108 protein-coding genes, 1 pseudogene and 1 riboswitch (1 of these 110 running past the window's edge) are annotated in these 115343 nt (G+C 67.4%); of the genes and pseudogenes, 45 read left to right on the top strand and 64 right to left on the bottom strand.

What is annotated here, in order from left to right; translation table 11 throughout:
- A protein-coding gene (locus AC5592_RS08730) for a helix-turn-helix domain-containing protein (protein WP_063063902.1) crosses the window boundary here: on the bottom strand, positions 1-529 show its 5' portion. The gene continues 353 nt to the left of window position 1, outside the view; 529 of the gene's 882 nt are visible here — the first part of the coding sequence; the start codon lies at positions 527-529; the stop codon falls past the left edge of the window.
- A gap of 217 nt (positions 530-746) precedes the next feature.
- Here AC5592_RS08730 and AC5592_RS08725 point away from each other — a divergent pair, with 217 nt between their 5' ends.
- From AC5592_RS08725 to AC5592_RS08710, 4 genes are all read left to right on the top strand, one after another.
- The gene (locus tag AC5592_RS08725) at positions 747-1121 is read left to right on the top strand and encodes a hypothetical protein (RefSeq protein ID WP_063063901.1); all 375 of its coding nucleotides are present in this window, start codon (positions 747-749) and stop codon (positions 1119-1121) included.
- 25 nt (positions 1122-1146) lie between these two features.
- On the top strand, positions 1147-1752 hold the full coding sequence (locus AC5592_RS08720) for a DUF3558 domain-containing protein (protein ID WP_198163792.1): 606 nt from the start codon (positions 1147-1149) through the stop codon (positions 1750-1752).
- Positions 1753-1856: 104 nt separating this feature from the next.
- Entirely contained in the window at positions 1857-3104 is a 1248-nt protein-coding gene (locus AC5592_RS08715) for a hypothetical protein (RefSeq protein WP_063063900.1), read from the top strand.
- Entirely contained in the window at positions 3101-3829 is a 729-nt protein-coding gene (locus tag AC5592_RS08710; RefSeq protein ID WP_063063899.1) for an ESX secretion-associated protein EspG, read from the top strand. The genes AC5592_RS08715 and AC5592_RS08710 overlap by 4 nt, the downstream gene beginning before the upstream one ends.
- 85 nt (positions 3830-3914) lie before the next feature.
- Here AC5592_RS08710 and AC5592_RS08705 read toward each other — a convergent pair whose 3' ends face one another.
- From AC5592_RS08705 to AC5592_RS08685, 5 genes are all read right to left on the bottom strand, one after another.
- A complete protein-coding gene (locus AC5592_RS08705; protein ID WP_063063898.1) occupies positions 3915-4115 on the bottom strand; it encodes a hypothetical protein in 201 nt (66 codons plus the stop codon).
- Positions 4116-4245: 130 nt separating this feature from the next.
- Positions 4246-4869: an antibiotic biosynthesis monooxygenase gene (locus tag AC5592_RS08700; RefSeq protein ID WP_036498357.1), complete on the bottom strand. Its 624-nt coding sequence runs from the start codon at positions 4867-4869 to the stop codon at positions 4246-4248.
- Positions 4870-4974: 105 nt separating this feature from the next.
- Positions 4975-6069 carry a TPR repeat domain-containing protein gene (locus tag AC5592_RS08695; RefSeq protein WP_063063897.1) on the bottom strand — a complete coding sequence of 365 codons (1095 nt, stop codon included), beginning with the start codon at positions 6067-6069 and terminating at the stop codon, positions 4975-4977.
- Entirely contained in the window at positions 6066-8552 is a 2487-nt protein-coding gene (locus AC5592_RS08690) for a TPR repeat domain-containing protein (RefSeq protein ID WP_063063896.1), read from the bottom strand. Before AC5592_RS08690 ends, AC5592_RS08695 begins: the two co-directional genes overlap by 4 nt.
- 26 nt (positions 8553-8578) lie before the next feature.
- Positions 8579-8884, bottom strand: a complete 306-nt coding sequence (locus AC5592_RS08685; protein ID WP_036498354.1) for a hypothetical protein — start codon at positions 8882-8884, stop codon at positions 8579-8581.
- A gap of 105 nt (positions 8885-8989) precedes the next feature.
- On the opposite strand from AC5592_RS08685, the gene AC5592_RS08680 reads away from it, so the two are divergent.
- A complete protein-coding gene (locus AC5592_RS08680; RefSeq protein ID WP_036498353.1) occupies positions 8990-9631 on the top strand; it encodes a hypothetical protein in 642 nt (213 codons plus the stop codon).
- Positions 9632-9680: 49 nt separating this feature from the next.
- On the opposite strand, the gene yhjD is transcribed toward AC5592_RS08680, so the two are convergent.
- From yhjD to AC5592_RS08665, 3 genes are all read right to left on the bottom strand, one after another.
- Complete coding sequence (gene yhjD, locus AC5592_RS08675; RefSeq protein WP_036498352.1) at positions 9681-10694, bottom strand: inner membrane protein YhjD; 1014 nt, start codon at positions 10692-10694, stop codon at positions 9681-9683.
- 51 nt (positions 10695-10745) lie between these two features.
- Positions 10746-11768, bottom strand: a complete 1023-nt coding sequence (gene trpS, locus AC5592_RS08670; protein WP_036498351.1) for a tryptophan--tRNA ligase — start codon at positions 11766-11768, stop codon at positions 10746-10748.
- Between the two features lie 69 nt (positions 11769-11837).
- A complete protein-coding gene (locus tag AC5592_RS08665) occupies positions 11838-12770 on the bottom strand; it encodes an oxygenase MpaB family protein (RefSeq protein ID WP_036498350.1) in 933 nt (310 codons plus the stop codon).
- 99 nt (positions 12771-12869) lie between these two features.
- Here AC5592_RS08665 and AC5592_RS08660 point away from each other — a divergent pair, with 99 nt between their 5' ends.
- The gene (locus AC5592_RS08660) at positions 12870-13577 is read left to right on the top strand and encodes a TetR/AcrR family transcriptional regulator (RefSeq protein WP_063063894.1); all 708 of its coding nucleotides are present in this window, start codon (positions 12870-12872) and stop codon (positions 13575-13577) included.
- A 7-nt stretch (positions 13578-13584) separates the two neighbouring features.
- Here AC5592_RS08660 and AC5592_RS08655 read toward each other — a convergent pair whose 3' ends face one another.
- The 4 genes from AC5592_RS08655 to AC5592_RS08640 all read right to left on the bottom strand — a co-directional run bounded on the left by AC5592_RS08655 (position 13585) and on the right by AC5592_RS08640 (position 15820).
- Positions 13585-14106, bottom strand: coding sequence for a barstar family protein (locus AC5592_RS08655; RefSeq protein ID WP_063063893.1), 522 nt, complete (start codon positions 14104-14106; stop codon positions 13585-13587).
- Positions 14106-14612, bottom strand: coding sequence for a guanyl-specific ribonuclease (locus tag AC5592_RS08650; protein ID WP_063920279.1), 507 nt, complete (start codon positions 14610-14612; stop codon positions 14106-14108). Before AC5592_RS08650 ends, AC5592_RS08655 begins: the two co-directional genes overlap by 1 nt.
- Positions 14613-14942: 330 nt before the next feature.
- Positions 14943-15404 (bottom strand): hypothetical protein, encoded by a 462-nt coding sequence (locus AC5592_RS08645; RefSeq protein WP_157121679.1) that lies wholly within the window; start codon positions 15402-15404, stop codon positions 14943-14945.
- Complete coding sequence (locus AC5592_RS08640; protein WP_063063890.1) at positions 15401-15820, bottom strand: hypothetical protein; 420 nt, start codon at positions 15818-15820, stop codon at positions 15401-15403. Before AC5592_RS08640 ends, AC5592_RS08645 begins: the two co-directional genes overlap by 4 nt.
- 628 nt (positions 15821-16448) lie before the next feature.
- Between AC5592_RS08640 and AC5592_RS08635 the strand changes: the two genes are divergently transcribed.
- The 3 genes from AC5592_RS08635 to AC5592_RS08625 are packed head-to-tail and all read left to right on the top strand — an operon-like array spanning position 16449 to position 18131.
- The gene (locus tag AC5592_RS08635) at positions 16449-16805 is read left to right on the top strand and encodes a hypothetical protein (protein WP_232329266.1); all 357 of its coding nucleotides are present in this window, start codon (positions 16449-16451) and stop codon (positions 16803-16805) included.
- Positions 16786-17295: a DUF6879 family protein gene (locus AC5592_RS08630; protein WP_063063889.1), complete on the top strand. Its 510-nt coding sequence runs from the start codon at positions 16786-16788 to the stop codon at positions 17293-17295. The genes AC5592_RS08635 and AC5592_RS08630 overlap by 20 nt, the downstream gene beginning before the upstream one ends.
- Positions 17292-18131: a helix-turn-helix domain-containing protein gene (locus tag AC5592_RS08625; RefSeq protein ID WP_063063888.1), complete on the top strand. Its 840-nt coding sequence runs from the start codon at positions 17292-17294 to the stop codon at positions 18129-18131. The genes AC5592_RS08630 and AC5592_RS08625 overlap by 4 nt, the downstream gene beginning before the upstream one ends.
- 124 nt (positions 18132-18255) lie before the next feature.
- Here AC5592_RS08625 and AC5592_RS08620 read toward each other — a convergent pair whose 3' ends face one another.
- A complete protein-coding gene (locus AC5592_RS08620; protein WP_083870601.1) occupies positions 18256-19044 on the bottom strand; it encodes an exodeoxyribonuclease III in 789 nt (262 codons plus the stop codon).
- A 14-nt stretch (positions 19045-19058) separates the two neighbouring features.
- Here AC5592_RS08620 and ephH point away from each other — a divergent pair, with 14 nt between their 5' ends.
- A complete protein-coding gene (ephH, locus tag AC5592_RS08615; protein WP_232329265.1) occupies positions 19059-19991 on the top strand; it encodes an epoxide hydrolase EphH in 933 nt (310 codons plus the stop codon).
- 52 nt (positions 19992-20043) lie between these two features.
- On the opposite strand, the pseudogene AC5592_RS08610 reads toward ephH, so the two are convergent.
- From AC5592_RS08610 to AC5592_RS08570, 9 genes and pseudogenes are all read right to left on the bottom strand, one after another.
- Positions 20044-21832, bottom strand: a pseudogene (locus tag AC5592_RS08610) (AMP-dependent synthetase/ligase).
- A gap of 106 nt (positions 21833-21938) precedes the next feature.
- Positions 21939-22790 (bottom strand): alpha/beta fold hydrolase, encoded by an 852-nt coding sequence (locus AC5592_RS08605; protein ID WP_063063886.1) that lies wholly within the window; start codon positions 22788-22790, stop codon positions 21939-21941.
- Positions 22787-24043 (bottom strand): acyl-CoA dehydrogenase family protein, encoded by a 1257-nt coding sequence (locus AC5592_RS08600; protein ID WP_063063885.1) that lies wholly within the window; start codon positions 24041-24043, stop codon positions 22787-22789. Before AC5592_RS08600 ends, AC5592_RS08605 begins: the two co-directional genes overlap by 4 nt.
- Before the next feature lie 17 nt (positions 24044-24060).
- Positions 24061-24930 carry an SDR family oxidoreductase gene (locus AC5592_RS08595; protein ID WP_063063884.1) on the bottom strand — a complete coding sequence of 290 codons (870 nt, stop codon included), beginning with the start codon at positions 24928-24930 and terminating at the stop codon, positions 24061-24063.
- A gap of 14 nt (positions 24931-24944) precedes the next feature.
- A complete protein-coding gene (locus AC5592_RS08590) occupies positions 24945-25826 on the bottom strand; it encodes a MaoC/PaaZ C-terminal domain-containing protein (RefSeq protein ID WP_063063883.1) in 882 nt (293 codons plus the stop codon).
- Between the two features lie 4 nt (positions 25827-25830).
- Complete coding sequence (locus tag AC5592_RS08585; protein WP_063063882.1) at positions 25831-26265, bottom strand: type II toxin-antitoxin system Rv0910 family toxin; 435 nt, start codon at positions 26263-26265, stop codon at positions 25831-25833.
- A 41-nt stretch (positions 26266-26306) separates the two neighbouring features.
- Complete coding sequence (locus AC5592_RS08580; protein WP_063063881.1) at positions 26307-27524, bottom strand: lipid-transfer protein; 1218 nt, start codon at positions 27522-27524, stop codon at positions 26307-26309.
- 234 nt (positions 27525-27758) lie between these two features.
- Positions 27759-28403: a TetR/AcrR family transcriptional regulator gene (locus AC5592_RS08575; protein ID WP_030513545.1), complete on the bottom strand. Its 645-nt coding sequence runs from the start codon at positions 28401-28403 to the stop codon at positions 27759-27761.
- Positions 28404-28441: 38 nt separating this feature from the next.
- Positions 28442-28981: a potassium channel family protein gene (locus AC5592_RS08570; protein WP_063063880.1), complete on the bottom strand. Its 540-nt coding sequence runs from the start codon at positions 28979-28981 to the stop codon at positions 28442-28444.
- A 257-nt stretch (positions 28982-29238) separates the two neighbouring features.
- Between AC5592_RS08570 and AC5592_RS08565 the strand changes: the two genes are divergently transcribed.
- Genes AC5592_RS08565 through AC5592_RS08550 form a run of 4 tightly spaced genes read left to right on the top strand, consistent with a single transcriptional unit; the run spans position 29239 to position 34832 of the window.
- Positions 29239-29622 (top strand): hypothetical protein, encoded by a 384-nt coding sequence (locus tag AC5592_RS08565; RefSeq protein ID WP_198163791.1) that lies wholly within the window; start codon positions 29239-29241, stop codon positions 29620-29622.
- Positions 29623-29656: 34 nt separating this feature from the next.
- Positions 29657-31591 carry a type VII secretion target gene (locus tag AC5592_RS08560; protein ID WP_198163790.1) on the top strand — a complete coding sequence of 645 codons (1935 nt, stop codon included), beginning with the start codon at positions 29657-29659 and terminating at the stop codon, positions 31589-31591.
- Positions 31588-33729 carry a hypothetical protein gene (locus AC5592_RS08555; protein ID WP_063063878.1) on the top strand — a complete coding sequence of 714 codons (2142 nt, stop codon included), beginning with the start codon at positions 31588-31590 and terminating at the stop codon, positions 33727-33729. Before AC5592_RS08560 ends, AC5592_RS08555 begins: the two co-directional genes overlap by 4 nt.
- Positions 33726-34832 (top strand): hypothetical protein, encoded by a 1107-nt coding sequence (locus AC5592_RS08550; RefSeq protein WP_063063877.1) that lies wholly within the window; start codon positions 33726-33728, stop codon positions 34830-34832. Before AC5592_RS08555 ends, AC5592_RS08550 begins: the two co-directional genes overlap by 4 nt.
- Here AC5592_RS08550 and AC5592_RS08545 read toward each other — a convergent pair.
- The 3 genes from AC5592_RS08545 to AC5592_RS08535 form a co-directional block, all read right to left on the bottom strand.
- Positions 34770-36032 (bottom strand): FAD-binding protein, encoded by a 1263-nt coding sequence (locus AC5592_RS08545; RefSeq protein ID WP_063063876.1) that lies wholly within the window; start codon positions 36030-36032, stop codon positions 34770-34772. The genes AC5592_RS08550 and AC5592_RS08545 overlap by 63 nt on opposite strands.
- 163 nt (positions 36033-36195) lie before the next feature.
- A complete protein-coding gene (locus AC5592_RS08540; protein WP_371507154.1) occupies positions 36196-37500 on the bottom strand; it encodes an MFS transporter in 1305 nt (434 codons plus the stop codon).
- Between the two features lie 170 nt (positions 37501-37670).
- The gene (locus tag AC5592_RS08535; protein WP_030513542.1) at positions 37671-38888 is read right to left on the bottom strand and encodes an NADP-dependent isocitrate dehydrogenase; all 1218 of its coding nucleotides are present in this window, start codon (positions 38886-38888) and stop codon (positions 37671-37673) included.
- Positions 38889-39200: 312 nt separating this feature from the next.
- Positions 39201-39312, top strand: a riboswitch (SAM riboswitch).
- A gap of 13 nt (positions 39313-39325) precedes the next feature.
- Between AC5592_RS08535 and AC5592_RS08530 the strand changes: the two genes are divergently transcribed.
- Positions 39326-39565, top strand: a complete 240-nt coding sequence (locus AC5592_RS08530) for a hypothetical protein (protein WP_063063875.1) — start codon at positions 39326-39328, stop codon at positions 39563-39565.
- 44 nt (positions 39566-39609) lie between these two features.
- Complete coding sequence (gene metX, locus AC5592_RS08525; RefSeq protein WP_371507167.1) at positions 39610-40728, top strand: homoserine O-acetyltransferase MetX; 1119 nt, start codon at positions 39610-39612, stop codon at positions 40726-40728.
- A 29-nt stretch (positions 40729-40757) separates the two neighbouring features.
- Here the strand turns inward: metX and AC5592_RS08520 are convergent, their stop codons facing one another.
- Positions 40758-41003, bottom strand: coding sequence for a DUF3017 domain-containing protein (locus AC5592_RS08520; RefSeq protein ID WP_036498363.1), 246 nt, complete (start codon positions 41001-41003; stop codon positions 40758-40760).
- Positions 41004-41132: 129 nt separating this feature from the next.
- Here AC5592_RS08520 and AC5592_RS08515 point away from each other — a divergent pair, with 129 nt between their 5' ends.
- Complete coding sequence (locus tag AC5592_RS08515) at positions 41133-41597, top strand: tRNA (cytidine(34)-2'-O)-methyltransferase (RefSeq protein ID WP_036498362.1); 465 nt, start codon at positions 41133-41135, stop codon at positions 41595-41597.
- 15 nt (positions 41598-41612) lie between these two features.
- Here the strand turns inward: AC5592_RS08515 and AC5592_RS08510 are convergent, their stop codons facing one another.
- Positions 41613-41843, bottom strand: coding sequence for a DUF167 domain-containing protein (locus tag AC5592_RS08510; protein WP_036498332.1), 231 nt, complete (start codon positions 41841-41843; stop codon positions 41613-41615).
- A gap of 66 nt (positions 41844-41909) precedes the next feature.
- A complete protein-coding gene (locus tag AC5592_RS08505) occupies positions 41910-45251 on the bottom strand; it encodes an error-prone DNA polymerase (RefSeq protein WP_063063874.1) in 3342 nt (1113 codons plus the stop codon).
- Positions 45252-45633: 382 nt separating this feature from the next.
- On the opposite strand from AC5592_RS08505, the gene AC5592_RS08500 reads away from it, so the two are divergent.
- Positions 45634-46983 carry an MFS transporter gene (locus tag AC5592_RS08500; protein ID WP_063063873.1) on the top strand — a complete coding sequence of 450 codons (1350 nt, stop codon included), beginning with the start codon at positions 45634-45636 and terminating at the stop codon, positions 46981-46983.
- A 6-nt stretch (positions 46984-46989) separates the two neighbouring features.
- Here AC5592_RS08500 and AC5592_RS08495 read toward each other — a convergent pair whose 3' ends face one another.
- A complete protein-coding gene (locus AC5592_RS08495; protein ID WP_157121677.1) occupies positions 46990-47166 on the bottom strand; it encodes a hypothetical protein in 177 nt (58 codons plus the stop codon).
- A 204-nt stretch (positions 47167-47370) separates the two neighbouring features.
- Here AC5592_RS08495 and AC5592_RS08490 point away from each other — a divergent pair, with 204 nt between their 5' ends.
- Complete coding sequence (locus AC5592_RS08490; protein ID WP_036498316.1) at positions 47371-48351, top strand: SDR family NAD(P)-dependent oxidoreductase; 981 nt, start codon at positions 47371-47373, stop codon at positions 48349-48351.
- Positions 48352-48379: 28 nt separating this feature from the next.
- On the opposite strand, the gene AC5592_RS08485 is transcribed toward AC5592_RS08490, so the two are convergent.
- The 4 genes from AC5592_RS08485 to imuA' all read right to left on the bottom strand — a co-directional run bounded on the left by AC5592_RS08485 (position 48380) and on the right by imuA' (position 52562).
- Positions 48380-49297 carry a ferredoxin family protein gene (locus AC5592_RS08485; protein ID WP_063063966.1) on the bottom strand — a complete coding sequence of 306 codons (918 nt, stop codon included), beginning with the start codon at positions 49295-49297 and terminating at the stop codon, positions 48380-48382.
- Positions 49298-49347: 50 nt separating this feature from the next.
- Positions 49348-50115 carry an alpha/beta fold hydrolase gene (locus AC5592_RS08480; protein WP_036498328.1) on the bottom strand — a complete coding sequence of 256 codons (768 nt, stop codon included), beginning with the start codon at positions 50113-50115 and terminating at the stop codon, positions 49348-49350.
- An 88-nt stretch (positions 50116-50203) separates the two neighbouring features.
- Positions 50204-51808 carry a DNA polymerase Y family protein gene (locus AC5592_RS08475; protein ID WP_036498327.1) on the bottom strand — a complete coding sequence of 535 codons (1605 nt, stop codon included), beginning with the start codon at positions 51806-51808 and terminating at the stop codon, positions 50204-50206.
- Between the two features lie 22 nt (positions 51809-51830).
- Entirely contained in the window at positions 51831-52562 is a 732-nt protein-coding gene (gene imuA', locus AC5592_RS08470) for a DnaE2-dependent mutagenesis accessory factor ImuA' (RefSeq protein ID WP_036498326.1), read from the bottom strand.
- 405 nt (positions 52563-52967) lie between these two features.
- Here imuA' and AC5592_RS08465 point away from each other — a divergent pair, with 405 nt between their 5' ends.
- Positions 52968-54113 (top strand): serine/threonine-protein kinase, encoded by a 1146-nt coding sequence (locus AC5592_RS08465; RefSeq protein ID WP_036498315.1) that lies wholly within the window; start codon positions 52968-52970, stop codon positions 54111-54113.
- Positions 54114-54120: 7 nt separating this feature from the next.
- On the opposite strand, the gene AC5592_RS08460 is transcribed toward AC5592_RS08465, so the two are convergent.
- Together AC5592_RS08460 and AC5592_RS08455 are read right to left on the bottom strand one after the other, a co-directional pair.
- Entirely contained in the window at positions 54121-54783 is a 663-nt protein-coding gene (locus AC5592_RS08460; protein WP_036498325.1) for a response regulator, read from the bottom strand.
- 154 nt (positions 54784-54937) lie between these two features.
- Positions 54938-56437 carry an ATP-binding protein gene (locus AC5592_RS08455; RefSeq protein WP_198163789.1) on the bottom strand — a complete coding sequence of 500 codons (1500 nt, stop codon included), beginning with the start codon at positions 56435-56437 and terminating at the stop codon, positions 54938-54940.
- Between AC5592_RS08455 and AC5592_RS08450 the strand changes: the two genes are divergently transcribed.
- The 5 genes from AC5592_RS08450 (at position 56424) to AC5592_RS08430 (ending at position 59792) form a co-directional block, all read left to right on the top strand.
- Positions 56424-56804 carry an MspA family porin gene (locus tag AC5592_RS08450; protein ID WP_084506474.1) on the top strand — a complete coding sequence of 127 codons (381 nt, stop codon included), beginning with the start codon at positions 56424-56426 and terminating at the stop codon, positions 56802-56804. The two genes, AC5592_RS08455 and AC5592_RS08450, sit on opposite strands and share 14 nt — an antisense overlap.
- Positions 56777-56890 (top strand): hypothetical protein, encoded by a 114-nt coding sequence (locus tag AC5592_RS08445; protein WP_371507151.1) that lies wholly within the window; start codon positions 56777-56779, stop codon positions 56888-56890. Before AC5592_RS08450 ends, AC5592_RS08445 begins: the two co-directional genes overlap by 28 nt.
- Before the next feature lie 203 nt (positions 56891-57093).
- Positions 57094-57729: an MspA family porin gene (locus AC5592_RS08440; RefSeq protein ID WP_198163787.1), complete on the top strand. Its 636-nt coding sequence runs from the start codon at positions 57094-57096 to the stop codon at positions 57727-57729.
- A 64-nt stretch (positions 57730-57793) separates the two neighbouring features.
- The gene (locus tag AC5592_RS08435; RefSeq protein WP_063063871.1) at positions 57794-59578 is read left to right on the top strand and encodes a PspC domain-containing protein; all 1785 of its coding nucleotides are present in this window, start codon (positions 57794-57796) and stop codon (positions 59576-59578) included.
- Entirely contained in the window at positions 59571-59792 is a 222-nt protein-coding gene (locus AC5592_RS08430) for a hypothetical protein (protein WP_036498309.1), read from the top strand. Before AC5592_RS08435 ends, AC5592_RS08430 begins: the two co-directional genes overlap by 8 nt.
- An 87-nt stretch (positions 59793-59879) precedes the next feature.
- Here AC5592_RS08430 and guaA read toward each other — a convergent pair whose 3' ends face one another.
- Positions 59880-61460, bottom strand: a complete 1581-nt coding sequence (gene guaA, locus AC5592_RS08425) for a glutamine-hydrolyzing GMP synthase (protein ID WP_371507150.1) — start codon at positions 61458-61460, stop codon at positions 59880-59882.
- A gap of 215 nt (positions 61461-61675) precedes the next feature.
- Between guaA and AC5592_RS08420 the strand changes: the two genes are divergently transcribed.
- Positions 61676-62473, top strand: a complete 798-nt coding sequence (locus AC5592_RS08420; protein ID WP_036498322.1) for an alpha/beta fold hydrolase — start codon at positions 61676-61678, stop codon at positions 62471-62473.
- Between the two features lie 21 nt (positions 62474-62494).
- On the opposite strand, the gene AC5592_RS08415 is transcribed toward AC5592_RS08420, so the two are convergent.
- Together AC5592_RS08415 and guaB are read right to left on the bottom strand one after the other, a co-directional pair.
- A complete protein-coding gene (locus AC5592_RS08415) occupies positions 62495-63664 on the bottom strand; it encodes a GuaB3 family IMP dehydrogenase-related protein (RefSeq protein WP_036498307.1) in 1170 nt (389 codons plus the stop codon).
- Between the two features lie 260 nt (positions 63665-63924).
- Complete coding sequence (gene guaB, locus AC5592_RS08410) at positions 63925-65469, bottom strand: IMP dehydrogenase (protein ID WP_232329264.1); 1545 nt, start codon at positions 65467-65469, stop codon at positions 63925-63927.
- 289 nt (positions 65470-65758) lie between these two features.
- On the opposite strand from guaB, the gene AC5592_RS08405 reads away from it, so the two are divergent.
- Complete coding sequence (locus AC5592_RS08405; protein WP_025347353.1) at positions 65759-66172, top strand: DUF5319 domain-containing protein; 414 nt, start codon at positions 65759-65761, stop codon at positions 66170-66172.
- Between the two features lie 202 nt (positions 66173-66374).
- Here AC5592_RS08405 and AC5592_RS08400 read toward each other — a convergent pair whose 3' ends face one another.
- The 3 genes from AC5592_RS08400 to AC5592_RS08390 all read right to left on the bottom strand — a co-directional run bounded on the left by AC5592_RS08400 (position 66375) and on the right by AC5592_RS08390 (position 69166).
- Complete coding sequence (locus AC5592_RS08400; RefSeq protein WP_084506470.1) at positions 66375-67580, bottom strand: anti-sigma-D factor RsdA; 1206 nt, start codon at positions 67578-67580, stop codon at positions 66375-66377.
- Positions 67573-68151, bottom strand: coding sequence for a sigma-70 family RNA polymerase sigma factor (locus AC5592_RS08395; protein WP_030513512.1), 579 nt, complete (start codon positions 68149-68151; stop codon positions 67573-67575). The genes AC5592_RS08400 and AC5592_RS08395 overlap by 8 nt, the downstream gene beginning before the upstream one ends.
- 127 nt (positions 68152-68278) lie before the next feature.
- Entirely contained in the window at positions 68279-69166 is an 888-nt protein-coding gene (locus tag AC5592_RS08390) for a hypothetical protein (protein ID WP_174372256.1), read from the bottom strand.
- Between the two features lie 648 nt (positions 69167-69814).
- Here AC5592_RS08390 and AC5592_RS08385 point away from each other — a divergent pair.
- From AC5592_RS08385 to AC5592_RS08375, 3 genes are all read left to right on the top strand, one after another.
- Positions 69815-70108, top strand: coding sequence for a WhiB family transcriptional regulator (locus AC5592_RS08385; RefSeq protein ID WP_030513510.1), 294 nt, complete (start codon positions 69815-69817; stop codon positions 70106-70108).
- Positions 70109-70529: 421 nt separating this feature from the next.
- Positions 70530-71105: a sigma-70 family RNA polymerase sigma factor gene (locus tag AC5592_RS08380; RefSeq protein ID WP_036498306.1), complete on the top strand. Its 576-nt coding sequence runs from the start codon at positions 70530-70532 to the stop codon at positions 71103-71105.
- Position 71106: 1 nt separating this feature from the next.
- Positions 71107-71415: an RskA family anti-sigma factor gene (locus AC5592_RS08375; protein WP_232329263.1), complete on the top strand. Its 309-nt coding sequence runs from the start codon at positions 71107-71109 to the stop codon at positions 71413-71415.
- Positions 71416-71704: 289 nt separating this feature from the next.
- On the opposite strand, the gene groL is transcribed toward AC5592_RS08375, so the two are convergent.
- Both groL and groES read right to left on the bottom strand, forming a co-directional pair.
- A complete protein-coding gene (groL, locus tag AC5592_RS08370; RefSeq protein WP_063063869.1) occupies positions 71705-73312 on the bottom strand; it encodes a chaperonin GroEL in 1608 nt (535 codons plus the stop codon).
- A 168-nt stretch (positions 73313-73480) separates the two neighbouring features.
- Entirely contained in the window at positions 73481-73783 is a 303-nt protein-coding gene (gene groES / locus AC5592_RS08365; RefSeq protein ID WP_030513506.1) for a co-chaperone GroES, read from the bottom strand.
- A gap of 689 nt (positions 73784-74472) precedes the next feature.
- On the opposite strand from groES, the gene AC5592_RS08360 reads away from it, so the two are divergent.
- The gene (locus AC5592_RS08360) at positions 74473-76062 is read left to right on the top strand and encodes a DUF7159 family protein (RefSeq protein WP_063920274.1); all 1590 of its coding nucleotides are present in this window, start codon (positions 74473-74475) and stop codon (positions 76060-76062) included.
- A gap of 27 nt (positions 76063-76089) precedes the next feature.
- Here the strand turns inward: AC5592_RS08360 and tsaD are convergent, their stop codons facing one another.
- The 6 genes from tsaD to alr all read right to left on the bottom strand — a co-directional run bounded on the left by tsaD (position 76090) and on the right by alr (position 81350).
- Entirely contained in the window at positions 76090-77124 is a 1035-nt protein-coding gene (gene tsaD, locus AC5592_RS08355) for a tRNA (adenosine(37)-N6)-threonylcarbamoyltransferase complex transferase subunit TsaD (protein ID WP_036498304.1), read from the bottom strand.
- Entirely contained in the window at positions 77121-77654 is a 534-nt protein-coding gene (rimI, locus tag AC5592_RS08350) for a ribosomal protein S18-alanine N-acetyltransferase (RefSeq protein ID WP_063063868.1), read from the bottom strand. The genes tsaD and rimI overlap by 4 nt, the downstream gene beginning before the upstream one ends.
- Positions 77651-78340 carry a tRNA (adenosine(37)-N6)-threonylcarbamoyltransferase complex dimerization subunit type 1 TsaB gene (gene tsaB / locus AC5592_RS08345; protein WP_036498297.1) on the bottom strand — a complete coding sequence of 230 codons (690 nt, stop codon included), beginning with the start codon at positions 78338-78340 and terminating at the stop codon, positions 77651-77653. Before tsaB ends, rimI begins: the two co-directional genes overlap by 4 nt.
- A 259-nt stretch (positions 78341-78599) precedes the next feature.
- On the bottom strand, positions 78600-79085 hold the full coding sequence (gene tsaE, locus AC5592_RS08340) for a tRNA (adenosine(37)-N6)-threonylcarbamoyltransferase complex ATPase subunit type 1 TsaE (RefSeq protein WP_051024324.1): 486 nt from the start codon (positions 79083-79085) through the stop codon (positions 78600-78602).
- Positions 79078-80208, bottom strand: coding sequence for an alpha/beta fold hydrolase (locus AC5592_RS08335; protein WP_051024323.1), 1131 nt, complete (start codon positions 80206-80208; stop codon positions 79078-79080). Before AC5592_RS08335 ends, tsaE begins: the two co-directional genes overlap by 8 nt.
- The gene (alr, locus tag AC5592_RS08330) at positions 80208-81350 is read right to left on the bottom strand and encodes an alanine racemase (protein ID WP_232329262.1); all 1143 of its coding nucleotides are present in this window, start codon (positions 81348-81350) and stop codon (positions 80208-80210) included. Before alr ends, AC5592_RS08335 begins: the two co-directional genes overlap by 1 nt.
- A 162-nt stretch (positions 81351-81512) precedes the next feature.
- Between alr and AC5592_RS08325 the strand changes: the two genes are divergently transcribed.
- Positions 81513-82331, top strand: coding sequence for an SDR family oxidoreductase (locus tag AC5592_RS08325; protein ID WP_036498295.1), 819 nt, complete (start codon positions 81513-81515; stop codon positions 82329-82331).
- Positions 82332-82430: 99 nt separating this feature from the next.
- Here AC5592_RS08325 and AC5592_RS08320 read toward each other — a convergent pair whose 3' ends face one another.
- Entirely contained in the window at positions 82431-83903 is a 1473-nt protein-coding gene (locus tag AC5592_RS08320; RefSeq protein ID WP_371507149.1) for an NAD(P)H-hydrate dehydratase, read from the bottom strand.
- 174 nt (positions 83904-84077) lie between these two features.
- On the opposite strand from AC5592_RS08320, the gene AC5592_RS08315 reads away from it, so the two are divergent.
- On the top strand, positions 84078-84509 hold the full coding sequence (locus AC5592_RS08315) for a plastocyanin/azurin family copper-binding protein (protein WP_036498294.1): 432 nt from the start codon (positions 84078-84080) through the stop codon (positions 84507-84509).
- Here the strand turns inward: AC5592_RS08315 and AC5592_RS08310 are convergent.
- Positions 84496-84975 carry a MarR family winged helix-turn-helix transcriptional regulator gene (locus tag AC5592_RS08310; RefSeq protein WP_063063867.1) on the bottom strand — a complete coding sequence of 160 codons (480 nt, stop codon included), beginning with the start codon at positions 84973-84975 and terminating at the stop codon, positions 84496-84498. The genes AC5592_RS08315 and AC5592_RS08310 overlap by 14 nt on opposite strands.
- 135 nt (positions 84976-85110) lie before the next feature.
- Here AC5592_RS08310 and AC5592_RS08305 point away from each other — a divergent pair, with 135 nt between their 5' ends.
- Positions 85111-86301, top strand: coding sequence for an MFS transporter (locus AC5592_RS08305; protein ID WP_036498292.1), 1191 nt, complete (start codon positions 85111-85113; stop codon positions 86299-86301).
- Positions 86302-86316: 15 nt separating this feature from the next.
- Here the strand turns inward: AC5592_RS08305 and glmS are convergent, their stop codons facing one another.
- Positions 86317-88185: a glutamine--fructose-6-phosphate transaminase (isomerizing) gene (gene glmS, locus AC5592_RS08300; RefSeq protein ID WP_036498291.1), complete on the bottom strand. Its 1869-nt coding sequence runs from the start codon at positions 88183-88185 to the stop codon at positions 86317-86319.
- Between the two features lie 130 nt (positions 88186-88315).
- On the opposite strand from glmS, the gene AC5592_RS08295 reads away from it, so the two are divergent.
- A complete protein-coding gene (locus tag AC5592_RS08295; RefSeq protein WP_036498290.1) occupies positions 88316-89182 on the top strand; it encodes a dienelactone hydrolase family protein in 867 nt (288 codons plus the stop codon).
- A gap of 337 nt (positions 89183-89519) precedes the next feature.
- Here AC5592_RS08295 and AC5592_RS08290 read toward each other — a convergent pair whose 3' ends face one another.
- Positions 89520-89828 (bottom strand): DUF6802 family protein, encoded by a 309-nt coding sequence (locus tag AC5592_RS08290; RefSeq protein WP_030513482.1) that lies wholly within the window; start codon positions 89826-89828, stop codon positions 89520-89522.
- A 157-nt stretch (positions 89829-89985) separates the two neighbouring features.
- A complete protein-coding gene (locus tag AC5592_RS08285; RefSeq protein ID WP_063063866.1) occupies positions 89986-90177 on the bottom strand; it encodes a PspC domain-containing protein in 192 nt (63 codons plus the stop codon).
- A gap of 147 nt (positions 90178-90324) precedes the next feature.
- Between AC5592_RS08285 and AC5592_RS08280 the strand changes: the two genes are divergently transcribed.
- Positions 90325-91986 carry an ABC-F family ATP-binding cassette domain-containing protein gene (locus tag AC5592_RS08280; protein WP_063063865.1) on the top strand — a complete coding sequence of 554 codons (1662 nt, stop codon included), beginning with the start codon at positions 90325-90327 and terminating at the stop codon, positions 91984-91986.
- Between the two features lie 59 nt (positions 91987-92045).
- Positions 92046-92480, top strand: a complete 435-nt coding sequence (locus AC5592_RS08275; RefSeq protein ID WP_063063964.1) for a hypothetical protein — start codon at positions 92046-92048, stop codon at positions 92478-92480.
- 13 nt (positions 92481-92493) lie between these two features.
- Here AC5592_RS08275 and AC5592_RS08270 read toward each other — a convergent pair whose 3' ends face one another.
- The 8 genes from AC5592_RS08270 to AC5592_RS08235 all read right to left on the bottom strand — a co-directional run bounded on the left by AC5592_RS08270 (position 92494) and on the right by AC5592_RS08235 (position 102821).
- On the bottom strand, positions 92494-93498 hold the full coding sequence (locus AC5592_RS08270; RefSeq protein WP_051024321.1) for a DUF8176 domain-containing protein: 1005 nt from the start codon (positions 93496-93498) through the stop codon (positions 92494-92496).
- Entirely contained in the window at positions 93485-94858 is a 1374-nt protein-coding gene (locus AC5592_RS08265; protein ID WP_036498288.1) for a hypothetical protein, read from the bottom strand. Before AC5592_RS08265 ends, AC5592_RS08270 begins: the two co-directional genes overlap by 14 nt.
- Complete coding sequence (locus AC5592_RS08260) at positions 94855-95262, bottom strand: hypothetical protein (protein WP_232329261.1); 408 nt, start codon at positions 95260-95262, stop codon at positions 94855-94857. Before AC5592_RS08260 ends, AC5592_RS08265 begins: the two co-directional genes overlap by 4 nt.
- A gap of 302 nt (positions 95263-95564) precedes the next feature.
- Positions 95565-96932 (bottom strand): phosphoglucosamine mutase, encoded by a 1368-nt coding sequence (gene glmM, locus AC5592_RS08255; RefSeq protein ID WP_063063864.1) that lies wholly within the window; start codon positions 96930-96932, stop codon positions 95565-95567.
- Positions 96933-97137: 205 nt separating this feature from the next.
- A complete protein-coding gene (rpsI, locus tag AC5592_RS08250; protein ID WP_036498286.1) occupies positions 97138-97650 on the bottom strand; it encodes a 30S ribosomal protein S9 in 513 nt (170 codons plus the stop codon).
- Positions 97647-98090, bottom strand: a complete 444-nt coding sequence (gene rplM / locus AC5592_RS08245) for a 50S ribosomal protein L13 (protein ID WP_036498285.1) — start codon at positions 98088-98090, stop codon at positions 97647-97649. The genes rpsI and rplM overlap by 4 nt, the downstream gene beginning before the upstream one ends.
- Positions 98091-98266: 176 nt before the next feature.
- Positions 98267-100096 carry a hypothetical protein gene (locus AC5592_RS08240; protein WP_232329260.1) on the bottom strand — a complete coding sequence of 610 codons (1830 nt, stop codon included), beginning with the start codon at positions 100094-100096 and terminating at the stop codon, positions 98267-98269.
- A 91-nt stretch (positions 100097-100187) separates the two neighbouring features.
- A complete protein-coding gene (locus tag AC5592_RS08235; RefSeq protein WP_036498283.1) occupies positions 100188-102821 on the bottom strand; it encodes an FHA domain-containing protein in 2634 nt (877 codons plus the stop codon).
- Positions 102822-102932: 111 nt separating this feature from the next.
- On the opposite strand from AC5592_RS08235, the gene AC5592_RS08230 reads away from it, so the two are divergent.
- A complete protein-coding gene (locus tag AC5592_RS08230) occupies positions 102933-104378 on the top strand; it encodes a neutral zinc metallopeptidase (protein WP_036498282.1) in 1446 nt (481 codons plus the stop codon).
- A gap of 17 nt (positions 104379-104395) precedes the next feature.
- Here AC5592_RS08230 and AC5592_RS08225 read toward each other — a convergent pair whose 3' ends face one another.
- Entirely contained in the window at positions 104396-105694 is a 1299-nt protein-coding gene (locus tag AC5592_RS08225; RefSeq protein ID WP_036498281.1) for an FHA domain-containing protein, read from the bottom strand.
- Between the two features lie 154 nt (positions 105695-105848).
- Here AC5592_RS08225 and AC5592_RS08220 point away from each other — a divergent pair, with 154 nt between their 5' ends.
- From AC5592_RS08220 to AC5592_RS08190, 7 genes are all read left to right on the top strand, one after another.
- A complete protein-coding gene (locus AC5592_RS08220) occupies positions 105849-107048 on the top strand; it encodes a DUF7373 family lipoprotein (RefSeq protein WP_036498280.1) in 1200 nt (399 codons plus the stop codon).
- A 75-nt stretch (positions 107049-107123) separates the two neighbouring features.
- Positions 107124-108542 carry a type VII secretion-associated protein gene (locus AC5592_RS08215; RefSeq protein ID WP_063063862.1) on the top strand — a complete coding sequence of 473 codons (1419 nt, stop codon included), beginning with the start codon at positions 107124-107126 and terminating at the stop codon, positions 108540-108542.
- Between the two features lie 140 nt (positions 108543-108682).
- On the top strand, positions 108683-109891 hold the full coding sequence (locus AC5592_RS08210; protein ID WP_063063861.1) for a DUF7373 family lipoprotein: 1209 nt from the start codon (positions 108683-108685) through the stop codon (positions 109889-109891).
- Positions 109888-111132, top strand: coding sequence for a DUF7373 family lipoprotein (locus tag AC5592_RS08205; RefSeq protein WP_036498262.1), 1245 nt, complete (start codon positions 109888-109890; stop codon positions 111130-111132). The genes AC5592_RS08210 and AC5592_RS08205 overlap by 4 nt, the downstream gene beginning before the upstream one ends.
- 76 nt (positions 111133-111208) lie before the next feature.
- A complete protein-coding gene (locus AC5592_RS08200) occupies positions 111209-112825 on the top strand; it encodes a serine/threonine-protein kinase (protein ID WP_063063860.1) in 1617 nt (538 codons plus the stop codon).
- A 74-nt stretch (positions 112826-112899) separates the two neighbouring features.
- Entirely contained in the window at positions 112900-114102 is a 1203-nt protein-coding gene (locus AC5592_RS08195) for a DUF7373 family lipoprotein (RefSeq protein WP_157121675.1), read from the top strand.
- Between the two features lie 32 nt (positions 114103-114134).
- Positions 114135-115343, top strand: a 1209-nt coding sequence (locus tag AC5592_RS08190; RefSeq protein ID WP_157121673.1) for a DUF7373 family lipoprotein, incomplete at its 3' end; no start/stop codon positions are given.

Raw genomic sequence — 115343 nt, 5'->3', positions numbered from 1 at the left:
CCGACTCGCGCAAGATGACATCCAAGCACGCCGGCCGATACTTCCGGGTTATCCGTGCCTGTCGGCGGATTCTCAGCTGTAGCCGCCGCGCATGCTCTTCCTCGCTGTCTTCCGGATGGGCAGCGCGCATGAGCGCGCTGCCATACGCCGGCGTCTGCAGCAGTCCGGGTATGAGTTCAGGCTCGTAGCTGACGAGACGCTGCGCTGCGGCCTCCAACCCGACGTAGAAGTCGAAGTTCTGCGGGATGACATCACCGTACTCGCACCACCAACTGTGTTCATTACCCTGCACCGCAAGGGCTTTCATAGCAACGGATGCCTCTTCGCCGAATCCGTAGACCTTGCACAGCGCATCGATGTCCACCTCCCTCAGATGGGCCACCATCCCCCGCTCGATCCGCTGCAACGTACTCGCACTGCGCTGAATCAGCGCGGCCGCCTGATGCAGCGTCAACCCGCACTCCTCACGCCCGTTGCGCAGATACCGCCCGAGCTGCCGCCTGGGCAACGTGGAACCACACTCCGACATGCCTGCCTCCCTTCAGGTTCGCTTCGACCGTGGCAGCACATCACCACGCAATCCCCCACTGCCCCATCACTGCGGAATCTCATTCAAATTCCGCATAATCGCAGCAAGTGTTGCATCTTGAACAACGCCAACAAGGCAAATTCCGCGGACAGGGGAACCACGAGGGCTCACCGAGCGTCCAGTAAGGTAGGCGGGACGCACGACGGGAGGGACGCGCATGGACGTGGGGCAGTCAACGGCCAACGCCTTGTATCAGCAGGCGGTCGACGGAACATTCAGGATGGAGCCAGGGGCCGCCCAGAAATGCGCCGAGGTCTTCCAACGATTCGCGTCGACCACCCTCGACACTCAGATCGCGCGCTCACAGGACCTGCACGCACTGTCGGGTTTCGGTGGGTTCAATTCGGCCAAGGAACTTCAGTCGGGCTTCGAAGGCAAAGGACAGGCGCTGACAGAAGCCCTCCAGGGCATGCGGGCCGCCGCGTTCAAGATGGCTGCCGCATACCTTAGAGCAGGCCAGCTCTTGACGGAGGCCGACGAAATGAACGGTAAAGCAATCGCAGCCGAGGATGGTCTCCCCAATGGGAAATAAGCGGTACGCACTGGGTCTAGCCGCCATGGCCACAACGATCCTGGCCACTATGGGTTGCTCCAACGGCGGCAATGCCGACGTGTCTGAATCTCAGACGAGCACCCCCGGGTCGAGCGGCTCAACTGCGACGGTGCATGCACCGAATCCCACACTGATGCAATCCGACCTGCAGCCCCCGGATCAGCACAACCAGTACACAGCTGGAAGCGGCCGACCGGAGGTCGCATTCGACCCGTGTACATGGATACCCGACTCGGCAATTCAGAAAGCCGGACTATCGCCCAGCAGTCGAAAGCGTGGCGATGATCAAGTAGCTGAAATCACCTTCCTGACATGCCGGTTCACCTCACCGACCAGCATCGTCTCCGTGATGTCCGGTAACGCGACATGGGACGAGGATGTCGCGAAAAACAGCTCCTGGAGCGAACCCGTTCAAGTCAACGGACGCCAGGGCATGTGGGTTCGAGACCCAAAATTGAAGGACAGGTGCGAAATACATTTGCAGACGAAAGTCGGTTTCGCCATCGTTGGAGCGACGGTGACGTCAGCGGGCCTCGGCAAAGTGCAAGCATGTGACGCCCTGCTGGATATCGCCTCCGCCATCGAACCTTCGATCGGGACGGATAACTGACAGTGGGCGGTAACGACACACCTCCGGCACCCAACGCGGTTGACGCTCTCGCCAACCAGTACACACAGCCGAGCCCCGGGACTCCCCAGTCCGCGCAGAGCAGGATGAATGCCGCACGCAGTCAGAGTGGCGCCGATTCGATGCAGCGCAACCTCGGTCATGGCAGTATCGATCCGACATATATCACCGATCTCGAACACTGGGAAGGTGTTCCACACCAGGTCATATACGACGGTGCCCAGGCCATGACACCAGGCATTATGCATTCGCAGGCCAAAACGTGGACGGATATCGGCGCCTCACTCGGAGGCGGATTGTTCGGACTGAACCTCGCTATTCAGCGCGCACTTTCGGATGGATTCCACGGACAAGTCGCCGCTGCGGCGTCGGATGCGGCAAATAAATTCATCCAACAAGGGACAGCGGTACAAGAAGTCATCGAGGCGGTCGGCGCACGGATTCATGCCACCGCCTACGGTGCGGAAGCGGTTAAGTTGACCGTTCCCAAGCCCGGCTCCAAGGCAACTCCGACGGCCACACCGGCCACGGACCTGGCCGGCCTGGCTTTGCCCGGTGTCCAAGCAGCGGGCGCTGCGGTCAGCGACGGAAACAACGATGAAGAGCTGTACCGCCAAGCAGTCATGGCGATGAACCTCAACTACAACCCCACCTACCGTCCGGCCGGCGAGAACGTCCCCACGTTCGTCCCCGTGGACAGCCCCGGTGATGGTGGCACGAACAATCCGAACAGTGGTGGCCCCTATAGCAGCAACGGCCCCTCAACTCCCGGTAAGACCACGTCCCCCGGTGATCAGCAGAAGCCGGGCGATCAGGACAAGCAGCCCAGTTCCGATCAATCTCAACAGACCGATCCCGCAAGCACTTCTCAGGGCCAGGGAAATCAACCCGGCAACCAGAACTCGAACCCGGGAAGCTCACTCCCCGGCGGCAATACGACTCCGGCTGGAGTCGATTCCACCAGTGCCGCCGGGTTCGGCGGCCCGGGATCAGGAGTCGGTTCCTCCGGCGGGCTCGGTGGCACCAGCGGAGGAGCCCCGGGAGGTCCGGGGCGAAGCGTGCCGGGGATGCCGGGCGGCGGAACCCCGTCTGCCGCAGCGTCATTCGGTGCGCGATCGGGACAGGCCGGTGCCAGTGGCATGCCGGGTATGGGTGGTCTCGGAGGCGCTCGCAAGAACGAGGATTCCGAGAAGGAGCACAAGACTCCCGACTATCTCGTCATGGATCGGGAAGAGGAACTGTTCGGCCGGCAGGACCCCGCCTTGGGCGGCGCTATCGGCGCCGACATTCCAGCGGCACAGTTCCGTCCGGAGGATCGGGAGCGGCGGCGGTGAAATGGGAGTTCACACCCGACGAGTTCATGCATGTCTGGAAGGAGATCGATCGGGATCGGTATCCGTTCCCCTTGCAGTTGCGCTCGTCGGCGCAGTGGCAGAGCGAATACGACCGGATGCATTCTGCAATGCGGGTACGGATGCGGCGCGGGTTCGATCCGGACCTGTCGGCCGCGCTGCGTATCGTATCGAATCCTCCGATGTCGTTGCTGCTCATGGGCACTCGTAAACGACCCGTGCGGTTCTACGCCGGAATCGACACCACAGCCGGCGTCACCCTGGTTCAGAGACCCGGCCCCGTCGATGATCACGGCGGCAATGTGGTGATCGAGTACGGTTCGTCCGCTATCGCCACGAAGGTGTTCGCCGCTGTCCTCGGCAATCTTCCGGCCGGCCGACGCCCGGCCATGGTCGAGAGCCTCGATCGCATTCGCACCGATATCGAATCCTGGACGGGCACAAAGGAAACCACGTCCGACAGGATGAAGAAGCTGCTGAACTCTCAGCGCGCGGGCTCCGGCCATATCGAAGTCCGTTGCGGCCTACATGATTCCCGCCCGTATCCCCCGCAGTATCTCAGCTGGTTCGATGTCGAGGGCGACGGGCGCTACACCTATCGTCAGCAGTACAACGACTTCCGCATCGATCCCGCGTCGACCGATGACATCTGCCGGGAAGTCACTCGCATGATGGATGTGCAACAGGAGTTCGCCCGAATCGATTGAGCGCGGCTCGAAGCCGAATACGGCGTCTAGGTTCCACTCCGATAAGACGAGTGCGCGGCGGTGTACCACACCGCCGCGACTCACCTCACACCAGTTCCCTACTCGCCGGTGCACGCAGATCGCGCCATCGGACGGCGGTCATGAAGTAGTTGCCGAGACGATCGGGACCGGCACCGTCTCCGAACAGCGCGAGCGGCAGGTAGAGATGAAACAACCAGGTGGCCAGCAGCCTGCCGAAAGTGGGATATCGTCCGGTGTCGGGCTGGATGGCGACCAGGCCGACCACCGCCTTGCCGACCGTGGTCGATCTCGCAACGTTGTATCAACTACCGCATTGAGTGGACGGACGGTGGCTTGCCGCGAAGCTGGAGCAGCCGGCGGCGCCGAAGCAGCTACGGCACCGCTCGGCGCTACCGTCACACCAGTTCCGGCACCCGCAGGTGGGCCAATGCCAGTTCGAACTCGCGTACGTCGATCGCCTCGACACCGACCTGGCGGGCCGCGTCGACACTCAATGCCGCGGACTGCTCACGATTGCGCTGCATGGCCTCGGCGCTGTCGAAGACGCCGCAGGAAACCGCGCGACCGGATGCGCGGTTGATCAGCAGGCTCGCGCTGCAGAAGCCGTCGAGCTGTTCCATGCCCGGCAGGATGTAGTTGCGGTAGGCGTCGGTCGACATGTCTAGGCGGCTCGGATCGGTCTTGATCCAGGTGGCGCGGACGCAGGCGCCTGGCATCGTGCGATGGTCCCGGTGCAACACGGCGATCTCCCATTCCGCGACCTGCGCGGCGGTACCGCCGAAGACCGTCACTGCCCGGTCGCGCGCCGCCATGAAGGCACCCTCGCTGTCGTGCATGGCGGCCTCGGATTCCCATCCGGTAGTGGAGATACAACGACCGAAGGTGCGATCGACGAGGAGAGACAATCCGGTACAGCCGGGGGTTTCCTTCAGCACCGGCATGACGTCATCCCGCATATGCGCAATCCCGGCGTCGATAGCGGAGGGTTGCGCCTGAATCGTGGTAGACCGTGCGAACACGATCGACCCCCTCTCTGCTCGAGGCAGCGCCCGGCGGCGCCACCGGTGCTGTTCAGACTCCTCCGTCGGGCTCACCGTGGCAATAGCCGCGCGTTTTCGCCGGCCCTACTCGCCGGCGTCCCACCCCTGTTGGTAGCCACTGTGGAAGCCGAGATAGGGCGCTCGCATCCTGCCGTTGCTGTCGCTGGAAATGACGTTGACCAGGTCGCCTTCGACCGCCTGGCCCGAGAGAGCGCCGACGCGTATGAGCTGGATCAAATCCCTCAGCTGTCCGTCGTCGCCGAATAGATACGTGTAACGCGCGTCGTGACCGATGAAACCGTTGTGGCTCTGGATCGCTGACGCGATGGTGATTTCCGGCAGGGCTCCGACCACGGCGTCATACTCGACGGAGGGCTGTTGACGCTTGTCACCGGACGGCAGTGGAGTCGTATCACCGAACTCGTCTCGTGTGCGGTCGTCCGCTTCGGCGGTGAGACCGCGATCGAGGATCCTGCACAACACTCCGTACTGGTAGGGGCGCTCGGTGGCGGCACGGTGATCCAGTTCGGCGAACACCCACTCTCTGGCAATGGCTCCGGCAACAGCGAAGGTCGCGTCCACGAAATGCTGGGCCGAGTCCTTGTCGCTGCCGACCACCGCGAATACATTGACCGCGCCGCGGCCGACCGGATCTCTCCCGCCTGGTGCAGGGAAGCCCGCTGCGGCGATACCCGGCGAACGAACTCCTGCCATATTGGCGATAAATGGCGTCAGCGCGGCGCTGATCTGCTGTATCGCCTTGGGGTTCACCTGCCCTACCGATGCGGTTCGGGGGCCGTCGAGATTGAGCAGGTCGGCTACGTGGTCGCCGAGGTATCGCGCCAGCCCGGTCGCGGATTCACCAGCGCGAGCTGCGACCGCGGGGTCGGAGGACTTCGCATCCGGCCCGATCCACGAAAACAGCAGGCCCATCGAGGCCCCATCGTCGTCCCAATGACGGTGCAGCAAATTGCCGAGTACCTGATCTGCGGTCGCCCCCTCCCGGGGCGCATGGCCGGTGAGCAAGTCATGGACCGCCGCCTTGTCGGCGCCGCCGGCCACGACGGCATGTTCGACCAGGTCGTCCGCGGCCGATTGCGCGGGGCTCGGACCGCTACCGCACGCAACCAGCCCAGCCACGATCGCGGCGCACAGAACGCCTCCGACAGAACTCTTCACTTGATCGAATTCCGTCCTTTGTTGACTTCGTTCTGAAGTTGCAGGAATCTTTCACTGAACACGCCGTTGTTGTAGCCATTGATGATATTGGTGAGATTCGAATCGATCACCTGCTCGGGCATGTGATCATCCTCGACCAGTGTCCGGTAGTCCTTCAACTGCCCGCGAGAATCGAACATATCGGTATACTGCGGATCGTGTCCGATGTAGCCGTTTCTGGTCTGCAACGCGTCGGCGACCGCGTAAGAGAGTTGAGCAGGCTGGAAGTGCGAGTCGATTCGAGGTTGCGCAGGGTCCGGCGCCGAATAGAGGCCGATCAAGGCATTCTTCCCCCACGCGTTACTCACATCGATGACCGGTGCCGCGATATCTCCGACCACCGGAACATATTTGATGCCGGTGGTGAGAACGGACTTGATCGAGTCGTAGGCGGCACCTTTGTTCGCGAAGTGGTGAGCGGCGTCCAGCGCAGCCGCCTTGTTGGAATCGCTGGTGCGATCGGACGCTTCCATGGTCAGCCCCTGGTCGACCAAAGCTTGGATCCTGCCGGAAGTGGTTGCCAGTGATCCCTGGGGATTTCCTGGATTGTCGAGCGCGGATTCCACCCACCTGGATTGCAGTTCCGATGCCGCGACGAGCGCTTTTGCATTGAATTGTGTCGCCGCGTCCTTGTCGGTATCCATCAGTGCGAATATCTTCTGCGCACCCGGTCGCCGGTCATCGTGTATGCCATCGGGTGGCGTAAACCCGGCGTGTGCGACATCGGGCGGCAGGTTTCCAGCCATATCGGGCACGTACGGGGCCAGCGCGGACGACAGCGCCTGCACCGCCTTGGGATTGACCTGGCCGAACGCTTCGGTATGCGAGCCGTGCACATTCATCAATGTGTCATAGTTCTTCACCATGCTGCCGGACAGGCCGCCGGCAATTTCGCCGGCGCGCGTCCGGACGGCAGGGTCGGAAGAATGCGAGTCGTCCTCCACCCACCGATACATATTCCCCAGCGCGTCGCCACCGTCGCCCCATTTGTGCGTCAACAGCGTCGTGGTCAACTTGTCCGAGTCGTACGGATGCCACGACTGACCCGGCGTGTCCTTACCGAACAACTCGTCGCTGCCTTTACCGGTGAGCAATGCATGGTCGGCATCGCGATTACGGGCGGCCAGGTCCAGAAGATTCTGCGCACTGTGCTCCGTGTGGCGCAACGCCTCGCCGTCCTGAAGCTTCGTACCTTCATATCCGGTGTATCCATCGTGATCGATGATCCACGCCTGGTGGGCCGCCTGACGCCCCAGTTCCACACCGAATTTCTCGCCGGGCTGGTATTCCTTGTCCGCATTACCGAGGAAGTCGGCAAATTTGTCCAGATCCCCGGTGTACTCTTTGATCGCGCTCTCACGGTCGACATTGTGACCACCGAAGAATCCCGATCGGTAATCATCGGGAATATCTCTGGTGTTAGAATCGGGCGCGCCGCTGATACTCGGCCGGGTGCCAATTATCTCGCGAACCTCGGAGTTGAGTTTCTGATACCCGCCACGGTCGGTGACCGTCCCCTTCGTATCACGACTCACGAGATGCTCGTTCGACAGTGTCATCATCCCGTTGGCCAGGCTCTGCCGCAGCTCGAGGGACTGAGGCGAGCCGTCACGCTTCAGAGTCTCCGAGAGCGAGATCAGGCCGTCCCGGCCCGCCTTGTCGTAGAGGTTGGACAGGTAGCTCATGGTGGAGGCCGGGACGGTAACGTCCTTCCCCTCTCGCAGGGCCGTCAGCTGTTCCGGGGTGAGCCCGGCCTGACGCAGATGATCGAGAATCCGCCGCTTTTCGTCATCGGAGAGTTTCCCGTCTGCGATGGTCTCACCGTCGGCCTTCCCCTGCTCCGCGGTCAGCTGCTTGCTCGGATCCAACTTTCCCGGCGCTTCGGCCGCGACGGTGGTGACACCGCCGCTGTGTTCGAATGCCTTCCGGATGTGATCTGCCGCAGCGTCGACAGCCGTCCCCAGGTCGTTCAGTGCCGTCTTGATCGGCTGCTCGAACGTGTCCTTGCCGTACTTGGTCAGCGCGGCGACGGCATTCTTCCTGTCTTCCGCCTGATCCAAGGAAGCCGTTGCGGCCACGATGGCATCTTGGCCGGCGGAGACCGTACCGTCCTCTGCAACATCGTATTTCGCCTGAGTGGCAGCGGTAATCGCCCCGGTGGCGCGATTCTTGGCCGCCCAGATCGCATCGCGATCGCCTCTCAGTGTCGTGAGAGCCGCAGCGAGGTCACCGGTGAACGAGCGTCCGGCGGTGACCGCTTGCGCGGTGGTGTCACGTGCCCGATCTCCGGTCTTGCCGGTCCAGTAGTCGACAGACTGCCGATAGTCGTTGCCCGTCTTGTCCAAGGCCGTTTCGACCGTGTCGTGCACGGTCTGCCACTCCGTGATGAGCGAATCCAGCGCGCTCGGATTACATTGTTCCGCTTGAGTTTTCGTTGCCGACACAGCCGCCCCCCTTTGTCTTCACCCGATCAACGGCCCGCGTCGGCGCGATCGAACTCGCGTGCTCGGGCCTCATCGATGTGCAAGAACTTGGCCGATACCGTCACCGTGTTGTCGCCGATGACATCCAGCACTGTGCTCAAGTCCTGCACCGCTTGCGACGCCACCGTACCGGCCGTCGTGCACGCCTCGCCGATGGTGAAGCCCGGGAACCCGTTCGTCACCGCGGTCGCGGCCTCTCCGTGCTTGACGCCCTTGATTTCTCCGGCGTAGGCCTTCACGTTGCGGGCCAGGATGGCAGCGTCGGCGCCGTCGATCTTCAGAGTCTCGCCCAATGGATCACCCACGAAGCGTCATCGTACGGGCACCGAAGCAGCGAGTTCAAAGCCTCAGTAAAGATTCACGTTACGCTTGCCCAGTACGAGGGAGGAGTTGTCGAAATGGGGTTGACCGATCGGGATCCGATACACGAAAGCACGCGCCGACTTGCGGAAGCGTTGACGACAGCGCGATCACATGCCCAATCACGGGATGGGTATCTGGTGGTGGAAGCGTGCGCAGACGGAGAGATCGCCATCCGAATCGACGATCGCGCGTTGACCTACGGCGGCGCGGCCGTGGGTGCCGAGCTCACCCGACTGGCTGCCGAGGCCCTCGCGGCCGCACGCGTCCAGGTACGTGATGCCGTGCAGGTCTTCAGTGCCGATCCCCGCGTCGCCGAGGCGGTTGCGGCAACCGGCGACGCGATGGGTCGACCGCCCGGCACGGCTGCCGGATCCGGATTGCCGGACCGGCCCCACAATTCGCCCCCGAATCGGCCCGAGAACCGACCGATGAACCGCCAGTGGCCAGCCAACCACGTTGTGCCCGAGGACGATCCGTCGGGTGCGTACGACCGACGCGCAACAGCACGACCGGCGACCGAGCACCAGTCGGCATCGTGGCAGGACCATCGGCAGGAGCGGTCGAATACCCCTCCGCGACAGCATGCTTCGCCGAATGCGTCACCGCCTTACAACCTCTACGACGTGCCCGATGACGATGAAGACGCTTACTATCAGCGGAAATCCTGGCTGGAGTGACCGTTGCGGCCTCCGCCGCGGCGGCCGGCTGCGCCGATCGAGCCGCGCGTCACCGCTTCCGGCGCGCGATACCGACCATCGAACCCAGCGCCGCACCCACCCCGAACAGGGCCAGGCCCGTGCTCGCCGTCATGCCCGCGTGCATGCGCGGCTCGATCACCGCCGGTCCCGGCGCCGGGATCTCGGCCTCCACCTCGTTCTCTCGCGCGGTGGCGGCCCAGGCGGTGGCGAACAGGATGATGCGGGCGGTGATGTAGGCGAAGACCATGAGGCCGATGATCGAGCCGAAGGCGACGCCCGCGGGGCTGGTGAGCACCTTCTGCAGGTAGAAGGAGGCCACCTGCTTCCAGATCTCGAAGGCGATCGCGGCGATGAACGCCGCGCGCACGGCACTGCGGAAGGTCACCGGCTGGCGCGGCAGCCGGGCGATGATCCAGACGAAGACCGCCCAGGACGCGAGCACCGCGAGCACCAGCGTCAGCAGCCGCAACAGCCATGAGACACCGGGTGCCTTGTCCAGCCCGACACTTTCCAGCAGTTGCAGCGCCAGTCCACTCGACGACAACGCCGACAGGCCCAGCGACACCACCATCGCGACGCCGAGCCCGGCCAGCGCCATCAGGTCCGACAGTTTGGTCTTGAACCAATTGCCCTCGTGCGCGGGCTGTTCCCACTGCTCGGTCAGGGCGGCGCGCAGGTTGGCCATCCAGCCCAGTCCGCTGTAGGCGGCGATGAACAGACCGATGAGGCCCACACTGGTCCGGGACTTGATGGCCTGGTCGATCAGATCGTTGACCTGGCCGCCGAAGGACCCCGGAATGTTCTCGACGATCTTGTCGCGCAGCTCCTCGAGCAGCTGCGGATCGCGGGCGAGGACGAATCCGGCGACCGCGAAGGCGACCATCAGCAACGGAAACAGCGAGAGCACCGTGAAATACGTGATGCCGGCCGCGAAGTAGTCGCCGCGCTGGCGCTGGTAGCTGCCGCCGGCGCGGACGGCGTGGTCCAGCCACGGCCGCGCTCGCACCTCACGTTGGATCCGCGCCTTGAGCTTGTCGAGCACCTGTCCTCCCGAACCTGTTCAACCGCAACACACGGCCTCGCGCGGCGCAGATCAGCGGTGCAGGAAACCCACTCGGTCGTACACCTGCGCGAGGGTCTTACCGGCGATCTCGCGCGCCTGCTCGGCTCCGGTGGCGAGAATGCGATCGAGTTCGCCCTGATCGTCCAGATACTCTTGCACTTTCGCCTGCAGCGGTGTCACGAATTCCACCAGGGCGTCGGCCACATCGGCTTTGAGCTCGCCATATCCCTTGCCCTCGAAGCCTTTTTCGAGTGTGACGATGGGCGTGTCGGTGAGCGAGGACAGGATCACCAGCAGGTTGCTGACGCCCGGTTTGGTCTCCGGGTCGTAGCGAATCTCCCGTTCGGTATCGGTGACGGCCGAGCGGATCTTCTTCGCCGACACCTTCGGGTCGTCGAGCAGATTGATCAGGCCCGCGTCGCTGGCGGCGGACTTGCTCATCTTCGAGGTGGGATCCTGCAGGTCGTAGATCTTCGCCGTCCCGGTGACGATATGCGGTTCGGGGACCACGAAGGTCTTCTTGAAGCGAGTGTTGAAGCGCTGCGCCAGGTTTCGGGTCAGCTCCAGGTGCTGGCGCTGGTCCTCACCGACCGGGACCAGCTGCGGGCGGTACAGCAGGATGTCGGCCGCCATCAGGATCGGGTAGGTGAACAGGCCGACGGTCGCGTTGTCGGAACCCTGTTTGGCCGACTTGTCCTTGAACTGGGTCATCCGGCTGGCCTCGCCGAAGCCGGTGATGCAGCTCAGCACCCAGGTGAGCTCGGCGTGCTCGGGCACCTGACTCTGCACGAACAGGGTGGACCGCTTGGGGTCGATACCCAGCGCCAGCAGCTGCGCGACACTGCGCACGGTGCGGTTGCGCAGCTGCTTGGGGTCCTGCGACACCGTGATGGCGTGCATGTCCGGAATGAAGTAGAGCGCCTCGTAGTCGTCCTGCAGCGGCACCCAATACTGCAGCGCACCAAGGTAGTTGCCGAGGTGGAAGGAGTCGCTGGTCGGCTGGACGCCGGAGAGGACCCGCTGCTTACGTTCGCTGGGGGCAGGACTGGACATGAATCGATCTTCCCATGCACGCCCAAGCGGTTTTTCCCGAGGGAGCGGGGACGTCCGGGGCGGTGCCGCTCAGACCGCGTGCCGCTCGGCATAGCTGCGCGGATCCACCCCCGGCATGCTGGACCTACCGCTCGCCACCAGGTTCTTTTCCCGCCGGGTGATCAGGCGATAGACCGGGGCGCTCGGTCCGGACAGGGTGTCGCGCAGTACCGGCGGCGCGAGCGGCGGCCGCACGTGGGCGGTGCGCACGGCCTGCGCGAGCCCCCGGTACGCGAGTTCTTCGCGCCGGCCCCACCGGATGTCGTACATCCGCCGGATCCGCGGCGGCAGCGAGCCCTGGACCAGCAGATGCGCCCCACTGCTGGCCTGCCGCCACGGGCGCGGCAGCGGATGCGGCACCTGCGCGCCCGCCAGATACGAGCCGACCAGCCGTGCTTCCTCGGTCAGATACAGCTCGTCCGAGGCGAGGTAGGTATCGAAGACCCGCCGGAAGGCCGGATAGTCGGCGGGAGCGGCCGAACGCGGCATGCCGAACAGCTCACCCCAGCGCACGTAGTCCTGATACAGGTCCTCCCGCTCGCCCGGAGTCAGCTTGCGCACCAGCACGTCGTGCATGACCTCGGCGGAGTCGGCGGTGAACGCCATGGTCATGAACATCAGATGCGGGTCCAGCGCGGAGTAGTGCGAACCCGCCGGATGGTGCGGGCCCGCATCCTCGGGGAGCACACCTTCGACGGGGACATGCCGCTTGCGGGTGAACGCCAGCGCGCGGTCGGCCTCGTCCTTGTCGCCGAGGAACACCGCCTCGAACAGCCGGCCGGTAAGTGCCAACCGCGTGTACGGGGTGGCGCGGTGGGCGGTGTTCTCGGCGGTGCCGACGAACAGCAGCGGATGGACCGCGCCGATCACCAGCGCTCGCAGGCCGTAGGTCAGTCCCACCGCGCGTTTGCGCATCACCCGGCGGATCATCGAATCGTCGGAGAAATATCCCGGACCAGGCATCGTCGCCCTCCTCGCATGGAATCTGGCAATAGCATCCACCAGAAACCCTTGTTCTGGCAAGAGCCCGTGCCAGAATTGCGTCCGTGCCACAATCGGACCGTGACGGCACAGCGGACCTATGGCGGTATCTCGGCCGCCGAACGGCGCGCGGGCCGGCGTGCCGCGCTGCTCGACGCGGCGCTCGAGATCATCGGCACCCAGGGCGTGGACAAGCTGACGGTCGCCGGGCTGTGCGCCCAGGCCGGGCTGAACGAGCGCTACTACTACGAACAGTTCACCGGCCGCGACGCCGTTCTCACCGCGCTGTTCGACGGCATCGCCGAGGAGCTGGCCTCCGCCATCGTGCAGGCGTTGCAGGAGGTGGTCGGCGGATCCGCGGCGGAGACTCCGTCCGGCGCGCCGGACGATGCCGCCGACCCGGCCGCACGCCGGACGCGGCCGGAAACGCGCACGATGGCGCATGCCGCCGTCGCCGCCGGTATCCACGTGCTGACCGACGATCCGCGCAAGGCCCAGGTCGCGCTGGCGGTGAGCGCCTCCACGCCGGAACTGCGCTCCCGCACCCTGCAGACGATCGCCTCGTTCGCGAATCTGGTCGCCGCGCGCGGCGTCGACTTCTACGGCCTGGGCACGCCCACTCCGGACCCGGCGATCGGTTTCCGCGCGACCTACCTGGTGGGCGGTCTGGTGCAGACGCTCACCAGCTGGTTGCAGGGCGATATCGATATGACCCGGGAACAGCTCATCGACGAAACCACCGACGTGTTCGTCCTCCTCGGTGAGGATCTCGCCCAGCGGCTCCGCTGAACGCGCCTTACGCCGGGTCGGCCATGGTGAGCTCGACCGGCGACAGCACCGCCGGATGCTGTTGCAGCACTGCCCGGAAGACCGTGCCGTGCGCGGCCCAGTATTCGGCCGCCTGGGTCATGGCGTCGGCGAACCATTCCAGATCCTCGCGCTGGTCGGCCAGCAGCGCGCTCGAATCACGGATCACGACAACGTATCCCGGTGCTTCGCCGACGAATTCGTCCAGGTCGCGCAGACATTCGTCGAAGGCGTCGCGGTTGTCGCCGAAATAGTAGGGGAACTGCAGGGCGGCGGCGAATTCGTCGAAAACCCCCGCGGTGGTACGCATCTTCGTGCCCCGGAGCTCGCGGGCGATATACCCGTCCGGGACCTGGAATCGCACCCCGCTGAACGGTCCGGCGCCGACGTCGAGGGCGCCGAGGACCGGCCCCGTCGCGGCCCGGGGGGCGCGGCCGTTCTGCCGCGCCGCAGCCGCATCGGAGCTGGCGGCCGGGGCCAGGAACTGCGACAACGACATGGTTTCGGCCATCAGCGCATCCTCGTGAAGGTCTGGTAGTGGTCGCCGGTGTAGTAGGCCGATCCGTCGCTGCCGGTCACGATGCGTTCGGCGTCGCGGGTCTGGCCGCGTTGCTTCGGGTTGACGTCCCATTCCTGATAGCTGATCGCCTTACCGCTCGAGTCGGTCTTCGGCAGGGTTCCGGCGCGGTTCATCCACTGATCGCCGCCCTTGGTGCCCGGCGCGTTCGCCGAACCGGGCCAGCGTCCGGCGTCGATTTCGACGAGGGTGGCGTAGGCGCGATCGGGCACGCCCGGCGCCCGGGTCGCCGACGCGGCGGGTGTGGCGCCGTTGCCGGGCGCGGGTTTGGCGGATGCGGTGGTGGACTGCGCGGCCTTGGTGGACTGCACGGTCGCCGCCACCGAATTCGCGGTGTCGTGCGTGGTGGAACCGCCGCGCAGGCCCAGGACCCCGGCCACGATCGCCGCGATCACCAGCCCACCCAGAACCATCAGGATGCGAATTCTCTTGTCGGACATGTTCATCGGTGCCTGTTCATCGGTGCTGCCGGACTTGCGGAGGTCCCGTCCACACTGACGGGGAGAACGACGAGTCGACTCGCCGCCCCCATCGGCCGGATGGTAGCGCGGCCCTCGTTCACGACAGACAAACCTACGGGACAGCCTGGTGTCGTGTCCGGAAAGGTTGATGCGGCGTCACGTGGGCGAGTTGTCATCGCCGCAGCTATCGGCAGCAGGCCCGGATAATTCGCGCTGCCCGTAACGGTGAACAAATCGTGCAAACCTAGCCGTTTTTCGCGCTTTTGCCGCAGTTTTGCGGAGGTTTGCACGAAAAGTTCAGGGTGACGGCTACCTGTCCCCCTTGGACGGATAGAAACCGGTCTCACCCGTACCGATTGCCGGGGCCGGGGTGTAGCGCTTGCGTTCACCTCCGCCGGTGACACCGCACAGCTCTTCGTCCTCTCCCAACGGCATCGCGTAGTACCGCATCTCGAAGTGAGTTTCGGTCTCGTCGGCACCGACAGTCACCACCCGGTGAGTCGTCTCGATCTCGATCCCAGGAAATTCGGCAGGGAACCGAACCCCGACGAAGGTCGGAAAACCGTCGTCTTTGCCGACCCAGAAGCGGACCCCCTCGTCCGGCTCTATTCGGCCCCCGATGCCTCCGGAGAACACCCGGCCGGCCTCGTTGCGAGCTTCCACATAGGTCCAGTCCGGCTGGTCAGGCTGGCACCACACGCGCCACGTGTAGCCACCGTCGGTCCGCTCTGCCGTTACCGGCGTCCAGCCTTCGTCTGCGAGCGATGTCACGAATGAATCCTCACACACGGATACCCCGGAATAGTGAGGTGTCCCAGCGGGTCCCACCAACCCGCACACAGCTGGGTACCGTCCAGGAACCCACCCGTCGGACCATACGAATCTCGGGCTACACCCGGTCGCAACGGACCCTCGAACACATGCTCGCTGTACTTCTTCTCAGCCTTCGCGGCGTTGCCACCCGGAGGCACGATCAGGTAGTACGCCTGAAGGTTCCCGCTGTAGCCGTGCGCCACGGCAAGCGTCGTAACCACTTTGTAGGCAGTCAGCCCTTCCCCCGACACGTACAGCGTCACCGGGCCGTCCTGCCGTTCAGCGTCGGCATGAGCGAGACCGGCACCGAGGGTGAGCGCCGGAATTATGCCGATGAGCGCCGCAGCAAGAGCGAGACTCCATCGCGTATTCATCTATCCCCCTGAGTATTTCGGTCATCAGTTACGGAATCGAGGGCGTCGCGGAACCGCCTGATCACCTCTACCGGCAACAGCTCCGCCTTCGCGCCGGTAGCCAGTTCGCGGACCATGTGGGTTCCCGGCTTCCTGCGTTTGCCGAGCATCTCTCTTCACTGCTTTCGGGGCCAGAAGAGCACCGCCGAGAACGCCACCAACGGCACCGCGAACGCTATGAACAGCCCCATCAGGCGCCCTCCGCGTCGATGTCCGCCGCACCGAGCCGTTCGGCATCGCCTGAACCGAACGCCCGAGCGCTGTTGCACGACTGCCGGTACTCCAGATACACGCCGGCCCCCGGTTGGTCCCCGGGGTACGCCTGCACCTCCAGCACTCCACCTGGAAAGGTGTAAAGCCTTGTGCGCCTTGGCTCTGCGTCCATGTCGTCTCCGTCGCCTCGTGACCGGTGGTAGGGCACCCGGCACCGGGGAAGTCGGTTCGGCCCGGTGCCGGGGCTTGGTCAGAACCGTAAGAACCGAGCCGGACGGCGGTCTACCATCATGCACAAACATGCACGAACCAAAGATTTGCAGTGCATTACAGGCATGGCAGGGCCACAATCGAGTCCTGATGTGCAATTTCATGCATGACACCGTTGGAGGTAAGCGCGATGAAGCTACGTTTTCTCGGTAAAGGTGGGAGCACCAATAATGGGTGCCCAAGCTTGTACGCCACCGACCAAAACACATACCTAGTGCAGGGCTGGGAGACGAACACTGTTGGCACAGTGGAGATTCCGCACTTGCTTCCCGGCTTCGCCGAACCGGATACGTTCATCGGTGCCACGTTGACCGACACCGGCCGGGGAACGTTCAGCGTCACCGGCCGACTGGTCACCGAGCCGGACGTGCTCGGCATATTGACCTTGGCGGAAGATGAGACCGCGATCGAGGTTCCGAAACAACTACGGAGGTTCTACGGCCATGCTGCTGGTACCCGATGAAGGGTTCCCGGACCTACTCCGGACCTGCAAGCGGGAAGCGTTCCATCTCGAAGTGCTCGACTCCTACGCCGAGCCCGGAGAGAGCGGACCGTACCGGCGATTCCTCGCCGGTGAGCCGGATGACTACGCATGGTTCAAACCTTGGACGGAACTAGTGCAGGAGACCGTGAGCCGGGGAGTCTCGGTGACGCGGGCGCGTATCGTCTCGGTGCCGCACACCGACTACACCCGGTTCTCGATGCGTGTCGCTGAACTCAACACCGATGCGGGCGAAGACATCCGGTACCTACCCCGGCACGATGCCGGGGAAGTTCCGCCGGATGATTTCTGGCTGTTCGATGACGAGACCGTCATCTACTCGGCATTCGGGGAGTCCGGCGGCTGGTCCGGTGCAGTCACCACCGACCCACACATTGCCAAGTACGCCCTAGGGCTGAAACAACGATTCTGGTCGCTTGGTATCCCGTTCCGGGAGTACGTCTCCAAGTGACTGGTTCCGTAGGGCAACAGCGCGAATCTCTCGGGGCTCGGCTCCGGGAGATTCGCTTTGCTGCCGGGTTGTCCGGTGCCGAACTCGCACGGCGTAACGGCTGGGACCCCTCGAAGGTATCTAAAATCGAATACGGACGGATAAAACCGTCTCTCGAAGACATCACCGCATACTGTCGCGACTGCAACGCACAGGACCAATTACCGGACCTGCACGCCACCCGACAGAACATAGACACCGCCTACCTCGAATGGCGGAAAGTTCTCGGAACCGGCACCAAGCGACGGCAGCAACAGTCGATCAAATGGGAATCCGAGGCTCGAATACTTCGATCATTCGAGCCGGTACTCGTTCCGGGACTACTTCAAACCGCCGAATACGCTGCAGGCATCCTCCGCAAGGTTATCGAGTTCCAGCAGATACCCGACGATTTGGACGCAGGGGTATCCAAGCGGATGGAACGGCAACAAGTCCTGTACCAGCGAGGCCACCTATTCCACTTCGTCATCGGTGAACAAGCGTTGTACACCACCGTTGGGGACGATCAGACAATGATCGGTCAACTCGACCGACTGCTAGCGGTCCAGGGTATGCCCCGTGTAACCATCGGAGTTATCCCGTTCACGGCACCGTTCGAGACGGCTACAACTAGTTTCCTGATGTTCGACTCGAAAATGGTTCTCGTCGAGAACATCACCGCAGAGTTGAACATCACTCAGCCGCGAGAGATTCGGGTGTATCACCGGACATTCGATGTGCTGGCGCGGCAGTCGGTCACCGGTGAGGCTGCCCGGACGTTGATCCGAAAGGCTCTGGAGTCGAGAGGCCACCGCTGACCGGTCGGGTACAGGGGTACGCCACTCGGGCTGAGGCAGTGTCACAAACCAACGATTACTCCCGTCCACGCTGACGGGACGCGGTGTGGAGACGATGGTCCCACCGCGTCCGGTCGATCAGGATTCAGCGATATTGCACGGTGACCGGAGCGTGGTCCGACCAGCGGAGCGCGTACTCGGGCGCGCGCTCCACCACGGCCTGCTTCGCGCGGCCGGCGATCGCGCCGCGCGCGAGGTGGTAATCGATTCGCCACCCGGCGTCGTTGTCGTAGGCGCGGCCGCGGTAGGACCACCAGCTGTAGGGGCCGGGCACGCCCGGGTGGAGTTGGCGGACCACGTCGACATAGCCGGCGGCAAGCATTTCGTCGATCCAGGCCCGCTCGCCGGGTAGGAAGCCGGAGTTCTTGACGTTGCCCTTCCAGTTCTTGATGTCGAGTTCGGTGTGCGCGACGTTCCAGTCGCCGCAGATCACGAAGTCGCGGGTCTGCGCCTTCATATGCGCGCCCAGTTCGCCGAGGAAACGATATTTCTCGTCCTGCATGGGAGTGTCGGCCTCACCGGTGTGCACGTAGACGCTCGCGACCGTCACGTCGTCGAAGTCTGCCTCCACGTAGCGGCCGACGCCGTCGAATTCAGTGCTGCCGAAGCCGATTCGCACGCGCGTGGGCTCGCGGCGCGACAGAATCCCCACCCCGGCGCGACCCTTGGCTCCCGGCTCGGCGTGGGCGAGGAACCATCCGGCGTCGAGGACCGAGGCCAGCGCCTTGCGGGTCTGCTCATCGGTTGCCCGGGTCTCCTGCAGGCAGATGATGTCGGCCTCGGTCACTGCGAGCCATTCGAGCATCCCCTTCCCGGTCTTGCCGGTAGCTGCGCGTATGCCATTGACGTTGACGGAACTGATGATGCTGGCCACGTATCGACCGTACAATGCGGGAATCAACCCGTCCTCGCGGACATCGCGGCCACGCCCAGCAGGCCGCCACCGATTCGGAAGGGGTGACGACGATGACGTCCGGCACCACCCAACCCGCCACCTCCCTTGCGCCGATGACAGCCCTGCACACCGGATCGGGTGATCCCCTGCTGCTGTTGCACGGTTTTCTCATGTCGCCGCACTGCTGGGAGGACGTCGCGTCCCGATTGTCCGCTACTTGCGAGGTGTTCGCTCCGGCCTTCGCCGGGCATTGGGGCGGCTCCGACCTCAGTGGCTGGTACATCGACGTGAACCTGCTCGCCGACCGGGTCGAGGGTCAGCTCGACGAATTGGGCTGGCGCACCTGCCATATCGCGGGCAACTCGCTCGGCGGCTGGGTCGGCTTCGAATTGGCCCGCCGCGGCCGGGCCCGCACCCTCACCGCCATCGCACCCGCAGGTGGATGGCACAATCCGTCGCTGGCCCAGCTGCGCGTGGGGCTCGAGTTCCTGACGTTGGTGCCCATCGTGGAAATCGGCAAGCGGCTGCCCGCCTCGATCCGGTTCAGCGCGCCGGTCCGGCGTGCCACCGCCATGCTGCTGAGCAAGAACGTCGCCGCGGCGCCCCGGCGCGGGGTGGAGGCGGCGATCATGTCGGCAACCCACTGCGCGGCCATGCTGCCCCTGATTGCCAGTGGTTTGCGGATGGCCGTCCTCGACGATCTGTCCACGGTGCGGACGCCGGTGCGGCTGCTGATGTGCGAATACGACCGGATCATCCCGAATCGCATGTACGCCAAGCGTTTTCTGCGGGAACTGCCCGAGACGGCGGACCGCATCCTGGTGCACGGCGTGGGGCACGTCCCGATGCTGGAGGCTCCCGACCGCATCGCGACCCTCATCGCCGAGCACGTCTATGCCAGCCGCACGCGTCTGCGGGCGGTGTGAGAAAGGCCGGCGGATCGGTTCGAACCCCTCGGCGCCGATCCGCCGGCCGCCATCAATCCCGGTACATGGCGTCGATCTCGGCGGCGTACTTCTCGCTGATCGCCTTCCGTTTCAGCGACATCTTCGGGGTCAGTTCGTCACCACCGGGTTCCCACACCGTCGGCAGGATGGTGTAGCGCTTGATCTGCTCGACCCGCGCCAGCCGCGCGTTCGCGGCCGCGATTCCGGCGTCCACGGCGGCACGCAGTCCCGGATCGGCGGTCAACCGCGCCGTATCGGCCGACGGCAACGCCGGATCGGCGCCGTCCGGACGCACGGCGGCGCAGGCGTCGGGATCGAGGGTGAGCAGCGCGGTCACATACTTGCGGTTGTCGCCGATCGCGACGACCGTGCCGACCAGCGGACACGAGACCCGCACGGCGCCTTCGATATTCGACGGCGACATGTTCTTGCCCGCCGCGTTGATGATCAGCTCCTTCTTGCGATCGACGATACGCACGTAACCGTCGGCGTCGATGGCGCCGATATCGCCGGTGTGCAGCCAGCCGTCGCTGTCGAGGACTTCCGCGGTTCGGACGGGATCGTTGCGGTATCCCCGCATCACCAGGGGACCGCGGACCAGCAGTTCAACCGTCGTCGGCCACGGTGACCTCGGTGCCGGGCAGCGGTTTTCCGACGGTGCCGATGCGGATGGCGTCGGGCGGATTGGCCGTGGCGCCCGCCGACGTCTCGGTCATCCCCCACGCTTCGCACACGGTCAGGCCCAAACCGAGGATGAACGCCATCGCATCCGGGGCGATGGGCGCCGCGCCGCTCAATGCGGCACGCACCTCGTCCAAACCCATGCGCGCGCGAAGCGCCCGCAGTACGGTCCGTTGCACGATTTCGTGCCGCACCCGCAGCGGCAACGGAATCGGCCGTCGATCACTGCGCCGCCGAGCCACCTCCGTACCGACGCCGATGGCGTGCTCGAGAATCCGGCGTGTGACCGGATCCCGCTGTGCCACAACCCCTTCGATGCCAGACTTGATCTTGTACCAGATGGCCGGCACCGCGAGGAACAGCGTCGGCCGCACCTGCGGCAGAACCTCGATCAGCTGTTTCGGATCCGCGACCGTCGTGATCTGCACACCCTCGACGATGTTGTTGTAGTGGCAGAACGCCCGGTTGGCCAGGTGCGCGTCGGGCAGATACGACACCACCCGATCGTCGGGCCCGACCGGCAGCAAGGACTCCACCGCCGCGAATTCGGCCAGCAGGTTCGCGTGGGTCAGCTCGACGCCCTTGGGCGGTCCGGTGGTGCCCGAGGTGTAGACGATCGTCGCCAGCGCATTCTCGTCGACTGCCTGCCAGGTGGCGTCGAAGTCGAAATCCGGATCGGGCAGCGCGGCCAGTTCGTCGAGGGTGAGACAGCCGTCGGCCGGACCGTCCACGCAGACGATCAGCTCGATGCGGCCCTGGGGGTCGGCGGCCCGGATCGTCTCCAGGAAGTTCGACTCCGTGATCACCACACGGTTTCCGGCGTTGTCGAACAGGTGGGAGATCTGTTCGGGGGCAAAGGTGTTGTAGATCGAGAACGGCACCGCGCCGGCATGGAGGACGGCCGTATCGGCGAGGTGAAATTCCGGAATGTTGGTCAGCATGAGGGCAACCGTGTCGCCGGGGCGGACATGGCAGGCGGCCAAACCCGTCGCGATCGCCCGCACTCGCGCGGCGTAGTCGCGCCAGGTCAATGACGGTGTTCCCGTCGGACCGCGCAGCGCGATGCGGTCGGAACAACGCGCGGCCGTCCGTTGAAAGGCCGCGCACAGGGTCCGCGCGGGCTGTTGATGTTCGCTCACGTGTTCTCTCCGTCTCGAGCGTGATGCCGGCCTCGATCACACCGGCGAGCAGAGGATGACCGGCCGCACCGGATCCACAGGGCCGCGGAACCTGTTGCGAGCGCGCCTATTTCGCTGTCCGAGCGGATCGCTGCGCGTCGGCGAAATCGGCGATCAGCGCCGCGACCGCGGCCGGATCGTCGAGCTGCGGACAGTGCCCGGCGGTGGGCAGAATGATCAGCTCACTGCCGGGCACCAGGCGATGCAGTTCCCGGCTGGCCTGCGGCGGGATGATGCGGTCCTTGCGACCGTGCACGATCAGCATCGGGCAGTCGATGGCGTCGAGGGAATACCCCGCGACCGTCTCGTGCGCGAACCGGACCGCGTGTTCGAGCAGCCAGAACATGCGCTCCCGCTGCCCGTAGCGCTCACACCAGCGGTCCAGCACCACCGGGTCCGCGCCTGCGGGACGGCCGTAGAGCAGTGTGCGCGCCGACCGGCGGACCAGGCGGCGCGCCAGGCCGGCGGGCACCGGCAGCGTCCCCAGCCGCGCGACCAGTGCCGGGGTGCGCGCACCCCGGGCCAAGCGGGCCATCCGATCGGCCGAGAGGATCGGCTCGTCCAGTGTCACCACGGCCCGCACCGATTCCGGCCGCCGCTGCGCTGCCCGAACCGCCATCATGGCGCCGAGCGAATTGCCCGCCACCACAACAGGTCCGGTGGTTTCGAGCACGCCGTCGACGAATCGATCCAGCTGCGCGAGCAATGGCCCGGGAGCGAACGCGCCGGCTACGCCGTGGCCGACCACGTCGACGGCCACCGCCGCCCGGCCCCGCCGATCCAGTTCCGCGAGGACGCCGTGCCAGGTGTCGGCGCAGTCGGCGAAGCCGTGCAGCAGCAGGATCGGCACACCCGCCCCGTCGGTGGTCAACGCCCGGGTCCGCACGCCGTTGTAGCGGACCCGGGATTCCCTGATCACCGGCCCAGCAGACCCTTCGCGATGTGGGTCACCTGGATCTCGTTGCTGCCGGCGTAGATCATCAGCGACTTGGCATCGCGGGCGAGTTGTTCGACGCGATATTCCTGCATGTAGCCGTTGCCGCCGAACAGTTGCACGGCCTCCATCGCGACCTCGGTGGCCGTCTCCGAGCAGTACAGTTTGATCGCCGAGGCCTCGGCCAGCGTGGGCGGTTTCCCCGCGCGGCCGCGTTCGAGGGTGTTGAAGACCATGTTCTGCACGTTGATGCGGGCGATCTCCATCTTCGCGAGCTTGAGCTGCACCAGCTGGAAGCGTCCGATCTCCTGACCCCACAGCGTGCGGGTCTTGGCGTATTCCACACAGAGCCGGTGACATTCGTTGATGATGCCCAGCGCCATGAAGCCCACGCCCACCCGCTCGGCGACGAAACTCGTTCGCGCGCTTTCGCGTCCGTCGCCGCCCTTGTGTTCCTCGGTCTCGCCGAGCAAACGGTCTCTGCCCAATCGCACGTTGTCGAAGAACAATTCGCCGGTGGGCGAGGAGTGCAAACCCATCTTCTTGAACGGTTTGCCCTGGGTGAAACCCTCCATGCCCTTGTCGAGGACGAAGGTGAGCACCTTGCGATCGCGCCTGTCGGTGCCGTCGCCCTCGTCGAGTTTGGCGTAGACGACCACCACATCGGCGTAGGGACCGTTGGTGATGAAGGTCTTCTGGCCGTTGAGGATGTAGTCCTCGCCGTCACGCTTGACCGAGGTCTTCATGCCGCCGAAGGCATCCGAACCCGAATCCGGTTCCGTGATGGCCCACGCCGCCACCTTCTTCAAGGTCACGATATCGGCGAGCCAGCGCTCCTTCTGCGCGAGCGTGCCGCGCGACATGATGGTGGCCGCGCCGAGGCCGATGGAGACGCCCATCGCCGCGACCAAACCCATACTGACGCCGGACAATTCGCTGATCAGCACCGCCATCAAGGACTGCTGCTCGCCGAACGGGTCACCCCCGGCCCTGGGCTTCTTGTCGCGTTGGCCGGCCTCGTCCGGCGCGGCCTCGGCGGCACGCTGTTTGGCGAGCATCTTCTCGATCGCCTCGGCGCCCATGACGTCGATGCCGAACTCGCCGAACAGTTTTCGCAGGATCGGATACGGCGGCATCTCACCGCTGTCGAGAGCGTCCAGATGCGGCCGGATCTCCTTGTCGATGAAGGCGCGCACGGCCGCGCGGATCATCTCGTCGGTCTCGGACCATTCGAACATCGTCGTTCTCCTCTGCGTCAGGGCAGCCGGGCTGCGATGTCGTCGATCAGCCAGGGACCGTCGGTTTCGATGGTCTTCACGTCGTGCCAGCCGCCGAGCTCGGAGATGGCGCCGCCCTGGACGGCGAAGACCTTGCCGGTGACCGGGCATTTGTCGGTGGCCAGGTAGGCGACCAGCGGCGAGATGTTGGCCGGGCTGAAGGCATCGAATTCACCCTCGCCCACCTCGGCGGCGAAGATCGCCCCCATTCCGGGTGTGGCCAGGGTCAGGCGCGTGCGTGCCATCGGGGCGATGGCGTTGACGCGCACGCCATAACGCTCCAATTCCTCCGCGGCGACCAGCGTCAACGCGGCGATACCGGCCTTGGCCGCGCCGTAGTTGGCCTGGCCGGCGTTGGGCAGGGTGACGCCGGAGGCCGAGGCGGTGTTGACGACGGCGGCGTTGGGTTGCTTACCGGCCTTCGACTGGTCCTTCCAATACGCCGAGGCGTGGCGCAGCACATTGAAGTGGCCTTTCAGGTGCACCGCGATGACGGCGTCCCACTGCGATTCCTCCAGGCCGGCGATGAACCCGTCGCGCAGGATGCCGGCGTTGTTGATCACCACGTCCAGCGTGCCGAATTCCGAAATCGCCTGGTCCACCAGGTTTTTCGCACCATCCCACTGCGCGACGTTGTCGGTGTTGGCCACCGCCTTCCCGCCCGCGGCGCGGATCTCGTCCACCACCTCCTGCGCCGGTCCGGCGTCGGCGCCCTCCCCTGCGTTGCTGCCGCCCAGGTCGTTCACCACGACCGAGGCGCCCTCCCGCGCGAACAACAGCGCGTGTTCGCGTCCGATGCCGCGGCCCGCGCCGGTGATGACGGCGACCCGCCCATCCAAAACACCCATGACAGTCTCCTCGACTACGAGTTGTCGGCGACGACCGCCAGGCCGTCGGTCAGAACGAGATCGGTTCCGCGTGCGGTGCGGAACGCGTAGGTGGTGTCGGAGCCGGTCGAGCCGACCTTCCAGATCTGGGTCTCCAGATCGTCGCCGGGGAACACCATCTTCGAGAAGCGGACCGCGAACCGCTTCAACCGCTGCACATCGGAACCAGCGACCTCGGTGAGAACGGCCCACGACGACATCGCCATCGTGCACAGACCGTGCGCGATGATGCCGGGCAGTCCGGCATCCTTGGCCACCTGCTCGTCCAGGTGCAGCGGCACCGGATCGCCGGAGGCGGGGGCATAGCGGTAGGTCTGATCGTCGTCCACATGCGCGGCGACCCGGGCCAGCGGCGGCTGCGCCTCCAGACCGGGATCGAACTTGTGCGGCGGCGCGCTCTCACCGACCTGCTTGCCGACGTCGATGTTGCGGAAGAAGGCGGTCAGGTACTGCTCGTTGACCAGCTCACCGCCGGAGTCCCGGCATTCGATGAGAATGGTGATGGTGGTGCCGTTCTCGCGGCCCTCGTAGCCGATCGCCTTGGCCCGCGAGACCAGCCGATCACCGGGCCGGATCGGGCGGTGAAAGTGAAAGTCCTGCTCGCCGTGCACGACTCGGCCGAAGATGTCCATCGGGACGACGTCGATCACCGGCATCATCATCGCCTCGAAGACGGGGACGATGGCGAAGACGGGTGCGGCGATGTCGCCGGACAGGTGAGCCGGAATCGGGTCGTTGGTGGCGGCGGCGTACTCGGCGATCCGCTCCCGCGTGACCTCGAACCGCTCCTCGTCGGACCAGACGTTCAGGCCCGCATCGTCGAATTCCACGGGCCGGGGCCCTGTTTCGGTCGCCATCTCGTCAGGCCGTCGCCAGGGCGTCGAGCTGTTCGAGGGTGGTGTCCAGCTGCTTGGCGCCGTCCTTCTCGACCGCCTTGCCCAGCGCGCCCTTGATGAGCGCACCCTCGAAATCCCCGGAGACCGAGAATTTGCTGCCTGCTCCCTCGGGTGCGATGTCGAAGGAGAACTTCACCTTCACACCGGCCATCCCGGCACCGCTGAGGACCAGGTTGTTCGGCGAATTCACCTCTTCGACAACCCATTCCATCTTGTTGGCCATGCCGAGCATCATGATCTTGGCGACCAGCTTCGAGCCAGCGGTCAGCGTGGCCGGCGGCTCCTCCATCCAGCGCTCGTGAATGGTGAACCATTTGTCCCAGGTCTGCGGATCCGAGACGACCGCCCACAGCGCGTCCGGGGTGGCGTTGAGGTTCTTGGTGGCTTCGATGTGACCCATGCTCGTACTCCTCGTCGAGTTCGCTTGTGGTGTGGTGACTTTCAGCGCTCGGCGCGCTGGTAGGCGGTGACTACCGCGGCTCCGCCGAGGCCGATGTTGTGCTGCAGGGCGGCGGTGACGCCCTCGACCTGACGTTTGTCGGCGTCACCGCGCAACTGCCAGGTGAGCTCGCTGCACTGAGCCAGACCCGTCGCCCCCAGGGGATGGCCCTTGGAGATGAGGCCGCCGGACGGGTTGACCACCCATTTGCCGCCGTAGGTCGTCTGATCGCCGTCGATGAGGCCGCCGGCCTCGCCCTCGCCGCACAGGCCCAGCGCCTCGTAGAGCAGCAGTTCGTTGGCGGAGAAGCAGTCGTGCAGCTCGATCACCTGGAAGTCCTGCGGGCCGAGGCCCGACTGCCGGTAAACCTGCTGCGCGGCTTGCACATTCATGTCGTAACCGATGAGGTTCTTCGCGGTGCCGTCGAAGGTGGAGGCGAAATCGGTGGTCATCGCCTGGCCCACGATCTCCACCGCGCGCCCGGCCAGACCGTGCCGGTCGACGAAGTCCTCGGAGGCGAGGACCACCGCACCCGAACCGTCCGAGGTGGGCGAGCACTGGAGTTTGGTGAGCGGGTCGTAGATCATCCGCGCGCCCAGAATGTCGTCGAGCGAATACGCGTCCTGGAACTGCGAATACGGGTTGTTCACCGAATGCTTGTGGTTCTTGTACCCGATCTTCGCGAAATGTTCCGCGGTGGTGCCGTACTGCTTCATATGTTCGCGGCCCGCCGCGCCGAACATCCACGGCGCCGGCGGGAACAGCACCTCGGAGATCTCGGCCAGCGCCATCATGTGCTTGGCCATCGGCTGCTCGCGGTCGTCCCAGGTGGAACCGAGCGAACCCGGCTGCATCTTCTCGAAGCCCAGCGCCAGTGTGCAGTCGGCCAGCCCGCCCCGAATCGCCTGCGCCGCAAGGTAGAGCGCGGTGGAGCCGGTGGAACAGTTGTTGTTCACGTTGATCACCGGGATACCGGTCATCCCCAGTTCGTAGACCGCGCGCTGGCCGGAGGTGGACTCGCCGTAGACGTAGCCGACGTAGGCCTGCTGCACCTCCCGGTAGTCGATCCCGGCATCGGCCAGCGCCTTGGTGCCGGATTCGCGGGCCATATCCGGGTAGTCCCATGCGCGGGTGGTGCCGTCGGCCTCCTCGACCTGCCGCCGACCCGGTTTCTCGAACTTCGTCATTCCGACGCCGACGACGTAGACCTTGTTCGTCATCGAACCACCCTTCTCCCAGTCGGCCGCTCCGCGAGCGGCAGTGGTCGATCCGTTCCGATCGAACTGAAAACAAACATACGGAGCTGTATGTAAAGACGCAATAGGGTGTGCGCTTTCGCCGTCAGATCTGGGTATATACCCAGCTAGAACGTTTGTGTTGATACGTACAGGCGCTTCTGTAGCTCGATACAGCTCGCGCATTGACGCCGGTGCACCGGCGTGGCGGTACGGGCGTCAGCCGCCGATTCCGAGGCCCGGGAGTGCGGATTCGGCGGCACGACGCAGGTGCGCGGAAGCGCGCTGCCAACGGCGGTGGGCACGCTCGGGATCCGGAGATACGAAGTTGGAGACCAGGATTCCGCGCAGGGTATCCATCGCGGTATAGGCGAAGTCCCGGACTTCCTTGCGCCGCAACTCATCCGGGACCAGCTGCGATACCGCCATCAGAACGGCGTTGTTGACGAACGGTTCCACCTTCTCGGCCTCGGCGGCCAGCACCGGATCGGTGCGGCCGGCCACCCACAGCTCCATGGCCGCGATGAACAGCGGCCCCTGGTGCAGCTCCCACATCGCGTCCAGGGTGGCGCCGATCGGATCGTCACCGGCGCGCAACCGGCCCAGCTCCTTCATCGCGGCCTCGGTGCGCCGCTGCGCCAGGTGGGAAATAGCGGCTACGACCAGATCGGTTTTGGAACCGAAGTGGTGCACCTGCGCGCCGCGGGTGACCCCGGCCCGCTCTGCGACGCGCGGCGTCGTGGTACCCGCGTAGCCGTATTCGACCAGGCAATCGATGGTCGCGTCGAGCAATCGCACCCGCATCTCGCTGCTGCGCTGCTCCTGAGTACGACGCGGCGGCTTACCGACGACAGATCTGGCCATCCGGAAATCCTACACTTACATACACACGTGCATGAAACTCATTCGGGCTCGCGCGCCGCACGTCCGCGTTGTATCGCGGCGAGTAGCACCCGCACCCCGGCGCCGATGAGCGCCAGATCGGCCAGAATCTGCACCGTCACCACGACGCGCGCCGCCTGCGAGGTCGCCGCGATATCGCCGAAACCGACCGTCCCCAGTACGGTCACCGTGAAATAGAGCGCGTCGATCCGGGTCAGCAGCGCCGAGAAACTGTCCGGCTCGGCCGCCGACATCAGCACGTACGTGGTGGCGAACATGAGAATGAAGGCCACCGCGATCATGGTCAGCGCCTCCGCCCCGCGCAGCCCGGGATACGGCGCGGCGACGATGCGCGTGGCCTGCCGGTAGATGAGGACGACGACCACGACCAGACCACCGCACAAGCCCAGAATCGGACCCAGCTCGTTCAAATGATGAAGGGGCAGCACGAAATACAGCGCCACCAGCCCGATCGTCGTCAGCGCGGTCCGCGCGGCGGCATACAGCACCGCCCGCCGCCGCGCATCACCACCGCCGCTCCCCTGTACCTGCGGATCCATCCTGACCTCCCGGTCGAGTGCTGCCGCCTGCTCCGGATCACTCAACCACGCCGTGGGCGGGAACGAGCGGAGGTTGGCGCCGCGGCAAGCAGCCACTTCCCCACGGTGGGAAATCACACCACCACGCGGCGGCGACTCGAGTTGAGAGACTGAATATCGACCAGTCGGTGACGGGCTGTGCCTGACTCTGTTCGACGAGTCGGCAGGGCTCACGGGCCGACATGTCGAGATGTCTCGCCGGAGCAGCGTGAGGATTGATGAGAGAACTTCACCCCGATGTACGCGTGGCGATGGCGATGGGACGAGAACTGAAGCACCGCATCGCCGAAATGCGTGAGCGTGCCGACGGCATAGTCGCACGCCGACCCTCGCCGAGCGGGATGGTGATTCCCGAGGTCAATGTGTACGGCCAGCTGACGGACCTGTATCTCGCACCCGGCACCTGCGATCGTTTCGGCAACGACGAGCTGGTCGCCGAGATCGTGGCTGCCATCCGGGAAAGCACCGTCAACGCGCGCCGGCAGTACGGAATCGCGATGAACGAGGACCATCACCATGTGCCGCTGGCCGAGAAGGCACGACTGTGGCGGGCGGAGATGGACGCGCCGAAGCCCTCCACCACTGGGAACCCAGAAGAATAAGGCTCGGACGGCTGGGCGGGAGGATTGGCCAGTTATGGCAAATTATCTGGATCTTGATCCTGATCAGCTGCGCGTATACGCCGAGCAACTCGAGAGATACGCAGCTGCCATGCGGAAATGGGGCGAGATTCCGGAGGGCTGGCTGAAGGAGTTTCCGGACGGCTACGGCACTATCGCAGATCCGATGCACGGGGCGCTGAAGGATTACTACCGGAAACGCCATGATAAAGCCGAAGCCCAGGCGGCGTCGGCCGAACGGACCGCACACGATCTGCGAGCCGCGGCCGGACGGATGGAAAACACCGAACTCTCCGGGGGACAGCAGATTTCCAACGCCGGTCAGCATGGCGGGCCGAGTCCGGTAACTCATGGGCCCAGCGCACTGGACGGTGACACTCCGAAAACTCCGGGCATATCGAATGATTCGCCGCAGCGCATGCCGGACATTCCCGCGCGGCCCGTCGGCGGCCACACCGACGGGGTGACCGGTCCGGCGACGGCCACCCCCGGGCAGCCGGGTCACGGCAGCATCCCGGCGTTTGCCGGAGCGAATCCGGTTACGCCCATCGATGCTTCGCATTCGATGCCGAGCCCCGAACATCGCGTCGACGAGTCGGCGCCACCTCTCGCACATGTAATGCCCGGAGGGCACAGCACGCCAGGAGGTGCCGGGGTCTTCACTGCCGGATACGGGACCGGTACGCAGTCCGAAGCACCGACCACCGCTGCCGTGCCGCCCATGGGGCCGACGGGCCCGCTGTCCGCCGTTCCGGCTCCCCAACCGCCGAGACCGCTGCGGCCAGGACCGCTCTCGGTCTCGTCCCAGCCCGTACGCGGCCACCGGCAGGGCCTGCCGCAGCTGGTAGTCGGTGACGGCGAGGAAGATGATCTGACGTTGGCCCGGACACTATTGAGCGCCGTACTCTTCGCCGTCGGCGATTCCGCGCCGGGCGTCGAGTGGGCGACCGGCGTGGTGCGGAACAGAAAAGGCGCTGTCGTCCTGCTGACGTCGACCGAAGGGCGTGGGTGGCTGCCCGCCGGCTTGTTCGTCCCCTCGGAGGTTCTGATTCCATGGCAATGGGATTCGATCCTGGACGCCGAGGGCCGGATAGCCATGACAGCGTTCGAAAACAACTCCGACCCCGCGCGGATCGTCACCGAATTCGCCTACCACGCCGCTCGGGCGAAACGCGGACACCTGCGCGCCCTCGCATCGTCGTCGGGGGTGGACGATTACGTGCGTGTCACCCAGGGCAACGAGGTCGCTATCGCGGACATGGTGGTCGCGACAGAGACCTCCGTCGACCTGTCCAGTCCCGGCGCGGGTCTTTTCGATCGACTCGACGCCGGTGGCTCCGCAACATCTCGACAGCGTGCAGCCGAGGTATCGGACTCCGACATCCGCGCGGTCTGCGCGCAACTGGCTCGCGACGCCGATGCGCTGGCCCGGCAGGCTATGTCCGACGCCACACCGGAGGTTTGGGCGCAGCGAATCCGGAGACAGGAGGTTCTGAATTCGCTCGGGGCCGGAGACCGGGTTCCCGCGAACACTCGGCCACTCTCCCCTCCAGCCGACCAAGACGGTATCGCGTCCTTCTCGGCCGTATTCGCGCCGCCCGCCTCATCGCGTCCCGCGGCCACCTCTGCCGTCATTTCCAGCAGTGTCTCACCGCCATCGGATGTGGATATGGAACGCAGCCGGACATTCGAGCGACGGGCCGACGAATTGATATCGCTGATGCTCACAGGAAAGAATGACCGCCGAATGCTGCGCGACGTGTTGTACGTCCACGATCAGATTGCCGAACATCCGCAACTCCGGAGCGTGATAGAAAAGGTGCCGATGCCGGCCGCGAACACCGCTTCTGTCGATACGGGCTCAGCCGGCCGCAGCGGCTCATCTGCCGCCGAATATCCGAGTTTCCCTGTGGGCCCGGGGCTCCACGGCGAAGAGAGGAGCATCCGATGACCGGTAAGGATCCCGGCACACTGATCAAAGAGATCCAAGATACTCACAACGTCAATTGGGATGACGACACATACACCAAAGACGAATCGCTCAAGATTCTGAAAGAACTCGACGAGCTGTCTCCGGAAGACTTCAAGACAGTCTGGAACGGCCTGGACAAAGACGATAGACAAGATCTCGTAACGTCGATCGGGCTGCGCAATGAGGGCAACTGGGATCCACGAAAAGACAGCGACTACAAAGAGCTCGCCAAGGCGCTGGGCGACGATAACCTCGACGAAGCGATGGCGTACAAAAATGCCCAGAAAACTAAGCAGGACAACGAGAAGACCGACGCTCCGGCTAAATTTGACAAAGATTTCGGCTTTCTCCCCAGCGATGGCAAGAAGCATTTCGAGGAGGTACTCCTTTATGTTCCCAAAGGGCGGAGTCAGTCACTCCTAGAACTGATCCAGGACACTCAGGACACCATGCAGGCCGGATTCGATTCACTCGGCTCGCGCAACCCGAAGGACGCACCGGACTTCAATTCCCTACTGGAGCAACACCAACTCGACAAGCCTGAGGGATGGTCCAATGTCATAGACAGGTACGACACCTTCAAAAAGACCTTCGACTCGCGAGAGGAAACATATAAAGATAAAAGCAAGGACGTCAATTTCACGACCAAGACCACCCAGAAGGACCTTCTCGACTGCGCCTCCAAGCTCCGGGGCGTAAAGGATGAACTCAACGGCTTTCTCCAGCAGGACTACAGCACGTACACCCAGAAAGGGAACACGATAGTCCTACCCGGACCGCATGTGAGCGCCAACACCACCGGCCCCGACGAAACCGTCTACACCCGTAAGACAGAGAACGACAACTTCGTACTCACTCCGGAAGCAGAGCAGAAGTACTACGTCAGCCACATCCAAACCGCCGTCGACAAATGGAACAAGATTTATGACGACACGGCGATGAAGTTTCAGAAGCAAGCGGACCATGTCGACGATCCGGGTCCGAAGGAACCGGAGAAACCGGCGGCGCCCGCCGCACCGGCGGCCCCCGCGGCGCCCGCAGCGCCGGCGACGCCCTACACGCCCGTCTCCGACACTTCCGGCACCACCGATCTAGCCGACCAGACGGACTACAGTGACATTTTCGGCGGTCTCACCGACGGCCAATCCCAGACCGATACGACCGATATCACGGATCCCTGGAATACCGACGGAGCGAGCGGAACAGGCACAGGTACCGGCGACGGTACCGGCACCGATTCGACCAGTGGCACGGCCTCGGGCGATTCCACGGCATGGGACCAGATAGCGAACGCCCTCACCGGTAACACCAGCGGCGCCGGGACCACCGGTCAGAATTCGGCCGGCACGAGCGCCGCGTCCGCGAGCCCGCAAATGGGGGCCATGAATCCCTTGGCTGGGTACATGAATAATCCGATGGGGAACTTCGGGTCGGGCGGATTCATGAACCAGGGGGGTAATCAGAACAACCCCGCATCGCAGTACGGCCAGAACCCCCTGTCCTCCGCTCTCGGAAGACAGGCGAATTCGCTTCTGCCCGAGGCAAATGCGGCGCAGACGGCGACGGGCGCCACCGCGCAGCAGGCCGCCTACACCAATCCGGCATCGGCCGTCTCGGCCACGCCGGCTTCCGGCACGCCCCCGCATATCGGCAATTCCATGGTCGACATGAAACTGCCGGACGGCAGTACGCCGCAGAAGGTTCCGGCAGTCGTGGCCGACGCCGTGAACAGGGCGTTCAACAATCCGAACGGCAGCGATGCGGCCGCCGCGTATGGCAGCGCCTACGCGCAGGCGACCCCGGTGGACCCTTCGAATCTGCATACCGGCGATGTCGTGCAATGGGCCGATCGCAGTGCGGTAATCGTTCGCGAGGGCACCGACAACTACTACATCATCACCGACGGCCAGATGCGGCACGTCGATCTGAAAGACCTTCCGAACTACGACAACGGGGCATTCGGTAAGTTCGGAGGATTCTTCCGACCGGCCGGTGCAGGCGATCCGAGCCAGGAGGGGCAGCTACAGGCGAACGCCGTCGTCCAACCGACCACAGTGGTCTCCGCGTCGTCGACGACCTCCGCACGCCCGCCGAGCACCGACACGCAAGAGACGTGACAGCCGCGACGGCCCGGTCGGCCGGGGACTTCCTGGTCGATGTCGCCGAGCGGATCGGGACCGGTTGCACGCCGGAATCTCTTCGCTCGGTGCTGCTTCTGGCCTGTGGTGGCCGATTGGACACACACACACCGCGCGGGAGTCGCTCCAGCGGGATCACACTGTCCGGGATACCGTTCGAAGCCAGCGTGACCGGCGGGCGGGGACACTCCGCCCGCCTGCTGCGCTACATCACCGAAACCACTACCTGGGAACCGGAGTTCACGGTTCGGCTGGAGGCATACCTCGCCGCCATCGCGCGGCTGGTTTCCTGGCTGCCGGATGGGAACGACGAGGTGGTCGACCTTCTGCACGCATTCGTCACCACTGTTTACCCTGATCCTGCCGCGATCGAGTGGGGTCGACGCCCGGCGATGTGGCTCGGGATGGTGCACCACCCCGCCGAGCCGGATCGCCTTGCCGGCCTGAAGGTGTACTGCAGCGGGGCCGCGAGGGCCGATGCCTTCGAGGCCGTGAGCCGACGGTGGCCCGGGTTCGAGGGATTGTGTCCGATACCCGTGAACGACGATCTGTTTCGCAACGCCGGGCTGGCGATAGAGGTCGACGCGCACGCCCGCCCGACGTACAAGCTCTACCTGCGAGCACGCTCCCGAGACGTAGCGGTGCCGATGAAATTGGTCCGCTATTTCGGCGAGTCCGCGTGGGAAACACTGTCCGAATTCACCCGGTGCGGTGTCGACGCCGCCCACTTGCACGACTTCAGCTACTTCGTCTGCTGCACCCGCCACGGAGATGAAGACCCTTCATACACCGTGTCTTTGGCTACGAAGCGCTCCGACGACATCAACGCGCTCGTACGTGAGCTGGCGGTGCGGCACCACGGCAGCACACGGGCGATCGATGCGATGGGTCACGCCGCGCGGTCCTGTGGCGCGATATGGCGTTCTTCAGCGCTCGCACTCGGCTTTTCACCGGAACATGGCATCGACAAACTGAACGTCTACGGCACACCGACGTGGGAGATCCCTCCGAGACCGAGCTCAGGCCCGCACGGCCGCTCGCACAATCGGAAGATTCGCGTTGACGTGCCCGAGCCGCAGTAAGGCACGGAGTTCGGCGAGCCTATCGAGGTCGTCGCCGTAGAGGCTGGCAATCTTCGCGTCTTCGAGGTCGACGACTCCGTACAGGTACGGGCGGCCGCCCAGCTCGCAACAGCGTCGCTGCAAGTCGCGAAAGGTCTGCCTGACAGCGGCTTCGGCGGCCGGATCGCGGTCGACGGTGGCATACAGTCCCACCCCGACCGAGACGGGTGCGGTGAGGACCGGTGCGAAGGCGAAGGGAACCGCGTCGGTCGGACGGCGCACGACCAGCGCGTAGATCATGGTCGAAGGATCGTCGAAGGGAGCCCGATCCAGCTGCGCCGCAACAGCTTCGAACATCGCGACACAGTGTTCCGCCGGTACCACGTAGTCGGCCCACATCCGTCCCCGATCGGCGGGAGGCGGCGGTGCGGCATGCGGATCGGTTTCCCACATCGGTGACTCGGTGAGGACGGCGCAGTTCTCGCCGGCACACGGTCGGGCCGGGCCGTCGCCACGCCATCCGGTTACCGACCGGATTCGGCCGTGCCGGGACATTCCCCAGTAGGAGTCGACGTCGCCGGCCCGCGCGACTCGGGCGGTATGTTCGGCCAGTGCGCCGAGCGTCGCGTGATCGTCCCGATGCTCGTGTATCCGCGGCTCGTATTCCACCGTCCGGAGTACCGCTCGCTCGATCAGGCCCACGGCGCCCAGTCCGCCGAGCGCGAACCGGAACAACTCGCCGTGTTCGGTTCGGGAACACCAACGGCTGCTTCCGGTTCCGTCGATCAACTGAATGCGCTCCACCTGGTCGACCTGCCAGCCGGATCGGATCGACTCGGACCCGGCGCCGCCGACCGACAGGGTGCCCCCGACAGACATGTGCAGATAATTCGGCAGAACCGGAAACGCCCGGCCGCGCCGGTTCAGATAACGCTCCAGCCCGTGCCAGCTCGCACCCGCGGGGACCTCGAACAATCCCTCGCCGAGGTCCCGGATCTCCCGGGTCGCGCTCTCGGGCGCGTACGTCACGAGCAGCTCGCCGGCGGTGACCGTCTGCCCCGCGCAGGAATGCCCGGAGCCCCGCAGCGTCAACGGCCGGCCGGAGCCGAGCAGGGCGGACGGAAAGGCGGACGGCAACCGATGAATCGCTCGAGGTGTGGCTCGATGCAAGCCACCGAAGTCGGTGTCGAATTCGGCGGCGGAAACCTCAGCGGCACTCATGATTTCGGCAGCGGTCGTGTCACCGTCCGGTCAGCGGTATGCGGCACGCCGTCATCGTAGCGAGCTGCCGGGACGGCTTCTCACTGCCAGGAGTAGGGCGCGGTCGGATCGTCACGCGCTGCCGTACCGCACCGACACTGAGCTTCCCGCCCGGAGCAGACGATCAGCCGCGGCCGACGGCGGCCTGGTGGTGCGATGACACCCGGCGAGCCGACCACACAGTGACGGTGAACAGGAACACCCCCGCGACGGCGAGGCCCGCTCCCACGACGGCTGGCGCGGTGTATCCCAGTCCCGCCGCGATCACCAGCCCGCCCAGCCACGCGCCCGCCGCGTTGGCGATGTTCAACGCCGCGTGGTTGAGGGCGGCGGCGAGGGTTTGGGCGTCGTCAGCGACGTCCATCAGGCGGGTCTGCAGGCCGGGAGCCAGTGCGGCTCCGGAGGCGCCGACCAGGAAGGCGCCCGCAGCGGCGGTGAACGGGTTGTGGGCTGCCGCAACGAAACCCGCGAGGATGACGACCATCGCGCTGAGTGCGACGAAGATCGAGCGGTCCACGCCGCGGTCGGCGAGGACGCCGCCGCCGATATTGCCCGCGACCATCCCCAGGCCGAACAGGGCCAGCACGATCGGTACGAGGCCCTGTCCCAGGCCGGCGACGTCGGTGAGGGTCGAGGTGATGTAGGTGTAGACCGCGAACATGCCGCCGAATCCGACCGCGCCGACCAGCAGCGTCAGCAGCACCTGCGGACGGCGTAGCGCGGTGAGTTCGGTGCGGGGATCGGTCACCCGGACCCCGTGCAGATCGGGTACGAAGCGGCTGATCGCGAACACCGTGGCGAGCCCGATGACGGCCACGACCACATAGGCGTCGCGCCAGCCGAGGCCCTGCCCCAGCCAGGTGGCGGCGGGGACGCCCACCACATTGGCGGCGCTCAGGCCCAGCATCACCGCGGCGACGGCCTTGGCCCGCTGCCCCACCGGAGCCAGCGAGGCGGCCGCGAGCGAGGCCACGCCGAAATAGGCGCCGTGCGGCAGGCCCGCGACGAACCGGGCCGCGACCAGAGCGGGAAAGGCCGGGGCCAGCACCGAGGCGATATTTCCGATGGTGAACGCGACCATCAAGGCGATCAGCAGGCGCTTGCGCGGCATCCGGGCGCACAGCGCCGCGATCACGGGCGCGCCGACCACCACGCCCAGCGCGTACGCCGAGACGGCATGTCCGCCGGTGGGCTCCGAAACATGCAGGTCCGCGGCGATGTCGGGCAGCAGTCCCATGGTGACGAATTCGGTGGTGCCGATCCCGAAACCGCCGAGCGCCAGCGCGAGCATCGCCGGAATGTGCCAATCGGTGCGAGTCCGCGGCGCCGCGCCGGAGCCGAGCGCCGCACGGGACGACGCGGCACTCGCGGGTGACTCCGATGGGAAGTCGACGGGTGGTGCGGTGCGCACGGGAGCTGAGTCGGCCATGGGTGTGGCCAACACGCGCGGTCGCCGCGGCGATACCGGCGGCCGGGGTGATTCGACTCACGCGATGGGGTGCGGAAAGCAATTCGGGCACCCGCGGCCACCGGGATCGGTGGGGGCGGGTGCCCGGATATGTCTACCGGCCGCGCCGGATTCCGGCCGGTCGTGAGCGTTCAGCTCAGTTCGCGCGCCAGGTTCGCATCCAGCACGCCGAGGAACTCCTCGGTGGTCAGATAGCCCTGGTTGCCGCCGACCAGCAGCGCCAGGTCCTTGGTCATCTGGCCGCTCTCGACGGTCTTGATGACGACGTCCTCGAGGGTCTGCGCGAAGCCGATGACCTCGGGGGTGTTGTCCAGCTTGCCGCGGTGCGCCAGACCCCGCGTCCACGCGAAGATCGAGGCGATCGGGTTCGTGGAGGTGGGCTTGCCCTGCTGGTGCTGCCGGAAGTGGCGGGTCACCGTGCCGTGCGCGGCCTCGGCCTCACAGGTGCGGCCGTCCGGGGTGAGCAGCACGGAGGTCATCAGGCCCAGCGAGCCGAAGCCCTGCGCCACGGTGTCGGACTGCACGTCGCCGTCGTAGTTCTTGCAGGCCCAGACGTAGCCGCCTTCCCACTTCAGCGCGGAGGCGACCATATCGTCGATCAGCCGGTGTTCGTAGGTCAGTCCGGCGGCCGCGAACTCGTCCTTGAACTCGGTCTCGAAGATCTCCTGGAAGGTGTCCTTGAACATGCCGTCGTAGGCCTTCAGGATGGTGTTCTTCGTCGACATGTAGACGGGGTAGTTCTGCTGCAGGCCGTAGTTCAGCGACGCCCGCGCGAAGTCCTCGATCGACTTCTTGAAGTTGTACATACCCATGACGACGCCGCCGTCCTCGGGCATCTTCACCACTTCGTGGACGATCGGCTCGGAGCCGTCCTCCGGGGTGAACTGAATCGTGACGGTGCCGGCCTGATGCACCTTGAAATCGGTGGCGCGGTACTGGTCACCAAAGGCGTGACGGCCGATGATGATCGGCTTGGTCCAGCCGGGAACCAGACGCGGGACATTGGAAATGATGATCGGCGCGCGGAAAATGGTGCCGCCGAGAATGTTACGAATCGTGCCGTTCGGCGAACGCCACATCTTCTTGAGGCCGAATTCTTCGACACGTGCCTCGTCGGGGGTGATGGTGGCGCATTTGACGCCCACGCCGTGCTTCTTGATGGCGTTGGCCGCGTCGACGGTGACCTGGTCATCGGTCTTGTCGCGGGTTTCGATGCCGAGGTCGTAGTACTCGAGGTTCACATCGAGGTACGGATGGATCAGCTTGTCCTTGATGAACTGCCAGATGATCCGGGTCATCTCGTCGCCGTCGAGTTCGACGACGGTCCCTTCAACCTTGATCTTGGACATGGATCTTCGTGTCCTCCTAAGGAAGGTGTGCTCCCATTGCACGGCCAGGCGAGCACGCTTGTGAGCGGACCCCAGCTGTTCAACAGACAACGTATACGCCCCGCGTTGTCCACGAGACGCCTGGTGCTAAACAAGACAAGCGTACTGGTGCGCTGGGTCTCACTGACAGGGGCGGTCCCATTGAGAGCTACCCGCGTCACACCGGCCCGATGGCGATCGACAGGGAAACGGACATACGCCGCGAACGTCCGCCTCGAATCGGCCGAGCCCAACCCTCGCCCCGGTCGTGCCCGATTGTTACCATCCACGGCAGGTCATGAGCGCCAGCGCCAAGCCCCGGCTCGCTGGCCGGCAACCCTCCAGTTGCGGTGGGGTGCTCCGGGTGATTGACCGGGCTCTCGAAAGCCGAGAGCAAGCGCGACTGTCAGGAGCAACAAGTGAGCGAGTCCACCGTGCCCATCGCCGGCAAGTCCGTGGAGGCGGCGGAGCGGCGCAGCCGTATCGCTACCATCGGGGATGTGTGTGCCCCAGCCCTCCGTACCGCCTCGACCACGCGCGCGCTCTCGCCGTGCGCCGACCCGGCGGCCGCCGGCGCCGCGTTCCGGCAGGTCCGCGGGCCGATGCGGGTGACAGGGATCGATCGCGTGGCACGGCTCGACGTGGTGACGGCACGGTGACCGTGAGTATCGAATCGAGCACGTCACGCCCGGGCGCAACGACACTGCTACCGCCGCCGGACGGCACGGTGGGCATCATCGGCGTCGGCGATGTCCGCCTCGAGAACGGCGCGGTCGTCCCCGGTGTCGAACTGGCCGTGCAGCGCTGGGGTGAACTGGCCCCCGGCCTGGACAACGTGGTGCTGGTCGAACACGCGCTGACCGGTGATTCGCACGTCTGCGGGCAACCCGACGAACTGCACGCCCTGCCGGGCTGGTGGGACGGACTGGTCGGGCCCGGCGCGGCACTGGACACCGACCGCTGGTGCGTGATCGCGACCAACGTTCTGGGTGGTTGCCAGGGCAGCACCGGCCCCTCGTCCCTCGCGCCGGACGGAAAGCCCTGGGGCGCACGCTTTCCGGAGATTTCGATCCGCGACCAGGTGAGCGCCGAAGTGGCGCTGCTGGACCTGCTCGGGCTGACCCGCATCGCCGCGGTGGTCGGCGGTTCGATGGGCGGCATGCGGGTGCTGGAATGGATGGTCGGATACCCCGATCGCGTCGACGCGGCCCTGGTGCTGGCGGTCGGCGCCCGCGCCACCGCGGATCAGATCGGCACCCAGACCACCCAGATCGCCGCGATCACCTCGGATCCGGACTGGCAGGACGGCGATTACCACGGCACCGGCCGCCGGCCGCTGGCCGGTCTGCGCATCGCGCGCCGGATCGCGCATCTGACCTACCGCACCGAATTCGAACTCGACCACCGGTTCGCCAATACCGCGCAGGGCGACGAAAACCCTTGGGACGGTGGACGTTATGCGGTGCAGAGCTATCTGGAGCATCAGGCCGACAAGTTGGTCGCACGGTTCGACGCGGCCACCTACGTGCTGCTGACCGAGGCCATGAACCGGCACGACGTCGGCCGCGGACGCGGCGGCATCGAGGCCGCGCTGGCCGCCACCCCGGTGCCGTGCGTGGTCGGCGGCGTGGATTCGGACCGGTTGTACCCGTTGCGGACCCAGCAGGAACTGGCCGATCTGCTGCCCGGCTGCAAAGGTCTGGAAGTCGTGCATTCACGCGACGGCCACGACGGTTTCCTCACCGAGATCGAGGCCATCGGCAAATTGCTGGAGCAGACGATGGAATTGGCGCGCGCCGCACAGGACGCCCGCGAATCCTGAGTCCGTCCTGCGAGTTCAGCCGACCGAGTTCAGCCGACGCCGAGGCTGCTGATGGTGGCCGCCAGCACGATGATCGCGCCGCCCAGCACGGTATAGGCGCCGATGTCGAACGGACGGCTGCGCACCGCCAGCAGCCCGACTCGCGCCGACGGCAGGCACAACCGGAACACGGCCGCGAGCAGCGTCGCACCGCCGATGAAGAACGCACCGCGCCGCCACCGGTCCTGCGCCAGGAAAACCACCGCGACCAGCAGCACCACGACGACCAGCAGCATCGGCAGATGAACCTGGAAGAAGCGGCTCGCCGGGCTGGAATGCTGCGGGTGGGTGGTCGGCACGTCGGTCACGGCTGCGATTCTCGCATGTCCGGTCGTGCCGCCACCGGGAGCGGGTACCGTCTCGGTGTGCTCAAGCTGGTGTTCTTCGAACCGCGTATCCCACCGAACACGGGCAATGCGATCCGTCTGGCGGCCGGCACGGGGTGCGAACTGCATCTGATCGAGCCGCTCGGATTCGATCTGTCGGAGCCGAAGCTGCGCCGCGCCGGATTGGACTACCACGATCTCGCGGTGGTCACCGTGCACGAAAACCTTTCCGCCGCATGGAAATCCCTGCGGCCCGAGCGCGTCTTCGCCTTCACCACCCATGCCACCACGCACAACACCGATATCGCCTACCGTGCCGGTGACGTCCTGCTGTTCGGTCCGGAACCGACCGGCCTCCCGGACGACGTCCTGGCCGACCCGCACATCACCGACCAGCTACGCATCCCCATGCTGCCGGGCCGCCGGTCGATGAACCTGTCCAATGCCGCTGCGGTCGCGGTGTACGAGGCATGGCGGCAGCTGGGGTTCCCGGGAGCCGTATAGGTACCGTCGGGCGCCTCAGAGGTCGATCGCGAAGCGTTTGAAGCGGGAGGTGGCGCCCGCGGTGAGGTGGACGGCCGACTTGGGCACACCGTAGTGCTCGGCGAGAAGTTCGATCGCGGCCTTGTTGGCCTTGCCCTCCACCGCGGGGGCGCGTACGTACAGCTGCAGGGTGCCGTCGTCGAGGGTTTCGACGAGTGGGCCCTTGCGGCTGTTGGGTTTGATGGTCGCGCGGACCACGGTCGGCACGTGCGGCTCCTCGATCTTCGGGCGGTGCGGATATTCGGCCGGTGCGACGAGCGTAGCCGCGATGGTTCAGCGGAAATCGCGCGACTTCGAGGCCATCCGCAGGTCCATGCGCTGCAGATGTTCGGCCACCACGCTCACCACGCCCTCGGCGTTCTGCACCCGGCCCCGGATCAGCAGCGCGGGGGCGCCTTGGGCGATGCGGCGGTAGCGGCGCCACAGGCCCACCGAGCACACCACGTTCACCATGCCGGTCTCGTCCTCCAGGTTGATGAAGGTGACTCCGGACGCGGTGGCCGGTCGCTGCCGGTGCGTCACCGCGCCGCCGATCAGTACCTTGGACCCGTCGGGCACGGCGAGCAGCCGGTTCGCGGCGACCACGCCGAGTTCGTCCAGGCGCGGGCGCAGGAATTCGGTGGGATAGCGGCCGGGCGACACACCGGTCGCCCACACGTCGGCGGCCGCCATTTCCAGTTCGCTCATGCCGGGCAGCGCCGGCGCGTCGGTGACCGCCCCGGTCCCCGGCAGCCGATCCGCCCGCTCCCCCGCCGCCGCACCGGCCGCCCACAGCGCCTGCCGCCGATCGAGCCCGCGGCCGGACGCGGATTCGATACTGCCGAGCGCACCCGCGGTGGCCAGGGCCTCGGCCTGCGGCACGGACAACTCGACCCGGCCGGTCAGGTCCAGGAACGATCGATAGGGACCGGAGGACCGTGCCGCCACGATCTTCTCGGCCACGTCGTCCCCGATGTGCCGGACCGCGGACAAGCCCAGCCGCACCTGGGTTCCGTTCTGCTCGAGCGTCGCTCCGGCCAGGCTGTGATTGATATCCGGCCCGTGCACCACCACCCCGTGCCGGCGGGCGTCGGCCACCAGCGACTGCGGAGAGTAGAAACCCATCGGCTGCGCGTTCAGCAGCCCCGCGCAGAACGCGGCGGGATGATGCAGTTTGAACCAGGCCGAATAGAACACCAGCGCGGCGAAACTCTGCGAATGACTTTCCGGGAAACCGAAATTCGCGAAGGCGTAGATCTTCTCGTAGATGCGATCGGCCAGCTCTCCGGTGATTCCGTGCAGATCGCGCATGCCCTGATAAAAGCGGCCGCGCAGCCGCTCCATGCGCTGCGGTGACCGTTTCGATCCCATCGCGCGGCGCAACTGATCCGCCTCGGCGGGAGTGAACCCCGCGATATCGATCGCCATCTGCATGAGCTGTTCCTGGAACAGCGGAATTCCGAGGGTGCGAGCCAGCGAACTCTCGAGCGCCGGATGGTCGAGCGTGACCTCCTCCCGGCCGTTGCGCCGGCGGATATAGGGATGCACGGAACCGCCCTGAATGGGACCGGGCCGGATCAGCGCGACCTCCACGACGAGATCGTAGAAAGCACGCGGGCGCAGCCGCGGCAGCGTCGCCATCTGGGCGCGCGACTCGACCTGGAACACTCCCACCGAATCCGCGCGCGCGAGCATCTCGTAGACGGCGGATTCGGTGAGATCGAGGGCGTGCAATTCGACGACCTCACCTTTGTGCTCGCGCACCAGATCGATCATGTAATGCAGGGCCGAGAGCATGCCCAGGCCGAGCAGATCGAATTTCACCAGACCCGCTGCGGCACAATCATCCTTGTCCCACTGCAGCACGCTGCGGCCGGGCATACGCGCCCACTCCACCGGGCAGACGTCGGCGATCGGCCGATCACAGATCACCATGCCGCCGGAATGAATTCCGAGATGCCGCGGCAGGCCCTCGATCTCGCCCGCCAGTTCCAGGACCCGATCCGGAATATCGGTATGCGTCTCGGACGCCACCCCGGTCCACCGGCTCACCTGTTTGCTGAACGCGTCCTGCTGCCCGGGCGAAAACCCCAGCGCGCGAGCGGCATCGCGTACCGCGGACTTACCGCGATAGGTGATCACATTGGCCACCTGCGCGGCGTATTCGCGACCGTACTTGCGGTAGACGTGCTGGATCGCCTCCTCCCGGCGATCGGATTCGATATCCAGATCGATATCGGGCGGACCGTCGCGTTCGGGCGCCAGAAAGCGTTCGAACAGAAGATCGTTGGCGACCGGATCCACATTGGTGATGCCGATCGCGTAGCAGACCGCGGAATTGGCCGCCGACCCCCGGCCCTGGCACAGGATGTCGTTGCGCTTGCAGAAGTGGACGATGTCGTGCACGACCAGGAAATAGCCGGGAAAATTGAGTTCGGTGATGATCCGTAGTTCGTGTTCGATCTGCCGGTACGCCTTGGGATTTCCCTCCGGCGGGCCGTATCGCTCGCGCGCCCCGGCGAGGGTGAGTTCTCGCAACCAGGAATTCTCGTCGTGGTCGGGCGGCACGTCGAACGGCGGCAATTCGGGGGCGATCAAACGCAGATCGAAGGCGCATTCGCGGGCCAGATCGACCGCCCCGGCCACCGCCTGCGGGCATTCGGCGAAGAGCCGGGCCATTTCCGCGCCCGACCGCAGATGCCCGCCGCCGGTCGGCGGCAGCCAGCCGTCGATCTCGTCCAGACTGCGCCGGGCCCGGATCGCCGCCAGCGCCATCGCCCGGCGCCCCTGGGCGGGGGTGGCGAAATGCGCTGCGGTCGTGGCGATCACCGGCACATCCAGCCGTGTGGCGAGGGCGATCAGCCGCGCATTGCGTTCGTCGTCGTCGGGCACTCCGTGGTGGGTGAGTTCGACGCTCACCCGGTCGCGTCCGAACAGATCCATCAACCGGCGCAGCTCCGCCTCCGCCTCGGCATCACCACGTTCCAGCGCCCGGCGCACGTGACCTTTGCGGCAGCCGGTGAGGATATGCCAGTGCCCGTCCGCGGCGGCGGCGAGCCGATCCAGGTCGTACCGCAGAATTCCCTTCTCGCCGGCCACCATATGTGCCGCCGACATCTCCCGCGACAGCCGCCGATATCCCTCCTGCCCGCGCGCCAGCACCAGCAGATGCGGTCCGGACGGATCCGGCTCCCCCGTGCGCGGCTGGGAATCGTCCATCGGCGCCGAACCGAATATCGTCGCCGCGTCGCGGGTTTCCCCCAGCGACAATTCGGCGCCGAACACCGTCGGCAGCCCCCATTCGGCGGCGGCCTCCGCGAAACGCACCACACCGTAGAAGCCGTTGTGATCGGTGAGTGCCAGGGCCTCGAGCCCCAGCCGCACCGCCTCCTCCACCATTTCCTCGGGTTGGCAGGCGCCGTCGAGAAAGCTGTAGGCCGAATGCGTGTGCAATTCCGCATACGGCACCAGCGGACCGCTCGCCTCCGGCCGCGTACCCGCCCGATATTCGCCGCGGGTATGCGACCACGCCGGGCTGTCCCCGCCGTCGCCCGGTGGGGTGGCCCCGCGCCCGGGCAGACCGGAGAGCACCCGCTCCATTTCCGCCCAGGTGGGCGGGCCGTTTCCCCAGCCCATACCGCTCACACCCTCGCCGATTCGAACGTATATTCGATACCGATGCTAGCTCGCGAGCACCGGGTTCGGGAAGGCAACCCCGCCGCGGTCAGCAACACGCCGCCGATCACCGGCCCCGCCGCCATCGCCGCCCCGCCGGCGGCCGTCCACAGGCCGACCGCCGCGCGTGTCCGGGGTCGGCGTAGGCGCGCCGGACCATCGCCAGGGAGGCCGGGAGCTGGATCGCGGCCCCCAGGCCCTGCGCGAAACTCTCTCGGCCGCGGGCCGGAACGGACCGCCGCGATATACGTCGCTGGAATCCGACTGATTCGAATCCTTTTCGCGGATATCGACTCGCCCTAATGTCACTGCGCGAATCGACGGCGGGAAGGAAAGGGACCCCATGTCTGTACTGGAGTCCGCGCCGGCGAGTACGCGCGCCGGGGGGCAGCACGAGCAGCGGCCGGAACATCTCGGCGCCGCCGAAACTCGAACAGCGGTGGCGGCGAGCCTGATCGGCACCACGGTCGAGTGGTACGACTTCTTCCTCTATTCCACCGCCGCGGGCATCGTCTTCAACAAACTGTTCTTCCCGGATACGAGCGCGTTCGTCGGAACCATGCTGTCGTTCGCGACATTCGCGGTCGGTTTCGTGATGCGTCCGGTCGGCGGATTGGTTTTCGGCCATATCGGTGACCGCATCGGGCGCAAACGCACCCTCGCACTGACCATGGCGATCATGGGCGGGTCGACCGCGCTGATGGGTGTCCTGCCGACCAGTGCCGCGATCGGTATCGCGGCGCCGATCCTGTTGCTGGGGTTGCGCATTCTGCAGGGTTTCGCACTCGGCGGGGAATGGGCCGGTGCGGTCCTGCTGGCCGTGGAACACAGTCCCCGCAAGAAGGTCGGCCGGTTCGGCAGCTATCCGCAGATCGGTCTGGCGCTCGGCCTCGCACTCGGCACCGGCGTCTTCGCCCTGCTGCGTACGGTCCTGAGCGAGCAGGCATTTCTCGACTACGGCTGGCGAATCGCCTTCGGCGCCAGCGTGGTTCTGGTGGTCATCGGCCTGGTGGTGCGGCTCAAGATCGACGAGACGCCCGCGTTCCGGGAAATCGACCGGCTCAATCGGATCTCGAAAGTGCCTGTGGTCGAACTGTTCCGGAATGCGCGCACCCGGCGCAACACCGTCCTCGGCCTGCTCTCGCGGTGGGGCGAGGGCGCGGCGTTCAACACCTGGGGCGTCTTCGCGATCAGTTTCGCGACCGGGCATCTCGGATTCGAACAGGTTCCGGTACTGCTCGCGGTGACTATTGCCGCGGTCGTGATGGCCGCCCTCATTCCGGTATCCGGAAATCTGACCGACAGGTTCGGGCCGCGCCGGGTCTATATCGCCGGTATCGCCGCGTACGGCGTGCTGGTGTATCCGGTGTTCGCGCTGTTCGAGGTCGGCAATATCGTCGTGTTCACCCTCGCGATCATCGCGGTGTTCGGTGTCGCCCATGCCCTGTTCTACGGTGCGCAGGGCACGTTGTACGCCGGACTGTACCCGGCCGAGGTGCGCTACACCGGACTCTCGTTCGTCTACCAGGTCTCGGGGATCTACGCCTCGGGCATCACCCCGATGATCGTCACGGCGCTGATCGCGGTGGGCGGCAGAACACCCTGGCTCGCCTGCGGTTATCTGGTGGCGACGGCGGTGATCAGCGTGGTCGCGACGCTGTTCATCAGCGAGGACGACCGGCTCACCGCCTGAGCCCGCTCAACCGCCGGCGTACAGGGCGCGACGCCGCCGACGCGCACGCCGGACCGCCTGCTCCGCGGCGGCGGCGGCTTCTCGTTCGGATGCCCCCGCCGCGATCGCCTTCGCCCGGGCATCGGCCCCGGCCTTCTCGTCCCTGGCCGCCGAACGCCGGCGCAACGCTGTCCACAGACCCACCGTCGTCTCCTCCCGCACAGATATCCGAACACCCAGCATGACCGCGGGAGTACCCGGCCGGCATCGCCCTGCGGGATGACCGGCGGAGGGTGGATGTAGTCCTCGTGGCCTACCCGGCTCCCCCCGGCGATGTGCGCCGGCCCCTTGGCAGCCGAACTTACTTTGGAGTAAGTTCGGGGGAAATCGACCTGCAAGGGAGCAGCGATGTCGGATAACCACGCGGCCGAACAGGGCTATCTGTCCCGTCGGCGGGCACGCCGGGATCTCACCGGGAAACACGTCGTCATCACGGGCGCCTCCTCCGGAATCGGGCGGGCGGCGGCGACGGCCGTCGCCGCCAAGGGCGCCGTGGTACTGCTGCTCGCGCGCCGCGACGAGGAACTGAACGCCGTGGTCGAGGAGATCACCGCCGCGGGCGGGCGGGCCTACGCCTATCAATGCGACGTCACCGATTCCGATTCGGTGGACCGGACCGTGAAGTCGATTCTCGACACGCACGGCCACGTCGACATGCTGGTCAACAATGCCGGCCGCTCCATCCGGCGCGCCGTGCACCGATCCACCGACCGGCTGCACGATTTCGAACGGACCATGGCGGTCAACTACTTCGGCGCGGTGCGAATGACGCTGGCACTGCTGCCCCAGATGCGGGAGCGCAAATCCGGACACATCGTCAACATCTCGAGCGCGGGGGTCCAGGTCGCCACCCCGCGGTTCGCCGCCTATCTGGCCAGCAAGGCCGCGCTGGACAAGTTCGCCGAGGTCACCGCGGCCGAAATGCTCTCCGACAACATCACTTTCACGACCATCCACATGCCGCTGGTGCGGACGCCGATGATCGCGCCCAGCGGTAAACAGGGACCGTCGGAATCTCCCGAATGGGCGGCGGCCACCATCGTGCGCGCGCTGAGCGAGCGTCCGCGGCGCATCGACGTGCCCGTGGGCACCCTGGCCGAATACGGGACGCTGTTCGCGCCGGGGATCAAGGATCGCGTCATGCACCGGTACTACCGGGCGCTGCCGGACTCCCCCGCCGCCAAGGGTGAGCTGCCGGTCGAGGACGAACCGGAGTCGGAAGTGCCCGCGCTGCAGGCGAAACCGCAACGCAAGTCGTCGACGGCGGGACGGGTCACGCGCTCGACGTTGCGCCGCGCCGCTCGATTGGTGCCCGGCACCTACTGGTGAACGCGGCAGCGGACCGCAGGCACGGCACTCACCATCGAGTGGTCTCGCGGATTTCGTCCGCGACGATCGCCGACGCCGGTTTCGGGGCCGCGCCGCAGCTCGCCTGCCGGGGCGGATAGCCGACGGTCCGCGTGCTGACCAGCCACCGGCGGCCGTCGGCGTGGGTCACCTCCGCGGCGCCGGCGAAGGTCGCCGGATCCGAGATCGGGGTGTCCGGCTCGACAGCCGTCACCGTCAGCTGGTCGAGGGCCGCCGGCACCCGTTCGCGCACCGCGATCTCCGCCACCTGCTCGACCGGGGAAAGGCCGCTTCGTCCGCGAAAACCATTCAACGACAGATCATTACGCCCGACAGCCGCGACCGCGCGGACCGCATCCTCGCCGTCGACCCGGCCGTAGGTCAGGCCCTCGGGCAGGATCACCATCGCGGGTGCGAACCGATGCCCACCGGTATGCGAGCACTCCCAGACCTGATCCGGATATTCGGCCGCCAGCCGGGCCGCGATCGGACGTCCCAGCCGGGCACAACACTGATCGCGCTTGCCGTGGGCGCACACCAGGGTCAGCGGATCGGTTACGCGCTCACCGATTCCCGGCGCGGGACCGTTGAGTACCTGCAGGTCGATATCGAGAAGCTGTTCCGGATCGGTGACGGTCAGACTTTCGCACCACGAACCCCGCGGCCGGGAGGCGGCGAGCAGAACCGTTCGCACACCGGTGAATTCGCCGCGACCGGGACGCCGGATGAGGGTGGGACGGACTCGCGCGGCCTTGGTCCGTGCGGCCAGTCTGGCGGTGAGCTCGGCGCCGAGAACCGCATCGCCGATCACATCGCGGCCCCAGGCGCCGGGTTGTTCGATGCACAGCCAGCCGCTCACCCGGGTCGCGCTGCCCGGCAGCGGAATATCGGCCGCGGCCGCCGAACACGGCAACCCGTCGAATTCGATCGCGGGCACCTGCGACGTGGGTGGTGCGGAACGGGAATCGGCCCCCACGTTCAGTGCTCCAGGAACGGCAGCACCACCGAAGCGAATTCCCGATACCGGTCGCGGTGGATGCTGTGCCCGCAGGTGAAGGCCTCGACCCGGCAGTCCGGCACGCTGGCGCGGAAGATCTCCAGCTTCTCCGGATCGACCATGCCGCCGGGACCGCCGCGCAACATCACCGTGGAGGCGGTGATATCCGCCAGCCCCTCCCACCATTCCGGATGCGGTTTACGGAACTGCTCGAGCGCCGGAGTGGTCATCGACCGATCGAAGGCGAGGACCGCGCGCGGGTGACGCAGCAGACTGGTGGTGGCATGCCACAGTTCCGGCACCGACGGCAGCCGCCGGGTGAGGGTGAGTTGTTCGTCACCGGAGCGCAGCGGCAGCGGCTGCTCCTCGAGTACCAGCCGCCGGACCAGCGCCGGTCGTTCGATGGCCACCCACGAGCAGGCGTATCCGCCCAGCGAATGGCCGACCAGATCGACAGTGGGCAGTTCCAGCCGATCACAGAGGTTCAGCAGATCCGCGCCGAAGTCCTCGAACCGGTACGAGGCGGTGTGCTCGCTGCGGCCGTGGCCGCGCAGATCGGGGATGATCACCCGGCGCCCGGACCGGATCAGCGCGGTGGCGAAGCGATCCCAGGTGTGGCCGTCGCCACCCATCCCGTGCACCAGCACCACCGGGATCTCCGAGAGCGGATGCGTGGTCGGCGCGCTGCCCGAATCCCGATAGGCGATCTGCACCCCCGCCAGGGGCACCCGGATGACGTTCGACTCCACGATCAGCCAGGGTACGTCGCCGTGGGCGCCGTCGCCGCAGCGTGTGGGGTGTTCCATAGCCCGCGCCCGGGCCGGGGCTACGCCAGCCCTATTCGTAGAGGCCCTCCACGTGCCAGATGTGGTCGTAGCCGAGCAGCAGTAGGGCACGCTCCTCGGTGTCGAGCAGGATCTGCACGCGGACGGCGCCGCCGGAATCGCCGGTGGCCCACCAGCGTTCGTCCAGCAGCCAGGGCCCGGCCCAGCCCGCGACCGGCCACGACTTCTTGCCCCAGTGCAGTTCGGCCGGTTCGGCGGTGAACTCGCCACGATCGGTGAGCCAGATCGGGCTGCCGTCGCCGGACTCCAGCCGGACCTCGGGACGGTTGCCCAGCACCACCGCGGGGGCCGGTTGCGGAAGCCGCCCCGGCCACGGCAGGCCGGGGTCGGCGGCGGGGACCAATTCCTCACCGAAGGTGATCAGGGTGACACGTTCGACGGGTCCGCGACCGCCGCTGAGGACACCGATCCGCACCGCCTCACCGCCCAGCAGACCCTGCACCCGGGTCAGGGCACGGCGGGCGCGTTGATCCTCCTCGCCGACCCCGCCCCAGAGCCCGAGTTGCAGCGCACCGGCCGCCACCACCTCGACCGGTTCCAGGCGCAGCAAGGTGATCGGAGCGGACGGCGGCGCTTCGGCATCACCCGTCCGCCCGTGTTTCCCGGCGTTCCGGGCGCGGTGGGTGAGCCAGCCGTCCAGCTGCCAGCGCACCCGGTCCGCGGTGGTTTCGGGGGTGAGCGGCTGGGCACACCGCCAGATTCTGGACAGGGCTTCCCCGGCCCCGGTTTCGGCGTGGACCGCGAGCCGGGTGCAGGCCACCGAGGCCGCCGCCAGTCGTTCGTGCAGCCGGGTGGCGAGCATACGACCGGCGAAGGCGGCGGCATCGACCCGCTCGATCGGCGGATCGCACCGGTACTCCACCATCAGATCCGGGGCGGGCGGGGCCGCCGAGGGCGGGCGCTCCGGTTCGGCGCGGGCACACCGGTGCGCCCGGATCGCGTCGGCGCCGAAACGGGAGGCGACCTCGGCGGGCGTGAGGGCCGCGAAATCACCGATCCGGCGTAAACCCAAGCGATGCAACAGATCCACCAGTTCGCCGCGTTCCGGCGGAGCCAGGCTCGGCTCGACGGCCAGCTCGCCCACCGGCAGCGGCGCCAGGAAATTCGCGGCGGCGCCGGGCGCGACGATCTGCGCCCGGCGCGCGGCGATCACCGCGGCCGACAGTTCGTCGGCGATGCCGATGCGGCATTCCACACCGAGTGCGGCGACCGCGTCGACCAGGCGTTCGGCGGCCTCCTCCTCGGAACCGAAGTAGCGGGCGGCGCCGCGGGCGGCGAGGACCAGTAGGCCGGGCCGCAGGACCTCCACGCCCGGCACCGTCGCGTCCACGGCCGTCGCCACCGGTTCGAACAGACGCGCGTCGCGGTCCGGATCCGCCTGCGCCACATGGAGGTCCGGGCATCGCGCCTGCGCCTCGCGCCTGGTCAGACCGCGCCGCACTCCCGCGTCGCGCGCCACCGCCGAACAGGCCACCACTCGATTCGCGTGCAGTACCACCACCGGTCGCAGCGGTGAGAGATCGGCCACGGCGGCGGCCGCGGCGGCCGGCCAGTCCGGACACCACACCGCCAGTACGCGAAATCCGGGGCGTTTCATCTCGCTCCCCTGCCGCGTTTCATCACGCACCCACTGCCGACAGTGTCGTCGGCGGCGAATCCGATTCCGGGACAAGCCATTCGACCCGGCCGTCACGCGGGCACAGATCGAGGGTGCCGGTGCGTTCCGGTGCGGACCGGCCGCGCACGCAGACGTCCAGGCGCACCGACCGCAGCCGGCCGCGGCCACGCCCCAGGCCCGAATAGCCCGCGACCCGGGTGTCGATCCGCAGCATCGGACCGCTCCAGGCGCCGCCGGTCACCACGAGCGTGGACCCTTTGCTGCGGGCGCGGGCGGCGAGAATTCGAGTTCGGCTGGGCGGCACCGACATACCGGCCAGGCCGACCACCACCAGATCCAAACCATCCAGCAACACTGCGGCGACCTCCACCGGATCCGGGCCGGGCTCCGTCACCACGGCCAGCCGGCCCAGATCGGCGCCCATCTCGGCGGCGGCGAGCAACCCGAGCCGCGGCAAACCGATCGCCGCGGCGTAACCGCCACCACCGGTCACCGCGGCCAGCAGGCCGGTCAGCAGCGACCCCGCACCCGAGTAGGCCACCACCGACCCCTTCGGCACCCCACCCTCGGGCAGCAGTCCGGCCAGGGCGGGCGGTACGGGAAGCAGCTCTCTGCGCAGTTCAGCGGCGGTCGGCGGGCGTTCCACGACCTCGACCCCACGGGCCGGAACCGCGGCCATCCGCCGCCGCAGCTCCGCCAGCTGCACGGCTCGCGCATCACCCGCCGAACCCATCTCGCCGACCACCTATCTCTCACCGAATGGACTCCACCGCACTCGATGCACCGCACCGCCGCATCGGCTACATTCCGCTCCTCCTCCACCTCACCCGCCGCGCCGGAGCCCGCCTCCCGCGACAGCGCCCGGAAGCATCGACGAGAGGTGCAGCACCGATTCAGCTATCGATCTTAATCGAATATACGTTCGATCCGGTGACAGTAGAACCTTCCGACCGGTCTCCGTCAAGCCGCACCGGCCCACGTGTCACATCAGCCCCACTGCGACTGTTCCGTCACCGGTCGCGGCTGTTGTCCACGCCACCCGTCAGTGACATCCGACGGCCTGCCCGCCGGGCTGTGACCGCCGCCAACCCCGGTCCGAAGCAGGCCGGTCGCCCTGGTTTTCGGCTATCCTCGCGCCGTGACCGAACGCGCCCGCCCCATCGTCGGCCCCGACTATCTCGTCGCCGGCCGTTACCGCCTGCAGTCCAAACTCGGAGGCGGCGGTATGGGTGCGGTATGGCTCGCCACCGACCGGCTGCTCAACCGCGAGGTCGCCATCAAACAGGTGCTCACCACCGCGGGACTCAGCGAGGCCGAGGCGACCGAGGTGCGCAACCGGATCGTGCACGAGGGCCGCGTCGCGGCCAAGCTCTCGCACGAGCACGCCATCGCCGTCTACGACGTGGTGCTCGAGGCGGGGGAACCGTGGCTGGTGATGGAGTATCTGCCCTCGCGCAGCGTCGCCAAGGCGCTCGCGCTGGCCGACACCCTCTCCCCCATCGAGGTCGCACAGATCGGTGCGCAGGTGGCCGATGCGCTGGCCGCCGCCCATGCCGCCGGGATCGTGCATCGCGATATCAAACCGGGCAATATCCTCGTCGCCGATCGGGGCTCCGACGTGGGCAAGGCCAAACTCAGCGACTTCGGTATCTCCAGTGCCGGTGAGGCTTTCGACGAGCCGGAGGACGTGATCACCGGCACCCCGTCCTATCTGCCGCCGGAGGTGGCGCGCGGTGCTCAGCCGGGCCCGGCCAGCGACGTATTCTCCCTCGGCGCAACGCTGTACACCGCGATCGAGGGGCATCCGCCGTACGGATTCGACGACGACAACGACGTCATCGTCACGCGTGCGGCGATGGCGCAGATCATTCCGCCCACTCGCAGCGGACCGCTCACCCAGGTGCTGCTGCACATGATGGAGCCGGCGCCGCAGCGTCGCCCCACCATGGCCGAGGCGCGCGAGGAAATCCTCACCGCCGCATTCGGTCCCGGCACCGGACCCTATATTCTCGGCGCCCCGATCCGCACCGACGACGGCACGATTCCGGCCTGGGCCGCCCGCAATTCGGCGGCCGGACTGCGCAGTCCGCATTCCGCGCCGCTGCCCCGCCCGCCGCGGGTCGTCGCGGCCGGAGCCGTTGCGCAGCAACCGAAATTGGGGAAATCGAAACTCGTCGACATCGACTTCACGAAGTTCGGGCCCAATGCGGCGCCGCTCGCGATCGCGGTGGGCCTGCTGATCGGACTGCTCATCCTGATCGTGGTGCTCGTCGCCGCGATGTAGGCGCGACTCAGTCGATGCGCCGGCGGTGCGCCCAGCGTGTCAGCGCGTTGCGGTTGGACTGCTGGGTTTTTCGCAACACGTTGGAGGCGTGGGTTTCCACGGTCTTCACCGAGATGAACAGGGTTTCGGCGATTTCGCGATAGGTGTAGCCGCGGGCCAGCAGCCGCAACACCTCCAGTTCACGCGGGGTCAGCGAATCCAGTTCCGGGTCCAGCGGGGGTTCGGGAGCCGGTGACCGCCCGGTGAACGAGTCCAGCACGAAACCGGCCAGCCGCGGACTGAACACCGCGTCGCCGCCCGCGACGCGCCGAATGCCTTCGGCCAGTTCGGAACCGGAGATGGTCTTGGTGACGTAACCGCGCGCGCCCGCACGGATCACCGCGATCACATCCTCGGCGGCGTCGGAGACGCTCAGCGCCAGGCATACCGGGCCGTTACCCGACGCCGAACCGTTCGGGCGATCGTCGATGCCCTGCAGGACCGCCACACCCCCGCCGTCGGGCATATGCACATCCAGCAGCACCACATCGGGTCGCGCGGCATCGATCCCGGCCACGGCCTCGGCGACGGTACCCGCCTCCCCGACGACATCCATATCGGCTTCGCGGCTCAACTCCGCCCGCACCCCCGACCGGAACACGGCGTGGTCGTCGACCAGAAAAACCCGGATCGTCACAGTTCTCCTCACCTCGAGCCGGCCCGCTGCCGGGCGCGGCGGCGCCAACTCATCGGTACCACATCGGTGGTCGGGGTGCTCGGCACCGGCCTCGAGGACGGCGGCATCACCGTCGGTCCGAATTCTGTCCACTCCGCGGGTGCGTCCGCTAGTGCGACCGGCGGGGGCCGGTCTCCGCGGTCTCCCCTCGCGATCCCCCGGTCTCGGCCTGATGCGGCCCGGCCTGCTGTGTCTCGGCCTGCTGCGGCCGGTCCTGCGCATCGCCGGCGCCGTCCGTTTCGCCGGAGGCGGGCATCTCGGTCTCGGCGTCGTCGAACCCGCCGGTTTCGCTCTGACCTTCGGAATCCTTGCGGGGCATCATGATTCGCACCTCGGTGCCGCGGCCGGGTGCGGTCTGCACCTCGACGGTGCCGCCGCGGCGTTCGATCCGGGCGTGAATGGATTTCGCCAGGCCCTGCCGGTCCGCCGGAACGGCGGCCGGATCGAAACCGGTGCCGCGATCGCGCACGAAGATGCTGACCTGATGCGGTTCCACCTCGGCGAAGACGTCGATCGTCGGCACACCGGCATGTTTGGCGGCGTTGACCAGCGCCTCGCGGGTGGCGCCGAGCAGGGCGGTGAAATGTTCCTTCGGCAGGCCGAATCCGGTGTCGCCGACATCCATCGAGACGTCGCCGACGGTCACCGGAGTGACCTGGACGCCGTGCTGGTCCTCCACCTCACCGGCGATCGTGCGCAGGGCGGCGGCCAGGCTCGACTGCGCGGGCATGGAATCCTCGAACAACCACTTCCGCAGTTCCCGCTCCTGGCTGCGGGCCAGCCGGGCGACCTCCTGCGGGTCGTCGGCCTGCCGCTGGATCAGCGCCAGGGTCTGCAGTACCGAATCGTGCAGATGGGAGGCGATCTCCTCGCGTTCCTCGTTGCGGATGCGGGCCGAGCGTTCGGCATTGAGGGCGCGCATCATGCGCAACCACAGCGGCACCGTCAGGAGACCGACGCCGATCAGGGTGACCGCGACCGCGATCAGCGCCGAACCCAGCGAACTCAGGTTGATGCGGGCCAGCACCACCACGCCCAGCCCGACCACGATGAGCGTCGCCCCGGCCAGGATGCGCGTCCAGGTGAGCACGGTCGGCCGGGCGGGCAGACCCAGAATGGAACGCGGCCCCTCGGCATCGAATTCGCGCCACACCAGCGCCGCGCCGACGGCGACCACGATGATCGGCGCCACCACCCGCGCCGCGGTCCCGTTGAACAACCACGCCATCGAGACCGACAGCGCCAGCCCGAGCAGCACCAGCCCGACGGCTTGCCGCCGCTCGGACGCCGTGGGCGGCGGGCCGTCCGCACCGGAGGAGGTGAAGATCCACAGCAGCCCGTAGGCCACGATCCCCGCCCCCATCAAGGCCGACAGCAGGACGAACGCCATGCGCACCTTGAAGACGTCGACACCGAGATGGTCGGCGATACCGCCCGCGACGCCGCCGACGACCCGCCCACCGGATCGCCGCAGCAACCGCGGCTGCTCGAGGACCGGATCGGCGCCCCGGCCGTCCGGCCCGAGACCGTCCACACCGGCGTGAGGTTCGAACCCCACGCGACCGTCGAACCCCGAGCGCGCGTCGAATGCGGGCATGGACGGGTACATGCCTTCGATCCTGGCACGTCACCCCGACAACCGACCATCGGGAAATACCCGGATTCCCGATCTCGGGGTTGTCCGGTCCGGAACGCGCCCGGGGCCGGACCGGACTTTCCGGTCGCTCGATTACGCGGCCCATCCGGTGACCGCGCTGAACGGCATGCCCACCAATCGAGAAGTGTTCCTGGACAACACGTCCTACGCGCGGATACCGAGCGGCACCGGAACGTTGAAGGCTGGCTGTTTCGTCGCGTGCGCGGTCGATATCGACCTCGGTTTCAGCGCCGACGCCTCGGCCTCGGCGCCGGGGAGACCGACTCTCTCGTCAGCCGGGACTTCCATCTCATGGTGCAGGGATGCGGCGGTCCGCTGACCATCCGCGCCTACGGCAGGATCGAGGTCTCCGCGGCAGAGGTCGACGGGAACGGCGCCGTCTTCGCGGATCCGACCGTGCTCTGAGTGGCTCTGAGTGCCGTATCCGGGACCGTGCCGCCCCTACCGCGGCCGGTCCCTGCCACGCAGGGGACACAGGAGACTCCCAGCACCTTGCCAGTGACACTGGAGCTCGACTCGCGACGATCTTGGTGAAATATCGCGGCGGACCGCGGTCCGCGGGCGGATCGCGCATGCTCGCGTCGAGGCTGCCGATCCGGGGAGTACATGTGCGCAAGTGGGTAATGGTCGCGGTGACAACGATCGGGGGATGCACCGTCGCCGCCACGTCGGCGGCGGGCGCGTCCGCCGCGCACGAGCGCACGTACTCGGTGCCGGAATTCACCTACACGGTGGGCAATTCCGATCAGCAGGCCCATTCGATCCCGCCGCTGAACGGAATGCCCACCAACCGTGAGGTGCTGGTCGACGGCACCTTCTACGGGCGGGTCGCGGCACCGGCGACCGGCAAACTCCACGCCGGATATCTGGTGGCGTGCGCCGCCGAAATGGACGCCTCGGTGGCGATCCAGGCCGGACTGTCCGGATTCTCCGAACTCTCGGGCAATCTGTACATCGCCCCGAGTCAGGTCAGTCCCGGCCTGTACTGGGATGTGGTCGACGGGACGATCTCGGGTTCGGCGACCGTCGACACCACCCTGAAACCCGGGAAGGTGACCGATGTGAAGGTCGCCGACAAGGATCTGAAGTCCGATACGACCGGCACCCTCTACAGCCGCGATTTCCGCATCGAGGTCGACAACTGCGCCGGGCCGCTCACCGTCCAGCCCTACACCTCGATCAATGCCGACACTCCCGGCGACAGCGGGACCGGCATGATCCTGGGTGATCCCATCCAGATGTAGTTCAGGTTCGGTTTCAGGGTGAACCCCGATGCCATTCGATACTGCTCACGGCCACCATTGAGCTATGACCACAGCGAGCGGCGGGACCGGCGGCACGAGCCGGACGGGATTCAGCGAACAGCTCCAGCACCTGTGGCGGACGCGTCCGACACGGCTGCCGGGACAGAGTCCGGTCGCCGGCGTGGCGTCCGGATTCGGCCGTCGCTACGGCGTGGACCCGGTCCTGATCCGGGTCGCGTTCGTGGTGTCGACGATCTTCGGCGGTGCGGGCATCGTGTTGTATCTGGCGGCATGGTTGCTGCTGCCCCCGGCGGGTGATGCGGTATCACCCGCGGAGGGGCTGATCAGTCGCGGACGGAGTTCGCAATCGTCCACCAAGACCATCGTCCTGATCGTCGCCCTGGCGATCGCGGTCACCACCATGGGTCCGGTGGGAGTCGGACTCGGCGGCTCGGGGGTGATCAGTTTCGCCCTGATGGTGGCCGGTTGGTGGTTGCTCTACATGCGGCAGCCGGAACCACCGTTCGACGGCTCGTATCCGCTGGCGGCCGAGGGCGGTATCGCGGCGACGGGATATCCGGGGGCGAGCTTCCCGGGTGGGTCGCCGTGGAGCGGGAGTCAGTACGGACCGTTCACCAAACTGCCCGACCACTACGAACCGGATCCGAACCGTGTTGCGGGCAGCCAGGTTCCGGCCACGCCCACACAACCCGCGAACGGCGACGTCTCGACGGCAACCGAACCGATCGGCGCAGCCGCCACGACCCCACTGCGGGTCGATCCGGTCACGGTGACGCCGGAGAGTCCTCCGGACGAAGCACGAGCCGACTCGCCCGACACTGCGAGCTCAGCCGACGAAGTGACCGAAAGCATGGCGACCGAAGGCGTTCCGACGGCAGAGGAACCCGGTACCTCCGGACCCGTTGCCGCCGAATCGGACTCGCCCTCCGACGAGATGACCACCGACGAGATGCCGCCCGACGATCGCCCCACGGTCGCGATGACCCGGCCGCTCCCCGTCGAATCCGAAGCGGCGGCAGTCTCGGCCGAGCACACGGCCGAGGACGAGTCCGGCCCGGATGATTCCTCGGGCCCCGGCGGAAGTGCCCGTCCCACCCCGACACCTCCCCCCGGCCCGCGCCCGAGCGGCACCCGCCCGATCCCGGACCCGGCGCATATCGGCCCCACCCCGGCAGGCTGGGATCCGCTCGGCGTGGCGCCGATGGCCTGGGATCTGCCCGCCCCCACGCAGGAACGCCCGGTGGCCGTCGTCCCGGCACCGCGGCCGCGGTCCCGGCTCACCCCGGTGGTGATCGGCCTGGCCGTCCTGGCGGCAGCGGCCGCGGGCGCGGTGGCCGCCGCCGGAGCGGACTGGATGACCCCCGCGCGGATCGGCGCGGTCGCCCTGGCGGTGGTCGGCCTCGGCCTGATCGTCGGAGCCTTCCTGCGCCGCGGTTACGGCTTGATGGTGGTGCTCGCGCCGCTGGCCGGCTTCGTCATCCTCGCCTCGATGGTCGGCCCGGTCGAATTCGATCGCGGGGCCATGGGCGACCACGTCTGGACCCCGGCCACGGCCGCCGATCTGGCGCCGGAATACAAGATCACCATGGGCTCGGGCACGCTCGACCTGCGCCAACTGCCCCTGACCGAGAATCGCACGGTCCACGTGAATGTGCAGATGGGCGATTTCCGGGTGCTGGTGCCGGAATCGATGCGCCTGCACGCCACCTGCAACGCCAGCATGGGCGATGTGTCCTGTCCGCAGGGGCCCACCGGACCGGCCGACGGGCCGATTCTCACTCTCGACATCGATGTCCACGCCGGAAACGCGGAGGTGAAACGTGGCTGACAACGAAACGGCCGACACTCGGACCGACACTCGGCGCGGACCGTCGTTCTCGCTGCTGCCGGCCGGAATACTCGCCCTGCTGGTCAGCGTCTGGGCCTTCATCGGCCCCACCTCCTGGCCCTTCCACAGTGCGGTGCCGGTGGGCTGGATCGTGGTGGGCGTCGCGGTGGTCGTGGGCATCGCCCTGGTGATTTCACCGCGAAGGAAGAAATAGCGTCCGGAAGAGGGCGCCCGACAGAAAGAAGGGGCCTTCCAGCCGACGCTGGAAGGCCCCTTCTCCGCTATCGGTCGAGACAGCCGCTCACTCCCATTCGATGGTGCCCGGCGGCTTGCTCGTCACATCGAGCACCACGCGGTTGACCTCGGCCACCTCGTTGGTGATGCGGGTGGAGATGCGTTCGAGCACCTCGTAAGGCAGGCGGGTCCAGTCCGCGGTCATGGCGTCCTCACTCGACACCGGCCGCAGCACGATCGGATGGCCGTAGGTGCGCCCGTCGCCCTGCACGCCGACGCTGCGCACATCGGCCAGCAGGACCACCGGGCACTGCCAGATCTGCGCGTCCAGGCCGGCGGCGGTCAGCTCCTCACGCGCGATCGCGTCGGCCTGCCGCAGGGTTTCCAGCCGGTCCGGGGTGACCTCCCCGATGATCCGGATCGCCAGGCCCGGCCCCGGGAAGGGCTGGCGCGCAACGATGTCCTCGGGCAGCCCGACCTCGCGGCCGACCGCGCGAACCTCGTCCTTGAACAGCAGTCGCAGCGGTTCGACCAGCTCGAATTCCAGATCCTCGGGCAGGCCGCCGACATTATGGTGGCTCTTGATGTTGGCGGTGCCGGAACCGCCGCCGGACTCCACCACATCCGGATACAGGGTGCCCTGCACCAGATATTCGACCGCGGGTCCGTGACCGTCCTCCTCGCCGGTGGACTTCACGACCTCGGCGACCGCGTCCTCGAAGGAGCGGATGAACTCGCGGCCGATGATCTTGCGCTTCTCCTCCGGATCGGTGACCCCCTTCAGCTCACCGAGGAACTTCTCCACCGCGTCGACGGTCACCAGTTTGGCCCCGGTCGCGGCGACGAAGTCACGCTGCACCTGCTCGCGCTCACCGGCCCGCAGCAGGCCGTGGTCGACGAATACACAGGTCAGCCGGTCGCCGATAGCCCGCTGGACCAGCGCGGCCGCCACCGCGGAATCCACTCCGCCGGACAGCCCGCAGATCGCGTGCCCGTCGCCGATCTGCTCACGCACCTGCTCGACCAGCGCGTCGGCGATATTGGCCGGCGTCCAGGCCGCGGGGATACCGGCGATTTCGTGCAGGAACCGGCTCAGCACCTGCTGACCGTGCGGCGAATGCATCACCTCGGGGTGGTACTGCACACCGGCCAGCCGCCGGGCGCGATCTTCGAAGGCGGCGACCGGCGCACCGGCCGTCGTCCCCGTGACCTCGAAACCGGCCGGGGCATCGGTGACCGCGTCGCCGTGGCTCATCCACACCGGTTGCACCGTCGGCAGTCCGCCGTGCAGGACGCCGCCGTCGATGTTCAGTTCGGTGCGGCCGTACTCGCGGGTGCCGGTGTGCGCGACCGTGCCGCCGAGCGCCTGCGCCATCGCCTGGAATCCGTAGCAGATGCCGAAGACCGGGATGTCGAGGTCGAACAGCCGCGGATCGAGCTGCGGCGCGCCCTCGGCGTACACGCTGGACGGGCCCCCGGACAGGATCACCGCCAGCGGCTGCCGATCGGCGATCTCCTCCACGGTCGCGGTATGCGGTACCACTTCCGAGTAGACACTGGATTCGCGCACGCGCCGCGCGATCAACTGCGCGTACTGCGCCCCGAAGTCGACGACGAGAACTGGTCGCTGGGTTTCTGCCACCCGCACAGTTTAGTGAGCGCATCGGCGCACCTCGAGGGCGGGCGAGCCTGCCGGTCGCGGCCGTGACCGCCCCCACTCCGCCGATCCGACGCCGGTCGTATCGACAGGTGCCGACCGGTGTCCGAAACGGCCTATCCGCCAACGCATATCCATGCTCGCCGGCCTCCGCGACGATCGCGAAGGCGGAGCAGCAGTACTCGGCGACCGCTATCCTCGTGCTCGTGCCATTCGCCCGTGCGATCGATGCCGAAATCCATTACGAGGATTCCGGCGGTCGTGGTCCCGTGGTGCTACTCGGGCACGAATTCTTCATGGACCGAACGATGTTCGCCTCGCAGGCGGCCGCGCTGTCACCGGAGTTCCGCATCGTCACCTGGGATGCGCGCGGACACGGACGCACCCGCGACGAGGGGCTGCCCTTCACCTATTGGACGGCGGCCCGCGACGCCCTGACCGTGCTGGATCAGCTCGGCGTCGAACGCGCGGTGGTCGGCGGCACCTCACAGGGCGGGTTCAGCGCCATGCGCACCGCGCTGCTCGCTCCCGAACGGGTGGCCGCGCTGATCCTGATCTCCACCGAGGCACACAGCCCCACCCCGCAGGAACTCGCGACCTCGCGCCGCTTCCTGGACCGCTGGAAGGAGCCGAATATCCGGCATGTCCTCGCGGAGCACATGGCGCACTGGCTGATCGGAGACGACGCCTGGTACCGGTCGGTGTGGACCAAGCGATGGCTGGCGCGCGACCCGCACGAACTCGAGGCCGCGGCCGGATGCCTGCTGGCCCGCGACTCGATCCTGCACCGGCTGTCCGAAATCACCTGTCCCGCACTGGTCATCCATCCCACGCGAGCCGGCATCCCGCGCGCGCACGCGCTGGAAATGGCGCGCCGACTGGCCGGATCGCGGTTCTGCGAAATCGAGGATGCCCGTCAGGCGGTCAACATGACCCACCCCGCGCAGGTCAACGCCGCGATTCGCGACTTCCTGCGCGGGGATGTGCTGACCCGGCTCAACTGATCCGGGTCACGGCGCGAGATCTCAGGCCCGCACGCTGAGGCCGACCCGCTGGAATTCCTTCAGATCGCAGTATCCGGCCTTGGCCATCGAACGACGCAGGCCGCCAACGAGATTCACCGACCCCCACGGATCGCTGGACGGACCGTACAGCACCTTCTCCAGGGTGGGCTGCTCGTCCGGCTCGGCGAACTGCAGCAGCGCGCCGCGCGGCACCGACGGATGCGCGGCCGCCGAGGGCCAGTACCAGCCGCGGCCGGGCGCGTCCTGCGCCAGCGCCAGCGGTACACCCAGCATCGCCGCATCCGCACCGCAGGCGATGGCCTTGGCCAGCTGGCCGGAGGAGACGATGTCACCATCGGCGATCACGTGGACGTAGCGACCGCCGGTCTCGTCGAGGTAGTCGCGGCGAGCGGCGGCGGCATCGGCGATCGCGGTCGCCATCGGGACACCGATACCGAGCACCTCACCGGTGGTGGTGGCGCCGGGCATCGACCCGTAACCGACGATCACGCCCGCGGCGCCGGTGCGCATCAGATGCAGGGCGGTGCGGTGGTCGCTGACGCCACCGGCCACCACCGGCACATCCAGTTCGGCGATGAAGGTCTTGAGATTCAGCGGTTCCACCGACGAGCCGGCGTCCTCCGCCGGCACCGCGCTCGCGCCGCCCACGTGTTCGGCGGAGATGATGGTGCCGTGGACCACCAGCAGGTCGATGCCGGCCTGCACCAGACTCGGGGTCAGGGCGCGCGCGTTCTGCGGGCTCACCCGCACCGCGACCGTCACCCCGGCGGCGCGCACCTGCGCGACCGCGGCGGCCAGCAGATCGGGCTGCATCGGCGCGGCGTGCAGTTCCTGCAGCAGTTCGACCGCGGCCTCGGGACCCTTGTGCTCGGCCACCTCGACCAGTTGCTCGATGCGCGCGCTCACATCGGCGTGCCGCGCCCAGAGTCCCTCGCCGTTGATGACGCCCAGTCCGCCGAGGCGGCCCAGTTCGATCGCGAATTCCGGCGACACCAGCGCATCGGTCGGATGCGCGACCACGGGGATGTCGAACCGGTAGGCATCCAGCTGCCATGCCAGCGACACCTGCTTCGACGACCGGGTGCGCCGCGAGGGGACGATGTCGACATCGTCCAGCTCATAGGTACGCCGGGCGGTCCGACCCATCCCGATCTCGACCATGTCCCGCACTGATGTCTCTCCTTAGTGTGTGCTGCCACGCCCGTGTGTGCGACGAACTTGCGCGCGCCGACGTCACGACATCGCGGCGATCTCACGCCGACGCGCGTCCATCCTCCCAGTTCCCGGCGTACGCCATACGCCGGGGGCGGTCCGTGTCGGACGGCAGGCATGGGGACCCGATCCGCGGGGCCTCCCGATGTTCGGAAAGCCGCCGCGGCGACGGCGTACCGAGCTGACGTGGCAGGGGCTTCGCCCCTCCGCTCCGGCTCCTACTTGCCGCGGCCGGTGTAGTTCGGGGCCTCGACCGTCATGGTGATGTCGTGCGGGTGGCTCTCCTTGAGGCCCGCCGCGGTGATCTGCACGAACTGCGCCTGCTGCAGGTCGGAGATCGACTGCGAACCGGTGTAGCCCATGGCCGCGCGCAGACCGCCCACCAGTTGATGGATGACCTGGTTCACCGGACCGCGGAAGGGCACCCGCCCCTCGATGCCCTCGGGCACCAGCTTGTCCTCGGCCAGCACGTCGTCCTGGAAGTAGCGGTCCTTGGAGTAGGACTTGCCCTGTCCGCGGCCCTGCATAGCGCCCAGCGAACCCATGCCGCGATAGCTCTTGAACTGCTTGCCGCCCACCAGGATCAGTTCGCCGGGAGATTCGGCGGTACCGGCGAGCAGCGAACCGAGCATGACCGTCGACGCACCGGCGGCGATGGCCTTGGCGACATCGCCGGAGAACTGGATGCCGCCGTCGGCGATCACCGGCACGTCGGCGGCGCGGCACGCGGCCACGGCCTCGAGAATCGCGGTGATCTGCGGGGCGCCGACGCCGGCGACCACGCGGGTGGTGCAGATCGAACCGGGTCCGACACCCACCTTGACCGCGTCGGCGCCGGCCTCGACCAGCGCCGCCGCACCCTCGCGGGTGGCGACATTGCCGCCGACGACCTGGATCCGGTCGCCGACCTCGTTCTTGACCTTGGCGACCATCTGCAGCACCTGGGCCTGATGGCCGTGCGCGGTATCGACGATCAGCACGTCGACCCCGGCGTCGGCCAGGCTCATCGCGCGCGACCAGGAGTCCTCACCGACACCCACCGCCGCGCCGACCAGCAGCCGGCCGTCGCGGTCCTTGGTGGCGTTCGGGTACTGGTCGGTCTTGACGAAGTCCTTGACGGTGATCAGCCCGCGCAGCCGGCCGTTGCCGTCGACGATCGGGAGCTTCTCGATCTTGTGCCGGCGCAGCAGGCCGAGGGCGGCCTCGGCGGTGACACCCTCCTGGGCGGTGATCAGCGGCGCCTTGGTCATCACATCGGCGACCCGGCGGTTCTGATCGACCTCGAATCGCATGTCGCGGTTGGTGATGATGCCGACCAGCGCACCGGTCTCGTCCACCACGGGCAGACCCGAGATCCGGAACCGCGCGCACATCGCGTCGACCTCGGCGAGGGTGTCGGACGGGCGGCAGGTGACCGGATCGGTGACCATTCCGGCCTCGGACCGCTTCACCGTCTCCACCTGGGCGGCCTGATCGGCGGCCGACAGATTGCGGTGCAACACGCCCATACCGCCGGCGCGGGCCATGGCGATCGCCATCCGCGCCTCGGTGACGGTGTCCATCGCCGAACTCACCAGCGGGGTGCGCAGCGTGATCTCGCGGGTCAGCCGGCTGGAGGTCTCGACCGAGCTGGGGATCAGATCGGAAGCGGCCGGCAGCAACAGCACGTCGTCGAACGTGAGGCCGAGCATGGCGATCTTGTTCGGATCGTCACCACCCGTATGCGGGCGGACGGCTCGTTCGCCCATCACGGGACTACTCATCTGATCGACCCCTCCTGGACCTCGAAAGCACCGATACGGTACTGCGGCCCCGTCTTCCGGGGACCTCGGTACCGATCGAGAACAGCTGATGGATGGTGGAGCCGAAGCGTGCTACCCGGCGCCTGTGTATCCATGGTATCGGCCGCCTGCGGGGGCGACCTCGTCGCCTCCGACACAGTGGTGGACCAGGGTGGACACAGTGGTGGACGAGGGTGACAGCCGCGCAACAAGCGCGTCAAAATGCCTTCAGCGCTGGCGCGGAGGGGGTGGTTCTGCGTACCGTGGGATTGTGCGTGACCATCTACCACCTGGCCTGCCGCCGGACCCCTTCGCCGGAGATCCCTCCGACCCGTCGGCCGCGCTCGATGCCATTGAGCCTGGGGAGCCGTTGGACCCCCATGAGCGCCTAGCGGTCGAAGAGGATCTCGCCGATCTCGCGGTGTACGAGGCGCTGCTGTCCCATCGGGGCATCCGCGGTCTCGTGGTGAGCTGTGAGGATTGCCGGCAGGACCACTACCACGATTGGGACATGCTGCGCGCCAACCTGCTGCAACTGCTGGTCGACGGCACGGTCCGCCCGCACGAGCCCGCCTACGATCCGACGCCGGAGGCCTACGTGACGTGGGACTACTGCCGCGGATACGCGGATGCCTCGATGAACGAAGCCCTGCACGGCGACGGATTCGACGGCTTCGACGCCTGACCCGTTCCGCAACAGCCGCGCAGTGCTCGCGTCGGCGTAGCCGCGCGCACGTCCGGCGTGTGACTTTCCACACTTCTGCCGAGTATTTCGGCGCGCACATCTACCCCCCGAAAACACGAATCCGACCGCCGGAATCGGCGATCGGTTCTCGTATCGGATATGTCGTCCGGCCGGACACGTCGTTCCGGCCGGATATGTCGCTCTAGCCGATGCCGGTGTGCAATCCCCCACCGGCCGGCGGCACCACCACGGTCGGCGCCGAGGGCACCGACGGGCGGACCGGGGCGACGGTCTGCTGCGGCTGCGTCGGCGGGACCACCGCCCCTCCGCCGATGGTGGTCGGCGAATTGGCGGTGGGCTGATTCGTCGGCGGCTGCTGCTGCTGTGTCGGCGGCTGCTCGTTGGTCGGCGGCTGCTGCTGTGTCGGCGGCTGTTCGTGCGTCGGCGGCTCGGCAGTCGTCGGCGGTTGCTGCTGCTGTTGCGTCGGCGGCTTGGAACCACTTCCCGGCTCGGTGCCCGGTGTGCCCGGTACCGAACCGTTCGCCCCGGTTTCAGGCGCGGTCTGGCTGCGCATGATCTCCGGACCCGGAGTGCTCTGCTTGGAACCGCTGCTCTCGTGCTGGCTCGGGTTGGTGGCCTGTCCCGGCGTCGTCGGCGCGACCACGGTCGGAGTGGTCGGCGTCGTGTTGGCCTTCGGCTCCAGCGACTCCAGCGCGGCGGCCACCCCGGGGGCGGTGGTCTTCAGCTGATCCAGCAGATGCTGCCAGCGCAGCTGCAGATCCTGCTTGCGCGAATTGTCGTCGACCTGGGTCGTGTTGGTGGAAGCGCTCTCCAGCAGTGCCTTGGCCTGTTCCGGGTGTCCCTGGTCGATCAGCGTCTGCGCCTTGGTCATATCGTCGTCGGCGCGCTGGGCGATCGTGGTCTGCGCCTGCTGGCTGAACACGACCTCCTTCACCCGCCACAACGGATCACCCGGCTGCGCGCCGTAGGAGAACGCCGTCGTCCCGCCCGCGATCACCGCGACCGCGGCCGCGGCGCCCATCAACGGACGTACCAGTCGCAATCTGCCACGGCGATGGGCGTTGACCCTCGCCTCCCGCGCTCCGATCTCCTGGTTGACGGCCGCTACCACGGCGTCCAGATCGGGACCGGCCGGCATCGGAGTCTCGACGATATCGGCCCGCCAATTCGCGAGCAGGCTCGCGAGTTGATACTCCTCGGCACTGTCGGTCGCGACGGGACCGTCGCCGGCGATGGCGTCGATCAGCGCATCGTCGCGGCGTACCGCCGCGATATCCACCGGCCCGGAATCACCGGACTCCCCGGATGCCTCGGCATAGGGACCGCTGTTCGGCGATCCAAGCCGCGCCTTCCAGTCGCCCCGACCGCGCTCGCCATCCCTAGCCATACATTTCACCTGCCCTCGCCACTTGTGACTTCAGTTTCGCGAGCGCCCGATGCTGAGCCACTCGTATAGCTCCCGCCGTACTGCCCACGGCGACAGCAGTTTCTTCTGCTGACAAACCCATGACCAAACGCAGGATCAGGATCTCTCGATGCTTCTCCGGTAGCGTGGCCAGCAGACTGTTCATCTGCCGGCTCGTTTCGGATTCGAGAGCGCGCTGCTCCGGCCCCTGGTCGGTGGATATGACATCTGGTACTTCGGCCATCGCGTCCGCCTTGTTACGGGCGGCGTTGCGATGAGCGTCGGCGACCTTGTGCGAGGCGATTCCGTACACGAAAGCCATGAACGGCCGCCCCTGGTCCTGGTAACGCGGCAGGGCGGTCATCACAGCCAAGCAGACCTCCTGCGCCACGTCGTCCGCGGAGAGCTGCCCACGCTCCGCGGAACCGATCCGCGCGCGGCAATAGCGAACTACCAGCGGGCGGATGATTTCCAGTACCTGGGCTAAAGCGGAACGGTCGCCCTGAGCTGCAGCAGCTACGGCGGCGTCCAACTCCTCGCCCGAGTGCGTCATCGTCAGAGATATTCCTGGCGTTACAAGTGGCACGGCCGGATTTCGACCGGTGCTTCCACCGGTCGGTGGAACGGAACCAACAATAGCGGCTCAACTATGTGAGTCGGACAACATGGGGGATCACTGCTCACCCGATTTCCGGACCGAGCCGCAGCCGACCGCCCCGACCAGCCAGGATCTGCGCGTACGCACCCGATTCCGCGGCCGCGCGGCGGGCCGCGGCCGGCTCGCACACCCCCGCTCGCAACATCGCGGCAGCCCAGCGCAGCGGCAGCAATCCGTGTGCGGCGCAGTCGGAATCGACCAGCTCGGCCATGGCGCGGCTGCGATCGATGTCACCGTCGCCCGCCGCCGCGGCGGCCACCAGCAGCCGCGACTTCACTTGATGCCGAACCGATCCCATCCGCTCGGCCGCGGCCACCGCCGCCTCGGCATGAGCCAGGGCAGGCTCGGCGACCAGTCCCATACCGGGTGCGGCAAGGGCGGTTTCGGCGCTGACCCAATGCCAGCGCACCAGGGTTCGCAGATCCGCGGGCGCGCGATCGACTTCGTCACGACAGCGCCGCAGCAATCGTGCGGACACCCGCGGCTGCCCGGTCCCGAGCGCGTCCGCGGCCAATCCGGTGAGCGCGTCGCAGACCGCCGCGGCGCGCATCGGATCGGCCGCCCTCCCCACCGGCAGGTTCACGACCAGCGCCGCCGCACGCCCGTCCAGAATCGCCGCGCGCGCATGCCAGCCGAGCTGGCGCAGCAGCGACGCCTCGGTGGAGGCCACGAGCGAGCCGAGTACCGGATCCCGGGTCAGCCGTGCGGCCCGCAGCAATTCGGTGCGTGCCGCCGCATATCGCCCTTGACCACCGAGGACGACCGCCCGCAGCCAGGTTCCGGCGGGGTCGGTGGCGGCGGGAAGATCCGCTTGCGCGATCCCGGGGCGGCCGCCGAACGCCGCGTCGGCCAGTACGGGCGCGCTGCCGGAGTCCAGCAACCCGCCGACTCGCGGGGACAAATCCAACACCAGCGCACCTTATCCGGAGGAGTGCGGTACCCAGAACCGCGCACGGGCTATTTTTCAGCGAAAAACCGGCGGCATCGTGTTTCCATCAGGTAAATCTGCAACGAGCTAACCGCCGGCGCACCGAAGCGAAATTCGCATGCTTTTCGGATTATTAACCTGCCCGCCCCGACTCGGCCATCCGGACTTCTTCCGCGCCACGGGGACCAGTGTGCCACATCACATATCACACTCCCCAGCGTTGGCAAGCACAACAGGTCATTTCTTCCGCTAAGCACTGCGTGAGCTGGGAAAATGTGAGAATCTACAGACACGCCGCAATACCCGTGAAACAAGTCAACCGGTCAGTATCGCTTTCCCGGTCCGGAAAGTAAACAGCGCACAGGTTAAATCTGAGATCTGCCGGAATTGCGATCACTATCGACGTATCTATTGACGTGATTTCACTGTGCGACCTAACGTACTTCATCGCCGTCGTCGGCGCCGCGCGAAATTGCGGCGACCGCGTACTGCGATCGCCGGAGATCGGCGATACGGTCCGAGCCCGATCTCGGCGAGGTCACTGTCGCCCCCGCCCCAGGGTCCGGACAGACCGCTGCTGCCAAGCACCGCTCGACAACGCCGACGAGCTCGCACCATGAGGAGTTCACCATGCCCATGCCCACCCACCTCCCCGGTCCCAACGCCGACATCTGGGATTGGCAGATGCGCGGCTCCTGCCGCGGTGTGGACTCCTCCGTCTTCTTCCATCCCGACGGCGAGCGCGGACGCGCGCGCACCCAGCGGGAGTTGCGCGCCAAGGAGATCTGCCGGACCTGCCCGGTGCTCATGCAGTGCCGCAGCCATGCCCTGAAGGTCAGCGAGCCGTACGGCATCTGGGGCGGCATGTCGGAGACCGAACGCGAGCTCCACGCCCGGCGCAATCGCCGCCGGATGGCCGTCTGACCGGCGCACGCGAAATTCGGTCGCACCGGACCGATCCGAACCAGCTGGGGCGCCGAATACCTAGCAAACACCCGGCCACTGAACGTGGCCGGCGACAACGGTACAGGCGCAGGTTCTCGGCCACCGCCGATTCGCCTGCCGCATGTAGACCAATAGCCGCACCCAAGCCTCAGCGTTTCGTGAAAGTCGTCGGCGTGTCACGGCGTGTCTCCATACACTCCTCGGCGTGTCGTTTTATGCGCGAAATCCGCTGGGCCACAGGTGCGTTGCCCGACGCACCCCACCCGGAAGGAGGTCATAGCGGCGCGCTACGGTAGTGGCCGATGACACAGAATGGAGCGTTGTGACAACGCGGCCGCCGGCCGCAGAGGGCGACTCGTTCCAAGGATCCATCGGGGACGGTCGGGTGGCCACACCGAGTGTGGACTCTGCGATCACGGCACGCGCAAGCGAAAGTATCGAGCTGGCGGCACTTCTGGAGCGCTGCGGCCGGGCCGATCGGCAAGCATTCGCCGAGCTGTACGACCGCACGAGCGCCCGGGTATTCGGATTGGTGCTGCGTGTCCTCCACGATTCCGGTTACGCGGAGGAGACGACCCAGGAGGTCTACCTCCAGATCTGGCGCACCGCAGCCAATTTCGACCCGGCCAAGGGTTCGGCGGTGACCTGGCTGATGACGCTCGCGCATCGGCGCGCCGTCGACCGTGTCCGTGCCGAACAGGCGCACGCCCAGCGCGAGGTCACCTACGGCGCCGCGACTCTCGGCAACGAATTCGACGAGGTCACCGAGGAAGTCGGCCGCCGACTCGAACAACAGGCCGTACGCGAGAGCCTCGCCACCCTCACCGAAACCCAGCGCGAGGCCATTTCGCTGGCGTATTTCGGCGGCCGGACATATGCCGAGGTGGCTACTTACCTCGGAGTAGGGTTACCGACCGTCAAGTCCCGGATTCGGGACGGATTGACACGACTGAAAAAGAGTTTGGGAGTGACGTGAGATGAACGAGAGCCAGATCGATCTCGCGCATACGGTCGCGCTCGGATCGATCGGCGACGAGGACCAGCGCGCGGTGCAGGAGCTGTTCGACTCCGGCGATCCGGTACTGCGCGCGGACTTCGACACGGAAGTGCAACTGACCAGAGAAGCTCTTACCCTGTTCGCCTCGGCGTCGGCCGTCCAGCCACCCGCCACCCTCCGCACGCGGCTCCTGGCCGCGATCGCCGACGATCACGCCCCCGCCGCACGACACATTCGCCCACCGGCTCACCGCAACGGTGAGGAACCCGGCCCCACCTCCCTCAACTGAGCCCCCGGCGCAGCCGCCACGGCTCCAGCGAGGATCCCTCGCGGTCTCACCACAAAACGCCAACGGCCCGTTCACGTTTCGAACGTGAACGGGCCGTTGGCGTTACACAAGCTGCCGTCACCGAAAATTGTCGGCCCGACCCAACCCCCACGGGTTGCGGCCCGGCTCGTCGATCGGTGCCCGTTGCGTACGCGACGAAGGAGCAAGCAACGGGTGCCGATCGACGAGCCCTAGGGGGCCGCAACCCCGCCGGAGCGAAGCGGAGGCCGAAAATACCGAGGCCGAAAATTCAGTGCGCGTGACCGTGGTGGTCGCCCGCCTCTTCCTCGGCCGGCTTGTCGACCACGGCGCTCTCGGTGGTGAGCACCATCCGCGCCACAGAGGTGGCGTTGAGGACCGCGGAGCGGGTGACCTTGACCGGGTCGACGACGCCGTCGGTGATCAGGTCGCCGTAGGTCAGGGTGGCGGCGTTGAAGCCGTCCTTGCCCTCGCTGACCTTGCTGACCACGACCGCACCGTCGATACCGGCGTTGGTGGCGATCCAGTACAGCGGCGCCCGCAGCGCCTGCCGCACGACCTCGACGCCGATGGCCTGGTCACCGGTCAGCGAGTCGCGCAGTTCGACCAGCTTGGTGGCCGCCTGCACCAGTGCGGTTCCACCACCGGAGACGATGCCCTCCTCGACCGCGGCCTTGGCCGCGCTGACCGCGTCCTCGACCCGGTACTTGCGCTCCTTGAGCGCGGTTTCGGTGGCCGCGCCGACCTTGATGACCGCGACGCCGCCGGACAGCTTGGCCAGCCGCTCCTCCAGCTTCTCGCGGTCCCAGTCGGAGTCGGTGGCCTCGATCTCGCCGCGCAGCTGCGCGACGCGGGCATCGATGGCCTCCTGGGTGCCGGCGCCGTCGACGATGGTGGTCTCGTCCTTGGTGACGACCACGCGGCGGGCGTGGCCGAGCAGGTCCAGACCGGCCTCGCGCAGGCTGATGCCCAGGTCGGGGTTGATCACGGTGCCACCGGTGACGACGGCCAGGTCGTCGAGGAACGCCTTGCGGCGGTCACCGAAGAACGGCGCCTTGACCGCGACGACCTTGAGGGTCTTGCGGATGGCGTTGACGACCAGGGTGGACAGCGCCTCGCCCTCGACGTCCTCGGCGATGATCAGCACCGGCTTGCCGGATTCGGCGATCTTCTCCAGCAACGGCAGGAAGTCGGGCAGCGAGCTGATCTTCTCCCGGTGCAGCAGCACCTGGACGTCCTCGAGGACGGCTTCCTGCTTGTCGGGATCGGTGACGAAGTAGCCCGACAGGTAGCCCTTGTCGAACTGCACGCCCTCGGTGATCTCCAGGTCGGTGCTGACCGTGGAGGACTCCTCGACGGTGACCACGCCGTCCTTGCCGACGGTGGTCAGCGCCTTGCCGACCATCTCGCCGATTTCCTCGTCGCGCGAGGAGACGGTGGCGACCTGGGCGATGGCCTTCTCGCCGGAGACCGGCTTGGCGGCGGCCAGCAGGGCCTCGGACACGACGTCGGCGGCCTTGCTCATACCGGCGCCGAGGCCGATCGGGTTGGCGCCGGCGGCGAGGTTCTTGAGGCCGCCCTTGATGAGGGCCTGGGCCAGCACGGTGGCGGTGGTGGTGCCGTCGCCGGCGACGTCGTTGGTCTTGGTGGCGACGCTCTTGACCAGCTGCGCGCCGAGGTTCTCGAAGGGATCCTCGAGGTCGATGTCGCGCGCGATGGTGACGCCGTCGTTGGTGACGGTGGGGCCGCCGAACGCCTTGGCCAGCACCACGTGCCGGCCACGCGGGCCGAGGGTGACCTTGACGGCGTCGGCCAGCTTGTCGACGCCGCGTTCCATTGCCCGACGAGCCCTCTCGTCGAACTCGATCTGCTTTGCCATGGTTGAGATGTCCTTGGGGTGGGAGTGGTGGACGGGCCTGCGACGACCCGCGGCCGGAAGCAGGAGTCACAACGATCACTGCCCCGGGGCCCACGCGTGGGGCACCGGGGCAGTGATCGTTACGGTGCGATCCGAATCGCGACGGCCGCGAGGGTCATCGGTCGGTCATCACTTGTCGACGACGGCCAGCAGGTCGCGCGCCGACAGGATCAGGTACTCCTCGCCGTTGTACTTGATCTCGGTGCCGCCGTACTTGCTGTAGATGACGACGTCGCCTTCCTTGACGTCCAGCGGAATGCGCTTCTCGCCGTCCTCGTCCCACCGGCCGGGTCCTACGGCGACGACGGTGCCCTCCTGGGGCTTCTCCTTCGCCGTGTCGGGGATGACCAGGCCGGAGGCGGTCGTCGTCTCGGCCTCGTTGGCCTGGACGAGGATCTTGTCCTCGAGCGGCTTGATGTTCACGCTCGCCACGTTGAGCCCTCCACTTTCAGGGGATTCGGTCGTCCGGGGCTGTTCCCCGGACTCACGGTTTGGTCACGGTGTTGATGCGGCGTTCGTGGAGCGTTACCACTACCGCCGTGCCGACCCTGCGCACAGCCCCGTCGTCGCGGGTGCCGGGACCCTTGCCCAAAGTCGAGCTGGCACCTGAGCACAACCAGTGCCGACTAGCACTCTATACATGAGAGTGCCAGCGCTCAAGGGTGGGCAGTGCTGACTTCACGACACACCCGAGGGCGTGGCAATTGATCCGAAAAATCTGTAACGTTCGGATAACGGATTGTGACAGTATGTAAGACGGTTCCGTGATCGGTCATGTCGTACGACAGCTGTGTCGTTACGGCGTGCCCATCGGGCGTAGCCGTCACGCGATCCGCCGAGTACAACAGCTTCACCCATCGCGCGACGACCTCGCGCACACCTGAGACGAGAACAAGACCGCACGTGATCGACGGCCGGTCCCGACCCTGAAAACGGATCGCACCTGATGGGACCGACAGCCTGACGGTATGGCGCCTCACCGGACCGCCCCCCGACGGAGGAAGACCCGTCCCGATCCGCGCGCGGAGTATTCGCCGCACAGCGGATGCCCCTGATGTCCGTTCGAGATGGTCGGTACCACCATGGCCGTCCGCTCGACCAGCTCGAGAAGGGAGGTGAACATGCGAACATCCCTCGGTATCTCCGCCGGGAACGAGGTCGTCTGCTCGGCCGTCGTCGCCACCGCGCCCAACGGTGCCCAGAGTTTCGATTACCGCGTCGTGTCGGCGGATGTGGCACATTCCGATCCGGGTGATCTGGTCGCCTCGTCGATCGAACTGATGACCACGCAGATGCCCCGCGACTATCTGCACCGCGTCGGCACGCACTCGCCCGGCGCCTCGGCGCCGCAGACCCAGCCCGTCCCGGCCGGCGCCATCGCGGTCGCCTACCGCGATCGCGAGCAGGCGATGGCGATTCGCGCCGCGATCGGCCGGCAGCGCCGGGATGTGCAGCTCATCCCCGAAAGTACTGCGGCACTGACCTATTTGCGCGACACCGGCCTGCTCGACCGCTACGAGACGGTGGCGGTGATCGACCTCGGCGCCTCCGGTACGACGGTCACCGTGGCCGATCTGGCCGACGACACCGTGCTGCGTTCCGAGCGCACCGAAGCGATCAGTGGCTCCGCGGTGGACGAGCTGATCTACCACCATCTGCTGGACTGCCATTTCGCCCGCCGCGGCACCCGGCCGAACCGGAACATGCTGATCAATCGCAGCCGGGCGGCCAAGGAGCATCTGTCCATCGCCCCGGCGGTGACCATCGACCACGTCGCCGGGCAGCCGCTGAAGCTGACCCGCGCCGATTTCGCCGAACTGATCGCCGATCTGCTGCACGAGGCGGCCGACTACGCCCGGGCGGTCTTCGCACGCGCGCCGAAAGTCCCGGAGGCGGTGGCGATCATCGGCGGCGGCGCCAATATCGCGTCGTTGGTCGAGGGACTCGACGCACTGCTCGACATCCCCGTGGTCTCGGTTCCGGAGCCGGAGGCGGTGACCGCGAAAGGGGCGGCGCTGGTGGCCGATTCGGCCCAGCCCTCCACCTTCTCCCCGATCGCGCTGGGGAGCGACGGATCGGCCGGAACCTTCACCAAGGTGATCGGCACCCTCGTCGGCGCGGTCGTGGTGGTCGGTCTCGTGGTCGGCTACGGCGTCAAGGAACTCGTGCCGACCGCCCATCAGGATGTGACCCCGGCGGGGACGACCGATACCCAGCTGACCACCACACCCGCGCCGACTCCGACGCCCGCGGGCACACCGGCGGACGGCACCGGGCAGAGCCGGACCGAGCATCCGCCGGCGAGCAGCACCCAGCCGGGCAGTTCGGCACCCGGCACCTCGCCGGGCAGTTCGCTGCCGACGACCAATGCCGATCAGGTCCCGCCGGTCACGCCGACCACCAGCGCGCCGGTACTGCGGCCGGATCCGAATCTGCCGCAGATTCCGCTGCCGCCCAACCTGCCGCATCTGCTGGGTCCGCTGCTGGGAACCACCACGCCGCAACCGGTTACGCCCGGCCCGAGTACACCGAACACCCCGACGCCGGGGGCCGCGCCGACCAAGCCGGGCAACACCCGGGTTCCGGTGATGCCGCGGTCGAGTTCCGGGTCCGCGGATTCGGACCCGGCCCAGCCCACCGAGCCGGGTGATCCCGTTCCGTCCGGACGGCCGGCGGCGCCCGGCACGACGACCGTGCAGCCCGAGGACTGAGTCGAAGGAATCGTCTCCGAGACGGCGTCAGCGAATCTGGCTGGTGGACACCGAAAGTCCCGGGTCGGTCGCGACCGTCAACGGGGACGGTTCGGCGCCGCCCGCGATCACGTGGGCGCCCAGGGTGGCGATCATGACGCCGTTGTCGGTACACAGGCGCGGCTTGGGCACCCGCAGGGTCAGACCGGCGGCCGCGCATCGCTCTTCGGCCATCGACCGGATGCGGGAGTTGGCGGTCGCGCCGCCACCGAGCACGAGCGTGTCCACACCGACGTCCTGCGCCGCGCGCACGGCCTTCATGGTCAGCACATCGGCCACGGCCTCCTGGAACGAGGCCGCGATATCGGGGATCGGCAGTTCGGTCCCGTTGCGCTGGGCCGCCTCGACATAGCGGGCGACGGCGGTCTTGAGACCGGAGAAGGAGAAGTCGTACCGCGGATCACGCGGCCCGGTCATCCCGCGCGGGAAGGCGATCGCGGCCGGATCACCATGAGCCGCAGCGGCATCCAGCGCCGGGCCGCCCGGGAAGCCGAGGTCCAGCAGTCGCGCCACCTTGTCGAACGCCTCGCCGGCGGCATCGTCGACGGTACTGCCCATTTCGACGATCGGCTCGGCCAGGTCGGTCACGTGCAGCAGATGGGTGTGCCCGCCGGAAACCAGCAGAGCCACACACGGCGGCATCGGACCGTGTTCGAGGGTGTCGACGGCGACGTGCCCGCCGAGATGGTTCAAGGCGAACAGCGGGATATCCCAGGCCGCCGCATAGGCTTTCGCGGCCGCCACGCCCACCAGCAGCGCACCGGCGAGGCCCGGTCCGATGGTGACGGCCAGCGCATCCGGCTTGGCGATCCCCGCCGTCGACAGGGCGCGCCGCATGGCGGGCACGATGGCCTCGAGATGGGCGCGCGAGGCGATCTCGGGAACCACTCCACCGAACCGCGCGTGCTGGTCGACGCTGGACGCCACCTCGTCGGCGAGGAGTTCGCAGGTGCCGTCCGGATGGCGGCGCACGATGCCGACACCGGTTTCGTCACACGAACTTTCGACACCCAGGACGATCATGACAGGACCTCGGAGTCGTGGGCGCGCTCGGCGCCCGGGTGCGGGAATCCGGTCATGGCCGGGCGGCGCATGGTGAACGCGTCGGCACCGCTGGGCTGGTAGTAGCTCTTGCGCAGGCCGATGATGTGGAAGCCGTGCTTCTCGTAGAGCGCGATGGCCGGCGCATTGTCGGTCCGCACCTCGAGGAAGACCGGTCCACCGCGCCGTCCGGCCTCGGCCAGCAGCGCGCGCAACAGCACGGTCCCGATTCCCCCACGGTGCACGTCCGGATCGACACCGATGGTGTGGATCTCGGCCTCGGGATGGTCGGCTGTGCCCAGCAGCGCGATGCCCGCGTACCCGAGCATGCGCCCGGCATCGTCGCGCGCCACCAGATAGCGATTGTGCGAGCCGGCCAGCTCCGAGCGGAAGGCCACGTCCGGCCAGGGGTCGTCCTCGGGGAAGAGCAGCAGTTCCAGTTCGACGCAGCGCGCGATATCGGCCGGGCCCATCGGTTCGATATGGACCACCGGCGAGGATTCGGTACTCATCGCACCGCCTGATAGCTGCGTTCGACGGCATCGGGCCGGCGCAGATACAGCGGGACCAGCGGCTCCGGCGTCACGCGCGCGAGGATGTCGCGGGCGGCGCACCGCGCCAGACCCGCGGGCGACGGGGTCTCCACCGGCAGCACCGGAAGATCGAAAAAGTCGACGTGCGAGGGCGATCCGGCGATCGCGGTCGCGTCCCCGGAATCCAGATCGACGGGTTTGCACACGCCCGGGCCGTCGACGCGCCCGCTGCGGCGATACCGCGCCCAGTACACCTCGCGACGGCGGGCGTCGGTCACCACGAGCAGTTCGGCGCCGGAACTCTCGTCCTGCCCGCCCGGCACGTCGGACCACGCCTCCGCGGCGATGGCGTCGAGACTGCAGACGCCGTGTACCGGCAGGCCCAGGGCGTCGCCGAACGCGGCGGCGGTCGCCATACCGACGCGCAGGCCGGTGAACGGGCCGGGGCCGATACCCACCACGACCGCTCCGATATCGGTGCGGGTGCGGCCGGCCTCCTCGAGGCAGGCGAGGATCTGCGGGGTGAGCACCTCGTTGTGGGCGCGCGCGTCCACGGTCACGCGGGAGGCGAGAGTGCGGACCTGCGGCTGTGTGGCGGCCTGCTCCAGTTCCACCAGTCCTGCTGTAACGGCAGGCGTCGCGGTGTCGACAGCAAGTACAAGCATGATTGCCTCAACGATACCGGTTGGTCACCTCCCGTATGCCATCAGCGCCGTCGGCGTATCCGCATGTCGCAACCGCAGGGCAAACCGCTGCGCGCCGGAGGTGCGCACGTCGTGACGAGGCGCCCGCCCAGGGCTCGTCAACGATTAAGTGCCGCAACAACTGCCGGAGCGCCGGTGCAGCCGGGCGCGGTTGGCCGGGCCGGATTCCACGCTGCCGCGGATTCGCCCGGGCGGCATCGGTGGCGAGCATCACAACCGATCAGTACTGTCCGACCCACTCCCAGGTGGCGGTGCGCGTCTCCGATTCGGCTTCCCGATGCAGCCGCACCCGCAGATGACGGTCCGCGAGATGTTCGACCACTCCGAGACCCCATTCCACTACCACGACCGATTCGTGCAGATCGGCATCGAGATCCAGGGCGTCCAGTTCGTCGAGATCACCGCCCAGCCGATAGGCGTCGACGTGCACCAGCGGTATCGATCCCGGCGCCGCGCCGGCGCGATGCTGCCGCGCGATGATGAAGGTCGGTGAGCTGACCCGCCCCTCGACCCCGAGCCCGGCCGCGATCCCCCGGGTCAGCGCGGTCTTGCCCGCCCCGAGCGGACCGTCGAGCACCACCAGATCCCCGGGCCGCAGCTCGGCCGCCAGCTCCCGGCCCAGCGCCTCGGTATCGGCGACCGTGGGCAGTTCCCGGCGCTCGGCCTCGCCCTGATCGTCGGGCGCCCCGTCGCGACGCTCAGCCATTGCTCGCCTCCCGGCCCGCGCCGAATTCGACGGATGAGCCGCCGAAGACGCCCGCGCGCAACAGCAATCGTTCCAACGCGGCATTCATCAACTCGGGATACTGCAGATGTACCATATGCGCGGCGTCGGTGACCCGGACCAGATCGGCGTCCGGGAGCCGGGCGGCGAGTTCCCGCGAGTTACGGAACGGGATGATCAGATCGTGGTCGCCGCCGACGACCAGCGCCGGCCGCGGCGCGAGCACCGGCAGCGCCGCCGATTCGTCGTGGACCTGCAGTGCCTCGAGGAATTTCACGATGGTCTCGACGGGTGTCCGATCGATCATCGAGGTGGTGAATCGCGACAGTGTGGGACTGACGTCGCCGTGGAACGAACTGACATGCAGCACCGGGGTGATCAGCTGGCGTGCCGTGACCCGTCCCGCCTGCACCAGCGCCGGCGAGGTGTGGACGAGTACCCGGAACCCGTCGATCGCCGGACTGCGCAACAGCTGTGCCGCACCGGCACGGGTCACCCCGGCCGCGGTGGTGGACAGCAGTGCGGAGGCCAGCACGCGGCGCTCGAACAATTCGGGATCCCGGGCGGCCGCCGCGAGAATCGCCATCCCGCCCATGGAATGCCCCACGAGCACCAGCGGCCCGTCGGGGGCGCACTCCTCGATCACCCGCAGCAGGTCGCGCCCCAGCTGCGCGACCGTGCAGCTCGCACTGCTCGGCGTGCCGGAGCTGCCGTGCCCGCGCAGATCGAAGAACACCATGCGGACCTGCTCGCCCCACTGCCGCGCCAGATCGCGGCGCTGAAAGTGGAACGAGTGCATGCTGTTACAGAATCCGTGCACGAAAACGACCGTGGCGGAGGGGTTTCCGGCGCCGACGACGCGGACGGCCAGCGGTACGCCGTCGTCGGCCACCACGCGGCGCGCGGGGTCGCGGTCCAGCAGCGTGAAATCCTCGTCGCGCAGGTCGTCACCGCGGGCCGGCCAGGCGACGGCGGCGCCCATTCGCCGCAGGGCCTGCGCACCGGCGAGGGCGCCCAGCACACTCGCGGATGCCACCCCGCCCCGCAGCAGTGCGGACCGTACCCGCCGCGCGTTCCGAAACCGATGTGCCCGTTCGGGTTCCATCACACCACCCCTGCCTGTCCGGTATAGCCTCGCACGACACGGCCACGGGGGGAACAGACGATCTCGTAGTGGATGGTGTTCATCAGTTCCGCCCACCGCTGTGCGTGCGGATCGCCGGGGGCCCCGCCGAACAGCACCGCGCGATCGCCCTCCTGCACTCCCTGCCGGTTCTCGCCGAGGTCCACGACCAGCTGGTCCATGCACACCCGGCCGATGTTCGGATACTCCGCGTCCCCGATCCGCAGTGCGATCCGGCCCCCCAGGCCGCGCGGCACACCGTCGGCATAGCCCGCCGGAATCAGCGCCACGGTGGTGTCGTGCGGCGCGATCCACTCGTGGCCGTACGACACGCCCTCGCCCTGGGCCACCCGCTTGACCAGGGCGACCCGGGCCCGGAAGGTCATGGCCGGGCGCAGGCCGAAGTCGGAGATCTCCGGAATCGGACTGAGGCCGTAGACGGCGATACCGGGCCGCACCATGTCGAACGCCAGATCGGGCCGAGTGAGGGTGGCCGCGGAGTTGGCCAGGTGGACCACCTCGGGTTGCAGCCCGTAATCCTTGGCGACGGCGATGGCCTCGACGAATCTGTCCCGCTGCACATCGATGACCGGATGCTGCGGCTGATCGGCATGGGCGAGATGGGAGAACATCGCCCGCAGATGCACCACCCGCTCCGCGACCAGCTCCTGCAGCAGGGCCAGCACGTGCGGATAGTCCGCGGAGGAGACACCGTTGCGGTTCAGGCCGGTATCGAGCTTCAGCGTGACGGTCGCGGTGGTCCCGCTCGCCCGCGCCGCGCGCTCCACCGCCCGCAGATGGGCGGTCGAGGACACGCCGATCTCGATATCGGCGGCGATCGCGGCCGTGTAGTCCGCGTCGGAGGTGTTGAGCCAGCTGAGGATGGGCGCGGTGATACCGGCCGCGCGCAGCTCGAGCGCCTCGGCAATGGTGGTCACACCGAGTTCGGCCGCGCCCGCGGCCAGTGCCGCCCGGCCGACCTGCACCGCGCCGTGGTTGTAGGCGTCGGCCTTCACCACCACCATCACCGCGGCATCGCCCGCGTGTTCGCGCAGTATCCGCACGTTGTGTGCGATGGCATCCAGATCGACGACGGTCTCCACCTGCGGATCAGCGCTACTCACGGCTACCGATCCTGCCACGCGGCGCGCCGGGGCCACCCGGCGCGCCCGAGTGACTTCGGATCGGGTCGAGATCAACTCTTGCTTGGAGTGCACTCCAGCTCGTTAGCGTGGTTCACGCGGGCATACGCCGCCCGCCACCCACCCATCCACCAGAGGGGTTTCATGAGCAAGGTTTGGTTCATCACCGGCGTCTCGCGCGGATTCGGTCGCGAATGGGCCCTCGCGGCCCTCGAGCGCGGCGACCGGGTCGCCGGAACCGCGCGCAAGCTGGAGACGCTCGACGATATCGTCGCCGCCTACCCCGACACCTTCCTGCCGCTGCGGTTGGACGTCACCGACCGCGCGGGCGATTTCGCGGCGGTCGCCGAGGCGGCTGCGCGGTTCGGCCGCCTGGACGTCGTGGTCAACAACGCCGGTTACGGCCATTTCGGCATGATCGAAGAGCTCACCGAGGACGAGATCCGCGCGCAGCTCGAGACCAATGTCTTCGGGGCGCTGTGGGTCACCCAGGCGGCACTGCCGATTCTGCGCGAGCAGGGCAGCGGGCACATCATCCAGGTGTCGAGCATCGGCGGGATCAGCGCCTTCCCGAATCTCGGCGCCTATCACGCGTCGAAGTGGGCGCTCGAGGGGTTCTCGCAGTCGCTGGCGCAGGAGGTCGCCGGTTTCGGCATCCACGTCACCCTGATCGAGCCGGGCGGGTTCAGCACCGATTGGGCCGGCCCGTCGTCGGTACACAGCGCGGAGAACCCGGCATACGACGAGGTGCGGGCGGCGCGCAAACGCACCCGTGCGGCTCAGCAGCCCGGCGAGCCGACGGCCACGCGGTCGGCGATCCTGGCGGTGGTCGACGCCGACAAACCGCCGTTGCGGCTGTTCCTGGGCACCGCGCCGCTGCAGATCGCGACCGCCGACTACGAGTCGCGGCTTTCGACCTGGCGCGAATGGGAGGCGGTAACGCTGGCGGCACAAGGGGATTGATTCGGAAACGAACCCGTGGGGGATGCCGGCGGTGCGGTCTCGGCACCGGCCACCGAACCCCTCAGGCCGGAAAGTGCACGCGGATCAGCCGGTCGTCGGTCAGCTTTCGGCAAGACTGCGCAAGGTCCGCACTGCGGCGCGTAGGTGGTGCAGCAGCGGAGTAGCCGAAATGGGCGCTCCCGCATCGCTGTTCGCGTGGGCGGCGAGGTTGGCGGCGAGGGCATGGACGCGCGCGGCGGCCGCCGCCGCCGACGCTGGTTCCCGCCCCGCCGCCAGCAGGGCGCCGATGACGCCGGACAGGACGTCACCGGCGCCCGCGGTGGCCGCCCAGGAACCGCCCGCCTCGTTGACCAGCGTCGGCTCGCCGGGGGTGGCGACCAGCGTGGACCGCCCCTTCAACAGGACCGTCACCTGCCATTTCTCGGCGAGTTCGCGCACCGCAGCGACCCGGTCGGGGCCGAGTTCACGGCCGGTGAGACGCGCGAATTCGCCTGCGTGCGGGGTCAATACGGTGGGCGCCCCGCGACCGGTGACCAGCTCCGGCGCGGCGGCAAGCAGGGTCAATCCGTCGGCGTCGACCACCACGGGCAGATCGGTGGCCAGGATCTCCGCCAGGCGCTCGCGCGCCGCGTCGTCGGTGCCCGCCCCCGGCCCGAACACCCAGGACTGCACCCGGCCGGTATCGGAAATACTCTCGGTTGCGATGACTTCCGGGAACTGCGCGAGCACGTGCGCGGCCGCGGTTCCGGCGTAACGCACCATGCCGGAGGTGGCGGCCACCGCGGCGCCGGTGCACAGCACCGCGGCTCCGGGATAGGTGTCACTGCCCGCATGGATCCCGGTTACGCCCTGCGTGTATTTGTCGTCGTGCGGTCCGGGCACCGGCCAGTCACGACCGATCGACACCGGCTCCAAGGCGGCCAGGGCCGGCGCGGGCAGGCGTAAACCGATGTCGATCAACTCGATTCGCCCACACCACGGTGCGGCCAGCGCGTGCACCGGTTTGTACGCACCGAAGGTCACCGTCACCGCGGCCCGCACCGCCGGGCCGTCCACCGCACCGGTATTCGGATCGACACCGCTCGGCAGATCGGCGGCGACGATCGGCGCCTCGACCGCCGCCACCAGTTCGGCGGCCCGCGGTCGCAGCGCACCCCGGCCGGAGATGCCGACGATGCCGTCGACCACCAGGTCCGGCGCGCCGAGCAGTTCCGCGGCCGATCCCGCGCCGGCCTCGCGAATCCGGCCGCCCGCCCGGCGCAGCGCCGCGAGCCCTTGCGCATGCGCTCGCTCGGGTGACAACAGCACCGCCGTCACCGCCACCCCGCGCCGGCGCAGCGTGGCGCCCGCCCAGAGCGCGTCGCCGCCGTTGTCCCCGGATCCCACGAGCAGGGTCACGGCTCGCCCGGCGACGGCTCCGGTCCGTTCCCGTAGTTCGGCGGCAACCACATTCGCCAATCCGTACGCGGCGCGGCGCATCGGCACCCCCGCGGCGACCCGCTCGAACAGTTCGGCTTCTGCCGCTCGCACCTCGTCGACGGTGAAGTATCCCCGCAGGACCGGTGCCATCATTCGCCTCCTCGTCGGGATCGCGGTAGGAATCGCGCTCGAATCGGAACCTCCAGCAGAGTACGCCCGGAGATCTCCGGTCTCGGTATGCCCGCGGCTCTCTCGCCGACGCGACGACGCCGACACCGCGCGCGGGTGCGGCGAGCCGGACGCAACCACCGGACTAGGCTCGTAGCCATGGCCCACAGCACCGTACGCCACCGCGCAGCGCGTCTCCTCCCGACCGCCGGAGCGCTGGTGGCTGCCGTGCTGATCGCCGGATGTGGTTCGAACACAACGACATCCACACCGTCGACCACGACCGCGGCCACACCGCCGGGCACTGCGGCAGCCTCGCCGACCTCGGCCCAACCGACTTCGGTCACCGTGCGCGTCGAGGATATGAAGTTCTCCCCCGACGCCGTGACCGTGCATGCGGGCGACACGGTGACCTGGAAGTTCTCCGACAAGGTGCCGCATGCCGTACAGGGCATCGGCGATGCGGCGATGGGCATCAACAGCCCCATCTTCACCGGCGGCGAGTGGAGCCACACCTTCGCGATCCCCGGCGTCTACCGCTACCTGTGCCCGCTGCATCCCGAGATGCGCGGCACCGTCACCGTGCGGTAGTCACTGCCCGCGCCTCGCGACGATTCAACGCCTCCACGGCCGTGACCAGCGGGGCGAGTTCGGGATCGGCCGCGGCCTCGCCGAGCGCCTGCGACAGCGCGGCATCGTTGGTGGGCCGCGCCTGTTCGAGCAGTTCGAGACCCGCGGCCGTGACGTCGGTATAGATGCCCCGGCGGTCGTCCGGGCACAGATAGCGCTGCAGGAGACCGCGGTCCTCGAGCCGGGTCACCAGCCTGGTGGTCGCGCTCTGGCTCAGTGCCACCGAATCGGCGACCTGATTCATCCGCAGATGGCCACCGGGCCCGTCGTGCTGCCGGCTCAACACGGTGAGCAGTGAATATTCGCGCACACTGAGCTCGTGACCGGCCTGCAGGGCGCGTTCGATCCGTGCCTCGATCCGGTCGTGCAGCACCGAGAGCGCATACCAGCCATCCGCCAATCCGGTCAGCGCGGCTTCCGCGGTCATCGGCCCTCCTCATATCGTCGCCGTCCCCAGGATAACGCGCTCCCGCAATAGCGCGCGCTTGCATTTAACACGCGTATGCAATTATTGTCGACGCCCGTAACGCCCGTATACAACTCTGTGTGGAGGCTTGTACCGATGCCACTCGCACTTCTCGCACTCACCCTCGGCGCATTCGCCATCGGGACGACCGAATTCATCGTGGTCGGATTGCTGCCCGGGGTCGCGGACAGTTATGCGGTCTCGATCCCGACCGCCGGCTGGCTCGTCACCGGATATGCCCTCGGCGTCCTCGTCGGCGCGCCGGTGATGACCGGCCTCGGCACGCGCGTGTCCCGCAAGCGCATGCTGTTGATCAGCCTGCTGCTCCTGATCGCCGGCAACGCATTGTCCGCCGCCGCACCGACTTTCGGTCTGATGCTGACCGGCCGCATCGTCGCCTCACTGGCGCACGGCGCCTTCTTCGGCATCGGCGCGGTGGTCGCCGGATCGCTCGTCGCCCCGGACCGCCGCGCCGGTGCGATCGCCATGATGTTCACCGGGCTCACCGTGGCGACCGTGGTCGGCGTTCCGCTGAGCACGCTGCTGGGTCAGCATTTCGGCTGGCGGCTCGCCTTCGCGCTGGTCGCCGTCGTCGGCGCGCTCGCCTTCGGCGGAGTGCTGGCGCTGGTACCCGATCGGCCGGCACCGCGCGATGCCCGGTTCACCCGGGAACTGGCGGTCCTGCGCAATCCGCAGGTCCTGCTGGCGATGGCGATGACCGTGCTCGGCTTCGGCGGTGTGTTCGCCGCCATCACCTACCTCGCACCGATGATGACCGAGGTCACCGGCTTCGCGGAAACCTCCGTCACCTGGATCATGGTGCTGTTCGGACTCGGATTCCTGATCGGCAATCTGGTCGGCGGCCGCTACGCCGACCGTCACCTGCTGCCGATGCTCTACATCACACTGGCGGCGCTGGCCGTCGTCCTGGCCCTGTTCACGCTCACCGCGCACAACAAGGTCGCGGCGGCGATCACCGTCGTCCTGATCGGAGCGCTGGGCTTCGCGACCGTGCCGCCGCTGCAGAAGCGGGTTCTCGATCAGGCCGCGGCGGCGCCGACGCTGGCCTCCGCGCTCAATATCGGGGCCTTCAACCTCGGCAACGCGCTGGCCGCATGGCTCGGCGGGTCGGTCATCGCCGCGGGTTTCGGCTACACCGGCCCGAGTTGGGTCGGTGTGGTCCTGGCCACGAGCGCGCTCGGCCTGGCCCTCTGGTCGGGCGCATTGGAACGTCGCACGACACGATCCGTCGCTGCGCCCGAAGAACTTGTGGCCGTGGGAGATTGACCGGAGCGCCCGCCGCTATTCGACGGTGACCGACTTCGCGAGGTTGCGCGGTTTGTCGATGTCGTAGCCACGGGTCTGTGCCACCTCGGCGGCGAAGATCTGCAGCGGCACGGTCGACAGCAGCGGCTGGAAGAGGGTCGGGGCGGCCGGGATCTCGATCAGATGGTCGGCGAACGGACGGACCGTATCGTCACCCTCCTCCGCGATCACGATGGTGCGGGCACCGCGGGCCTGGATCTCCCGGATATTGCTGAGCAGCTTCGAATGCAGCACCGCGCGTCCCTTCGGGGAGGGCATCACCACGATCACCGGCAGGCCCTCCTCGATCAGCGCGATCGGGCCGTGCTTGAGTTCACCGGCGGCGAAACCCTCGGCGTGCATATAGGCCAGCTCTTTGAGCTTGAGCGCACCCTCGAGCGCGACCGGGTAGCCGACGTGGCGGCCGAGGAACAGCACCGTCGACTGATGCGCGAACCGGCGGGCGATCTCGCGGACCTGCGGCGCGGTCTCGAGCACCCGCTCCACCAGCTTCGGCATGGCCTCCAGCTCACCGAATTCGCGGGCCACCTCGTCCGGGTACTTGGTGCCGCGCGCCTGCGCGAGGGCAAGGCCCACAAGGTAATTCGCGGTGATCTGGGCGAGGAAGGCCTTGGTCGAGGCGACGCCGATCTCCGGGCCGGTACGGGTGTAGACCACGGCATCGGATTCGCGTGGAATCTGCGCGCCGTTGGTGTTGCAGATCGCGAGCACGCGCGCCTTCTGCTCCTTGGCGTGGCGCACCGCCTCCAGCGTGTCGGCGGTCTCACCGGACTGCGAGATCGCGACCACCAGCGTGGACCGGTCCAGGACCGGGTCGCGGTAGCGGAACTCGCTGGCCAGCTCGACCTCGACCGGAACCCGGGTCCAATGTTCGATCGCGTACTTGGCCAGCAGGCCGGCGTGATACGAACTGCCGCAGGCCACCACGAACACCTTGTCGAATTCGCGCAGTTCCTGGTCGGCGAGGCGCTGCTCGTCCAGCACGATGCGACCGTTGTCGAAATGGCCCATCAGCGTCTCGGCCACTCCGGCGGGCTGCTCCTCGATCTCCTTGAGCATGAAGTAGTCGTGGCCGCCCTTCTCGGCGGCGGCCAGATCCCAGTCGATGGTGAACGGACGGGTCCGCGCACCCTCGGTGGCGCCGGCGAAATCGGTGACCACGTAGCTGTCCGCGGTGATCACCACGGCCTGGTCCTGACCGAGCTCGACCGCTTCGCGCGTGTGCTCGATGAACGCCGTCACATCCGAGGCGATGAACATCTCACCCTTGCCCACACCGACCACCAGCGGTGTCGAGCGACGCGCGGCCACGATCGTGCCCGGATGGTCGGCATGGGTGAACACCAGCGTGAACGCGCCCTCGAGCCGGCGCAGGACGGCCAGTGCGCTGCCGACGAAATCACCGGCCGTGGGTCCGGCCGCATACGCCCGCGCGACCAGGTGGACCGCGACCTCGGTGTCGGTATCGCTGCGCAGTTCGACCCCGGCCTCCTCGAGCTCGCGACGCAGCGGCGCGAAATTCTCGATGATGCCGTTGTGCACGACCGCGACCCGGCCCGCGAGATCGCGGTGCGGGTGCGCGTTGCGATCGGTGGGCGCGCCGTGCGTGGCCCACCGGGTATGCCCCATACCGGTCGTACCGGCGAACGCGGCGGGACCGGCCTCGGCCAGCTCGGCCTCCAGATTGGCCAGCCGACCGGCCTTGCGCTCCACCGCGATAGTGCCCGCGCCGTCCAGGATCGCCACGCCCGCGGAGTCGTAGCCCCGGTACTCCATGCGGCGCAGTGCGTCCACGACGACGCCGAGCGCGTCCCGGTACCCGACGTAGCCAACGATTCCGCACATGGTGTCCCAGCCTACTTGGGCCGCGTGGACACGCGAATCGGCCTGCTATCGCAGCAGGTGGCGGCGTGTCCGGGCCGCTCCGCTCGCGACAGTGCCGCATTCCGGGCGACTCTCGGTAGAGTTCTCCCCCGTGTCGGTGTCTGTGAAATCGCTTCTGAGCATTCTGACCAGCCCGGGTCCGCACCGGGTGATGCGCGGCAACCTCGGCATCGCCGGGCAGCCCGGCGTGGTGTACACCCCCGAAGAGGGCCACAACCTGCCCGCGGTCGCCTTCGGACACGGCTGGCTCGCCGGCGCCGGCAACTACCGCCGATTGCTCGAACATCTCGCGTCCTGGGGTTTCGTCGCCGCCGCACCCGACACCGAACGCGGCCCGCTGCCCTCGCACCTGAATCTGGCCACCGACCTGCTGACCACCCTCGACATCTGCGCGGGCGTGCGCCTGGGCGGCGGCACCATCAGCGTGCACCCGGACAAACTCGCCCTGGCGGGGCACGGCATGGGCGCGGGGGCCGCCGTCATCGCGGCCTCGCAGCGCAAGGTCGGTGCCGTGGCGGCCCTCTATCCGGCACCCACCGCCCCGAGCGCGGAAGCCCTCGCACCCCAGATCGACACCCCGGCCCTCATCGTCGGCGGCGGTGCCGACATCTCCACCGGCAACTGCACCGCACAGGCCCTCGCCACCGCCTGGGGCGGGCCGATGTCGCTGCGCACCGTCGACAAGGCCACCCACAACGGCATCGTCGAGGGCCGTCGCGCCCTGGCCGCCCTCGGCGCCGCCAAATACGAACCGAAGACCGAACGCATCACCCGCGCCCTTCTGGTCGGCTACCTCAGCTACCAACTCCTGGGCGACAAGAAGTATCAGCCCTTCGCCGACCCCGAGGCCGACATCCCGCACACCGCCGCGGTCGACCCGGAAGCCACCGAAGAGCCCGAGCCCGAACACGTTTCGCCCCTGCAGCTCGTCCAGATGGCCCGCGCCCTGCGCAAGTAGGAGGCCGTCGACAATCGATTCTCGAAGTCAGGCTCGCCATCGTGAACTCCTGGGACGACACCAGCTACAACTGGGGCCTCTGCCGCCGCCGGAACGCCCCCGTATCCAGAACCGAAACCGCAACGCGATCCGCTCGAACGACGATACGAGCCCTGGACTCGTAAGCCTGGGTCGGTGCGTCCGCGCCAGACGACGGCTCTCCGGTTCTGATCCAGCCGGATGCTGTAGAAGGCGAATTGCCGTCGCTGGAACGACTGAAGGCACTGGCGCAGCGATAGGTGAGCTCGTACCCGCATCTACTTGCCGGGCCGTCGGTCGAAAACCGAAGGCACGCCGCTCACTTGCCCATCTTGCCCTTGTCCACCTGGACCCACTCGGTGCGGCCGTCGGGGTAATGGTGGAATTCCCAGGCGGAGTAGTCGCCGCCGTCATCGACGATGCTGACATGGTCGGCGTAGCCGTCGTGGTCCATATCGGACCAGACTTCCATCGAGTGGTCGCTGTGGAAGGTTTCGGTGTCCAGGATGCCGTCGGCGTCGATATCCTGGGACGGGTGGTTCAGCTCCACGGCGCCGATGCCGCCGAGGTCGGAGTGTGCGTCGACTTCCGGCAGGTCCAGGCCCGGCAGATCGCCCGAATGGATCATGTATGTGCTCCTCGAGGGACGTGCGGGAATTTCCTCCATCCTGGCATCCGGAAGTGGTGTGGCGCATCCCCCGGTCCGGCATGTTGTGGATAACTTACCGGCGCCGAGGTGGGCCGAGGGTTTGCTTGTGGATAACTATCGTCCGGCCGCGCCCGGGCTACTGCTTCGGGATGATCAGCCACAGCACCAGGTAGACGATGAACTGCGGGCCCGGCAGCAGGCAGGAGAGGACGAACAGCAGGCGGATCACATTGGCGTTCCAGCCGAAGTATTCGGCGAGGCCACCGCAGACGCCGCCGATCCACTTGTCGGTGGTCGATCGGGTGAGGCGGCGGGTGGGGGCGGTCATGACGCTCTCCTTCTGTCACGGTCGTGCGTGGTGATTCCACTGTGCTGTGCGGGCACCCCGGCGCGCATCGGGCGCGAGACCCATCCCGACCCTGATTTCCACGGCCCGGGCTCAGGGTGATACCCCGAACCCGGCAGACTCGTGGGGGTGAGTACGACTCTGCATGCGCACGGCCTCTCGGCGGGGCACGGAGACCGGGTGCTGTTCGAGGACCTGGATCTGGTGCTGGCGCCCGGCGATGTGATCGGTCTGGTGGGGGTGAACGGCGCGGGTAAGTCGACGCTGTTGCGGATGCTGGCCGACCGCACACCGCAGACCGGGCGGATCACGCTGAGCCCGCCCGATGCGACGATCGGCTACCTCGCGCAGGAACCGGAACGCCTGGCCGACGAGGCGGTGGCCGGATTCCTGGCCCGCCGGACCGGGGTGGCGGCGGCGCAGCGCACGATGGACGCCGCGGCCGAACGGCTGGCGACCGACGATACCGCCGCCGACGAGTATTCGGCCGCCCTGGAACGCTGGCTCGCCCTGGGCGGCGCCGACCTGGAACCGCGCGCCGACGAGGTGGCCGCCGAACTGGGCCTCACCGAAAGTTTGCCGCAAGGCCTCGACACACCCATGACCGCGCTGTCGGGTGGGCAGGCGGCGCGGGCCGGGCTGGCCTCGGTCCTGTTGTCGCGCTTCGACATTCTGCTGCTGGACGAGCCGACGAACGATCTCGACCTGGACGGTCTGGCCCGGCTGGAGAATTTCGTGACCGGGGTGCGGACGCCGTTGATGGTGATCAGTCACGATCGCGAATTCCTGGCGCGCACCGTCAACCGGATCGTCGAACTCGATCTCGCCCAGCAGCAGGTCGGCAGTTACGACGGCGGCTACGACTCGTACCTGGCCGAACGCGAGATCGCCCGCCGGCACGCGCGGGAGGCCTTCGAGGACTACGCCGATACCAAGGCCGGGCTGGAAGCGCGGCAGGTGATGCAACGGAACTGGCTCGAGCACGGCGTGCGCAATGCGCGCCGTAAGGCTCGGGATCCGCGAAAGGTGGACTCCGACAAGGCCGGTCGCAAGATGCGCGCCGAATCCACCGAGAAGCAGGCGTCGAAGGTGCGCCAGACCCAGCGCCGCATCGAACGGCTGGAGGTGGTGGAGGAGCCGCGCAAGGAGTGGGAATTGCGGATGTCGATCGCCTCCGCCCCGCGCAGTGGGTCGGTGGTGGCGACGCTGTCCGATGCCGTCGTGTCGCGCGGCGAGTTCGTCCTCGGTCCGGTTACCACCCAGGTCGATTGGGGTGACCGGATCGTCCTGACCGGTCCCAACGGGTCGGGTAAATCCACGCTGCTGGCGCTGCTGCTGGGCAAGGTGGCGCCGGACGCCGGAACCGCCTCGCGGGGTTCGGGGGTGGCGATCGGCGAGGTCGATCAGGTACGCGGACTGTTTCGTGGCACCGCCTCGCTGGCCGACACGTTCGGCGCCGAGGTACCCGACTGGCCGGAGGCGGAGATCCGCACGCTGCTGGCCAAATTCGGGCTGCGCGGGGCTCATGTGCTGCGCGCCAACGACACCCTGTCGCCGGGTGAGCGCACGCGCGCCGCGCTGGCGCTGTTGCAGGCACGCGGGGTCAACCTGCTGGTACTCGACGAACCGACCAACCATCTCGATCTGCCCGCGATCGAGCAGTTGGAGCAGGCCGTCGAATCCTTCGACGGCACACTGCTGTTGGTCACCCACGATCGGCGCATGCTCGATACCGTGCGGGCGACCCGGCGCTGGCACATGTCCGCCGGACAACTCACCGAAAACCGTTGAATCAGAACGTGCTCGGCGTAACGATCGCGATGCCTCACGCGACCGCCCAGGAGACCCGGATGGAACAGATACAACTCGGTGTGGACACCCGGATCACGCTCCTGATCGCCGGCCTTCTCTTCATCTGGGCACTGCTGCTGGGCGTGTGGAAGTACCACGGGATGCGGACCTCAGCAGAGGGGCATGCGCATCCCTACGTCGATATCGCACACCGCGCGGCCCTGATGTACAGCTTCGCGGCGCTGCTGCTCGCCGTCTTCGTGGAACTGTCGGACTGGCCGACGGCGGTGAATCTCGTTGCGGCGCTGATCGTCCTCGGCTTCTTCGCCGGTGCCATCGCCTCCTACTGCCTGCACGGGCTGCGGCGGGATACGACGAATCAATTCCGCGGCGACATCGGACTGCCGCTGCGGGCGGCCATGTACGCGTTGATCGTCTGTGAGATCGGCGGCTTCCTCGTGCCGTTCACCGGGTTCGTGCACGCCCGGTTCTGAACCCGGATGTGGTTCAGCCCGCCGCGATGCCGGTGATCAGCGTGCGCCCCGATTCCGCTCGGGTGCTGATGATCTGGGTGAACGCATGCGGCTGTTCGTCCGGTTTCTGCTGGGTGAGGCGGACCTCCCACTGCCCCTCGTCGCCGGTGCGGGTGATCTGCACGCAGTAGCGGGTGCCGACCGGCACCTGATTGATGCCACGCTGGATCTGGTCGGCCGGCGGCACCGACGAGTCGTCGGCGACGACCGCGCGGGCGGCGTACCCCGAACGCTGAACGTAGTACGCCCGCTCGAAGGCCAGGATGGCGTCCGGACCACTCGCGGTGCCTCCGGGGTCGGTCCCGGAGACCACTTCCGCGGTGCGCTGCTGCTCACAACCGTCGGTGGCGATCGTCGAGGTCGCCGCGGCCGTAGTCGTGGGCGGCGGTGGGGTCGCACTCACCGAGGTGGGCACCGGCACCGCCGCGACCATCGGCGGTTTGGTCGCGACCGGCTGGGACCGCTTCCCGGTATGGATGACGGTCAGCACCACCGAGACGACGACGATGCCCACACCGATCAACGTGATTGCGGCCAGCAGCTTTTCACCGCGACGGTGGTCGCGGCGCGGCCCGCCCTGGCGCGGGCGCGGACGCCGCAGCGCGGGGCCGGGGTTACCGCCCGAGCGGTCGACGATATGCGGAACCAACGTCGACTTGTCGACCAGATCCGGATCGGTCAGCGGTCCCCCGACCGGGATGCGGCGCGGCTCCGGTTCCACCTCCGGCTCGGGCTCGGGCGTGCGCTGCGCGGGTTCCAGCCACTGCTCCCACTCCCCCGACGGATAGGCCGCCGACTCCGGGCCGGGCCGGGCCGGCGGCACGGCGACGGCGCTGTGATAGGCCGCCGCGGCCGGGCGGTTCGGATTTCGCCGGCCCGACCGCCGCTTGCGGCCCTGCTTACCGACGGGAGTGCGGACCATCGGCAGGCCGAGGTCGAACGGGTTGTCCTGCTGCGGGTCCGGCTCAGACCGTGTCATCGCCGAAGTCGCCGATCACCGCGGCGGGAACCGTTGTCTCGGCCGCCGGCACGGTGACACCGAGCTGGCCGTCGCGAGGTTTGTGTTCCTGTCCGCTGCCGGCCGGCGGCGGCAAGGCCATACCTCCGGCCACCCCGCCCGGATGCGCCGGCTCCGGCGCGGGTGCGGGTGCGGGGACGGGCGCCGGTGGCTTCGGCATCGGCGGCGGGTCGGCAGGTGGCGGAAGGATGGACGACGGTGACGGGGGTGGCGGATCGGATTTGTCGGCCGGGGTCTTGTCGGCCGGCGCCTTGTCGGGTGCGGGTGCGCCCGGAATGATCGAGCCCGGTCCCGTCGTTCCGGGAGCCGTCTTGCCGGGGCCGAAGTCGAACAGCTTCGCCGAATCTCCGGAATTCCCCGCCGGATTGGTCTTGTCACCGGTGGCGTGGTCCGGGTTGATCAGCTGCGGTATCGCCTGGTCGACCGAGGAGGCCACCGTGTCGATGGTGTGCGTACCGACCTCGGCGATCTTGTCGATCAGGTGGGTACCGATATCCACACCGGCATTGATGGCCGAGGTACCGACCTGCACACCCGCCTGCACGAGCAGCTGCTGTAGTTGCAGCTGCGCCAGCTGCGCCGGATCGATCGGCTGACCGGGCGCCGTACCGTATTGCGCTGGGACCGTGCCGTATTGGCCCGGAACCGCACCGTAGGCGCTGGGCAGGACCGTAGCGGGCGTATCTCCCCACGACTGCGAGGAGTTGAGCCCGGCCGGCGTGGTGACCGTGAGCGGACCCATCTCGTCCAATCGACGCGAGTGATCGTCCATTTCGGTGCGTGCGGAGGTGACGGTGGTGATCGCGTCGCGCAGCGCCTGGGTGGCCCGATTGATCACCGCGTCGGTATCCGGCGCGGCGGTGGCGTTGCCGAGGATGGTTCGAGCGTCGCGCCGGAAATCGGCGATGATCCGGTCCATGCGGCCGGCCGCCCGCGCACTGGTCGCGTGGGCGTCGGCCAGGACGCCCAGGTAGGCCGGGCCCCGGTCGGAGATGTCACCGATCTGAGTTTGGGTGGTGCGCAATGCCGGAACGGCCGCGTCGGAGCCCGGACCCGTCCAGGTGGATTCCAGCGCGTGGACGCCCTCGCGGTGTGGTCCCTCGGTGTCGGCGGCCTGGGTGGACGCGCTGGACAGAGCGCCGGTGATGGTCGCGGCGGGCGTCGCGACTCCGGTCCCCAGTGAGGCACGCAGGTCCAGCAGCGGCCGGACCAGGGTCGCGACGATCGGCGGATCCACGGACGGATCGGATGTCGTTGCGGGCGTGCTGGTGTCGTTACGCGCGGCGGTGGGCCGGCGACGCAATGCGGTCGGCCGCCTCATGACCGCGACTCCGTGCGGGTGATCGCGACGGCCGAATCCTCGTCGGTGCCCTGCACACCCGCGGTATAGGTGTTCAGCCCACGCCCGTAGGCCGAGACCAGTTTGCCCGCGGTGGACAGCGCCTGCGCGTGTTCGGCGACCGCGGCCGCGAATTTGGCGGCGAAGTCCGCTCCCACCAGCCCCAGGTCGGTGGCCAGCTGCTGCGGATCGACCGCGCCGGCCGTCACGGACGCCGCCGAAGCGAGTTGTTGGGAAACGGTATTCGCGATGGCCGTATAGGCCGCCATCGCCGCGGGATCGACCCGCAGCACCGTATCCGGAGCGGATGCGGTGGCGGTCGGCGGCGAGGCCGAATTCGCGGCGTCGTCGAGCGTCGGAGACTTGTCAAGCTTCAGCGGGTCCACTGTTCCCCCTCACGGAAATCAAGCTTCGCTGTCGCGTCATGATCTGCGTCCAACCATACTTCCCGGAGCCGACAGTCGCGCCCCGATCTCGGGGACTGTCGGCGCGCCGACGACCTTCACACGCCCCCTTCAGGATCCGCCGCCGCCCGCCGACACTCGCGATGACCAGCCGATATTCGGACGATGATGCGCGGGCACCGGCGTCGTGGCCGCGCGCCCGCCGCTCGGCCAACGGCCTATACAGCCGCACCCCTACTCGGCGTACGCACCCCGTTCATCGCGCCGCCCGACGTGCCCGCGGCTCAGACCGCGGCCACACATTTGGCGAGATCGTCGGCGAGTTGTTTGGCGCGATGCGAATCGGTCGCCTCGACCATGACCCGGATCAGCTGTTCGGTCCCGCTCGGGCGCAACAGGACTCGGCCGTTGTCGCCGAGGGCGCGCTCGGCCTCGGCCACCGCCTCGCGAACCTCCGGCGCGGCCGCGACCGCGGCCTTGTCGGCGACCGGGACATTGACCAGAACCTGCGGCACGGTCGTCATGACGCTCGCCAGATCGGCTAGGCCGCGACCGGTTTCGACCATCCGGGCCATCAGTTTCAGACCCGTCAGCAGCCCGTCGCCCGTGGTGCCGTACCGCGGGAAGACCAGATGTCCGGACTGCTCACCGCCCAGGCTGTAGCCACCGCGGCGCAACTCCTCCAGTACGTAGCGATCGCCGACAGCGGTGGTGCGCACGGTGATTCCCGCATCGCGGAGCGCGATGTGCAGGCCCAGATTGCTCATCACGGTCGCTACCAGAGTGTCCTGCACCAGCTCGCCCGATTCGTGCATCGCCAGGGCGAGGATCGCCATGATCGCGTCGCCGTCGACCACGGAACCGGAACCGTCCACCGCCAGGCAGCGATCGGCGTCGCCGTCGTGGGCCAGGCCCAGATCGGCGCCGTGTTCGAGCACCGCGCGCTGAATATGCTCGAGATGCGTGGACCCGCACCGTTCGTTGATGTTGAGCCCGTTCGGCTCGGCGTTGATCGCGACCACGCGCGCGCCCGCCTCGCGGTACGCGGCCGGGCCGACGTCGGAGGCCGCGCCGTGCGCACAGTCGACGACCACGGTGACGCCGGACAGATCACGGCCGGTGGCCTCCACCAGATGTTCGACATAGCGCTCGTGGGTGCCGGCCAGGCTGTAATGGTCCTCGACATGACCGTCGACGCCGGAGAGGCTGAGCACCCGCCCGATACCGGCACCGGTCGGACGCACGAAACTCTTCGCGCGGACCAGTTCCTCGATCTTGTCCTCGACGGTGTCGTCGAGTTTGTGACCGCCCGCGGCGAAGATCTTGATGCCGTTGTCGGGCATGGCGTTGTGCGAGGCGGAGATCATCACGCCCAGGCAGGCGTCATAGGCGGCGGTCAGATACGCGACCGCCGGAGTCGGCAGGACCCCGACCGAGAGCACACTCATCCCGGCGGCGGTCAGACCGGCGGTCACCGCGGCCTCCAGCATCTCGCCGCTGGCGCGTGGATCGCGGCCGACCACCGCCACCGCGCGCGATCTGCCCCGGCCCAGCACCTGGGCCGCGGCCGCCGAAATCTGCAGTGCCAGTTCCGGACTCAGCGAGTCGTTGGCAAGGCCGCGGACTCCGTCGGTACCGAACAAACGCCCCATCTATCTCGCCCCTCGAGTTGAATTGCGGTGAGCGCGGAGACCCCGCGTCGCGGACGCAGGCTGCCCGCCCCGGCCTACCGTCGATCGATACAGCACGAGAGCAGGCGCCCGGGAGTGGGCGCCTGCTCTCGTACGGGGTCGCGTCGGCCGTGCTCCCACCGGCACACCGTGCGGGTGCGGGTGGGAGCGGCCGCGCGCTGCAAGATCAGCGCTTCGAGTACTGCGGAGCCTTGCGGGCCTTCTTGAGGCCGTACTTCTTACGCTCGGTGGCACGCGGGTCACGCGTCAGGAAGCCGGCCCGCTTCAGGGCGGGACGGTCGTCCGGGGTGACCTCGATCAGCGCGCGGGCGATGGCGAGGCGCAGCGCGCCGGCCTGACCCGACGGGCCGCCGCCGACCAGGCGGGCGTGCACATCGAAGGCTTCGGTGCGCTCGACGGTGACCAGCGGGGACTTCACCAGCTGCTGGTGCACCTTGTTCGGGAAGTAGTCCTCGATGGTGCGGCCGTTGAGCACGAACTGGCCGGAACCCGGGACCAGGCGAACCCGGACCACGGCCTCCTTGCGGCGGCCGACGGTCTGCACCGGGCGGTCGATCACGACCGGCGCGGCGAAGCCCTCGGACTCGGTGTACTCGGCGTCGTAGCCGGCACCCTCGTCGACGACCTCCGCGGCGGCGTCCTCGACGTATTCCTCGTTGAATTCCTCAGGAGCGGTCACTGGGCCACCTGCTTGATCTCGAACGGAACGGGCTGCTGGGCCGCGTGCGGATGCGACGCGCCACCGTAGACCTTCAACTTGCGCGCGATCTGGTTGCCCAGCTTGTTCTTCGGGATCATGCCCTTGACGGCACGCTCCACGACGCGCTCCGGCCGGGTGTCGAGCAGCTGCCCGACAGACCGGGACTTCAGGCCACCGGGGTGCCCGGAGTGGGTGTAGAGGAGCTTGTCCTCGCGCTTGTTGCCGGAGACGGCAACCTTGTCGGCGTTGATGATGATGACGAAGTCGCCACCATCGACGTTGGGGGCGTAGGTCGGCTTGTTCTTGCCACGCAGCAGATTCGCTGCCTGCACGGCAAGGCGGCCGAGCACTACGTCAGTGGCGTCGATGACGTACCACTGCCGGGTCACGTCACCCGCCTTCGGGCTGTACGTAGGCACAGTGCTTCCCTGTCTGTCGTTGATGTTCTGCCAGCCAGGCGAACGGTCGAGTGATCCCGGCGGCCGGTGGAGACCCGGGGCTCGTGTGACGGTACGGACGAATCCGCGACGTACCGCACGCCGAACGACGACGATACCAGGACCGGTCCGGGGTCCCGAAATCGCCTCCGCACTCGTCAGATGTGAATCGGCGGGCCCGAGTCGAACGTACCGGGGACCGTCGGGACGACGTAGTGCAGATTGTCGACCGCCAGATGCGCACAGGGATGGTCGGCGACCGTCCGCATACCCGGCCCCGGGCGCTCGACGGTGTTCGGGGTGACCGAACAGGCCGGGCTCGGCTCGGGTGCGCGTGACACCCTGTCCACGGCCGGCCACGAGCCGAAATCGGATCCCGCGCCGACACCACCCGGCGAGCGTGCGTCGAAGGCCGCGGCGCCGTCGGTCCGTGCGCCGGCGGCTCCGGCTGCCGCCGACGCGGCCGAGCTGTGTTCGGGAAGCGGCCGGGCCAGGTGATCCGCCTCACCGTCGGCGTGGATCGCGAGCGCCGCCAGCGCTACCGCCCCCACGATCGTCGGGGCGCCGAACAGATTGTCCTTGACCTTGCTCCACAGCTTGCCCTTGTGGGCGTGTTCCTCATCATCCGGTTGTTCCCCGGCCGATGACCGACCACCGGATTCGGTGGTCCGCTGATCATCGACCGGGCCGGCCGGGGGGCGGGTGAACCTGCTTTCCAACTGGCCGGCCTCCCGGGTCATCCGGGTGGTCGGCTCGCCGGTGGGCAGCGGTTGCGGGCTCGATGCGGGCCCGGCGTCGCGCGCCGCGTGCCGGCCCTCGGCGACCCCGTGCGAATTCGGCGGCTCCGGGCGACGATGCGGTTCGGCGGGCGGGCGGGCGGGTTCCGGCGCACCGGCGTCCTGCCACGCATGCCGGCCCGCGTTCCCGAGCCGGGAATCCGATTGCGGGGCACCGCGATTCGGGATGCTGTGATTCGACGCCGCCTGCATCGGCCCGGGTCGCGGCGGACCCGGCTGATTCGACACCGCCGAACCGGGCTGATTCGGCACCGCCGGATTCGGCTGATTCGGCACCGCCGGCCCCGGCTGATTCGTCACCGCCGGCCCCGGCTGATTCGTCACCGGAGCCGGGCCCTGCTCCGCCTCGGCGTATTCGCTGTCGGTGACGAGCAGATGCGCGGCACCCAGCACCAGGGCGTGCATCGGATGATCGGCGACCCGCAGCCGGGCGCCCAGGTGGTTCTGGAACGCCAGCCGCAGCGCATCGTTGAAACATACGTTGCCGGTGAGCAGCACCGTCGAGGTGTCGGCGCCGATCGAGCGGGCCGCGGCCATCACCTCGATGACGACGTTGTCCGCCGAATGGGCATCCCGCATCGAATCCGGGGTGATCGGCACCCCGACCGATTCGGTGGGCTGCTCGTCGTCCCCGTCGACCGCCACCACCAGGCAGACCCGGCCGTCGGAATAGACGCCGGTCGCGCCGACGCCCCGGCGGCCCTGCGCGGGCGGCTGCACGAGCCCGAGGGCCCGCACGTAGCCGGACAGCGCCACGGATTCCGGCAGCGGGTCGGTGAGGACGTCCATCTGCTCGACCAGACGGCAGTACTCCTCGACCTTCTCGTCGGGCCAGTCGTCCGGGAACGGCAGCGCCACCACGTCGGGCTTACCGCGCAACCGGCTGCCGATCGCGGCGAGCGGGTTGTAGAGCCGGGCACGGAACACCAATTCCGCCGGCCAGGTCGCCCCCGCGATGCGAATCTGCTGATGCCCGAGGATGTCGCGCACGTCGGAGACCGCGATACCCAGATCGGGCCGCTGCCGGTCCACGCCCGCGGTGTGCAGTCGCCCGGACTTGTCCGCCAGCAAATACGCAGGCGGCGTATATGTGCCTTCCACCTGGACCGGGCGGATCGGTGTCCCACCGCCACCGGCGGCCACGGACACCACATCCCATCCGAGATGTATCGCCCCAACTCGAGCCGTCACATGCATAAGTGTGCCTGCTGTCGCGCCGGGACGCTCGGGGCAGGTCCGATTAGTGCGCGCATTCCGCGTCGATGCTCGTCATCGGCCCCGTTCACGCGGCCGACTTCTTCAGCCGCAGACGCCACCACGTCAGCGTGGACAGCGCCGCGGTGAGCACGATCAGCATGCCGGCGTCGAGTAACCAGAAACCCGGCGTGTGCTGCCAGATCGCATCGGGCTGGGCGTTGACGAACAGGGTGCGCAGATCGATGGTCGACGCGCCGCCGGCGAATCCCCAGCGCGACGGGAAGACGTACGAAAGCTGTTCCAGCACCACGCGATCGGTCACCGGAATCATGCCGCCGGCCATCACGAGCTGGCACATGATCATGACCACCAGCAACGGCATGACCTGTTCGTTCGATTTCGCCACGGTCGACAACAACAACCCGACCACCACACACGTCACCGCGGTCAGCGCGATATCGACGTAGAGCTCCACACCGCCGGACGGGATGAGCGCCCCCTTCCCGGGCGGATTCTTCCCGGCCAGCACGATGGCCACCAGCACCGCCGATTGCAGCAGCGCCGCGACACCGAAGACCATCACCTTCGCCAGCAGATACGCCGAGGGCAACAGGCCGACGGCCCGTTCCCGCAGGAAGATAGGGCGTTCCCCGACCAGATCGCGCACGGTCAGCGTCGACCCCATGAAGCACGCGCCGAGGATGAGAACGACCAGCAGCTGCTGGGATTCACTGCCTCCGGTGAGTTGCGGATGCAATTGACCGTCCGGCCCGAGAATCGGTGGCGCGGCGGCGAAACCGTTCTTTCCCGGCACGACCAGGCACAGCACACCCAGCACGAACGGGAGGACCACGAGGAAGGCGAGGTAGCCGCGGTCGGCCAGGATCAGCCGGATCTGCCGCCGCGACAGTGTCGACAGTTGTTTCCGGCCACTGGATTTCGGCGGCTGTCCCATCACACCGCGGGGCACGGCCGGCGGTGGGGGCGGCAGCGCCGCCTGCCGGGACCGGTAGTTCGCGAAGGCGCGATCCGGTTCGGCGGCGACCCGCGCGAAGATCTCCGCCCAGTCGCTCGTCCCGAGAAAGTCACCGACCCCGGCCGGATGTCCGCAGAACGCGGTCTTGCCACCGGGCGCCAGCAGCAGCACCTGATCGCACATGTCCAGGCAGGCCACCGAGTGGGTGACCACGATGACGGTGCGCCCGGCGTCGGCCAGTTCGCGCAGCATGGTCATGACCTGCCGGTCCAGCGCCGGGTCGAGACCCGAGGTGGGTTCGTCGAGCAGCAGCAGGGCCGGGCCGGTCAGCAGTTCCAGCGCCACGGAGGCGCGCTTGCGTTGACCGCCGGAGAGCCGATCGACGCGGGTATCGGCATGTTCGGTCAGCGAGAGTTCCTTCAGCACGCCGTCGATGACCTGCTGCCGGTCCGCCTTCGAGGAGTCCGGCGGCAGCCGCAGTTCGGCGGCGAATCCCAGCGCCTGGCGCACGGTCAGCTGCCGGTGCAGCACATCGTCCTGCGGCACCATGCCGATACGACTGCGCATGGCCTCGTATTCGGCGTGCAGGTTGCGGCCCTCGAAGGTGACCACACCGGCCGACGGATGTGTCGTTCCCGCAATGAGTTTCGACAGTGTCGACTTACCCGCGCCCGAGGGCCCGATGAGCGCGGTCAGGGTGCCGCGCCCGGCCTGCATGTTGACGTCCACCAGCAGCTGCTTGTTGCCCTCGACGACGAATCCGACGCCGTGCACACTCAGCCCCTGCTCGGTGACCGGCTTCTTGCGGTGCTTCAGCGTGCCTTCCTGCACGACGAAGTCCACGTTGCCGATGGTGACGATATCGCGCTCGCGCAGCGCGACCCGCTGCTCACGGCGGCCGTTGACGAAGGTGCCGTTGGCCGAGCCGACATCCTCGAGGACGAGACCCTCACCGCTCTTGACCAGGCGGGCGTGCCGGCGCGAGGCGAGCGGATCGTTGACGACGATCTGGTTGTCGCTGGTGCGGCCGATGGTCAGGCCGCCGGCCGGAATGCGGTCGGCGCGTGCGATCGGTGCGGTCGAGGCCCGCGCACGCACCGGCGGCAGCGCCGAGGTGTCGGCCTTGGTGGTCATATTGACGTTCGGCACACCGCCCGAGCCATGGGCCGCCGGAATAGGTTGGGACGGGCGCTGATTCGGCCGTTGCGCGGGCCGCGACGGCGGCTGCGGCGCGGCCGGACGGCGCATCTGCCCGGATTGCGGTGTGGGATGGGACGGCTGCCGACGCTGCTGCCCGCCGCCATGCTGTCCCCCACCGTGCTGCCCGCCACCGTACTGACCCCCGCCTCGCGGCCCGGAATCCCGTGCGGGCGGATTCGGCGCACGGCCCGGTGACTGCGCCCGGTTGGGCGGCGCGGGCGGCCGGAATTGCGCCTCCGGCAGCAGATGAACCAGTGGCCCCGTGATCGCGTCCCCGAGCCGGACGAGCATCGGCCGATCCACCGGCACGGGCCGCGTGATCCGCTGGGCGTCCACGAAAACCCCATTGGTACTGCCGTTGTCGGAGAGCACCCAGGCGCCCCCCTGCCAGCCAAGTGTCGCGTGCACACGAGAGACCAGCGGACTGTCGACGAACACCGTCACCTCGGGCGCGCGGCCCAGGGTCACCTGCTGAGTGTTTTCGAAGATCCGATCGGTTCCCTCATGGCGCACGGTGATCTTCTGCGCCCCCGGTAATGACATGAGCCGGATAATATGCGATGGCCGTGACATCGGTGGGGCTCGAACGTGCCCCCGATCGCCGGGGGCGGCGCAGGTGACGCAGTGACTACCGGCCCGGGGAGGGATGGGGAGATGGCGAAACGCCCGGTGACGGCGACCCTCGCCGTACTGGTGCTGGCGGTCGGTCTACTGGCGGGCTGCACCATGACGACCGGCGGGCACGCCGTATCCATCTACGACGACCCGTTCCAGGTCGCCGGACTGCCCACCACCAGCGGCCCCAGCGGTCCCCGATCCGGCGTGCCCGATGCCGCGCTGACCGCGACCGGTGGCGACAAGGGCGCGGTGGACACGTTGGCGCTCAATGCCATCGACGACATCCAAAGCTATTGGCGCGCTGAGTATCACAACGAATTCCAGGGCGACTTCACCCCCGTCACCAAGTTCTATTCCTGGAGCGCGAAGGCGCCGCGCTCACAGGAGACGCAGTTCTGTAAGGACACGACCTATCACCTGGTCAACGCGGCGTACTGCCGGCTGGACAATTCCGTCGGCTGGGACCGCGGCGTTCTGCTGCCGATGATGCAGGACAGCTTCGGGAAGATGGCCGTGGTGATGGTGCTCGCGCACGAATACGGCCACGCCATCCAGACGATGTCGCGCATCGTCACCGCCAAGGATCCGGTCATCGTGAAGGAGCAGCAGGCCGACTGTTTCGCCGGGGCGTTCATGCGGCACGTCGCCGAGGACAAGGCCGCACACTTCACGATCAACACCTCCGACGGCCTCAACAACGTGCTGGCCGCGACGGTCGCGATCCGGGACGCCAATCCCGAGGATCCGGAATCGGTACACGGCTCGGCCTTCGAGCGGGTGACCGCGGTGCAGATCGGTTTCACCGACGGCCCCAAGGGCTGCAAGGCGATCGATATGAAGGACATCGATCGCCGCCGCAAGAATCTGCCGCAGTCCTTCGGCGACGATGTCAATCGCGGCGAATTGGCCATCACCAAGGACAGTCTCAAGGAGTTGAGCAAGGCGATGGCGGCGATCATGCCGATCCCTTCCCAACCGACCTACGACTATCACGGCGCCCTCATGCACTGCAGCAACGGCGCCGACACCGTGCCCGTCACCTACTGCCCCGCGACCAACACCATCGGCACCGACATTCCCGCCCTCGCGCAGCGCGGTGCGGCGAATACCGATGAGCAGGACGGGTTTCCGACCCGCGTCGGCGGTGACTACAACGCCTACGTCGTGTTCGTCTCGCGTTACGCGCTCGCGGTGCAGCGCAACGCGCATCAGCAGTTGACCGGAGCGAAGACCGGCCTGCGCGCCGCCTGTCTGTCGGGCGTGATCACCGCGAGGCTCGCCGATCCGCATCGCGATGCCGGACAGGGCGATATCGCGCTGTCTCCGGGCGATCTCGACAAGGCGGTGTCGGGACTGCTCAGCGATGGACTGGCGGCCAGCGACGTCGAAGGCAAGACCGTGCCGAGTGGCTTCTCCCGGGTCGACGCGTTCCGGGCCGGTGTGCTGGGCACACAGGAGATCTGCGAGGCGCGCTACTCCTGAACGCTCGGTCGATCAGCTCAGCCGAACGGCGGGGGCGCGGCCGGCTCCAACCGCAGTACGCGGTTGCCGAGCTGGATCTCCGAGCCCTGGGCCAGCACCATCGGCTGATTCGGTTGCAGCCGAATCCAATCGCGATATCCGGCCGGCCGGGCCCGGGTGCCGTTGGTGGAGCCGCGGTCCACGACGGTGATATCCCAGTTCATCAGCCGGATCTCGGCGTGGGCCCGCGACATTCCACCGGAGGAGTCCTCGATCTTGACCGGCACCAGACCGCGCTGGGCGGCCTCCGAATTCTCCGGATCCCGTCCGATCACCGCATCGGCCGCGAGCAGATAGGTCATTCCGTCGTCGAGGACGAGCATGCCCAGCGGCGGCCGGACGACCTCGGCCGGTTGCTGGGTCTGGTCGACCGGCATCCCGCACACCGTGCAGAACGCCGAGCGTGGATCGCTCGGATGGGCACGGGCGCATTTGAATCCCATCACCCGCACCGTCAACGAGGTCGCGCGGGCGGTCGCCTCCATCCGGCGTTCCAGTTCCGGATCGGGGCCGGGCGCGGGATTGGTACCGCGCAACCGGGTTTCGGCCAGGCGAGGATCCTCCGCCGGTTCGGGACGTGATGTCCCTTGCCGCGCATCGGCTTCCGGTGACCGGTCCGGCCGGGTCGGCGGTGGGGGCACCTGGGGTTCGGGCCGCTGCGCGTCCAATTGTGACGTGGGAGCATCTTCTGCGCGATGGTGCGCACCCGCGGCGGGCCGGGCGGCACGATCACGCGCGCGCGTCCGCTCACCGTCGAACCACACCACCGCCCCCGCGGCGGCCGCCACGCCTTCCACCAGCGAGCCGATACCGCGTTCGGGCAGTTCCGGAATCCGGCCGCGCTCGTCGTCGATGAACAGCGCCGCGGCGCGGGCCGGCGGTTCGGTGAAGCGGTCGACGGTGAAGGCGGCATCCACGCCGCGGTAGTACTCGACCCCCCGGGCGCCCGCGAGCACCACTGTGACGGACCCGTGCAGGAAGATCGCCACCCCACCGGTATCCGAGCGCGAGAGAATACCCAGGTCGACCGGGCTGCCGTCGACCTGTTCGGCCTCCTGTATCAGCCAGCGGGTGGCCTCGCGGGCGATGATCCGGCCGGGTCCCTGCGGGGCGTGCTCGGAGGCCTCGGACACCAACTGCGCCAACGCCTCCGCGGCCCGCATCGCCGGTGCGTCGGGGTGCACCCGGCCGCGACCACGGTGCGCGACGACCACGACGGCCCCCGCGACGCGTACGACGACATGGTTACCGGCGACAACCTCGACCTGCCGATCCATCAACGGAATCGGCCTCCGAGCGATATCAGCGCAGCGGTCACCACAGGGACAAGGTTAAGGCAATCGTTGTCCATGAGTCCCCGCTGCCGGGTCCGGTCCGGTAATTTCGATGGCGGAGAACCGGGAGAGAGCACCGGGAGAAGGGGGGCGGTCCATGGACCGAACGATTCGCAGATCTCTGGTTTTCACGTGCGCCGCAGTGCTGGCCGTGCTGACCGGTTGCGGTGTGCAGGGAACCCCGACCGCGGCCGAGATCGATGTCCGCAACCTCGACGTCGGCCCGTATCCGGTCGACCGCCACAGCTACGACGCCACCGCGGGCAGCAAGGGTGCGCTCGCGGAGGGGATGCGGATGTCGCAGGCCGTCGTTCCGGCCGTCCGCATCGACCCGTCGCTGACGATCGGCGCCGGCGGACGTGTCGTCGCCGACAGCACCGATGCCACCCGCCGCCTGCTGGCCGCGGTCTCCAAACCGGTACTCGACCGCAACAAGATGGTCGTCGCGTATGTCGCGGCGGGTTCCGACAAACCAGGCTCGCTGGACAGCGCCGCCGCGGCGACCTCGGTCACCGATCTGGTGTTGCGCTTCCCGGACGAGTCCGCGGCCCGGCAGGCCGCGCGCGAACTCGAGGACGTCGACTTCGGTGTCGCGCCCGATCTCAATCGCAAACTCGCGCTGCCGAAATACTCGGACGCCTATATCCACTACCGTCCGGGGATTGCGACCATCGGAACCTTCATGGCCTACAAGCAGTTCGTGATCTCGCTGTATATCGAGCGGCCCCGTTCCGAGGAGGCCGATCTGCTTGCCTGGGTTCAGAAGACCCTCGACGCCGAGGTACCGGCACTCGATCATTTCCAGGCGACCGCGGCCGGCGGCCTCGACGCGTTACCGGTGGACCCGGACGGTCTGCTCGCGCGCGCCGTGGTGCGCGACCGCTCGAACCGCACCCCCGATGTCGATCGCTTCGCTGTCTATGCCGCACCGGCATTCGTCCATATCTCCTCCGACGAGACCACACGTCAGCGGCTCGTCGACGACACCGGCATGGATGCCATCGCCGTCGCCGACAACAGCTCGGTGTTGCGCGTCCGCGACGCCGATGCCGGGTCACGCATGATCAAGGGGCTGATCTCCAGTTCGGGTGAGCAGTACGAGCCGGCGGATGCGCCCGAGTCGGTGCCCGGGGCCAAATGCCTGGCGCTCAACAGTGCGGGAGATCCGCAGAAGGACAGCAGATTCCGCTGTTATGTGCCCTACCGGCGGTACGTGGAGGTCGTCAACGCCAACAGCCGCGACGATATCGATCAGCGGGTCGACGCGGCGTATGCGTTGCTGGCCAACAGCTTCTGACCGGACCCGGGCAGCGCGGGCGCGTCACCGTGCTGGAGTACTATGCCGCGAGACCCAGCCTGGAAGGGGGAGCTGATGTCCACGGTCGATCTGATACTGACCGACAGCCGATTGTGGGCGCGCAGCGAATCCACCCATTGGGACGGCGCTCCCTCGGTGGTCCCCGCCAGCGACGGCACGAGTCTCGTTGTGGGAGAACCACTTCAGCCGCCCTCCCCCGCGGTCTCGGTGGTACGGCTGGCCGCGGCCGACCGCATCGCCTTCGTCCCGATGCTGCCGACCGTCGCCGACGCCTTCGCCGCGATCTTCGGCGCCGTGCTGACCAATCTGCGGCTGCCCACCGCGTGTGAACGGCTCACGGTGGTGAGCCCGTCGGAGTGGGGCACGCGCCGCCGCGCCGCGCTCGAGGCCGGAGCCCGTCGTCTGGTCGGCGAGATCGGCGTCGAACCGCTGGCATTGCGGGTCGCCGGACTGTCCGCGAGTACCTCGCAGCAGCAGCGCATCGCGGTGGTGGAACTGAATTCGCTCACCACGACCGTCACCCTGACCGGCCGTTCGGGCACCGAGACCTGGATCGAGGCCTGCGAATACGAGCCGACGATCGGCTCCGCGGACCTGGCCGAGGGGCGCGATGTGGAGGCCGTCGTCGACGTCGTCGATCGACTGCTGGGCGGCCGCAAACCCAGCTATCTCGTGGTCGTCGGCGGCGCCGAACCCGCGCTGCTCGACGCGATGCGCGCGGAGCTGTCCCGGCGCTACGGTTTCGGTGTCGACCTGCGCGCGATGTCCGGGGTGGACCTGGTCCGGGGCGGGCCCGCGATACCCGCCGCAGCCGAACCCGCGCAATTCGCCCCGCAGACCCCGTGGGTCGGCTCCCTGCACGAGCATGCGGCCGCGACCGCGCCGCCACCGAAGCGCCGCACTCCGCTGCTCATCGGCGCCGCTGTGGGCGCGGTGGTTGTCGCGGCGGTGGCGGCCGCTGTCGTGCTGACCCGTTCCGGCGGCGAGTCGCCGACGGCCCGAGCCACCGCGGCGCGCCCCTCCGCCGTAGCGTCGCCGTCCGCGGCGCCCGCACAACCTGCCGAAACCTTCGGACGGGTCGGCGCGGTGATCCCGGCGGGCTGGCATATCACCAATCGCTCCGGCGCCCGAGTCGACATTTCCCCGAACGACGGTGCGCGCGAACGCATTTCGCTGTTTCAGAAGGACCTCGCCCCGGGGTCCGGCGTGGAGGACGTCGCCGCCACACTCGAAACCCAGATCGCCAAGCGCCCGGCCGGCACCGTCGGGCCGCTGCAGCGCAATGTGATCTTCGGCGGGCGCCCGGGGCTGTCGTACGAGGAAACTCCCGGTGACGGCACCACGGTGCGCTGGCAGGTTCTGGTGGAATCCGGCCTTCAGGTCAGCGTCGGTTGCCAATACCCCACCGGCGACTGGCAGCCCATCGCCGCGGTATGCGAGAAGTTCGTCGGCGATCTGCGCCCGGGGGCGTGACACCCGGCTCGGACCGACACCCGCATGCCGGGTGCCGCCGCCGGTGAAAGGCACCCCGTCGGAGACGGGTGCTATCTTCTTCGCAGCGTCGGCCGAACAGGCACCTGTGTTCACCGGCGCGGAGCCTGTGGGAGGGGACTATGCGAAATTCCGTGCGCGTGCTGGCCGCTGCCGTCGCCGCGCTGGCGCTGGCCGCGGCGGGATGCGGCTCTGATCCGACTCCCGCTCCGGCCGCCGAGCCGACGATCGATCTCAACGGTCTCGACGTGGGGCCGTACGACGCCACGCCGCGAGATATGGGCAAACCCACCAATCCCGGTCAGGCCGCGTTCTACGAGGCGGAACGACTCGGCAGCACGATGCCGCTGCCGATGGATATCGACCCGGCCTTCACCCATACCGGCAAACTCGACACCCTGGTCTTCCTCGATCCGAAGACGTCGGTGATGAAGGATTTCACCGACCTGAGCAATTTCGCCGAAGACGCCCCGGACCTCATCGGCGGCTTCGTCTCCTACGGCCGCGACGACCCGGACAATCTGGGAAGTGAGCTGGTCAACGCGGCCATGATCTTCCCGACCGAGCAGCGCGCGACCGAGGTCGCCGCGGCGCTGGAGCGGCGCGATTTCGGCCGCGATCCGCAGACCCAAGCGGTCGCCATCCCCAATTACCCGCTGGCGCATGCACATTGGGTGCCGACCAAACAAGCGATCAGCGACTGGTATCCGGCGGGTCGGCTGGTTCTCTTCACCGCGGTCTACGACCAGGCCAAGAACTGGTTCAACAAGGTCGATCTCCCGGCGCTCGTCTCGCGCGCGCAGAAAAGTCTCGACTCCGTCGTGCCCGCGCTCGCGAAATTTCAGCCGACACCGCCGGACAAGCTGATGGACCACCCGATCGACATCGACGGGATGCTCGGCAGGACCATGATCCGGCCGAAGGAGGCCACCGGCGAATGGCTCAACCCGCCAGGGGTCTACCTCGGACATGCGGGGCTGCATTTCAGTAGCGATCCGGGGGAGTCCCGGGTCTGGTACGACCGCGACGGCGTCGACCGCTTCGCCGATTACGGCAACGAGCTGTACCGAGCCCGCGATGCCGCGGCCGCCGCGGATGTCCGCGACGAATTGGGTGGAGCGGAAAAACATTTCAAGCAGGCGGCGCCTCCACGGAATCTTCCGGTCGCGAAATGCCGGGAATACAACGGCAAGGAGGCGTTGGCCGTCCGCTTCTACTGCTCGGTGTACTACGGCAGATATGCCTCGCTGGCCTGGGGGGAGCAGTTGCTGGATGCGCAGCAACGCATTTCGGCCCAGTACGCCATTCTGGTGAAGGCGGAGCCGAAATGAGTACACGATTCGTTCGGGCGGCGGCCGTCGCGGCCTGCCTCGGCGGGCTCCTGGCGGCGACCGGATGCGGCGCGACGATCGGCGGCTGGGCCGGCCCTTCGGAAATAGACGTGCGGAAGCTCGATGTCGGCAACTACGACGTGCGGCCGCTCGATATCCACGTGGACTTCCGGCCGGGCTTCGTCAACGCACCCGAGGCCGCGGGCATGCGCCTCGCCGAGTACGTGGTGACCGCGGATCAGGTCGACCCGGCACTGACGAAGCGCGAGAAGGCGGGCAGCTTCTCCGCCGGCGTCCTGCCCGATGCGCTCGGCAACGAGGACGATATGGAGGCCGTCGCCAAACGCGACCACATGGTGTACGGATTCTCGACCGCGGCCAGCGACAAGGACGCGGGCTGGGGTTTCTCCGGCTGGCCGAAACCCGAGAAGCCCTACTCCACCGTGCTCGCACTGTCGGTCATGCAGTTCAACGACGCCGCAAGCGCCACCCGGGCCGCCACCGATTTCTACAACGCCGATTTCAACGCCCACAAAGACCAGAACCAGTCGGTGCCGCTCGCGAAATATCCCGATGCGCACGCACATTGGCTCCCCGGAACACCATCGATCCGCTCCTTCCTCGCGCACGGCTCCTATGTGGTGTCGGTACTGGCCCTCACGCCGACACCGAACCTGAACAGCCTCACCTCCCTCACCGAGAAGGCCCTGGACGTCGAATTGCCCCTGTTGGACCGGCTGCAGCCGATCTCCGACGAGGACACGGTCAAACTTCCATGGGATCCGGACTACCTGCTCAGCCGGGCGCTCAACACCGGCCAGTCCGGACGTCCGCAATACGGCGACGACAACGGCATATTCGGCCCGCACGGAATTCTGCACTACATGTCCGATCGCAAAGCCGCCGCGCAAAGCGTCGCCGCCCTGAAGGCCGACGAATTCGCCAAGACCTCCGACGCTCTGGTATTGCGCGCCGCCGATGCCGCATCGGCGAAAAAGGCTGTCACCGATCGCATCACCTTCCAGGGCGGCGGCCCCGCCGTCGATCCGGTTCCCGGGCTGACGGATTCGGCATGCGTAGAGAACGGTACGAAGAACGCCGACGGCGGGTCCAAGCGGTACACCTGCATCGTCGCCTACCGCAATTACGTCGGCTATGTGACCTCGAATCAGCTGGTCGATGTCCATCAACGCGCGGCCGCGCAGTACGCCCTGTTCGCCAACAGCCAGTGGCAGCCGTGACTCGACCGCCCACCTCGAAGTCCAGTAAGCTCCGCGACGATACGCGGCCCGCCGAACTACCAGGAGTTTGTTACAGATGGTGATGAGTCCCGGCACCATCGTCGGTGGGTATCGGATCGTTCGCCAGCTGGGCGCCGGCGGGATGGGCACGGTGTATCTCGCCAAGCATCCCAGCCTTCCGCGCATGGACGCCATCAAGGTGCTCAGCGGCGAACTGTCGTCCAACCACGAATTCCGGGGCCGATTCGAACGCGAGGCCAATCTCGCTGCCGGTCTGGACCATCCGAATATCGTGTCGGTCTACAACCGCGGTGAAGAGCACGGCCAGTTGTGGATCGCCATGCAGTACGTCGACGGCACCGACGCCTCGGCCGAACTGGCCCGCGACCCGCATTCGATGACTCCGCTGCGCGCGCTGCGCATTGTTACCGAGGTCGGCAAGGGCCTGGACTACGCGCACCGCCGCGGGCTCCTGCACCGCGACGTCAAACCCGCGAACTTCCTGCTGTCGGTTCCCGAGGACGACGACGAGGAACGTGTCCTGCTCACCGATTTCGGCGTCGCCAAATCCACCGACGACGCGACCGAACTCACCCAGACCGGCAGCTTCGTCGCGACGATCGCCTACGCTCCGCCGGAACAACTTCAGGGCATGGCGGTCGACAGCCGCGCCGACATCTACAGCCTGGGCTGCGCGTTCTACAAGCTGATCACCGGCCAGAACCCGTACCCCGCAAGCCAACCCGCGATGGTCATGATGGGGCATCTCTACGAGCCCCCGCCCCGCGCCACCGCCGTCAACTCCGGCCTCCCACCCGCGATCGACCACGTCTTCGCGCGTGCCCTGGCGAAAAATCCCGCCGACCGCTTCGCCAGCTGCCGCGAACTCACCGACGCCGCCGCGAATGCCCTCACCCCCGGCCACACCCCGGTCCGCACCACCACCTCCCCGACCTACCCCATCCAGGTCTTCGACCCGCGCCCGCAGACCGACCCCCGCACCCCACTCCCCCACCAGACCCAATCCGGAATCCGGACCCAGACCGGCCCCCGCCCCGACCCCGACCTCTCCCGCCTCCTCGAACCGAAACCCAAGAGCCGCAAACCCCTGATCCTCGGCGGAGTCGGCGCACTGGTCGCCGTGGCCTTGGCCGCCGGCATCGGAGTCTGGGCGACACAGGGCAATTCGGGCGGGACGGGTCCGACGACGACGTCGGCATCGGCGGCCGCGACGACGACCCCCGCATCGTCGTACACGTCGGTTGCGCAAGCGCGCGAAGCCAATCCGACGTTCGCGGGCAAAACCATCACGATCGTCGATGTCACCAACGACGACAAACTCGCCATCTACCTGGACGGCACGCCGCAGGCGAAATTTCTCGAAGACCTGGGGTTCGTGTACAACCTCAATTATTCGAAGAAGGGGGATGAGCCGTCACCGCGGCCGATTTCGGACACGGACTACGACGCATTCAAATTCTCCGACGACAGCTACGTTCTCGCGGTACGCAGTGACAAGAGCGCCGGAGGCGGTGGACTACTGGGGCTGCCCTTCCAGTTGACCAGCTCTCGCGCCACCGTTGTTCCACTCGATGATGCTTCGACCGTTGCGGCGATTCGAAATTGGGGAACGAATTCCGAGCAGACCATGCTCACCAAACTGGCACCACTATTGCATGACCGCGTGCGGTAGGAGGGTGCCGCAGGCTGCGATTTCATTCGCAGCGATGCAGGAACGTACGGGGAGGGATATTGCGAAAACCGAATATGTCGACAGCCACGCTGCTGGCGGTCATCATTGCATTCAGCGCTGCATGCGGCTCCGGTCAGGAAAAGCCCGACCGGACAGATCCGTCTCCACACGTCGGTGTCAACGACCTCGACGTCGGTAGTTTCACCACGTCACCGGGGAAGGTTGGAAGCCCGAACCCTGCACGGGCCAGAATTATGGAGGGCCAGAGACTCGGTAGCGTCGCTCCCCTCGCTATGGAAATCGACCCGCGTTTCAAGTACCAGACCGGCGTCACCGATGCCGACGTCCACGCGTGGCTGGACCCGTCGATCGCCGGCATCGACTCCGACAACTTGGATGACGACGCGAAAGGCTTCATCGCGGGCTACTACACATGGGGTAGGTCCGAGAAGGACCTCGGCATAGCCCAGACAATTTCATATTCAGTACTCCTGTTCACTGACCAGGATTCCGCAACAGGCGCCGCAAAGTCTTTGTACGATCGTACGCTTTCGGATCACATCCATGGATCGCCGGAAATGGATTTTCAGCCCGTGACAATCGACGGACATCCCGACATGCGTTCATACTGGGTTCCCGGTGAAGAATATCTGCATTCATACACCGCACACGGCCGATTCGTGATCTATTTGAGCGTTTCGGACGGCGCAAAAGAGAAATTGCATGAAGATTCGCGCGCGGAATTGACCGAGCTGACCACCAAAAGTCTGTCGGTCATCACGCCCGCGATAAACCGCTTCACGCCGACGTCCCCCGAGCAACTCGCGACAGCGCCGGTCGACCGCGACAACATACTCGGCAGAACACTGCGACGCTCCCCCACCGACAGCGCCAAGGACGCCCCAGGATTTTACGACCGGCACGCCGCCCTCCATATGTCATCGGATCCCGGCGCCGATGCAGAATTGTTCTCTGCTACCGGGATGGAATGGATGGCCAGCAACGGGAGTCGGCTGTACCGCGCGAAAGACGCCGCCTCTGCGCAGAAGTTGCTCGTTGCGCACTCCGCGCCGGAGAAGCTCGACCGACTGGTCGGCTCACCCAAGAATCTCCCTTGGATTCGATGCTACGAGTACCGGGGCGATGATTACGGAAGATTCAGATTTCGCTGTTATCTGCGATACAACGAGTACGTTTCGGAAGTCAGTTCCAACCAGCTCATCGACGTTCACCAGCGGGCATCCGCCCAATACGCGATTCTGGAGAACTCGAACTAGCTGCGGAATCTCGTCATGAATCGAGCCATATCATGAGAAAAATCTCGCGCTCCCTGCTTCTCACCTTTGCCACTTTGATTACAGTGGTGGGTTGCGGCGACATCAAGTCCGGATTGCCGGTTTCGGGGGAGATCGATGTCCGACATCTGAATACCGGGCAATATCCGACCGAACCCATCGACACATATCAGGAGTACAGCCATACGGTAGAGAACGGCTCGGCGCTGGCGGAAATTCGATTGATGAATCACATGGTAACCGGCCTCGACGTAGATCCGAGTTTGAAGTACGGCAGCGGGGCTCAGAACTTGGAGAAGAGCTGGGATTTCGAACGAGTACTGTCCAAAGCAGGTGCCGCGGCAGCCCTTCGGAACAAGCCGATGTTCGGCTTCGCCTCCGGGAGCAGCGACCACGAGCCCGATCCGACCGGACAATCTATTCCATCCGCAACGCTGATCACTCTCGCCATAATGCAGCTCCCGAGCAGCGACAGCGCCAATCTCGCTGCCGCCGAGATCGAGAAGGCGGACTTCGATGTAGCACCCGACCGAAACCAATCTGTGCGTCTGGGGAAGTATCCGGAGGCTCATTCCCATTGGCAGCCCGGGACGCCTAGTATCGGCTCGGTCGTGGCCCGAGGTCAGTATGTAGTCAGTACGTTCGCGCAGGCCCCGGACGGAAAACTGGACAATCTCACGGCTCTCGTCGAAAAGACGTATGATAAACAGTTGCCGATGCTCGACTCACTGTCACCTTTGTCAGCCGAGCAAGTGCTCAAACTCGAGCCGGGCCCTGACGACATGATGAGACGGGTTATCAATCCGAACAAGTATTACCTTCCTCGTAACGGATCGCTGGGCACGTACGAGGAGCGGGGATTTCTGCAACTTCAAACCGATAGGGCAGCAGCGAAAGCGCTCTACGAATCCACACATATCGATCGGTTCGCGGTTTCGGACGCCTACAGTCTGATGTCGCGAGATTTCAATTCCGGAGGTAACGCACAGGCATTCGGAAAAGGAATAATGCGGAATGTCGACGGTGGAGCCATCGTGTATCGAACCGCTGGTCAATCCTCCGCCCGCGATGCCTATGACAAGCTCTTGACCGATCCCGACACCCGCTCGACGCCCAAGAACCTTCCGAACTCCAAATGCAAGCAGCTTCCCGACAACGGCTATTATCGACAATTCACCTGCGCGATACAGTACCGGAATTATGTAGCGGTCACATGGAGCCGG

This window comes from Nocardia violaceofusca NBRC 14427 (assembly GCF_963869435.1).
GTDB lineage: Bacteria > Actinomycetota > Actinomycetes > Mycobacteriales > Mycobacteriaceae > Nocardia > Nocardia aobensis.
Note: the sequence above shows the minus strand (reverse complement) of the source record. Positions and strands in the feature narration are given on the sequence as shown.

Coding starts and splice junctions, on each gene's coding strand:
- AC5592_RS08725 (WP_063063901.1), top strand. CDS start 747: ATGGACGTGGGGCAGTCAACGGCCAACGCCTTGTATCAGCAGGCGGTC.
- AC5592_RS08720 (WP_198163792.1), top strand. CDS start 1,147: ATGGCCACAACGATCCTGGCCACTATGGGTTGCTCCAACGGCGGCAAT.
- AC5592_RS08715 (WP_063063900.1), top strand. CDS start 1,857: ATGAATGCCGCACGCAGTCAGAGTGGCGCCGATTCGATGCAGCGCAAC.
- AC5592_RS08680 (WP_036498353.1), top strand. CDS start 8,990: ATGGGGTTGACCGATCGGGATCCGATACACGAAAGCACGCGCCGACTT.
- trpS (WP_036498351.1), bottom strand. CDS start 11,768: ATGTCCAGTCCTGCCCCCAGCGAACGTAAGCAGCGGGTCCTCTCCGGC.
- AC5592_RS08665 (WP_036498350.1), bottom strand. CDS start 12,770: ATGCCTGGTCCGGGATATTTCTCCGACGATTCGATGATCCGCCGGGTG.
- AC5592_RS08655 (WP_063063893.1), bottom strand. CDS start 14,106: ATGGCCGAAACCATGTCGTTGTCGCAGTTCCTGGCCCCGGCCGCCAGC.
- AC5592_RS08650 (WP_063920279.1), bottom strand. CDS start 14,612: ATGTCCGACAAGAGAATTCGCATCCTGATGGTTCTGGGTGGGCTGGTG.
- AC5592_RS08640 (WP_063063890.1), bottom strand. CDS start 15,820: ATGAATACGCGATGGAGTCTCGCTCTTGCTGCGGCGCTCATCGGCATA.
- AC5592_RS08635 (WP_232329266.1), top strand. CDS start 16,449: ATGACACCGTTGGAGGTAAGCGCGATGAAGCTACGTTTTCTCGGTAAA.
- AC5592_RS08630 (WP_063063889.1), top strand. CDS start 16,786: ATGCTGCTGGTACCCGATGAAGGGTTCCCGGACCTACTCCGGACCTGC.
- ephH (WP_232329265.1), top strand. CDS start 19,059: ATGCGGGAATCAACCCGTCCTCGCGGACATCGCGGCCACGCCCAGCAG.
- AC5592_RS08600 (WP_063063885.1), bottom strand. CDS start 24,043: ATGTTCGAATGGTCCGAGACCGACGAGATGATCCGCGCGGCCGTGCGC.
- AC5592_RS08595 (WP_063063884.1), bottom strand. CDS start 24,930: ATGGGTGTTTTGGATGGGCGGGTCGCCGTCATCACCGGCGCGGGCCGC.
- AC5592_RS08590 (WP_063063883.1), bottom strand. CDS start 25,826: ATGGCGACCGAAACAGGGCCCCGGCCCGTGGAATTCGACGATGCGGGC.
- AC5592_RS08585 (WP_063063882.1), bottom strand. CDS start 26,265: ATGGGTCACATCGAAGCCACCAAGAACCTCAACGCCACCCCGGACGCG.
- AC5592_RS08580 (WP_063063881.1), bottom strand. CDS start 27,524: ATGACGAACAAGGTCTACGTCGTCGGCGTCGGAATGACGAAGTTCGAG.
- AC5592_RS08575 (WP_030513545.1), bottom strand. CDS start 28,403: ATGGCCAGATCTGTCGTCGGTAAGCCGCCGCGTCGTACTCAGGAGCAG.
- AC5592_RS08570 (WP_063063880.1), bottom strand. CDS start 28,981: ATGGATCCGCAGGTACAGGGGAGCGGCGGTGGTGATGCGCGGCGGCGG.
- AC5592_RS08565 (WP_198163791.1), top strand. CDS start 29,239: ATGAGAGAACTTCACCCCGATGTACGCGTGGCGATGGCGATGGGACGA.
- AC5592_RS08560 (WP_198163790.1), top strand. CDS start 29,657: ATGGCAAATTATCTGGATCTTGATCCTGATCAGCTGCGCGTATACGCC.
- AC5592_RS08555 (WP_063063878.1), top strand. CDS start 31,588: ATGACCGGTAAGGATCCCGGCACACTGATCAAAGAGATCCAAGATACT.
- AC5592_RS08545 (WP_063063876.1), bottom strand. CDS start 36,032: ATGAGTGCCGCTGAGGTTTCCGCCGCCGAATTCGACACCGACTTCGGT.
- AC5592_RS08540 (WP_371507154.1), bottom strand. CDS start 37,500: ATGGCCGACTCAGCTCCCGTGCGCACCGCACCACCCGTCGACTTCCCA.
- AC5592_RS08535 (WP_030513542.1), bottom strand. CDS start 38,888: ATGTCCAAGATCAAGGTTGAAGGGACCGTCGTCGAACTCGACGGCGAC.
- AC5592_RS08520 (WP_036498363.1), bottom strand. CDS start 41,003: ATGCTGCTGGTCGTCGTGGTGCTGCTGGTCGCGGTGGTTTTCCTGGCG.
- AC5592_RS08505 (WP_063063874.1), bottom strand. CDS start 45,251: ATGGGCTGGGGAAACGGCCCGCCCACCTGGGCGGAAATGGAGCGGGTG.
- AC5592_RS08500 (WP_063063873.1), top strand. CDS start 45,634: ATGTCTGTACTGGAGTCCGCGCCGGCGAGTACGCGCGCCGGGGGGCAG.
- AC5592_RS08490 (WP_036498316.1), top strand. CDS start 47,371: ATGTCGGATAACCACGCGGCCGAACAGGGCTATCTGTCCCGTCGGCGG.
- AC5592_RS08475 (WP_036498327.1), bottom strand. CDS start 51,808: ATGAAACGCCCCGGATTTCGCGTACTGGCGGTGTGGTGTCCGGACTGG.
- imuA' (WP_036498326.1), bottom strand. CDS start 52,562: ATGGGTTCGGCGGGTGATGCGCGAGCCGTGCAGCTGGCGGAGCTGCGG.
- AC5592_RS08450 (WP_084506474.1), top strand. CDS start 56,424: ATGGACGGGTACATGCCTTCGATCCTGGCACGTCACCCCGACAACCGA.
- AC5592_RS08455 (WP_198163789.1), bottom strand. CDS start 56,437: ATGTACCCGTCCATGCCCGCATTCGACGCGCGCTCGGGGTTCGACGGT.
- AC5592_RS08445 (WP_371507151.1), top strand. CDS start 56,777: ATGGTGCAGGGATGCGGCGGTCCGCTGACCATCCGCGCCTACGGCAGG.
- AC5592_RS08435 (WP_063063871.1), top strand. CDS start 57,794: ATGACCACAGCGAGCGGCGGGACCGGCGGCACGAGCCGGACGGGATTC.
- guaB (WP_232329264.1), bottom strand. CDS start 65,469: ATGAGTAGTCCCGTGATGGGCGAACGAGCCGTCCGCCCGCATACGGGT.
- AC5592_RS08400 (WP_084506470.1), bottom strand. CDS start 67,580: ATGGCTAGGGATGGCGAGCGCGGTCGGGGCGACTGGAAGGCGCGGCTT.
- AC5592_RS08395 (WP_030513512.1), bottom strand. CDS start 68,151: ATGACGCACTCGGGCGAGGAGTTGGACGCCGCCGTAGCTGCTGCAGCT.
- AC5592_RS08385 (WP_030513510.1), top strand. CDS start 69,815: ATGCCCATGCCCACCCACCTCCCCGGTCCCAACGCCGACATCTGGGAT.
- AC5592_RS08375 (WP_232329263.1), top strand. CDS start 71,107: ATGAACGAGAGCCAGATCGATCTCGCGCATACGGTCGCGCTCGGATCG.
- groL (WP_063063869.1), bottom strand. CDS start 73,312: ATGGCAAAGCAGATCGAGTTCGACGAGAGGGCTCGTCGGGCAATGGAA.
- AC5592_RS08360 (WP_063920274.1), top strand. CDS start 74,473: ATGCGAACATCCCTCGGTATCTCCGCCGGGAACGAGGTCGTCTGCTCG.
- tsaD (WP_036498304.1), bottom strand. CDS start 77,124: ATGATCGTCCTGGGTGTCGAAAGTTCGTGTGACGAAACCGGTGTCGGC.
- rimI (WP_063063868.1), bottom strand. CDS start 77,654: ATGAGTACCGAATCCTCGCCGGTGGTCCATATCGAACCGATGGGCCCG.
- tsaB (WP_036498297.1), bottom strand. CDS start 78,340: ATGCTTGTACTTGCTGTCGACACCGCGACGCCTGCCGTTACAGCAGGA.
- tsaE (WP_051024324.1), bottom strand. CDS start 79,085: ATGGCTGAGCGTCGCGACGGGGCGCCCGACGATCAGGGCGAGGCCGAG.
- AC5592_RS08335 (WP_051024323.1), bottom strand. CDS start 80,208: ATGGAACCCGAACGGGCACATCGGTTTCGGAACGCGCGGCGGGTACGG.
- AC5592_RS08325 (WP_036498295.1), top strand. CDS start 81,513: ATGAGCAAGGTTTGGTTCATCACCGGCGTCTCGCGCGGATTCGGTCGC.
- AC5592_RS08320 (WP_371507149.1), bottom strand. CDS start 83,903: ATGATGGCACCGGTCCTGCGGGGATACTTCACCGTCGACGAGGTGCGA.
- AC5592_RS08315 (WP_036498294.1), top strand. CDS start 84,078: ATGGCCCACAGCACCGTACGCCACCGCGCAGCGCGTCTCCTCCCGACC.
- AC5592_RS08310 (WP_063063867.1), bottom strand. CDS start 84,975: ATGACCGCGGAAGCCGCGCTGACCGGATTGGCGGATGGCTGGTATGCG.
- AC5592_RS08305 (WP_036498292.1), top strand. CDS start 85,111: ATGCCACTCGCACTTCTCGCACTCACCCTCGGCGCATTCGCCATCGGG.
- glmS (WP_036498291.1), bottom strand. CDS start 88,185: ATGTGCGGAATCGTTGGCTACGTCGGGTACCGGGACGCGCTCGGCGTC.
- AC5592_RS08290 (WP_030513482.1), bottom strand. CDS start 89,828: ATGATCCATTCGGGCGATCTGCCGGGCCTGGACCTGCCGGAAGTCGAC.
- AC5592_RS08285 (WP_063063866.1), bottom strand. CDS start 90,177: ATGACCGCCCCCACCCGCCGCCTCACCCGATCGACCACCGACAAGTGG.
- AC5592_RS08275 (WP_063063964.1), top strand. CDS start 92,046: ATGGAACAGATACAACTCGGTGTGGACACCCGGATCACGCTCCTGATC.
- AC5592_RS08270 (WP_051024321.1), bottom strand. CDS start 93,498: ATGACACGGTCTGAGCCGGACCCGCAGCAGGACAACCCGTTCGACCTC.
- AC5592_RS08265 (WP_036498288.1), bottom strand. CDS start 94,858: ATGAGGCGGCCGACCGCATTGCGTCGCCGGCCCACCGCCGCGCGTAAC.
- glmM (WP_063063864.1), bottom strand. CDS start 96,932: ATGGGGCGTTTGTTCGGTACCGACGGAGTCCGCGGCCTTGCCAACGAC.
- AC5592_RS08235 (WP_036498283.1), bottom strand. CDS start 102,821: ATGTCATTACCGGGGGCGCAGAAGATCACCGTGCGCCATGAGGGAACC.
- AC5592_RS08230 (WP_036498282.1), top strand. CDS start 102,933: ATGGCGAAACGCCCGGTGACGGCGACCCTCGCCGTACTGGTGCTGGCG.
- AC5592_RS08225 (WP_036498281.1), bottom strand. CDS start 105,694: ATGGATCGGCAGGTCGAGGTTGTCGCCGGTAACCATGTCGTCGTACGC.
- AC5592_RS08220 (WP_036498280.1), top strand. CDS start 105,849: ATGGACCGAACGATTCGCAGATCTCTGGTTTTCACGTGCGCCGCAGTG.
- AC5592_RS08215 (WP_063063862.1), top strand. CDS start 107,124: ATGTCCACGGTCGATCTGATACTGACCGACAGCCGATTGTGGGCGCGC.
- AC5592_RS08210 (WP_063063861.1), top strand. CDS start 108,683: ATGCGAAATTCCGTGCGCGTGCTGGCCGCTGCCGTCGCCGCGCTGGCG.
- AC5592_RS08205 (WP_036498262.1), top strand. CDS start 109,888: ATGAGTACACGATTCGTTCGGGCGGCGGCCGTCGCGGCCTGCCTCGGC.
- AC5592_RS08200 (WP_063063860.1), top strand. CDS start 111,209: ATGGTGATGAGTCCCGGCACCATCGTCGGTGGGTATCGGATCGTTCGC.
- AC5592_RS08195 (WP_157121675.1), top strand. CDS start 112,900: ATGTCGACAGCCACGCTGCTGGCGGTCATCATTGCATTCAGCGCTGCA.